The organism is Corynebacterium renale (genome assembly GCF_002563965.1).
Lineage (GTDB): Bacteria > Actinomycetota > Actinomycetes > Mycobacteriales > Mycobacteriaceae > Corynebacterium > Corynebacterium renale.
In genome coordinates this window covers 173,015-286,695 of the sequence record NZ_PDJF01000001.1, presented here as the reverse complement: position 1 = coordinate 286,695, position 113,681 = coordinate 173,015, and the positions used below count along the sequence as shown (strand labels likewise).

Annotated in this window: 110 protein-coding genes and 3 pseudogenes (2 of these 113 running past the window's edge); 78 read left to right on the top strand and 35 right to left on the bottom strand. The window is 59.8% G+C overall.

All coding sequences use genetic code 11. From position 1 onward, the window contains the following. From ATK06_RS11525 to ATK06_RS01360, 3 genes and pseudogenes are all read left to right on the top strand, one after another. A pseudogene (locus tag ATK06_RS11525) lies at positions 1–306 on the top strand (formate/nitrite transporter family protein) (it extends 482 nt beyond the left edge of the window). Between the two features lie 161 nt (positions 307–467). Further along, positions 468–1,166, top strand: a complete 699-nt coding sequence (locus ATK06_RS01365) for a DUF2786 domain-containing protein (protein WP_048379907.1) — start codon at positions 468–470, stop codon at positions 1,164–1,166. A gap of 103 nt (positions 1,167–1,269) precedes the next feature. Further along, a complete protein-coding gene (locus ATK06_RS01360; RefSeq protein ID WP_098388709.1) occupies positions 1,270–1,773 on the top strand; it encodes a CAP domain-containing protein in 504 nt (167 codons plus the stop codon). An 89-nt stretch (positions 1,774–1,862) separates the two neighbouring features. Here the strand turns inward: ATK06_RS01360 and fdhD are convergent, their stop codons facing one another. Together fdhD and ATK06_RS11305 are read right to left on the bottom strand one after the other, a co-directional pair. Further along, positions 1,863–2,699: a formate dehydrogenase accessory sulfurtransferase FdhD gene (fdhD, locus tag ATK06_RS01355; protein ID WP_048379905.1), complete on the bottom strand. Its 837-nt coding sequence runs from the start codon at positions 2,697–2,699 to the stop codon at positions 1,863–1,865. 9 nt (positions 2,700–2,708) lie between these two features. After that, on the bottom strand, positions 2,709–3,023 hold the full coding sequence (locus ATK06_RS11305; RefSeq protein ID WP_048380195.1) for a DUF6457 domain-containing protein: 315 nt from the start codon (positions 3,021–3,023) through the stop codon (positions 2,709–2,711). A gap of 268 nt (positions 3,024–3,291) precedes the next feature. Here ATK06_RS11305 and rpsH point away from each other — a divergent pair, with 268 nt between their 5' ends. The 19 genes from rpsH (at position 3,292) to eccB (ending at position 18,252) form a co-directional block, all read left to right on the top strand. After that, positions 3,292–3,690, top strand: a complete 399-nt coding sequence (gene rpsH, locus ATK06_RS01345; RefSeq protein ID WP_048379904.1) for a 30S ribosomal protein S8 — start codon at positions 3,292–3,294, stop codon at positions 3,688–3,690. Positions 3,691–3,708: 18 nt separating this feature from the next. After that, complete coding sequence (gene rplF, locus ATK06_RS01340; RefSeq protein ID WP_048379903.1) at positions 3,709–4,245, top strand: 50S ribosomal protein L6; 537 nt, start codon at positions 3,709–3,711, stop codon at positions 4,243–4,245. Between the two features lie 3 nt (positions 4,246–4,248). Continuing rightward, complete coding sequence (gene rplR / locus ATK06_RS01335) at positions 4,249–4,653, top strand: 50S ribosomal protein L18 (protein WP_098388708.1); 405 nt, start codon at positions 4,249–4,251, stop codon at positions 4,651–4,653. Positions 4,654–4,693: 40 nt separating this feature from the next. Then, positions 4,694–5,320 (top strand): 30S ribosomal protein S5, encoded by a 627-nt coding sequence (rpsE, locus tag ATK06_RS01330; protein ID WP_048379899.1) that lies wholly within the window; start codon positions 4,694–4,696, stop codon positions 5,318–5,320. 2 nt (positions 5,321–5,322) lie between these two features. Continuing rightward, entirely contained in the window at positions 5,323–5,508 is a 186-nt protein-coding gene (rpmD, locus tag ATK06_RS01325) for a 50S ribosomal protein L30 (RefSeq protein WP_098388707.1), read from the top strand. 7 nt (positions 5,509–5,515) lie between these two features. After that, positions 5,516–5,968, top strand: a complete 453-nt coding sequence (rplO, locus tag ATK06_RS01320; RefSeq protein ID WP_048379891.1) for a 50S ribosomal protein L15 — start codon at positions 5,516–5,518, stop codon at positions 5,966–5,968. A 323-nt stretch (positions 5,969–6,291) separates the two neighbouring features. Then, positions 6,292–7,614 carry a preprotein translocase subunit SecY gene (secY, locus tag ATK06_RS01315; RefSeq protein WP_048379888.1) on the top strand — a complete coding sequence of 441 codons (1,323 nt, stop codon included), beginning with the start codon at positions 6,292–6,294 and terminating at the stop codon, positions 7,612–7,614. Beyond that, positions 7,614–8,159 (top strand): adenylate kinase, encoded by a 546-nt coding sequence (locus ATK06_RS01310; protein WP_048379886.1) that lies wholly within the window; start codon positions 7,614–7,616, stop codon positions 8,157–8,159. The genes secY and ATK06_RS01310 overlap by 1 nt, the downstream gene beginning before the upstream one ends. Positions 8,160–8,264: 105 nt before the next feature. Beyond that, positions 8,265–9,056, top strand: coding sequence for a type I methionyl aminopeptidase (gene map, locus ATK06_RS01305; protein WP_048379885.1), 792 nt, complete (start codon positions 8,265–8,267; stop codon positions 9,054–9,056). 42 nt (positions 9,057–9,098) lie between these two features. Beyond that, complete coding sequence (locus ATK06_RS01300; protein ID WP_048379882.1) at positions 9,099–9,839, top strand: L,D-transpeptidase; 741 nt, start codon at positions 9,099–9,101, stop codon at positions 9,837–9,839. A gap of 216 nt (positions 9,840–10,055) precedes the next feature. Beyond that, a complete protein-coding gene (gene infA / locus ATK06_RS01295; RefSeq protein ID WP_048379880.1) occupies positions 10,056–10,274 on the top strand; it encodes a translation initiation factor IF-1 in 219 nt (72 codons plus the stop codon). Positions 10,275–10,490: 216 nt separating this feature from the next. Further along, entirely contained in the window at positions 10,491–10,859 is a 369-nt protein-coding gene (rpsM, locus tag ATK06_RS01290) for a 30S ribosomal protein S13 (RefSeq protein WP_048379878.1), read from the top strand. A 3-nt stretch (positions 10,860–10,862) separates the two neighbouring features. Next, positions 10,863–11,267 carry a 30S ribosomal protein S11 gene (gene rpsK, locus ATK06_RS01285; RefSeq protein WP_048379876.1) on the top strand — a complete coding sequence of 135 codons (405 nt, stop codon included), beginning with the start codon at positions 10,863–10,865 and terminating at the stop codon, positions 11,265–11,267. A 23-nt stretch (positions 11,268–11,290) separates the two neighbouring features. Next, positions 11,291–11,896, top strand: a complete 606-nt coding sequence (gene rpsD, locus ATK06_RS01280; protein ID WP_098388706.1) for a 30S ribosomal protein S4 — start codon at positions 11,291–11,293, stop codon at positions 11,894–11,896. Between the two features lie 96 nt (positions 11,897–11,992). Next, the gene (locus ATK06_RS01275; protein WP_098388705.1) at positions 11,993–13,015 is read left to right on the top strand and encodes a DNA-directed RNA polymerase subunit alpha; all 1,023 of its coding nucleotides are present in this window, start codon (positions 11,993–11,995) and stop codon (positions 13,013–13,015) included. Positions 13,016–13,074: 59 nt separating this feature from the next. Further along, positions 13,075–13,569: a 50S ribosomal protein L17 gene (gene rplQ, locus ATK06_RS01270; RefSeq protein WP_048379871.1), complete on the top strand. Its 495-nt coding sequence runs from the start codon at positions 13,075–13,077 to the stop codon at positions 13,567–13,569. An 81-nt stretch (positions 13,570–13,650) separates the two neighbouring features. Further along, positions 13,651–14,526, top strand: coding sequence for a tRNA pseudouridine(38-40) synthase TruA (truA, locus tag ATK06_RS01265; RefSeq protein WP_048379869.1), 876 nt, complete (start codon positions 13,651–13,653; stop codon positions 14,524–14,526). Between the two features lie 51 nt (positions 14,527–14,577). After that, on the top strand, positions 14,578–16,845 hold the full coding sequence (locus ATK06_RS01260; protein ID WP_143341369.1) for a DUF6541 family protein: 2,268 nt from the start codon (positions 14,578–14,580) through the stop codon (positions 16,843–16,845). Positions 16,846–16,971: 126 nt separating this feature from the next. After that, positions 16,972–18,252, top strand: coding sequence for a type VII secretion protein EccB (gene eccB, locus ATK06_RS01255; RefSeq protein ID WP_143341368.1), 1,281 nt, complete (start codon positions 16,972–16,974; stop codon positions 18,250–18,252). Here the strand turns inward: eccB and ATK06_RS01250 are convergent. After that, the gene (locus tag ATK06_RS01250) at positions 18,242–19,393 is read right to left on the bottom strand and encodes a S8 family serine peptidase (protein ID WP_098388703.1); all 1,152 of its coding nucleotides are present in this window, start codon (positions 19,391–19,393) and stop codon (positions 18,242–18,244) included. The genes eccB and ATK06_RS01250 overlap by 11 nt on opposite strands. Next, positions 19,393–20,715 carry a type VII secretion integral membrane protein EccD gene (gene eccD / locus ATK06_RS01245; protein ID WP_098388702.1) on the bottom strand — a complete coding sequence of 441 codons (1,323 nt, stop codon included), beginning with the start codon at positions 20,713–20,715 and terminating at the stop codon, positions 19,393–19,395. Before eccD ends, ATK06_RS01250 begins: the two co-directional genes overlap by 1 nt. A 226-nt stretch (positions 20,716–20,941) precedes the next feature. Here eccD and eccCa point away from each other — a divergent pair, with 226 nt between their 5' ends. The 6 genes from eccCa to rpsI all read left to right on the top strand — a co-directional run bounded on the left by eccCa (position 20,942) and on the right by rpsI (position 27,809). After that, positions 20,942–24,649, top strand: a complete 3,708-nt coding sequence (eccCa, locus tag ATK06_RS01240; protein WP_098388701.1) for a type VII secretion protein EccCa — start codon at positions 20,942–20,944, stop codon at positions 24,647–24,649. Continuing rightward, positions 24,636–25,688 (top strand): type VII secretion-associated protein, encoded by a 1,053-nt coding sequence (locus ATK06_RS01235; protein ID WP_053072713.1) that lies wholly within the window; start codon positions 24,636–24,638, stop codon positions 25,686–25,688. The genes eccCa and ATK06_RS01235 overlap by 14 nt, the downstream gene beginning before the upstream one ends. A 110-nt stretch (positions 25,689–25,798) precedes the next feature. Next, complete coding sequence (locus tag ATK06_RS01230) at positions 25,799–26,113, top strand: WXG100 family type VII secretion target (RefSeq protein ID WP_048379860.1); 315 nt, start codon at positions 25,799–25,801, stop codon at positions 26,111–26,113. A gap of 50 nt (positions 26,114–26,163) precedes the next feature. Next, complete coding sequence (locus ATK06_RS01225) at positions 26,164–26,451, top strand: WXG100 family type VII secretion target (RefSeq protein ID WP_048379858.1); 288 nt, start codon at positions 26,164–26,166, stop codon at positions 26,449–26,451. Between the two features lie 378 nt (positions 26,452–26,829). After that, positions 26,830–27,273: a 50S ribosomal protein L13 gene (gene rplM, locus ATK06_RS01220; RefSeq protein ID WP_048379856.1), complete on the top strand. Its 444-nt coding sequence runs from the start codon at positions 26,830–26,832 to the stop codon at positions 27,271–27,273. Further along, positions 27,270–27,809 (top strand): 30S ribosomal protein S9, encoded by a 540-nt coding sequence (gene rpsI, locus ATK06_RS01215; RefSeq protein ID WP_053072710.1) that lies wholly within the window; start codon positions 27,270–27,272, stop codon positions 27,807–27,809. The genes rplM and rpsI overlap by 4 nt, the downstream gene beginning before the upstream one ends. A gap of 123 nt (positions 27,810–27,932) precedes the next feature. On the opposite strand, the gene ATK06_RS01210 is transcribed toward rpsI, so the two are convergent. Beyond that, the gene (locus tag ATK06_RS01210) at positions 27,933–29,573 is read right to left on the bottom strand and encodes an IS30 family transposase (protein ID WP_048379854.1); all 1,641 of its coding nucleotides are present in this window, start codon (positions 29,571–29,573) and stop codon (positions 27,933–27,935) included. A 120-nt stretch (positions 29,574–29,693) separates the two neighbouring features. Here ATK06_RS01210 and glmM point away from each other — a divergent pair, with 120 nt between their 5' ends. Beyond that, positions 29,694–31,037 (top strand): phosphoglucosamine mutase, encoded by a 1,344-nt coding sequence (gene glmM, locus ATK06_RS01205; protein WP_098388700.1) that lies wholly within the window; start codon positions 29,694–29,696, stop codon positions 31,035–31,037. 134 nt (positions 31,038–31,171) lie between these two features. Here the strand turns inward: glmM and ATK06_RS11470 are convergent, their stop codons facing one another. Next, on the bottom strand, positions 31,172–31,300 hold the full coding sequence (locus ATK06_RS11470; protein ID WP_272913509.1) for a hypothetical protein: 129 nt from the start codon (positions 31,298–31,300) through the stop codon (positions 31,172–31,174). Positions 31,301–31,662: 362 nt separating this feature from the next. Between ATK06_RS11470 and ATK06_RS11010 the strand changes: the two genes are divergently transcribed. Then, a complete protein-coding gene (locus tag ATK06_RS11010) occupies positions 31,663–32,982 on the top strand; it encodes a hypothetical protein (protein ID WP_143341367.1) in 1,320 nt (439 codons plus the stop codon). Next, positions 32,983–33,246 carry a hypothetical protein gene (locus tag ATK06_RS01190; protein WP_048381538.1) on the top strand — a complete coding sequence of 88 codons (264 nt, stop codon included), beginning with the start codon at positions 32,983–32,985 and terminating at the stop codon, positions 33,244–33,246. It begins immediately after the preceding gene. Positions 33,247–33,395: 149 nt separating this feature from the next. Here ATK06_RS01190 and ATK06_RS01185 read toward each other — a convergent pair whose 3' ends face one another. After that, on the bottom strand, positions 33,396–34,247 hold the full coding sequence (locus tag ATK06_RS01185; protein ID WP_098388699.1) for a dienelactone hydrolase family protein: 852 nt from the start codon (positions 34,245–34,247) through the stop codon (positions 33,396–33,398). A 149-nt stretch (positions 34,248–34,396) separates the two neighbouring features. Between ATK06_RS01185 and alr the strand changes: the two are divergent. The 12 genes and pseudogenes from alr to groL all read left to right on the top strand — a co-directional run. Further along, positions 34,397–35,494, top strand: a pseudogene (gene alr / locus ATK06_RS01180) (alanine racemase); the annotation flags it as partial. A gap of 24 nt (positions 35,495–35,518) precedes the next feature. Then, a complete protein-coding gene (gene tsaE / locus ATK06_RS11380) occupies positions 35,519–35,977 on the top strand; it encodes a tRNA (adenosine(37)-N6)-threonylcarbamoyltransferase complex ATPase subunit type 1 TsaE (RefSeq protein ID WP_231913601.1) in 459 nt (152 codons plus the stop codon). Next, positions 35,956–36,690: a class I SAM-dependent methyltransferase gene (locus ATK06_RS01175; protein ID WP_161796015.1), complete on the top strand. Its 735-nt coding sequence runs from the start codon at positions 35,956–35,958 to the stop codon at positions 36,688–36,690. Before tsaE ends, ATK06_RS01175 begins: the two co-directional genes overlap by 22 nt. 4 nt (positions 36,691–36,694) lie before the next feature. Continuing rightward, entirely contained in the window at positions 36,695–37,333 is a 639-nt protein-coding gene (locus tag ATK06_RS01170) for a vitamin K epoxide reductase family protein (RefSeq protein ID WP_083986193.1), read from the top strand. A 132-nt stretch (positions 37,334–37,465) separates the two neighbouring features. Beyond that, positions 37,466–39,124, top strand: coding sequence for an aspartate:alanine exchanger family transporter (locus ATK06_RS01165; protein ID WP_048381537.1), 1,659 nt, complete (start codon positions 37,466–37,468; stop codon positions 39,122–39,124). 78 nt (positions 39,125–39,202) lie between these two features. Next, complete coding sequence (locus ATK06_RS01160) at positions 39,203–40,468, top strand: alpha/beta fold hydrolase (RefSeq protein WP_098388698.1); 1,266 nt, start codon at positions 39,203–39,205, stop codon at positions 40,466–40,468. A gap of 30 nt (positions 40,469–40,498) precedes the next feature. Beyond that, positions 40,499–41,164: a tRNA (adenosine(37)-N6)-threonylcarbamoyltransferase complex dimerization subunit type 1 TsaB gene (tsaB, locus tag ATK06_RS01155; RefSeq protein ID WP_048381536.1), complete on the top strand. Its 666-nt coding sequence runs from the start codon at positions 40,499–40,501 to the stop codon at positions 41,162–41,164. Next, positions 41,151–41,645 (top strand): ribosomal protein S18-alanine N-acetyltransferase, encoded by a 495-nt coding sequence (gene rimI / locus ATK06_RS01150; protein ID WP_048381535.1) that lies wholly within the window; start codon positions 41,151–41,153, stop codon positions 41,643–41,645. The genes tsaB and rimI overlap by 14 nt, the downstream gene beginning before the upstream one ends. After that, complete coding sequence (gene tsaD, locus ATK06_RS01145) at positions 41,646–42,692, top strand: tRNA (adenosine(37)-N6)-threonylcarbamoyltransferase complex transferase subunit TsaD (protein WP_048381529.1); 1,047 nt, start codon at positions 41,646–41,648, stop codon at positions 42,690–42,692. Positions 42,693–42,847: 155 nt separating this feature from the next. Beyond that, on the top strand, positions 42,848–43,252 hold the full coding sequence (locus tag ATK06_RS01140) for a hypothetical protein (protein WP_048381528.1): 405 nt from the start codon (positions 42,848–42,850) through the stop codon (positions 43,250–43,252). Between the two features lie 138 nt (positions 43,253–43,390). Beyond that, positions 43,391–43,690, top strand: a complete 300-nt coding sequence (gene groES / locus ATK06_RS01135) for a co-chaperone GroES (RefSeq protein WP_048381526.1) — start codon at positions 43,391–43,393, stop codon at positions 43,688–43,690. 11 nt (positions 43,691–43,701) lie between these two features. Next, entirely contained in the window at positions 43,702–45,318 is a 1,617-nt protein-coding gene (gene groL / locus ATK06_RS01130) for a chaperonin GroEL (protein ID WP_048381524.1), read from the top strand. A gap of 78 nt (positions 45,319–45,396) precedes the next feature. Here groL and ATK06_RS01125 read toward each other — a convergent pair whose 3' ends face one another. Then, a complete protein-coding gene (locus ATK06_RS01125) occupies positions 45,397–45,687 on the bottom strand; it encodes a WhiB family transcriptional regulator (protein WP_048381523.1) in 291 nt (96 codons plus the stop codon). A gap of 356 nt (positions 45,688–46,043) precedes the next feature. Between ATK06_RS01125 and ATK06_RS01120 the strand changes: the two genes are divergently transcribed. After that, on the top strand, positions 46,044–46,661 hold the full coding sequence (locus ATK06_RS01120; protein WP_098388697.1) for a sigma-70 family RNA polymerase sigma factor: 618 nt from the start codon (positions 46,044–46,046) through the stop codon (positions 46,659–46,661). A 3-nt stretch (positions 46,662–46,664) separates the two neighbouring features. Beyond that, positions 46,665–47,468, top strand: coding sequence for a DUF7547 family protein (locus tag ATK06_RS01115; protein WP_098388696.1), 804 nt, complete (start codon positions 46,665–46,667; stop codon positions 47,466–47,468). A gap of 44 nt (positions 47,469–47,512) precedes the next feature. On the opposite strand, the gene ATK06_RS01110 is transcribed toward ATK06_RS01115, so the two are convergent. Then, on the bottom strand, positions 47,513–47,887 hold the full coding sequence (locus ATK06_RS01110; protein ID WP_197712607.1) for a DUF5319 domain-containing protein: 375 nt from the start codon (positions 47,885–47,887) through the stop codon (positions 47,513–47,515). Between the two features lie 138 nt (positions 47,888–48,025). Between ATK06_RS01110 and guaB the strand changes: the two genes are divergently transcribed. The 5 genes from guaB to ATK06_RS01085 all read left to right on the top strand — a co-directional run bounded on the left by guaB (position 48,026) and on the right by ATK06_RS01085 (position 54,463). Further along, positions 48,026–49,552 carry an IMP dehydrogenase gene (gene guaB, locus ATK06_RS01105; RefSeq protein ID WP_048381963.1) on the top strand — a complete coding sequence of 509 codons (1,527 nt, stop codon included), beginning with the start codon at positions 48,026–48,028 and terminating at the stop codon, positions 49,550–49,552. Positions 49,553–49,567: 15 nt separating this feature from the next. Then, complete coding sequence (locus ATK06_RS01100; RefSeq protein WP_048381521.1) at positions 49,568–50,695, top strand: GuaB3 family IMP dehydrogenase-related protein; 1,128 nt, start codon at positions 49,568–49,570, stop codon at positions 50,693–50,695. A 147-nt stretch (positions 50,696–50,842) separates the two neighbouring features. Continuing rightward, positions 50,843–52,153 (top strand): PAS domain-containing protein, encoded by a 1,311-nt coding sequence (locus ATK06_RS01095; protein ID WP_098388695.1) that lies wholly within the window; start codon positions 50,843–50,845, stop codon positions 52,151–52,153. A 269-nt stretch (positions 52,154–52,422) separates the two neighbouring features. Continuing rightward, positions 52,423–53,982 (top strand): glutamine-hydrolyzing GMP synthase, encoded by a 1,560-nt coding sequence (gene guaA / locus ATK06_RS01090; RefSeq protein WP_048381520.1) that lies wholly within the window; start codon positions 52,423–52,425, stop codon positions 53,980–53,982. Between the two features lie 76 nt (positions 53,983–54,058). Beyond that, positions 54,059–54,463: an imm68 putative immunity domain-containing protein gene (locus tag ATK06_RS01085; RefSeq protein WP_053072898.1), complete on the top strand. Its 405-nt coding sequence runs from the start codon at positions 54,059–54,061 to the stop codon at positions 54,461–54,463. On the opposite strand, the gene ATK06_RS01080 is transcribed toward ATK06_RS01085, so the two are convergent. Beyond that, on the bottom strand, positions 54,460–55,461 hold the full coding sequence (locus ATK06_RS01080; protein ID WP_053072897.1) for a PspC domain-containing protein: 1,002 nt from the start codon (positions 55,459–55,461) through the stop codon (positions 54,460–54,462). The genes ATK06_RS01085 and ATK06_RS01080 overlap by 4 nt on opposite strands. A gap of 133 nt (positions 55,462–55,594) precedes the next feature. On the opposite strand from ATK06_RS01080, the gene ATK06_RS01075 reads away from it, so the two are divergent. Further along, positions 55,595–56,833 (top strand): ATP-binding protein, encoded by a 1,239-nt coding sequence (locus tag ATK06_RS01075; RefSeq protein WP_098389364.1) that lies wholly within the window; start codon positions 55,595–55,597, stop codon positions 56,831–56,833. 8 nt (positions 56,834–56,841) lie between these two features. Then, the gene (locus ATK06_RS01070) at positions 56,842–57,477 is read left to right on the top strand and encodes a LuxR C-terminal-related transcriptional regulator (protein WP_172607444.1); all 636 of its coding nucleotides are present in this window, start codon (positions 56,842–56,844) and stop codon (positions 57,475–57,477) included. A gap of 416 nt (positions 57,478–57,893) precedes the next feature. Here the strand turns inward: ATK06_RS01070 and ATK06_RS01060 are convergent, their stop codons facing one another. After that, positions 57,894–58,181 (bottom strand): hypothetical protein, encoded by a 288-nt coding sequence (locus tag ATK06_RS01060; RefSeq protein WP_098388694.1) that lies wholly within the window; start codon positions 58,179–58,181, stop codon positions 57,894–57,896. A gap of 493 nt (positions 58,182–58,674) precedes the next feature. Here ATK06_RS01060 and ATK06_RS01055 point away from each other — a divergent pair. After that, positions 58,675–60,327, top strand: a pseudogene (locus ATK06_RS01055) (S8 family peptidase). A gap of 83 nt (positions 60,328–60,410) precedes the next feature. On the opposite strand, the gene ATK06_RS01045 reads toward ATK06_RS01055, so the two are convergent. After that, complete coding sequence (locus tag ATK06_RS01045) at positions 60,411–60,956, bottom strand: DUF937 domain-containing protein (RefSeq protein WP_098388691.1); 546 nt, start codon at positions 60,954–60,956, stop codon at positions 60,411–60,413. A gap of 20 nt (positions 60,957–60,976) precedes the next feature. Further along, on the bottom strand, positions 60,977–61,390 hold the full coding sequence (locus ATK06_RS01040; RefSeq protein WP_048381512.1) for a hypothetical protein: 414 nt from the start codon (positions 61,388–61,390) through the stop codon (positions 60,977–60,979). A 59-nt stretch (positions 61,391–61,449) separates the two neighbouring features. On the opposite strand from ATK06_RS01040, the gene ATK06_RS01035 reads away from it, so the two are divergent. Beyond that, positions 61,450–62,187: a hypothetical protein gene (locus tag ATK06_RS01035; RefSeq protein WP_048381953.1), complete on the top strand. Its 738-nt coding sequence runs from the start codon at positions 61,450–61,452 to the stop codon at positions 62,185–62,187. Then, positions 62,180–63,760, top strand: a complete 1,581-nt coding sequence (locus ATK06_RS01030; RefSeq protein ID WP_098388690.1) for a DNA polymerase Y family protein — start codon at positions 62,180–62,182, stop codon at positions 63,758–63,760. Before ATK06_RS01035 ends, ATK06_RS01030 begins: the two co-directional genes overlap by 8 nt. Here the strand turns inward: ATK06_RS01030 and ATK06_RS01025 are convergent. Next, on the bottom strand, positions 63,757–64,401 hold the full coding sequence (locus ATK06_RS01025; protein ID WP_098388689.1) for an AMIN-like domain-containing (lipo)protein: 645 nt from the start codon (positions 64,399–64,401) through the stop codon (positions 63,757–63,759). The two genes, ATK06_RS01030 and ATK06_RS01025, sit on opposite strands and share 4 nt — an antisense overlap. Before the next feature lie 110 nt (positions 64,402–64,511). On the opposite strand from ATK06_RS01025, the gene ATK06_RS01020 reads away from it, so the two are divergent. Continuing rightward, the gene (locus ATK06_RS01020) at positions 64,512–65,387 is read left to right on the top strand and encodes a sucrase ferredoxin (protein ID WP_048381510.1); all 876 of its coding nucleotides are present in this window, start codon (positions 64,512–64,514) and stop codon (positions 65,385–65,387) included. Here ATK06_RS01020 and ATK06_RS01015 read toward each other — a convergent pair. The 3 genes from ATK06_RS01015 to ATK06_RS01005 form a co-directional block, all read right to left on the bottom strand. Beyond that, positions 65,374–66,051 carry a methionine ABC transporter permease gene (locus tag ATK06_RS01015; protein ID WP_098388688.1) on the bottom strand — a complete coding sequence of 226 codons (678 nt, stop codon included), beginning with the start codon at positions 66,049–66,051 and terminating at the stop codon, positions 65,374–65,376. The genes ATK06_RS01020 and ATK06_RS01015 overlap by 14 nt on opposite strands. After that, on the bottom strand, positions 66,048–67,094 hold the full coding sequence (locus tag ATK06_RS01010; protein WP_048381506.1) for a methionine ABC transporter ATP-binding protein: 1,047 nt from the start codon (positions 67,092–67,094) through the stop codon (positions 66,048–66,050). The genes ATK06_RS01015 and ATK06_RS01010 overlap by 4 nt, the downstream gene beginning before the upstream one ends. Before the next feature lie 79 nt (positions 67,095–67,173). Next, positions 67,174–68,049, bottom strand: a complete 876-nt coding sequence (locus ATK06_RS01005; RefSeq protein ID WP_048381504.1) for a MetQ/NlpA family ABC transporter substrate-binding protein — start codon at positions 68,047–68,049, stop codon at positions 67,174–67,176. A gap of 207 nt (positions 68,050–68,256) precedes the next feature. Here ATK06_RS01005 and ATK06_RS01000 point away from each other — a divergent pair, with 207 nt between their 5' ends. Genes ATK06_RS01000 through ATK06_RS00990 form a run of 3 tightly spaced genes read left to right on the top strand, consistent with a single transcriptional unit; the run spans position 68,257 to position 73,302 of the window. Continuing rightward, complete coding sequence (locus ATK06_RS01000; RefSeq protein WP_083986185.1) at positions 68,257–71,403, top strand: error-prone DNA polymerase; 3,147 nt, start codon at positions 68,257–68,259, stop codon at positions 71,401–71,403. A 10-nt stretch (positions 71,404–71,413) separates the two neighbouring features. Then, the gene (locus ATK06_RS00995; protein WP_048381948.1) at positions 71,414–71,869 is read left to right on the top strand and encodes a PH domain-containing protein; all 456 of its coding nucleotides are present in this window, start codon (positions 71,414–71,416) and stop codon (positions 71,867–71,869) included. Then, entirely contained in the window at positions 71,866–73,302 is a 1,437-nt protein-coding gene (locus ATK06_RS00990; protein WP_231913471.1) for a PH domain-containing protein, read from the top strand. The genes ATK06_RS00995 and ATK06_RS00990 overlap by 4 nt, the downstream gene beginning before the upstream one ends. On the opposite strand, the gene ATK06_RS00985 is transcribed toward ATK06_RS00990, so the two are convergent. Both ATK06_RS00985 and ATK06_RS00980 read right to left on the bottom strand, forming a co-directional pair. Then, positions 73,272–74,612: a cryptochrome/photolyase family protein gene (locus tag ATK06_RS00985; RefSeq protein ID WP_048381500.1), complete on the bottom strand. Its 1,341-nt coding sequence runs from the start codon at positions 74,610–74,612 to the stop codon at positions 73,272–73,274. The two genes, ATK06_RS00990 and ATK06_RS00985, sit on opposite strands and share 31 nt — an antisense overlap. Then, positions 74,609–75,085, bottom strand: coding sequence for a tRNA (cytidine(34)-2'-O)-methyltransferase (locus ATK06_RS00980; RefSeq protein WP_048381498.1), 477 nt, complete (start codon positions 75,083–75,085; stop codon positions 74,609–74,611). The genes ATK06_RS00985 and ATK06_RS00980 overlap by 4 nt, the downstream gene beginning before the upstream one ends. 38 nt (positions 75,086–75,123) lie before the next feature. Here ATK06_RS00980 and ATK06_RS00975 point away from each other — a divergent pair, with 38 nt between their 5' ends. Both ATK06_RS00975 and ATK06_RS11370 read left to right on the top strand, forming a co-directional pair. Continuing rightward, positions 75,124–75,972: a bifunctional methylenetetrahydrofolate dehydrogenase/methenyltetrahydrofolate cyclohydrolase gene (locus ATK06_RS00975; RefSeq protein ID WP_048381495.1), complete on the top strand. Its 849-nt coding sequence runs from the start codon at positions 75,124–75,126 to the stop codon at positions 75,970–75,972. Then, positions 75,953–76,300: a DUF3017 domain-containing protein gene (locus ATK06_RS11370; RefSeq protein ID WP_048381493.1), complete on the top strand. Its 348-nt coding sequence runs from the start codon at positions 75,953–75,955 to the stop codon at positions 76,298–76,300. The genes ATK06_RS00975 and ATK06_RS11370 overlap by 20 nt, the downstream gene beginning before the upstream one ends. A gap of 453 nt (positions 76,301–76,753) precedes the next feature. On the opposite strand, the gene metX is transcribed toward ATK06_RS11370, so the two are convergent. From metX to ATK06_RS00945, 4 genes are all read right to left on the bottom strand, one after another. Continuing rightward, on the bottom strand, positions 76,754–77,887 hold the full coding sequence (gene metX, locus ATK06_RS00965; protein WP_098388687.1) for a homoserine O-acetyltransferase MetX: 1,134 nt from the start codon (positions 77,885–77,887) through the stop codon (positions 76,754–76,756). 44 nt (positions 77,888–77,931) lie between these two features. Beyond that, positions 77,932–79,245, bottom strand: a complete 1,314-nt coding sequence (locus ATK06_RS00960) for an O-acetylhomoserine/O-acetylserine sulfhydrylase (RefSeq protein WP_098388686.1) — start codon at positions 79,243–79,245, stop codon at positions 77,932–77,934. A gap of 124 nt (positions 79,246–79,369) precedes the next feature. Continuing rightward, positions 79,370–80,047, bottom strand: coding sequence for a hypothetical protein (locus tag ATK06_RS00955; RefSeq protein WP_048381490.1), 678 nt, complete (start codon positions 80,045–80,047; stop codon positions 79,370–79,372). 391 nt (positions 80,048–80,438) lie between these two features. After that, positions 80,439–82,622: an NADP-dependent isocitrate dehydrogenase gene (locus ATK06_RS00945; RefSeq protein WP_098388685.1), complete on the bottom strand. Its 2,184-nt coding sequence runs from the start codon at positions 82,620–82,622 to the stop codon at positions 80,439–80,441. Between the two features lie 324 nt (positions 82,623–82,946). Between ATK06_RS00945 and ATK06_RS00940 the strand changes: the two genes are divergently transcribed. The 6 genes from ATK06_RS00940 to ATK06_RS00915 all read left to right on the top strand — a co-directional run bounded on the left by ATK06_RS00940 (position 82,947) and on the right by ATK06_RS00915 (position 88,741). Then, positions 82,947–83,879 carry an exodeoxyribonuclease III gene (locus ATK06_RS00940; RefSeq protein WP_048381488.1) on the top strand — a complete coding sequence of 311 codons (933 nt, stop codon included), beginning with the start codon at positions 82,947–82,949 and terminating at the stop codon, positions 83,877–83,879. Continuing rightward, the gene (locus ATK06_RS00935; RefSeq protein ID WP_231913472.1) at positions 83,879–84,886 is read left to right on the top strand and encodes a trimeric intracellular cation channel family protein; all 1,008 of its coding nucleotides are present in this window, start codon (positions 83,879–83,881) and stop codon (positions 84,884–84,886) included. Before ATK06_RS00940 ends, ATK06_RS00935 begins: the two co-directional genes overlap by 1 nt. Positions 84,887–84,991: 105 nt before the next feature. Next, positions 84,992–85,174, top strand: coding sequence for a hypothetical protein (locus tag ATK06_RS00930; RefSeq protein ID WP_309543685.1), 183 nt, complete (start codon positions 84,992–84,994; stop codon positions 85,172–85,174). Positions 85,175–85,277: 103 nt separating this feature from the next. Next, positions 85,278–86,303, top strand: coding sequence for a tryptophan--tRNA ligase (trpS, locus tag ATK06_RS00925; RefSeq protein WP_048381486.1), 1,026 nt, complete (start codon positions 85,278–85,280; stop codon positions 86,301–86,303). Positions 86,304–86,402: 99 nt separating this feature from the next. Next, positions 86,403–87,482 carry a YhjD/YihY/BrkB family envelope integrity protein gene (locus ATK06_RS00920; RefSeq protein WP_048381484.1) on the top strand — a complete coding sequence of 360 codons (1,080 nt, stop codon included), beginning with the start codon at positions 86,403–86,405 and terminating at the stop codon, positions 87,480–87,482. A gap of 134 nt (positions 87,483–87,616) precedes the next feature. Then, entirely contained in the window at positions 87,617–88,741 is a 1,125-nt protein-coding gene (locus ATK06_RS00915) for an amidohydrolase family protein (RefSeq protein WP_048381482.1), read from the top strand. A gap of 66 nt (positions 88,742–88,807) precedes the next feature. Here ATK06_RS00915 and ATK06_RS00910 read toward each other — a convergent pair whose 3' ends face one another. The 3 genes from ATK06_RS00910 to ATK06_RS00895 all read right to left on the bottom strand — a co-directional run bounded on the left by ATK06_RS00910 (position 88,808) and on the right by ATK06_RS00895 (position 91,677). Next, entirely contained in the window at positions 88,808–90,040 is a 1,233-nt protein-coding gene (locus ATK06_RS00910; RefSeq protein ID WP_048381480.1) for a hypothetical protein, read from the bottom strand. Positions 90,041–90,481: 441 nt separating this feature from the next. Continuing rightward, positions 90,482–91,393, bottom strand: coding sequence for a C40 family peptidase (locus tag ATK06_RS11465; RefSeq protein ID WP_048381475.1), 912 nt, complete (start codon positions 91,391–91,393; stop codon positions 90,482–90,484). After that, a complete protein-coding gene (locus ATK06_RS00895; RefSeq protein ID WP_048381472.1) occupies positions 91,390–91,677 on the bottom strand; it encodes a hypothetical protein in 288 nt (95 codons plus the stop codon). Before ATK06_RS00895 ends, ATK06_RS11465 begins: the two co-directional genes overlap by 4 nt. Before the next feature lie 77 nt (positions 91,678–91,754). Between ATK06_RS00895 and upp the strand changes: the two genes are divergently transcribed. The 5 genes from upp (at position 91,755) to ATK06_RS00870 (ending at position 96,936) form a co-directional block, all read left to right on the top strand. Then, positions 91,755–92,390 carry a uracil phosphoribosyltransferase gene (gene upp, locus ATK06_RS00890; protein ID WP_048381469.1) on the top strand — a complete coding sequence of 212 codons (636 nt, stop codon included), beginning with the start codon at positions 91,755–91,757 and terminating at the stop codon, positions 92,388–92,390. 64 nt (positions 92,391–92,454) lie between these two features. After that, positions 92,455–93,021 (top strand): helix-turn-helix domain-containing protein, encoded by a 567-nt coding sequence (locus ATK06_RS00885; RefSeq protein ID WP_053072889.1) that lies wholly within the window; start codon positions 92,455–92,457, stop codon positions 93,019–93,021. Positions 93,022–93,178: 157 nt separating this feature from the next. Beyond that, positions 93,179–94,357, top strand: a complete 1,179-nt coding sequence (locus tag ATK06_RS00880; RefSeq protein ID WP_098389361.1) for an amidohydrolase — start codon at positions 93,179–93,181, stop codon at positions 94,355–94,357. 136 nt (positions 94,358–94,493) lie between these two features. Further along, positions 94,494–95,900: an NAD(P)H-quinone dehydrogenase gene (locus ATK06_RS00875; protein ID WP_098388683.1), complete on the top strand. Its 1,407-nt coding sequence runs from the start codon at positions 94,494–94,496 to the stop codon at positions 95,898–95,900. Between the two features lie 61 nt (positions 95,901–95,961). After that, positions 95,962–96,936, top strand: a complete 975-nt coding sequence (locus ATK06_RS00870) for a diaminopimelate dehydrogenase (protein WP_048381467.1) — start codon at positions 95,962–95,964, stop codon at positions 96,934–96,936. Positions 96,937–96,985: 49 nt separating this feature from the next. Here ATK06_RS00870 and ATK06_RS11145 read toward each other — a convergent pair whose 3' ends face one another. Then, positions 96,986–97,126 (bottom strand): hypothetical protein, encoded by a 141-nt coding sequence (locus ATK06_RS11145; protein WP_161796013.1) that lies wholly within the window; start codon positions 97,124–97,126, stop codon positions 96,986–96,988. A gap of 280 nt (positions 97,127–97,406) precedes the next feature. On the opposite strand from ATK06_RS11145, the gene ATK06_RS00865 reads away from it, so the two are divergent. Next, positions 97,407–100,820 (top strand): pyruvate carboxylase, encoded by a 3,414-nt coding sequence (locus ATK06_RS00865; protein WP_408608283.1) that lies wholly within the window; start codon positions 97,407–97,409, stop codon positions 100,818–100,820. A gap of 205 nt (positions 100,821–101,025) precedes the next feature. Next, a complete protein-coding gene (locus ATK06_RS00860) occupies positions 101,026–102,270 on the top strand; it encodes an HNH endonuclease signature motif containing protein (RefSeq protein ID WP_143341366.1) in 1,245 nt (414 codons plus the stop codon). 51 nt (positions 102,271–102,321) lie between these two features. Here ATK06_RS00860 and ATK06_RS00855 read toward each other — a convergent pair whose 3' ends face one another. Both ATK06_RS00855 and ATK06_RS00850 read right to left on the bottom strand, forming a co-directional pair. Beyond that, entirely contained in the window at positions 102,322–104,103 is a 1,782-nt protein-coding gene (locus tag ATK06_RS00855; RefSeq protein ID WP_048381461.1) for an acetyl/propionyl/methylcrotonyl-CoA carboxylase subunit alpha, read from the bottom strand. 145 nt (positions 104,104–104,248) lie between these two features. Continuing rightward, positions 104,249–105,154: a sulfurtransferase gene (locus ATK06_RS00850; protein WP_048381459.1), complete on the bottom strand. Its 906-nt coding sequence runs from the start codon at positions 105,152–105,154 to the stop codon at positions 104,249–104,251. Positions 105,155–105,410: 256 nt separating this feature from the next. Between ATK06_RS00850 and ATK06_RS00845 the strand changes: the two genes are divergently transcribed. Both ATK06_RS00845 and ATK06_RS00840 read left to right on the top strand, forming a co-directional pair. Beyond that, positions 105,411–106,469, top strand: coding sequence for a Cj0069 family protein (locus tag ATK06_RS00845; RefSeq protein WP_048381456.1), 1,059 nt, complete (start codon positions 105,411–105,413; stop codon positions 106,467–106,469). A gap of 88 nt (positions 106,470–106,557) precedes the next feature. Next, a complete protein-coding gene (locus ATK06_RS00840) occupies positions 106,558–107,007 on the top strand; it encodes a DUF4282 domain-containing protein (RefSeq protein ID WP_053072888.1) in 450 nt (149 codons plus the stop codon). Here the strand turns inward: ATK06_RS00840 and ATK06_RS00835 are convergent. Further along, positions 107,004–107,417, bottom strand: a complete 414-nt coding sequence (locus ATK06_RS00835) for a DUF3151 domain-containing protein (protein WP_048381454.1) — start codon at positions 107,415–107,417, stop codon at positions 107,004–107,006. The genes ATK06_RS00840 and ATK06_RS00835 overlap by 4 nt on opposite strands. A 113-nt stretch (positions 107,418–107,530) precedes the next feature. Between ATK06_RS00835 and ATK06_RS11360 the strand changes: the two genes are divergently transcribed. After that, on the top strand, positions 107,531–108,937 hold the full coding sequence (locus ATK06_RS11360) for an acyltransferase family protein (RefSeq protein WP_231913473.1): 1,407 nt from the start codon (positions 107,531–107,533) through the stop codon (positions 108,935–108,937). Then, a complete protein-coding gene (locus ATK06_RS11355; RefSeq protein WP_231913474.1) occupies positions 108,891–109,694 on the top strand; it encodes an SGNH hydrolase domain-containing protein in 804 nt (267 codons plus the stop codon). The genes ATK06_RS11360 and ATK06_RS11355 overlap by 47 nt, the downstream gene beginning before the upstream one ends. Here ATK06_RS11355 and ATK06_RS00825 read toward each other — a convergent pair. The 5 genes from ATK06_RS00825 to ATK06_RS00805 form a co-directional block, all read right to left on the bottom strand. Next, on the bottom strand, positions 109,628–110,251 hold the full coding sequence (locus ATK06_RS00825; RefSeq protein ID WP_048381452.1) for a Maf family protein: 624 nt from the start codon (positions 110,249–110,251) through the stop codon (positions 109,628–109,630). The genes ATK06_RS11355 and ATK06_RS00825 overlap by 67 nt on opposite strands. A gap of 27 nt (positions 110,252–110,278) precedes the next feature. Further along, on the bottom strand, positions 110,279–110,488 hold the full coding sequence (locus ATK06_RS00820) for an acyl-CoA carboxylase subunit epsilon (protein ID WP_083986177.1): 210 nt from the start codon (positions 110,486–110,488) through the stop codon (positions 110,279–110,281). An 18-nt stretch (positions 110,489–110,506) separates the two neighbouring features. Then, positions 110,507–112,078, bottom strand: coding sequence for an acyl-CoA carboxylase subunit beta (locus tag ATK06_RS00815; protein ID WP_048381448.1), 1,572 nt, complete (start codon positions 112,076–112,078; stop codon positions 110,507–110,509). 234 nt (positions 112,079–112,312) lie between these two features. Beyond that, complete coding sequence (locus ATK06_RS00810) at positions 112,313–112,516, bottom strand: acyl-CoA carboxylase epsilon subunit (protein WP_048381446.1); 204 nt, start codon at positions 112,514–112,516, stop codon at positions 112,313–112,315. Positions 112,517–112,533: 17 nt separating this feature from the next. Continuing rightward, positions 112,534–113,681: the 3' portion of an acyl-CoA carboxylase subunit beta gene (locus ATK06_RS00805; RefSeq protein ID WP_098388681.1), read on the bottom strand. Its footprint extends 481 nt past the window's final position; the window shows 1,148 of its 1,629 coding nt (coding positions 482–1,629); the start codon falls outside the window, past its right edge; the stop codon is at positions 112,534–112,536.

Genomic DNA, 113,681 nt, shown 5'->3' with positions numbered 1-113,681 from the left:
AACTTTGTCGTGAACATGGCAGTCGTCGGTGCAGTGCTGTGCAAGGAAATCGTGTCCAAGTTCTTTGTCATCGTCCCGATCATCGGCATCTTCGTGGGACTTGGCCTTGAGCACGTTATCGCCAACTTCGGCGTCTTCGGTATCGCTGCATTCGGCCTGGGCAACCTGTCCACCGACCCGCTGACACTCGGCCCAATCCTGGCCAACTGGGCAATTGTTTGGGTTGGCAACTGGGTCGGCGGTGGCCTGCTCATCGGCGGCGTGTACGCATGGCTCAACCGCGGCCGCGAAAAGTACCGCGACTAATTACGCACCCCTTTTCCCGCTGCGCCAAGTTATCCACAGGCGTTGCGGGAATTTTGTGTTTTCGGGGTAGTTATACACAGCGCAAAAGATTGTGCTTTCCGACGCCACCCTCTCCTTGGAATACTGGTATTCACATGGCACGAAACTCACTCGGAGGGGATATGCACGCTAACGATAAAATTAAAAGCCGCGTTCAAAAACTGCTCAACCAGGCCGCGGACCGGGAAGGCACCCCGGAGGGGGACATCTTCTATGAGAAAGCCTTCGCACTCATGGCACAGTACGGGCTCGAAGCTAGCCAACTGGGGGATGAGCGCGAAGACGAAGGGATTCTTCGGCTGGAATTCAGCGGAACGTACACGGACATGCAAGCACGCCTAGCCACGGCTCTAGCTAAGGTGCTGCACTGTGTGTGCTTTGTGAATTCCTTACCGCGCAGCACACGGGTCTATGAAATTACAATTTTCGGCGCCGCCCACCACCGGGGCCGTGTGGAAATGTTGTTCCATATGCTCAACCTCACTATGGCCGGTGGCGCCGCACGTATTTCGGGGCCGCGGGCAGTATCGCGCAAACGCAGTTACATGCTGGGGTTCATCCACGCCGTGACCGATAAAATCCGGGACGCGGAAAACGCCGTCATGGAGCACAACCATGGGTACGGGACACTGGTCATCGACCACCGGTCCGAGGCCGTACGTTCGTTGGATAAGTACTTGGAGAGCAGAGGGTTACGGCTTGCGTCCCGGAAATCGAATAACACCGTAGACCCCGACGCTTACGATTCGGGGGCAGACGCCGGGCGCAACAGTGATCTCGGGCAGACGCGCCTCCAGGGGCGCAGAGCGCTCGCGGGCTAAAACTGTACGTGTGTCAGGGGAGGGCATCGTATTCCTATTTTGGCCAGCAAACGCTATTGTTGCTCAAGGAACTCAAGTAGACCTTAGGCAGAGAGGGAATCGTATGCCTCCCCAGTTGATTAATCAGCTTCTTTCCATCCTTGTCCTCATACTGACGCTCATCGGCGGAGGCTTCGCGATCGGCAATGGCGGCGAAGGTTCCTCGATCGCCCCAGGCGGAACAGCATCAAGCAGCCATAAGGTGACGCAGAAGGAGCTATTCGACGCCACCAACCGGTACCGCGTCCAACACGGTGTGCAGCCTCTAGCCGCAAGTCCTGCTCTCGACGATGTGGCACAGGATTGGGCCGAGACAATGGCACGTACCGGAGATTTTAAGCACCGCTCGAATCTGTCTGCTGTGTACCCTGCGGGTATGAGGGGCGCAGGTGAAAACATCTTGTCCGTGCCACATTCTGACACCGCAGAGCAGATGGTGCAGGCATGGTCGCGCTCCCCAGGGCACCGAGCAAATATGGTGAACACACACTACACACACTTGGGCATTGGCGTCGCACAGAATTCTCAAGGCCAGTACTACCTTGTCCAGAACTTTGGCACTAAATAACTAAGGTTGAGCGGTGAAAGCGCCGCGCCACAGAATAAGGCTCCGGGCCTCAGTATGGAGGTTCGGAGCCTTGTGTTCATTGTCGGTACTTAACGGCCGTTACCGGTTAGGGAACCGGAATACAGGTTGAACCGATTGTCACGGGTAAACCCAGTCAGCGTCATCCCAGATTCACGGGCAAGCTCCACGGCGAGCGACGACGCCGCACTCACCGCTACAAGCGCAGGGAACCCAGCCATTACGGCTTTCTGCACGAGTTCGAATGAAGCCCGGGAACTCATTACCAGGATGAGGTCTTCCGCAGGGAGCAGGTTTTCCTGCAAGAGATGGCCAATAACTTTATCGGCAGCATTATGCCGTCCGATGTCCTCCCGGACGACGACAGCTTCGCCGTGTCGGGTAAAAGCGCCGGCTGCGTGGATGCCACCTGTGCGTCGAAAAGCTTTTTGATGGGTGGCGAGCTTCTCGGGGAGCGACATGATGAGCTCTGGGGACAAGTCCATCGGGGAAATAGGGCGCGCGGCCTTATCAAGGACCTGGCTGATGCTTGTGGAACCGCATACGCCACACGCAGACGTGGTGACCACGTTGCGGATGAACTCGGGTTTGACCGGGGTGTGATCAACCATGTCGACATCGATGACGTTGTAGGTATTCATGCCGTCCGGGCCTGTGCCGGCGCAGTACCGGGCTTCCATGACATCGTCGGCGAACCGGATGAGGCCTTCACTGTGGAGGAAGCCGTGAACGAGTTCGATGTCGTCGCCAGGTGTGCGCATTGTTGTGCTCAGCGTGGATCCGTTCACGCGAATCTCTAAAGGCTCCTCGCCGGCTACGGTGTCGCCGCGAGTGTCGGTGGTCAGGCTGCCGTCGGCCTCACGCGTGAATTTGGTGACGGCATACCGCGGGTTAATGCGTGAAGACACAAAGGCCCTTTACTTGTCTTCAGTGCCGGTAGGGTTATCAGCCATAAACCGCTCAACCAATGCGACAATTTGGCCGACCTTAGCCTCCGCATCGCCGGCTACAGTCTCAGCCTGTTCCGCGGATACCTCGGTATCGCGACCGGCTGCCAAACCGACAAGGAACGCCGTCAATGGTGCGGAGGGGCGGGACGGCCCGTGCGCAATATCGCGCGTCATATTAAGCAGGGGTTTAATAACTGGACGCAGCATTTCAAAGTCCAGATCAAGTTCGGTACACGCTGCCTTGAGCCACTGGTGTGCGGATTGCATATCTTTATCAGCCATGCCGCACACTATACGCGGGCCGAAATATTTGTGTTCTAGCAGCATTTCTACTAGTGTTGACGCGCACCCTTTATGCGGGTGCACAGAACTTTATACATCCTACTTTGTTGTAGGCCCCCCGCCGCATGGCGAACCATATATATGGAAGGCAGCGAGCACCCCGGCTATTGAGCTTCGGGGGAGCGCAAGTCGCCCGTAAAAGTATGGATAACACGCTTAATCGGTGGGCATAGGGAACCGCAACGAGAAAGGCACAAGGTCACTACTTATGACCATGACTGATCCAATCGCCGACATGCTGTCGCGCGTGCGCAACGCAAACCACGCGCACCACGACACCGTGTCGATGCCATCCTCCAAGATCAAGGCAAACATTGCTGAAATCTTGAAGCAGGAAGGTTACATCGCGAATTACACCGTTGAGGACGCACAGGTCGGCAAGAAGCTGTCCATCGAACTCAAGTACAGCCCATCCCGCGAGCGCGCCATCGCTGGTCTGCGTCGCGTGTCCAAGCCGGGCCTGCGTGTGTACGCAAAGTCCAACGAACTGCCGTCGGTTCTCGGTGGCCTGGGTGTGGCAATCATCTCCACTTCCCAGGGTCTGCTGACCGACCGTCAGGCGAGCGAGAAGGGCGTAGGCGGGGAAGTCCTCGCTTACGTCTGGTAAAGGAAGGAGTGCTTAACTATGTCTCGTATTGGTAAGGCTCCTATCGCTATCCCGTCGAACGTCACCCCAACCATCGACGGCCAGCACGTCGAGGTCAAGGGCCCAAAGGGCACCCTGTCCTTCGACCTTCCTGAGCCAATCACCGCTGCAATCGAAGGCGACGAAATCGTCGTCTCCCGTCCAGATGAGAACCGCAAGAGCCGTTCCCTGCACGGTCTGTCCCGCTCGATGATCAACAACCTGGTTGTTGGCGTCACCGAGGGCTACAAGATCAACATGGAAATCTTCGGTGTTGGTTACCGTGTAGCACAGAAGGGCAAGAACCTGGAGTTCTCCCTCGGCTACTCGCACCCAGTTCTGGTGGAAGCACCAGAGGGCATCACCTTCGCGGTCGACGGCACCACGAAGCTTTCGGTTGAAGGTATTGACAAGCAGTTGGTCGGACAGATTGCTGCAAACATCCGTCGTCTGCGGAAGGACGATCCTTACAAGGGTAAGGGCATCCGCTACGAGGGTGAGCAGGTCCGTCGCAAGGTCGGAAAGACGGGTAAGTAAACCATGAGCAATACAGCAGAACAACAGAAGCGCACCCCGGTCGGGCAGGACATTTCTGCACGCCGTCGCGCAGCACGCGTTCGCCGTCATGCTCGCGTTCGCAAGACGCTGCGTGGCACCCCAGAGGCACCACGCTTGGTCGTGCACCGTTCCTCGCGCCACATGTACGCGCAGGTTATCGACGACTCCCGTGGCCACACCCTGGTCGCTGCTTCCACCATGGAACCAGAGGTTCGCAAGGTAGAGGGCGACAAGAAGGCCAAGAGCGCAGCAGTGGGCAAGCTCATTGCAGAGCGCGCTAAGGAAGCTGGCGTGGAGAAGGTTGTCTTCGACCGCGGTGGCTACAAGTACCATGGCCGCATCGCCGCTCTGGCTGATGCTGCCCGTGAAGGTGGGTTGAACTTCTAATGTCCACCATCATGACCAACATCAACGGAAGGATCGCGTAATGCCGGGACGTGAACGGCGTGACGGCGGACGCTCCGCCGACAACAACCAGAATCAGCGCAACGAGCGCCGCGGTGGTCGCAACAACGATCGTCGCAACCAGAACGACGACCGCGATAAGTACATCGAGCGCGTCATCTCCATTAACCGTGTCGCTAAGACCGTTAAGGGTGGCCGCAACATGTCCTTCACCGCACTCGTCGTCGTCGGTGACGGCCAGGGCCTGGTAGGCGTTGGCTACGGCAAGGCTAAGGAAGTTCCTGCCGCAATCCAGAAGGGCTCCGAGGAAGCACGCAAGAGCTTCTTCCGCGTCCCGATGATCAACGGCACCATCACCCACCCAGTTATCGGTGAAGCTGCTGCAGGCCGCGTCCTGCTGAAGCCAGCTGCGCCAGGTACTGGTGTTATCGCTGGTGGCGCAGTTCGTCCAGTGCTTGAGTGCGCTGGTGTCCAGGACGTTCTTTCCAAGTCCCTGGGCTCCGACAACGCTCTGAACGTTGTCCACGCAACTGTCGCTGGTCTGAAGGAACTGGTTCGTCCTGAGGAAGTTGCCGCTAAGCGCGGTAAGTCGATCGAGGACGTTGCTCCAGCCCGCATGCTCCGTGCACGCGCAGGACAGGAGGCATAATCATGGCTTTGAAGATTACACAGGTACGTGGCCTCGTAGGCACCAAGCCTTCGCAGCGTAAGAACATTGAGGCGCTGGGCCTGAAGCGTATCCATCACTCCGTGATCAAGCCAGACAACGCTGCTGTTCGCGGCCAGATCCAGATGGTTGCCCACCTGGTTACTGTCGAAGAAGTAGCAGGGGAGTAGGTACAACATGAGCGATTTGATTAAGCTCCACGATCTGCGTCCATCCAAGGGCGCTAACAAGCCAAAGCACCGCGTTGGCCGCGGTGAAGCTGGCAAGGGTGGCAAGACTGCAGGCCGCGGTACCAAGGGTACGAAGGCTCGCAAGAATGTCTCCGCAGCATTCGAAGGTGGCCAGATGCCACTGCACATGCGTCTGCCAAAGCTCAAGGGCTTCAAGAACCCGAACAAGGTTGTCTTCCAGGTCGTCAACGTTGGCGATCTTGCAAAGGCATTCCCACAGGGTGGCGACGTCACCGTTGCAGACATCGTTGCTAAGGGCCTGGTCCGCGCTAACCAGCCGGTCAAGGTTCTCGGCGAGGGCGAAATTTCTGTTGCCCTTAACGTCACCGCAACGAAGTTCTCCAAGTCCGCAGCTGAAAAGATTGCTGCCGCTGGTGGTTCCACCACTGAGGCAAAGTAATCTGCGGTTAGCGTAGAGAACAGCTGATCCCCAACCTCCGGGTTGGGGATTTTTTATGCTTTTCAGCGTCCTTCCGGCCTGCCAAGTGGACGTCGAAAAGCAATGCACATAATATGCAGGCTCTTTACCTTAAAAAACGCTGTGAAACTAAGGTTCAGGTGTGCAATTCAGAGCCTAACTGGTAGGCTTTAAAGGTCAAACGTGCCTGGATTGTATTGTTCGGGCGCAGACCGTTCATTTGATTAGAGCCTTCTCTGCCTCAACGCCAGGTCACATTACTGACTGGGCGTTGCATTGTGCTGTGGGGAGGTCCAGGAGGATTCGTGTCGGCTATAGCCCAGGCTTTCAAAGATGCCGATCTTCGGAAGAAGATTCTCTTCACCATCGCGATGATTATCCTGTACCGAATTGGTGCACAGATTCCCACGCCTGGTGTTGACTACGCATCGATTAGCAGCCGCCTTGATCAGCTAACGCAGGGTGACAGCAGCGTCTATTCGTTGATTAACCTTTTCTCCGGCGGAGCGTTGCTGCAGCTGTCGGTGTTCGCAATCGGTATCATGCCGTACATTACGGCCTCGATTATCGTCCAGCTTCTGACAGTTGTTATCCCTCGTTTTGAGGAGCTGAAGAAGGAAGGGCAGTCCGGCCAGTCCAAGATGATGCAGTACACCCGCTACCTCACCGTGGCGTTGGCGCTCCTGCAATCCTCGGGCATCGTGGCGTTGGCTGCCCGCGAGCAGCTTCTCGGCCAAGGCGTCCCAGTCCTTGTGGAAGACCGTAACCTGTGGACACTGATCATGATGGTTGTCGTCATGACTTCCGGTGCTGTGCTGATTATGTGGTTGGGCGAGCTCATCACGGAGAAGGGCATCGGTAACGGCATGTCTCTTCTCATCTTCGCCGGTATCGCAACTCGCATTCCCTCAGAGGGTGCGCAGATTTTGCAGTCGCAGGGCGGCCTGGTCTTTGCCGTCGTCGTGGCAGCGGTCGTGATTCTGGTTGTTGGTGTGGTCTTTGTTGAGCAGGGCCAGCGCCGCATTCCTGTCCAGTACGCGAAGCGCATGGTTGGTCGCCGTCAGTACGGTGGCTCCTCGACGTACCTCCCACTGAAGGTCAACCAGGCCGGTGTTATCCCCGTGATCTTCGCTTCTTCGCTGATCTACATGCCGGTCCTGATCACTCAGATCGTGAACTCCAGTAATCCGGTACCGCCGGACAACTGGTGGACCCGCAACGTGGTTGCTCACCTACAGAACCCTGCGTCGTGGCAGTACATTGTCCTGTACTTCGCACTGATCATTTTCTTCTCCTTCTTCTACGTCTCGATTCAGTACGATCCGAAGGATCAGGCGGAGAACATGAAGAAGTTTGGCGGCTTCATCCCTGGTATCCGCCCAGGTCGCCCAACTGCAGAATACTTGGGTTACGTCATGAACCGCCTGCTGTTCGTCGGTGCGCTGTACTTGGGTATCATCGCGATTCTGCCGAACCTCGCCATGGACATGGGCCTTGGCGGCCAGGGGTCGAATATGTCCGGCTTCGGCGGTACGGCTATCCTGATTTTGGTATCTGTAGCATTGACTACCGTCAAGCAAATCGAATCTCAGCTCCTGCAGAGCAACTACGAAGGGTTGTTGAAATAATGCGTTTAGTACTTCTAGGTCCTCCCGGTGCCGGCAAAGGCACCCAGGCAGCCCTGCTCTCCGAGAAGCTCGGCGTACCGCACATCTCCACCGGTGACCTGTTTCGCGCGAACATCGGCGAAGGCACCCCGCTCGGTGTAGAGGCAAAAAGCTACATTGACGCCGGCAAGCTGGTACCAACCGACGTCACCGCACGCATGGTGGAAGACCGCCTGGCTCAGGAAGATGCCGCTGACGGCTTCCTCCTCGACGGTTTCCCACGCACCGTGGAGCAGGCTGAAATCCTCAAGGAGATGCTCGCCAAGCATGATCAGAAACTCGACGGCGTCTTGAATTTCTCCGTTGACGAGGACACCGTCGTCGAGCGTATGCTCGCTCGCGGTCGCGCAGACGACAACGAGGACACCATCCGCACCCGTCTGCAGGTGTACCGCGATGAGACTGCCCCCGTGATCGATCACTACGGCGACGCAATCATCACCATCGACGCTGTTGGTGAGATCGAGGAAATCAACCAGCGCGCACTCAAGGCACTGCAGGCTTAGTACTCCGTCTTGTGTAACCGTCGGGCCAATCAGGCTCGACGGTTTTTTCATGCCTTGACGAGGGTGGCCGGAGGGACGTCGATAAGCGGGGTAGCATGAGACATTATGATTTTTAAATCACGCAAAAAAATTGCTGCAAAAACCCCAGCCGAACTCGACGCGATGCAAGAAGCCGGCGAAATCGTAGGCAAGGCGCTGCAAGCAGTGAAGGCTGCAGCGAAACCTGGAATGACAACACTTGACCTCGACGCTATCGCCGAGCAGGTCATCCGCGACGCGGGCGCAACCCCAACATTTCTGGGCTACCAAGGATTCCCCGGCAGCATTTGCGCCAGCGTCAACGAGGTGATCGTCCACGGTATCCCTTCCAAAGACATCGTTCTCAAAGACGGCGACCTCGTCAGCATTGACTGTGGCGCAACCTACAACGGGTGGGTAGGGGACTCCGCGTGGAGCTTCGGTATCGGCGAACTCGCGCCCGAGGTGCAGGCGCTGAACCAAGCCACCGAATACGTGCTCATGGAAGGCATGAAGGCTATGATTCCTGGCAACCGCCTCACCGATGTATCGCACGCCCTAGAACAAGCGACATACAAGGCTGAAGACAAATTTGGGGTCGACCTCGGCATCGTTGACGGATACGGGGGACACGGCATCGGACACACGATGCACGAAGACCCGTACCTAGCTAACGAAGGCCAGCCCGGCAAGGGCCCGCTCATCCAGGAAGGCAGTGTCCTCGCCATCGAACCGATGCTCACCCTCGGCACCTGGGACAATGAGGTGCTTGACGACGACTGGACCGTCATCACCACGGACGGATCCTGGGCCGCGCACTGGGAACACACAGTGGCCGCAACCGCCAAGGGCCCACGAATTTTAACCCCTCGCTACTAGGCAAAAACCCATTAAACGACGGTTCGTTATATACTGCCACCTATGATTAATCACCTGAAGCGCGCTGGCGTCGCCACGCTGGCAGCATGTGCGCTCGCACTCCCAGCAGCGCCGCACGCCACTGCGGCACCGGCAATGTCCTCCGCAGTATCCGTAGGCAGCCTGTCGTCCCAGAACGATATTGAGGCAGCCTTCCGTGGAATCGAAGCTGGTGCACGAGACGCAGCATGGAATGTGCGCAACCAACTCCACGCGGTAGCAAATACTTTGCCGGACAATGGCACACGCCAGGCCGTCAAGGATGCTGTCGACGCAACCGCTAACGCGCTCTTCCCGGGTATCGTCGCTGAGCGCACTCCCGCTCCGGCGCCCGCGCCTGCACCGACAATTGAGGTTCCGGAAAACGCCGCTCCTGCCAACCCAGTTGCGGGTTCCCCGTGCCCACCATCCGCGCGCGTGTGCGTAGACTTGGCCGGCGACCGAACCTGGTTGCAGCGTGACGGAAAAGTTGAGTACGGTCCCGTAACCATGTCCCACGGGGCACCATCGCCGAATACGGAAACGCCGAAAGGTACGTTCCCGGTAAACCGTAAGGTACGCCACGAGGTATCGCGCGAATTCAACAACGCACCGATGCCGTACGCAATTTACTTCACCTACAACGGCCACGCTTTCCACCAAGGCACGTACGTTCCGTCCCACGGTTGCATCCGGATGGCACAACAGGATGCTGCGCACTACTTTGACAACGTCAATCTTGGTGACCAGGTCTTCATCTATTAAGGACAGTGCGTAGCCCTCCGGTAGAGGGGCGCACGTTCGTAGAGGCAAGCGGCTGCTGCACGTTCACTACGTCCAGCAGTCGCTTCCTTGCGTATTTACCTGGGGATACGCTAATATGGCTAGGCGGTGTACACGTATGCCTTCAAGGTTGCGTTCACACCGCTATCTACCAGTGGTTTTACAAGGCGCACACAGTGTGCCGGGAATGTGGAGGATATGGCTAAGGAAGGCGCTATTGAGGTTGAGGGTCGCGTTGTCGAACCCCTCCCCAACGCAATGTTCAAGGTCGAACTCGATAATGGGCACCAAGTTCTTGCTCACATCAGTGGCAAGATGCGCCAGCACTACATCCGTATCCTGCCGGAAGACCGGGTTGTCGTGGAGCTTTCTCCATACGACCTGACCCGCGGCCGCATTACCTACCGCCACAAGTAAATTATTCGCCTCCCCGCTCTTCGGCTAGGCGTATGCACACGCTTGATTCATTCACGTGTGCATTTCTTACGCTGAAGTCCGCACAAACCTCCGGCCACGGTGGCTGGAGCCTCACGAAGCACGACCCACAGTCCGGGAGACCGACCGGATAAAGCGTCGGGTGGTGAGGACGAACGGGGAGAAAACCACCGTAACAACCGGAAAGGTACTTGCCCTATGGCACGTCTAGCTGGTGTTGACCTTCCGCGCAACAAGCGCATGGAGGTCGCACTTACATACATTTACGGCATCGGCCCAGCCCGTGCTGCCAAGCTGCTCGAGGAGACCGGCATCTCTCCCGACCTGCGCACCGATGATCTGACAGACGAGAACATCTCTGCTCTGCGTGACGTCATCGAAGCTTCCTGGAAGGTTGAGGGTGACCTCCGCCGCCAGGTTCAGGCTGACATCCGTCGCAAGATTGAAATCGGAAGCTACCAGGGCCTGCGCCACCGTCGTGGCCTGCCAGTCCGTGGTCAGCGCACCAAGACCAACGCTCGTACCCGCAAGGGTCCTAAGAAGACGATCGCCGGAAAGAAGAAGTAATACATGCCTCCGAAGACTCGCTCTGGCGCACGCCGCACTGGTCGCCGCGTCGCCAAGAAGAATGTGGCTCAGGGCCACGCATACATCAAGTCCACCTTCAACAACACCATCGTGTCCATCACCGCGCCTAACGGCGATGTGATTTCCTGGGCTTCCTCAGGTCACGTTGGCTTCAAGGGCTCCCGTAAGTCCACCCCGTTCGCTGCTCAGCTGGCTGCTGAAAACGCTGCTCGCAAGGCAATGGATCACGGTATGAAGAAGGTCGACGTTTTCGTTAAGGGCCCAGGTTCGGGCCGCGAAACTGCAATCCGCTCCCTCCAGGCCGCAGGCCTTGAGGTGAACTCCATCTCGGATGTCACGCCGCACCCATTCAACGGCTGCCGTCCGGCGAAGCGTCGTCGCGTCTAATAGGGAAAGGAAAGGTAATTTAAATGGCTCGTTATACCGGCCCAATCACCCGTAAGTCCCGCCGACTGCGCGTCGACCTCGTTGGTGGAGATCAGTCCTTCGAGCGCCGCCCGTACCCTCCGGGACAGGCTGGCCGCAACCGTATCCGTGAGTCGGAATACCTGCTCCAGCTGCAGGAGAAGCAGAAGGCTCGCTTCACCTATGGCGTCATGGAAAAGCAGTTCCGTCGCTACTACCAGGAGGCGAACCGCCTGCCAGGTAAGACCGGTGACAACCTGGTTATCCTGCTGGAGTCCCGCCTGGACAACGTCGTTTACCGCGCAGGTCTGGCACGCACCCGTCGCCAGGCTCGTCAGCTGGTCTCCCACGGCCACTTCACGGTCAACGGCAAGAACATTGACGTCCCGTCGTTCCAGGTTTCCCAGTACGACATCATCGACGTCAAGGATCGCTCCCGGAAGATAATCTGGTTCGAAGAGGCTCAGGAGAACCTGGGCGACGCAGTCATCCCAGCATGGCTGCAGGTCGTTCCTAACACCCTGCGCATCCTTGTTCACCAGCTGCCAGAGCGCGCTCAGATCGACATTCCGATCCAAGAGCAGCTCATCGTCGAGTTCTACTCGAAGTAATTTCTTCCGCTGTTCGGCTCCGGCCGGACGCAAGATTTACGAATTATTCCCATTCCCTCAACAGGCATCATATAGCGGTTGCCAAAGGAGAATCCCATGCTTATTTCCCAGCGCCCCGAGATCAGCGAAGAGTACATCGACGAGGCTCGCTCCCGGTTCGTTATCGAACCTCTGGAGCCAGGCTTCGGCTACACTCTTGGCAACTCGCTGCGTCGCACCCTGCTGTCTTCCATTCCTGGAGCGGCTGTGACCAGCGTAAAGATCGATGGTGTACTGCACGAGTTCACCACCATTGCTGGTGTGAAGGAAGATGTTTCCGACATCATCTTGAACATCAAGTCCTTGGTCTTGTCCTCTGACTCCGACGAGCCAGTGGTCATGTACCTGTCCAAGGAGGGCCCGGGCGAGGTTACCGCAGGTGACATTCAGCCACCAGCAGGCGTGGAGATCCATAACCCGGATCTGCACATCGCAAGCCTCAATGAGCAGGGTCGCCTCGAGATCGAGATGGTTGTGGAACGTGGCCGTGGCTACGTCCCAGCCGCAACGAACTCCGGCGGAGAAATTGGCCGCATTCCAGTCGACCAGATTTACTCCCCAGTTCTCAAGGTGAGCTACAAGGTTGAAACTACTCGTGTCGAGCAGCGTACCGACTTTGACAAGCTCATCCTCGATGTCGAGACCAAGAACTCCATTACCGCACGCGACGCCATGGCGTCCGCAGGTAAGACTCTGGTAGAGCTCTTCGGCCTGGCCCGTGAGCTCAACACCGCAGCAGAGGGAATTGAGATCGGACCGTCCCCAGAGGATTCCGAGGCAATCGCGGCATACTCCATGCCGATTGAGGACCTCAACTTCTCTGTGCGCTCGTACAACTGCCTGAAGCGTCAGGAAATCCACACCGTGGGTGAACTGGCCGAATGCAGCGAAACCGATCTGCTAGACATCCGCAACTTTGGTGAGAAGTCCATCAACGAAGTCAAGATCAAGCTGGCTAGCTTGGGCCTGACCCTGAAGGACGCTCCTGAAGACTTTGACCCCACCCAGCTGGAAGGCTACGACGAAGCCACCGGCGATTACGTGGACAATGACGCGGATGATGCGGAAGATTCCGAGTAATCACAATTACTGACGCGTAGCACAACCGATCATCACCAAAATTTCACGAGGAGTTCCTAATGCCAACCCCTAAGAAGGGCGCTCGCCTCGGCGGTTCCGCGCAGCACCAGCGGAAGATTCTTTCCAACCTGGCTGCACAGCTGTTCGAGCACGGCGCAATCAAGACCACCCACGCCAAGGCAAAGGTCCTGCGTCCATACGCAGAAAAGCTGATTACCAAGGCTAAGAAGGGTGGACTCCACAACATCCGCCTCGTTCAGGCTGAACTGAACAACAAGGACGTTGTATCCTACCTGTTCAACGAACTGGCACCGAAGTTCGAAGGCCGCGATGGCGGTTACACCCGCATCATCAAGCTGGAGAACCGTGCTGGCGACAACGCCCCAGTATCCCAGATCTCTCTGGTCCTGGAGCCAACCGCTTCCACCGAGGCAGAGCGCGCAACCCGCGCAGCTGCTTCCAAGAAGGCTGAAGAAGCTAAGGCAGAAGAAGCTGAAGAAGCACAGGCTGAAGAAGCTGAAGCTCCTGCAGAGGACGCTGCTGAAGAGAAGTAAACTTCTCAGCTAGCAGACCCGGAGACCCGCCCAGGGGCTCCGGGTTTTCTTTATGCCTGCCTTCCCCATACTCTATGCACCATGACTGAAGAACCCACCGGAGATCGCGTTCGCCTCCGGTTCGATATTGCTTACGACGGCACCGACTTCCACGGTTGGGCTCGTCAGAAAGATCCCGCCTTACGCACTGTCCAAGCCGTTATTGAAGATGCCCTCACCCTCGTGGCACGTGAACCTATCCACTTGACTGTCGCGGGGCGCACGGACGCCGGCGTGCACGCCCTGGGCCAGGTTGCCCATTGTGATTTCCCACGACCGGCGTTGGAGCAGCGTAGTCTTTCCGGTGACCCCGGTCGTCTGGTGCGGCGTCTAGCGAAACTGTTGGATCCCGATGTGTCGATCCGTTCGGTGGCTATTGCACCCGATGGTTTTGATGCCCGATTTTCGGCATTATCCCGCGAATACGTGTACCGCGTGACCACTCATCCCGCGGGTCCTCTGCCACAGCGAGTCCGTGATACAGCGCAGTGGGGACGCCCGGTGGACCTGGAACTGATGCAAGCTACCGCAGATGTCCTCGTCGGGCTGCATGATTTCGCCGCGTTCTGCCGTGCGAAACCGCACGCCACGACGATCCGTGATCTCCACCAATTTAGGTGGCGCGACGTGTCCACGTCTGCTGAGCCACAGGTATACGAAGCAACAGTGGTGGCAGACGCGTTCTGTTGGAACATGGTGCGCTCCCTCGTTGGCTGTTGTCTGACAGTCGGCCAGGGCAAGAAGACCCTCGAGTTCCCGGAGGCCATGCTTTCAGAGAAGGCCCGGCACCCGGAGGTTCCCTTAGCGCCTGCATGCGGGCTGACTTTGGTGCGGGCGGTGTACCCGGATGAGCAGAGGCTGCAGGAACGCGCAGAAATGACTCGGGCGCGCCGTGAGCTGCCGGATGGGCGTCGATAAGCGAGCGTGGATACCGCACCACCTTGAGCGGAACGGTTATATTCTTATCCCATGGATATAGTGAGCGCGACTTTCTACACTCTGGCTGTGATCAGCGTCCCGGGTTTTGTTGTGTCGTTGCTCACGGGGGTGGGTTTTGGCTGGTCACTGGTGGCTAGCATCCCCGTCACTTTCGGGATCTATGGTCTGTGCGCGTGGGCGGCAGGCGAAATGGGGGTGGAGTACCAGTCCGCGTTGGTCCCGGCGCTGATTGTGAGCGTGGTTGTCGCTACCGCCTGGGGGATTGGCGTGCACTGGCAGCGGATCAAGGGAAATTGGGAATCGCTGCGCACCAAAGACTACGACTCGGTGCAGGCTGCTTTGCGACGCCACTGGCAACCCCGGGTTATCGTTCCTGCGATAGGTGTCGTGGCCGGTGCATGGACCTTAGTTGCCCGGGGTTTCCGGCAACTTGAAGAAACCCCCGGCGGATTGGACAACATCTTTCAGGGCTGGGACGTGCAGTGGCACGCAAACGTTGTCCGGTGGATTGTGGAAGAAGGGGTCGCGTCCCCAACGAAGATGGGCGCGCTGCAGTTTATCGAGTCGCAGGAGCACCTGTATTACCCGAGCGCGTGGCATGCCGCGGCGGCCCTGCTGCCAGAGGTGACAAGCATGAGCACGATCGCTGCGACAAACGCCATGGGTTTGGTAGTGCCAGCAATCGGCTTTCCGCTTACCGCCGCGGTTGTGGCGTGGAAGATCGTGGGCAACCGGGGGCTCACGGCGCAGATCGCAGCTGCGCTCGCGGGCGTGATGGTTTTTGCTTCACCGGTGTTGTTCTGGATCGGGCACTACGTAGGGGCATGGCCGTATGTGGCGGCGATGTCCCTGGTTGGTCCCGTTATTGGCCTCTTCATGCGGGTGCCGTTCGCGCCAGCATCAGCGTTCGTTGCCGCGCTGTCGATGGCTGGCGTGGTGCAACTGCACCCCGCGCCCATCACGGTCGTTGTCCTTGTTGTGGCGCTGTGGTGGCTGTTGTATCAAGTGTGGCGTCCCGCGGTCCCCGGCTGGAAGGGACGGCTGCGTGATCTGTGCTGGCTGGCCGGAACCGGCATCGTGGGTGTGGTCATCCTTATCCCACAGTTGTTCTCGGGCTCCTCGGCGACGGAGGAAGTGGCCTCCTTTACCGCCTTCGAGGATGTGTCCCGCTCGGAGTCGTGGTGGCAGGCAATCCGAATGGAAACGCGACACGTGGACGAGTTCGGCCAGATCGCCGTGGAATGGATCCTCATCGCGGCAGTGGTTGGCGCGGTTGCCGTACTGGTGTGGCGGGGCAATGCGTGGGCGCTCGCGTTTACGGGCCTGTCCATCGCGTTAACGGCGCACTCCTTCCGGCCTTTTGAGACCGCTGTTGGTGACCTACTTACGGCCATCACGTCCTTGCATTACAACACGGGGCACCGGCTGATCATGCCGGTGGCGCTATTCGTTTTTGCGTTCGCCGCGATTGGGGTCTCGGTGGTGATTCGCCTTATTACTTTGGGCCCGTGGCAGAAGGTGGCGGCGTTTTCCACGCCCGCGTCACTTATCGTGGCGACGGCTGCCGGGTGGGGTGCGTGGGCCGCGTACTCACAGCAGACCAAGGACGGCGAAGAGTGGGCGATCCAGTCCGCGCGCACGGATGGGCGGATGGTTTCCCAGGCAGATTTGAAGGCGTGGGATTGGTTAGCCCGGCAGCCTCATGCGTACGAGGGCTACATTGCCGGCGAACCAGCCGATGGTATGGGGTGGATGTACGCCTACAACGGGTTGCCGTCGCTCTTCCGCCACTATTACTGGCCGCTGCCGAAGGAATCGTCGAACACCGACCTGTTGTTCTGGCGCCCGAACGTCCTCGGCCACGGTGATCATGGTGATCCGATGGCAGAAAATGCTGTCGACGCTGCTGCACGTAACCAGAATGTCCACTTCTTCTACACGTCGCCACCAAATTTCTGGGATTTCCAACGCCCATCCTGGCCCCTGCTTGAAGGCCTGTGGACTAGCCCTGGCGTCACCCTTGTATACGCCGACGGCGACATCCACATCTGGGCTATCAACTCCGCCTTCACCGATAAAGAAATTGCGGCGATGCGCGCATCTGCGCCACACTCCTTACCACCAGCGCTGAGCGAACAATACGCTTCCCAACTGGGCGAAGATCAGCGCTACCACCGGCCGACCACCAAGTTCGAGGAGCGGCCAGACAATTTGGTGCTTCTCGACGACACGACCTCCGGCGGCGTCCTCAGCGACGAAGCCCAACGCCGCGGCCTGGGAATCCCGACTCCCCACTGACGCGGCACTGACACGGTGCTGCACAGCGGGCCTAGCCGGGGGAGTTCGTGTGCTGTAAAGTATGAGCCTAGATGTCGCGGCGGGGGTCGCGGCCACACGTAAAACAACTATTTTGGGGGTTTCGGGGTGGAACGTCAGCTCTATTCGACCACGCAAGCGCAAGTATCCGGGCACAAATTCCTGCAGAGGCGGATGTACCACGGCCTTGTCTTCGGGGATGTGCGTATGATCCACGACCCGCTTTCACGGCGCGGACGTGCCGCAATCATGGGCGGGGTCAGCGCACTGCTCGTCGGCCTGGGGGCAGGCCTTTTCGGGTGGCTTGCCCCAGACCCAGATCCGGGGGATTCCGCACTCTGGCGCGGGCCGGGGGACCAGATCTACGTGCACCTTGACGGCGTGGCCTACCCGGTGCCTAACCTGACATCGGCGCATTTGATTACCGGCGACGCCTCACAGCCAGCCCGCGTGGGGACGAGCGTGCTGGCGCACACGCCAGTGGGACCGCCCCTGGGACTATCGCGGGTTCCTTATTCTTTCGAAGGATTCACTTCGGGCACACCTCCCGTGTGGAGTGTGTGCCACGACGGGCAACGCGTGGTGATCAGCGCGGATAACCGCCCGGACCCGTGGCCGGAAGGTGCGGGCCTCCTAGCGGTGTCAGGGGCGGAAGAATACCTCATCGATGCCACCGGCCGGACGCTGCTTCCACCTGCTGAATCGATTGAGGGGAGGGCAGTGCGCCGGGCGCTGAACATCACCGCGGCAACTCCACGGTGGCAGGCACCCGCGGGGATGCTCAGTGCTGTGCGCCAGCGCCCCGACACCCGTATTCCCGAAGGCCAGGTAGTAGATACCGGTGCGGATTTGTGGCTTGTCGACGACCGTTCCGCCACCCACCTGACCGAGACACAAGCACGTGCCATCGAATGGACCGGCCGCCCCCGCAGAGTGGGCAACGTCAACGAGATCGCTCACTTAGAACAGCGCGCTGACCTGGTGTACCTGCCGGCGCACGACGTCGAATTCGTGGACCCGAGCCCGCGCCGGCGTGTTGGCGCGGGTGAGGCCGGAGACGCGCCGGCGGTGTGCGTGGTGGACCGCGGGCTGGCGTTGTCTCAGGACGTGCCGCCAGGGGTGCGGTTGGTCGGCGAAAGTGAGGCCACCCATTTCGTAGCCCCAGGCCTGGTGGGCGCCGCCATCGTGGATACTGGGTTTGGATTCGTGGGGGTGTCGTCGTCTGGAGTGCGCCACGAGTTCGTGTCCGCTGGCGACGTAGCCCTTGTCGGCGGCGAGCCAGTGCCCGGGGCGCGTGAGATCATCACGCTCCTGCCCGAGGGGACGAAACTCGATGCGGAACAGGCACGCCGTGGCGTCCTGGGCGACGCTGCAGAAGCTAGCGGTTAGGTTTCCTGCGAATGCGGTGAATGAGCGCGGTGATCATGCACCCCAGCGTCGCGCCAACCAAGACGGTGACGCCGAATGCGAGGCTGCGCCGAATATAGGCCGGCGGTTCTGGAGTCACCGGTGGGGGGACGCGTAGGGCCGTGGCGCTGAGAGGAGTGTGGAGGGCTTCGTTGACGGCGTCGTCGATAAGCATCCGCCCCGTGGTGGGGTGGGCCACGCTCCTCAACGCTGAGCGAATTTCCTCAGGTGACATCGTGGGCCGGCGCTCCAGCATTAAAGCCACGGTCCCACTGACCACGGGTGCTGCGAAACTTGTCCCCACGAACGGTGCAGCCGGCGAACCCGGGGACGTTACCATGCCCGAAGCAAAACCCTCCCCGGAAGGAGACAGCCCGACGCTTACCGTGCCCGGGGCAGAAAGTCGGACGGGGTGATTTGAGGGAATGGGGATCGAATAGTCCTCGTGCACGTACGGCTCCTCCGAAGACCCGACCGCAACGACAAGCGGGTGGTGCGCCGGGATAACAGCCGAATCAGCGGTGCACTGCGAAGATGCATTGCCGGCCGCCGCCACAATAAGCGCTCCTGATACTTCCGCGCGATTGATGGCTTCATCCAGAGCAGTCGCGTCGAACCCTTCGCCCCGTGGCATGCACGCGACGACCGACACATTAATCACACGTGCGCCCAGATCCACCGCGTTATGTATAGCGGCGGTGAGGCCGTCGATAGTTCCAGACTGGCCGGACTGCCTGATACTGATAATTTCCGAACCCGGAGCAACGCCGTAGGTAGACGAACCGATCACTCCCGCCACTATGGTCCCGTGGAACGTGCAATCTTCTAACGGGCGCGGGTTCTTCGGGTCGAGGATATCCGCCCCCGGGATAACACCCCGCAGCTCAGGGTGGTTGGCAACGCCGGTATCGATAACCGCTACGCGGACACCTCCGCCTTGAGCTAGGCGGTGTACATCAGTGAACGCATCGTTCAGCGGCGGTGGTGGCACCAGCAGTGGGGTAGCACACCGCTCTTGCGCGTGCGCCCCCGGAAGCGTAACCGGAACGGCTGCGGTGAGCAGGCCGCTGGCAATCAGGACGGCGCACATCTGGTGGGCACGGCGCAATGGGGAAGACTTCATCACATACCCCAATGCCGAATGAGTGCAAAGACTCCTGCAACGTGCAAAGACAGCGGGAAGATTGCTGCCAGGCAAATCCCTTCTAAACGTTCCCACCACACCAACTGGGTCGGCTGGATGGGGCCGCACCGCGGTAACCATAACGGAAGGCTCACACCAGCTACGGCAATGAGCCCGCAAAACGCGGACACGTACGGGTTTTCCAAAGAGATGGAAAGCCATCCGGCCGCGAGAAGAGCACTCGCGGATATGATTCCGTACGCGACAGTAACGACGACCGCACTGTGCCGCACCGCATGGATGCAGGTGGCGCACATAATCACTGCGCACAAAGCCACCAACCACCCAGTGGCTACCTTCGGTGGGTGCAGCACCAGAGCTAAGAGTGCACCGCAATGAACCACCGCAGCTCCAACGATAAGGCCGTTATAGATTTCACGCGCCTTGGTGGCTCGCGTTGCTGTATCTGCGGCCTCGTTTATTGCCGGATCCGATAATTCAAGGGGTTGTCCGGCACTCGGAAGCCGTGGAACGTGAAGACCCGCGCATGCGGTAGCCACAAGCGGGCCGCAGAGCAGCATTATGTGGGTAGCCAATACTGCAGGTCCGCCATGCTGAAATGCAAAACCTACGCTTCCTAATACGCCGGCTGACAGAAACACAGCTACAACTGGGACCGATACCGTCGCTATTCGGCAGAGGTGCGCCGCGCAGACGAGTACGCAGGCAGTCGCAAGGCCGGAAGCCCACCCGGCTACGTGGTCTACGCTCACCCAGGCTGCCACCCCTGACGCCAGGCACGCTATGGTGCACCACGCCACAGACCACATCTGCGGCTTCCATAAGCACACGATTGTCCCTGCTAATCCGGCGATTCCTAAAGCCGCCCACGTCGGTAGCCACGTCAACAGCACGCACAGCCCAAGCAGTAGCGCACTTGCAGAAACGCCGTGCGTAAGTAGCGCCGTGGTGATGTTCTTATCTGAAACCTGCGCGGCATATGCCAGCGATTCCGCTGCGTCCCGAGCTATAGGTTGCGGGCGTGCATGCTGGGGTTGGAAAACAAGGATGTCCCCGTGATCCACTGCTGTTTCAGCAAGGGGGACAGTAGCGCTGAGCGGAGACCCCGCCAGAGTTGCGGGTTGCCACGGACGTGAAATCCGTGGTGCGTCGGTAAGCGCAATTAAGTCGCTGAGTAGCTCTGCCAATGTTGCTTTTCGCGGGACAGTGACATCTGCCTCCGCGAAGAAATCTCCGGCGTGAAACCGGACAGTCACCGCCACCATCGCTTCAATAGTGTGGCTGACATGCACAGATTGCATCAATTCCCCCTCTAAAACGCTGCGTGTGAGGCCACCCCGGCTTCACATCCCCGTCGTTGTGCCTCATTTCTAGCCCACCGCCGAGGCCCCGCGCTACACCGGGGGTAACGCGGGGGTAAAGTGCGAACCATTCCGGCGATATCGGTCCGTGGAGATGCTAGTGTGGGGCGCCAAGGCACCAAGGGGTGGTGCCATGGGGATACGTATTAAGGGGGATTCGGGGGACATGAGCGTAGTCGTCGAACCGACGCATATATCTAACCGCGAACCCGCGCCACCATTGCCGCAGGGTGAGCTCGTTGCGGAAAAAGTTCCTGCCGCGCACGTGCACCGGCCACAGCCATTAATCAGGCTGCTCATGCCGGTGGTCATGGTTGCGGCGATGGCGGCGATGGTCATCGTAATTTTCTTAAGCAGCCGTAACGGTTCAGGTGGCACGATTAGCCCGATGATGCTGGTCATGCCACTGATGATGCTCATGGGATTCTTCACCATGTTTGCACCACCGAACGGTAACGATACTGACGAAGTGCGGCGCACTTACCTGCGCCACCTCGGCGAATTACGTGAGGCCGCCATCAATAATGCGCAAGCCCAACTCGAGCACGAGATACACCAGCACCCACACCCGCACGATGTGTGGTCGCTTATTGGCGGGCCGCGGATGTGGGAACGCAACGCGGATGATCCCGATGTTTTAGACACGCGAATCGGGTTAGGAGTGACAAGTCTGTGCACGCCCATCGTGGTGGAAGATTCGGGATCAAGCGAAGACCTCGACCCCGTGTGCGCAGTTGCGCTACGGCATGTGGTTCGTGCAACAGCAAATGTTGAGCATAGCCCTGTTTCAGTTGCCTTGGCATCATTCCGGTTCGTTTCGGTAGCCGGGGAGGAAGCAGCCGCACTAGTCCGCGCTATCGTGTGCCAGTTGGTGGTGCACCATGGCCCGGACGTGGTCTCTGTGTCGTTTGCCGGGTCGTGGGAAGATAACCCGGATTGGCAGTGGATGAAGTGGCTGCCGCACACCCGTGAGAATGGGGTTGGCACTGCTCCTCCTGACCACCGGATTCTGGTGGTAGATAGCGCTTCTGCCGGGAACTCTGGGGCGAACGTGGAGGTGCAGGCTGGGGTGCAGGCTGGGATACAAGCGCTGCATGATTCGGCGCATACCCTCATCGTGGATTGCGCCGGATTGCAGCCGGGCATTCTTAACCAGGTGGCCCAGGCAGAGGGTCTAGCCCTGCACGTGTCGGAGGGAAATGTTGCAGTAGTTACCGAGGACGGCCCCGAGACAATCGGTCGCGCTGACGCAATCACAACCGCGCAGGCCTTGGATTGCTCTCGACGGCTGGCCCGGTTCACGCGCGCGACAGGTGTCCAGGACGTGCGCCAAGACTATCCGGCATTGCTCGGTATTACTGATACTGAGGACATTGACCTGGGCCAGATATGGGATCAGCCTCGAACGCACGCAGAAAAACTTCAGGTCCCGCTGGGATTGAGTACCACGAAAGCGCCTGTCGTACTAGATATTAAGGAATCTGCGCACGGCGGAATGGGCCCACACGGTCTGTGCATCGGTGCGACGGGTTCCGGTAAATCGGAACTCCTCAGGACGTTCGTCATTGGGTTGGCCGCAACACATAGTCCCGACGACCTCAACTTAGTCCTCGTTGACTTTAAGGGTGGGGCTACGTTTTTGGGCGTCGAAAAGCTTCCGCACACTTCCGCGGTGATTACTAACCTCGAGGAGGAAGCAGACCTGGTTGCCCGCATGCACGATGCGATCTCCGGGGAGATGAACCGGCGCCAAGAATTGCTGCGTAAGGCTGGTAATTTCTCGAACGTCGTGGACTACACCGCGGCGCGCAACCGCGGAGATCTCGCCCCCGATGGAAGTCCATTGCCACCGCTTCCGGCTTTGGTGATTGTCGTAGACGAGTTCTCTGAACTATTAGGGCAGCATCCGGACTTCGCGGATCTCTTTGTTGCTGTAGGCAGGCTAGGCCGATCCTTACAGATTCACTTACTGCTGGCCTCCCAGCGTCTGGAGGAAGGGCGTTTGCGAGGTCTTGATTCGCATCTGTCCTACCGCATCGGGTTGCGCACGTTCTCAGCTGCGGAATCACGGCAGGTTCTCGGTGTTCCTGACGCCTACACGCTTCCGACGACCCCAGGTGCCGGATACATCAAAGCGGCAGCAGACGATGTCGTTGGTTTCCGCGCGGCCTACGTTTCGGGACCGCTGGAGAAAACCGTCGCGCTGGAGACGGATAGTCTGTTGGAAGTGCGGCCTTTCACCCAATGGCCGTCAGCGCAGGTCACCGAGCAAACCGTCCTAAGTACTGGTGAGACACTGCTCAGCGCAGTTGTTGCTGCCGCGCGCCGGGAAGCAGGAGTGCGCGGTCAGCGAGCGCATCGCATGTGGTTACCACCCCTGCCTGCTCGCATGGAGCTTTCGGCAGCGATGCAGTTGGGTGCAGGCAACAGTGCGCCTGGTGCTTTGTCGGCCGTGGTGGGAGTCATCGACCGCCCTTACTACCAGCGCCAAGACCCGCTGATCATGGATTTATCTGCCGGCGCCGGGCACATAGCTATTGCCGGCTCGCCCCGGACTGGCAAGACGCAGGTGTTGCGCACGCTAGCAACGGCGCTGGCGGTGACGCATTCCCCAGACCACGTGAAGTTTTACGGGGTGGATTTTTCCTCCGGCGAGCTGGAAACACTCAGCCGTTTGCCGCACACCGCAGGTATCGCAAGCCGCAAAGACCCCGAGCGGGTGGCGCGGGTCATTGATGAAGTCATGGCGCTCATCGATGATGGGGGAGAAGACCGCCACACGGTTCTGCTTATCGACGGCTGGCACAGTTTCGCTGACGAACACGAGGAATTGGCCTCCAACGTCGCTTCGATCGCTGCTAATGGCCCGCGTGCCAAAGTTCACCTGGTGATTTCAACTGCGCGGTGGACCTCGATTCGACCTGCGATTAGGGATCTCATTACAACGCGCTACGAACTGCGTCTAGGCGAACCCTTGGATTCGCTTATTGACCGGAACGCTCAGACACATATTCCCCCGAAGCCAGGTCGCGGAATTACCTCCGAGAAAGAGGATGTGTTGTTTGCCCTGACCAGTAATCAGGACATCGCCCACGCGACGCGCCTGTGGGAAAACTCTGAACCGGTTCCGCAATTGAATGTCTTGCCTGCCACGCTATCGTCCGAGGAACTCCCCGATAAAGAAGGCAACGCCATTTTTCTCGGCCTGGGAGGCCGTCGCCTCGAGCCCGTTCCCTGGGATTCACAGCATTTGGTTGTCATCGGTTCCCGAGGCGCAGGTAAAACAACAACGCTGCGCACGGCAGCCAAGGGCATCTGCGAACTGGGCAGATCTCATGCGCGTCTAGTCGTCCTTGATCCGCGACGAGCCCACTTGGGAGCATTCCCGGAGGAGATGGTGGCGGGATATGCCGCCACGCCGGATGCGATGCGGGAACTGGTCACAGCGACGGCCCACACTCTGCGGGAGCGTCTGCCGGGCACCGACATTACACCGGAGCAGTTGGTGCAACGTTCGTGGTGGGATGGGCCTGACATTTATGTGCTTGTCGACGACGCCGAGCTCATCGATGACGCCATTCTCCGGGAGCTACTCGCGCTCATTCCGCATTCCCAGGATGTGGGCCTGCACCTCGTGTTTGCTAGGTCTGCATCGGGGGTTGGGCGTGCCGCGTATCAACCTCTGATGAGCGCGCTCAAAGCCCAATTACCGGCCGTACTTTTGCTAGATAGTGACAAGGAAGAAGGCGCAGTGTTTGGGCTGAAGCCGCAGCGTTGGATCCCCGGTCGTGGGCAGTTCGATCGCGGGGGACAACTAGTGGGTGTTATTCAGGTAGCGCAGTCAGATCAGGTGGTGGGTTATGGGGACGCATAAACTATCCGCCACCGCTACTCAGGCTGAGCGTGGGGTAGTGTCACCGGCAGCTCAGCATTTGACCATTACGCTGACGGTCGTCGATACTGCCACGATCTTTACTGGACCAGACACGGTGTACCGGTATGACTTACCAGGCACAGGCATTCAAGAGGGGTGGGCTACGCGCGCGGTTATTGATCAGTTGCGCACTCTTTCACCTACGCAATGGCCAGAAATTGAAGTCATCGTTGATGCATCACCCGAGGTGACTGACATTGTGGTTGCCACTTTGGTCGCCCAAGGCGTAGTTGCGTATCCCATCGACGTTGCCGCCGAGCCTCCCGGAGCTGAAGAATCTGAACCAGGGAGACGTTTACGTTCCATGGCACGCGCCCGCGAGGGCGCAAACCATGAATCAACCTGGGAAATGAACGGCCGTACATGGTTTGCGCCCACGCTGATCGCGGTTGCCGTCGTCGTAGTTCTTGCTGGGGCCTGGTGGACCATCCGTGCTACCACGGGATCTGCCTCGACGCCACACGAAAAGGTAGTTGCTGCGGCGACTACTCCGGCTTCTCCAACCTCGTCAGCTAGTGTGAAGTCCCCGCATAGTTCGCTCACGAGCTCCGCGGCCAGCCCACAAACGCAGTCACAAGAACACCTCATCGGCCAGATGCGGGTAGAGACTCCGCCTGGATTTACTGTGGAAGAACGCCCGGGAACGTGGTTGCTTACCGGGCCCGATGACACACTTCGCATTCACGTCAGCGCGGACCCCATCTACACGGTCACTCCGGAAACGGTCTTGAAGGAAGCCGTAGCCACTATTGAGTCCGACCCCGAACTCCGTCCGGTCGACATTCCTGTTGGGCCTTTATTCGAAGGCACACGAGTGCGCTATTCCGAAATCCCCGGCGATGGCTCGGTTGTGGATTGGGTGACGTGGGTGGAGCACGGACATCTGATGGCTATGGGGTGCCACACACGCCACGAACCTACTATTCCCAACAAAGCGGCATGTCGTTTAGCTGCAGAAACACTGAGTTTTGTAGGTTAGGGAACCTTTTGGGTGTTGCGCGCCGTCAGATATAACCAAGCGGAACAGATGCGCTTGAACACGTAAAAATCTGGCCCACAGGGCCACAGTCTCGAGGAGGGGCGAGTTACATGTCACTGTTTAAAACTGAAGCCGACGTGATGGTCGCAGCTGCAGGTCACGTTGATTCCACAGCAGATGAGGTGCTTTCGGAATTGGGCCGCTTGCGCGGAATTGTCGACGGCGTACGCGGCTCCTGGGTGGGCGCAGCGCAAAACAGCTTCGATGCTCTCATGGCCCGGTGGGATGAGTCCGGCCGCAATCTGCAGGGGGCGCTCACCGACATTTCCACCAACATCCGCTCGAACGCGCGCCACTTCGAAGATGCTGAAGCACAGAACGCGCAGATGTTCTCCAACGTCGGGGGCACCGGCCTCAGCTTGTAAGAACCGACCCTACGAAAAAAATCTTTGACACTGAGTGAAAGCAGGAACTCATGAGCACCATCCGTTACCAATTCGGCGCAATTGACGCCGCCGCCACTGATATCCAGGCAACCTCGGCACGAATCAATCAGCTTCTCGATGAACTGAAATCCTTCCTGGCGCCCATGGTGTCCACCTGGGAAGGTCAGTCCGCCGAGGCGTACAACGAGGCCCAAGCACGGTGGGATAAGTCCGCAGCAGAACTGAATACGATTTTGGCAACCATTTCCAAGACCGTCCGCCAGGGCAATGACCAAATGGCGGATGTTAACCGAGCAGCTGCTGCGTCGTGGGGGTGATCTATGAAGAAACGGTAAAACTTACATCTCACACAATTCTGATGTTCGTGGAGATACCCCCTATTTTGCTCCCGTCAGCGCATCTAGCTTCCATGTTGCTAGCTAGGTAGGTGTAGGAACCACCTGGGATGCTGCTGAACGTTTGCGACATCAGAATTGATAGGCCAGGCGGTACAGGATCCCGCCTGGCCTACATGTGTATTTTCCCTAGTGTGCTATTTGGAAATCGGGGAGAAATCCGTTAGGATATTCAACCTGTGTGTTTTCTTCGCGGGTCTCCACCGGCCGCCGTGAAGGGCAATCCCCAAACTTTTTTAAGTACATGATTGAGCACAGTGATGGCCGGCAGCCCAAGACCGACTTTTAAGGAGTCATCGAGTGTCTACTTACCACCCGAAGAGCGGTGACATTACCCGCAAGTGGTACGTCATCGACGCCACGGACGTGGTGCTCGGTCGCCTTGCTACCCACACGGCAAACCTGCTGCGTGGCAAGGGCAAGCCACTGTTTGCACCGAACGTTGACTGTGGTGACCACGTCATCATCATTAACGCTGACAAAGTTGCAGTTAGCTCCAACAAGCGTGAGCGCGAAATGCGTTACCGTCACTCCGGCTACCCGGGTGGACTGAAGTCCATGACCCTGGGTCGTGCCCTGGACGAGTTCCCAGAGCGCACCGTCGAAGAGGCTGTACGTGGCATGATGCCACACAACAAGCTGTCGCGTGCTTCCATCAAGAAGCTGCACGTTTACGCTGGTGCTGAGCACCCACACGCGGGCCAGAACCCGGAGACCTACGAGATCAAGGTGGTGTCCCAGTGACTGAGGCAAACAACCAAAACGCGAACGTAGCAGACGCAGCGGACCTCGCAGCAGCTGCTGCAGCTACTGAAGAGTTCACCAACACCATTGGTGATGCAGTAGCCGTAGAATCCGAGACCGCAGTTGAGGCTGAAGCACCAGCTGGTGTTGAGGGCCCAATCCAGACCGTTGGTCGCCGTAAGCGCGCCATCGTCCGTGTCCGCCTGGTTCCAGGCACCGGCGAAATCAAGTGCAACGGCCGCGATCTGGACACCTACTTCCCGAACAAGATTCACCAGCAGACTGTTCTGTCCCCACTGGTTCTTCTTGAGCGTGAAGGTCAGTTCGACATCGTCGCTAACCTCAAGGGCGGTGGCCCAACCGGTCAGGCTGGCGCAATGCGTCTGGCAATTGCCCGCGCACTCAACCTCTACAGCCCTGCAGACCGCGGTGAGCTGAAGAAGGCTGGCTACCTGACCCGTGACGCACGTGCCGTCGAGCGTAAGAAGGCAGGTCTGCACAAGGCCCGTCGCGCTCCGCAGTACTCCAAGCGTTAATTTCCCCGCTGCAGGTACCCCCTGGTACCAGCGTGTGGACACATACCGTCATCCTTTCGGGATGGCGGTTTTGTGCATTTCAGGTGGGCGCTTGAATTCTAGGGGTCGTTGCAACAACGACGATTAATCCCGTCTAATGCTACCGGTTTGTGCCAGAGCCTCTGCCATAACTTCCGCCGGAGTCTTCCATTGCAATGCTTTACGTGGTGTGTGGTTGTGGATATTGGCAATCATTTCAAGATCATGTGCGCTGTAGACTGACAAATCACTACTTTTCGGAAGATTCCGCCGGAGTCGCCCGTTAGTATTCTCGTTACTTCCACGTTCCCATGGTGAACCAGGATGACAGAAATAAATGGGTATATCTGTAGCCATCGTAAAAGCCTTATGACCAGCCATCTCGCTTCCCTGATCCCAGGTAATCGATGACCACATCGCTTCGTCGATCGTGCCAACTGTTTTCTTTAACGCTGCAAGTACCTCATCACTGCTATGGCGCCCAGGCAGGTGACCTAACACGACGAACCTGCTGACACGTTCCACCAAAGTGATCACTGCTGATTTGTTATTTTTGCCTAAAATGAGGTCCCCTTCCCAGTGTCCAGGCAAAATACGCTCAGCGACTTCTTCAGGTCGTTCATCGATCATGATCATGTCATCAACGAATCGTTGCTGAGTAGGAGTGTCAACCCGGGGGAGTCGTTTCTTGCGTTTCTTCCTACCCCGAGGCAGTGTCAAACCTAGCTCACTGAGCTTACCTTTCGACTGCAGGTAGAAAGCATCGTAGATAGTTTCGTGGCTAATACGCATGTCCTTGTCATCGGGAAAATCAACAGGGAGTCGATGAGCAATCTGTTCAGGCGACCATTGTGCCCGCAACCCATTACACACGTACTCCCATAATCGTTTATCTGCTAATAACTTGGGTAGTTTAGGACGCAGCCGACGTGCGCACGCTTTCAACTGAGCAGTTTCTGCACGATACGGGCCTTCCGCACTGCGATTGCGTCTAATTTCTCGAGCAATTGATGAAGCACTTCGCCCAAGTCGGCGACTGATTTCACGAACCGAGGTATGCTCACGCAGCAAATCAGCAATAAGTACTCGTTCTTCGAAGCAGATATAGCGAGCGCTAATAGGTTTGTATGGATCAACCCCATGTGGCAATGCCGGTGGACGCAATCGTCCAGAGTCAACGAGATCATGGCGTTGGCGCAGCGTGATCATAAGTCTTTTATACGTGATGGCATCGATACCAACACCGACGAACTCTTTGCGTGAGCCGTTTGTTTTAAACAGACCGCGTTCGAAATCTTGCCTCATCGATCTCTCAATACCGAGTGCACGCCCAGCATCACCAGAAGGCACACTTGCTAAACGTAGCCGGAGGTATTCCACACGAAGTTGAGTCTGCCGAACCCTGCGCTGGTACCTGCTTAAGCGGATATGACAGCCGGCATCCATTGCAATCGCATACGCAGCAGTGTCATTGATTCCGCATTGAACTGCCGCGGCGTGGACTGATTGTCCATGTCGAACACGTGTCAGGAACTCTTTGATAACCGGGGTGTTGTGATTAAGTGGTCGTTGTCTCTTGCGTGGTTCGATGAGTTTGTGGGCGTGGCAAAAATTTAACGCATGTCCGTAGTTACAGCCGATTTCATAGGCGGAGGAACGCACGCTGCGACCGCGTGTCACTAACGCGATTAGTCGTACACGATCAGACTCGGATAACGAATGATAAGGCCCATAACTGGTAGTCATTGCCACACTCCTTAGGGAAAGTGTTGCAACGACCCTCTGAACTTAAGGCGTCGTAAAGCATGGGGAGGCATTCGAACGCCCGGGTGGAGTGATGTCTGGGCGGCACGGCATAATGGTGGCATGACTCGACTTTTTGGTACTGACGGTGTCCGCGGTAAGGCGAACAAAGTTCTTACAGTGTCTTTGGCGCTGAAACTGGGAGCTGCTGCAGCGGAAGTGCTCACCCGGGATAAGCGATCTTCCAATAGGCACCCCGTCGCGTTGGTGGGGCGTGACCCGCGCGTGTCCGGTGAGATGCTGGCGGCGGCCCTGGCCGCAGGCATGGCTTCACGTGGTGTTGATGTGCTCCGGGTTGGTGTCATCCCGACGCCCGGCCTGGCTTTCCTGACTGATGATTATGGTGCTGATATGGGCGTCATGATCTCCGCGTCCCACAATCCAATGCCCGATAATGGCATCAAGTTTTTCGCCGCCGGCGGCAAGAAGCTTGCTGACGAAATCGAAGACGAAATCGAGGCAGTTATGGCTGACCTCGAAGAAGGCGGACCAACCGGTCACGGTGTAGGGCGAGTCATCGAGGAGGCACCAGACGCCCAGGACCGCTACCTTGCGCACCTGCGCCAGGCAGTGCAGCAGGATTTGAAGGGGATCACCGTCGTCGTGGACTGCGCGAATGGCGCGGCTTCGGAGGTGGCTCCACTGGCGTACGGGGCAGCGGGCGCGAATGTAATTGCCATCCACAATGAGCCAAACGCTTTTAACATCAACGATAATTGCGGTTCCACCCACATCGAGCAGGTGCAGCAGGCAGTCCGTGAGCACGGGGCAGACATTGGTTTGGCTCACGACGGCGACGCCGACCGCTGCTTGGCCGTCGACGCTGAAGGTAACGTCGTTGATGGTGACCAGATTATGGCGATTCTTGCGGTTGCGAAAAAAGAAGCCAATGATCTGCGTCGCAACACCCTGGTTGCCACCGTGATGAGTAACTTGGGCCTGAAACTCGCTATGGAGCGCGAAGGCATTGACGTTGTTTCTACCGCAGTGGGCGACCGTTATGTTCTTGAGGAACTGAACCGTTCCGGTCTGGATTTGGGTGGCGAGCAATCCGGGCACATCATCATTCCGGAGTTTGCGACCACCGGTGATGGTGTCCTCACCGGGTTGTCGCTCATGGCACGCATGGCAGAAACCGGTAAGTCGATTGCGGAATTGGCCAGCGTGATGAAGGTCCTGTCACAGGTACTGGTGAACGTCCCCGTGTCCGACAAAGCTGCGGTTGCCGATAACCCACAGGTGAAGGAAGCTATCGCAGAAGCTGAGGAAGAACTTGGCTCCACCGGCCGCGTTCTGCTGCGCCCGTCCGGTACTGAGGAACTGTTCCGCGTCATGGTGGAAGCAGCAGAAGAAGACCAGGCGCGTAAACTTGCCGGCCAGTTAGCCGCAGTGGTCGCTAGCGTTTAAGCACTGATCTGAAACTCGGGGGAACCTCCGCCTGGGTGTAGAGCGTCTAAGTAGGAAAAGCCCGTGGTATGAAAGCACCACGGGGCCACTACTAGACACATGGGGGTTCGTCAGTGCCTTTATCCACCGTATTTTTACGCCCAGAACACATACGCGATACCGTCAACCAGCTCCTTGCGGAACTTGCGCGACAAATTGCTGATCACAGTTCCGTAGTGCCACACCTTGATTCCACTGCGCTTGGTGAAGGATTCGCACATCATGCCCGGGCTATTAACGCAGGGTATGCGCGCATGCATGCCGCTGAACTGCGAAGGCTACAAACATTAAGCCGCGGCCTCAGGGCTGTGCTCAAGGACGTGGATCTGTTTGAACACCAGGACCGTGCGGGGGCACGCTCCGTGGAGGCACTCCGATGAGCTTCTTATCAGGATATGGGCGCGCAGCGAGAAAGCTCAGTTCGGCTTCTCAGGGAAAGTACGCCGGCCCAAAGGTGCCGCAGAGCGCTTTGGAAAAAGACGTCGCAAAAACTCAAGGCTTAGATCCCGGGCAACTGGCTAAAGAATCGTCGAAAGCTAAAGGGCGGAGTACACCTGGGCGAGCCCGTGGCCCGGCGGGTTTTCTCGTGTCTATTCTGCTTGACCTGGCTAGTGGTGTCATCGCCAGGTGGATTTCTGGCGCGGTTAATGACTGGTCAGGTGGCAAGGAAGAAACCACAAAAATTGCCGCCGACGGAAATTCTGCAGCGGAGTCCGCGAAAGAAATAGATCAGGTTTCCCAATCCGGGATGACAGAAATCGTAGCTGCCCTAGAGAAACTCATCGACCAACTAGCGGCGCTACTATCACACTGCGATCCGGTCCGCGATGAGCAGTTGATTGCCCAATGCGTTGATGCCGGCGACAAACTCATCAACGAAGCTGCTGCATGCATCAAAGATGTGTGTACCGCCCGCGATGAAGCATTGGACGGATGCTTTGGTGAATTAACCGTCCGCATTGACGCGTGTTGCGCCGTGGTGTGCCAGGAGAAAACGCAACCAGCAGCGGTTTCAGAATGTGGGACGCCTACTGCTCCGGCTGCTGCGGCACCGCCTGCCACACAGGAGCAGGTTCCAAGTCCGCAGCCGTCTAGCCCACAACCAACCACTCCAGCGCCTGCGCAACCGACGCCAACAGTTCCGGCTGGCAAACCCGAGTGCCCGCAGCCTTCGCCACCTGTGACCCAGCCGTGCGACGCAGACCGACCCAAATCTGAGCCGTGCCCACAGCCTGAGCCTAAACCCCAGCCTGAGCCACGTCCGACGACGCCTGCGACAGTCTGCCCACCAGAGTCGGCACCTCCAGTGCCGGAGAAGCCTGTCTCAGAGTGTCCTGAACCTCAACGTCCAACGCCACAGACTCCGGCTGCGCCACAGCCGGAACCCTGCCCAGAAGAACCAGAATGTACCCAACCGCCAGCAGACGAATGCCCGCCACCCGAGTCCGAAGGATGTGTGCCCGATAGCTGTACAGGAGTATTGGGTGCGTTGGGCGTCGGCGTAGCGGTGGTTGTCGTCGCAGCTGTTGTCACGTGCTTGGTTGACCTCGTAGAAAACTGCGACTTCCCAGTTCCAGAACCGGTCCCAGAACCATTGCCCGAACCGGTCCCAGAACCAGCGCCAGCGCCAGCCCCAGCACCAGTTCCCAACTTGACTGACCTGGACAAAGTACCAGAACCGCCAGCACCGGCAGCCAAGCAAGCAATGATGGCAGCGCAGGCCTCCCCAGCACCGGCAGCAGCAGCTCCAGCACCGGCGGCGGCTCCCGAACCAGCGCCAGCACCGGAGTCAGCGCCCCAACCTGCGCCGACGCCACCTCCTGCGCCGACTCAGGTGGCTCCACAGCCTGTGGCCGCAGTGGCAAGTTCGGTGGGATCAAGCGTGAAGAAAGTAGGACAGTGGTAAATGGATTTTCAAGATTTTGCCGAAGCATTCCGCCGACGTACGGAAGAACGGATGCAGCAATTTGAACGTGAAGTGATAAAGGCCCAGCGTGATATCACCGCGGCGCATAAGCAACGCAAAGCCCCTGAACCGAGCGCATTGTATCCGAGGACACCGAACTGGCAGAACCCAGACGTGCAGCAGACCGGACGGCCTATGGATGTGGGGCAGCGTCGTCCGATGCGAGGCATTGTGCAATCCAAGACGCTGGGCCAAGCGCCCTAGCCGGCCAGCCGGCCAACCAGCCAGCCAGCCTCAGTCAGACGGCTAATGCACGCCCAAAACGCAAGACCCGCGGTCGGACGTACTTATCCAATCGCGGGCGGGACCTCCCCGGCGTCGGCTTCACACCAGCGCACGCAGGGGCGCACATTTTAGAACGGCAGGGATAGGTTTTTGCCCTGTTGTTCGTCGAGTTTCTCTTGGAGAACATCACCGTCGAGGGACTGGACGTTCTTTGCTTCCACCATCGGTTCGGAGAATGCGGAAAACTTCTTCTGGCCATCCAGCTGGTGCAAGAGGTAGCCAGTGACTAGGCCACGGGCGGTTTCCCGAGCGCTCGTTTGCGGTTTAGCTAAGCCAACGAGCAGCTTAAACATGGTGTTCTCAGAGAATCCCTGCTGGTTTCCGTTTTCGATCTCCCGGTAGGCAACGTCGCCCTTCCAGGCGTTGGCAATTTCTACGGGGTTGCCGGCCTCGATAAGGGCGTTGTCGCCGGAGGCGATAATCAGCCCGGGTGCGTCGACGTTCTTAGCAGCTGCAGTGTTGGAAGGAGCGGTGACGGAAGGGTAAATCGCAGCGACGGCGCGAACCTTCTCGTTGCCTGCGGCGGAAAGGATTGCGCATCCTGCGCCCATGCCATGCCCGATAACACCAATCTTCTTCGGGTTCACGGTGACGTTGCCGTGGCCTAGTTTGACGCCTGCCAAAATCTGCATCGCGGATTCGAGGTCGGCGGAAAAACCACGGTGGTCGGGGCTAAACCCCTTTTCCGTATTCGGCGCGGCAACTGCGATGCCCCACGAAGCAAGGTGACGCAGTGTTGCGTGGTAATGCTTGATGTCTGTCATCCAGTCATGGCCGAAGGCCACAGCAGGAACACCTTTGCCTTCGGCCGGGGTGTACACCTTCCCGTGTAGACCTGCGTAATCCAAGTCACCGACGAGCACGCGGTGCGGTCCGCGCTTGGACAATTTGGACAGCGGTTTCTTCAAGTTTTCAGCCACGCCTTCCAAGGATAGTCAAGAAGCAGACCCAAAGGTAGTAGAGCCGTGCGTGGGATGGAGGTGGCACAATGGGAATTATGTCTGAAAACCATGAGTCCACCGACGTTTCGCAGCACCTGGCTGGGGGAGGGGTCGCGGCGTCGAGAAGCATGATTGTCACTCGCGTTAATCTGGACGCAATCGTGCACAACACGCGCGTAGTCAAGGACCTGGTTGGTCCAGATGTGCAGCTCCGCGCGATTGTGAAGGCCGACGGCTACCACCACGGTGTGGGCCCGACTGCGCACGCAATGCTCGAAGGCGGTGCAGACGCATTCGGCGTTGCGACGTTACCTGAAGCCCTTGAGCTGTGCGAGCTCGGTATTGAGGCGCCGGTTTTGGCGTGGATGTGGACCCCGGATACTGATCTGCGTGAGGTGGCCGCACGGAAGATTCAGATTGCGGTGACGTCGCAGGCACACGCCCAGGCCGTGCGCACCTTCGTGGATAATTCCCAGGTCGCGGAGCCGGTGGAGGTCTACATCATGGTGGAAACCGGGATGCACCGCAACGGTGTGGAGGCCGGCGAGTTCGAAAATGTCGCTGAAATGTTGCGCGCCGAAGGCATTACTGTCCGGGGGCTCATGAGTCACCTGGCCTGCGCGGATGATCCCGATAACCCGGAGACGACGCGTCAGGGGCAGCGTTTCCAGGAATTCATAGACAGGGGCCGGGCCAAGGGGCTGGAGCTGAAGGAGAATCATCTGTGTAATTCGCCGGGTACGCTGACTCGTCCTGATTTGCACCATGAGATGGTTCGCCCAGGTGTGGCGCTCTACGGTTTAGAGCCCATCCCGGGCAAGGATCATGGGTTGCGTCCGGCCATGCAGTGGGAAGCGCCGGTGCTGCGTGTGAAGCCGATTACGCAGGGGGAGGGCACCTCCTACGGTTTGACGTGGCAGGCCCCGGAGGACGGCTACTTGGCCGTCGTGCCGATGGGATACGCCGACGGAGTGTCGCGTTCCTGGCAGGGGCACTTGGAGGTCACTGTCAATGGTCACCGTTACCCGCAAGTGGGCCGGGTGTGCATGGATCAATTCCTTATCTTCTTGGGCTCGAATCCACATGCGGTTCAGCCGGGAGACACGGCAGTAGTGTTCGGGCCTGGCGATCAAGGTGAAATGACAGCAACCGAACTCGCCACAGCCACCGGCACGATTAATTATGAGATCGTGTGTTCCCCGCAAGGGCGCACCGCCATCGAGTACGAGCATCGCCGGCGTACGGAGACGATGGAGGACACACAGGAACTTGCCGCCGAGTTGGCGGCCCGGGTCCGCGCCGGTGACGTGGTAATTCTCGACGGCCCTCTAGGAGCCGGCAAGACTACATTTACCCAGGGTTTCGCGCGAGGGCTCGGGCCCAAGGGGGTTACGGGCAAGGTCACATCCCCGACGTTTGTCATCGCCCGTGAACACCCCTCAGCCGGTGGCGGGCCGAACCTGGTCCATGTGGATGCCTACCGACTGCTCGGTGAGGACCCATCCCAGGCCGATCCGTTGGGCGAACTCGACGCCCTGGACTTGGATACTGCGCTTGACGATGCGGTCGTTGTCGCTGAGTGGGGTGGCGGTTTGGTGGAGCAGCTGGAGGACCGTTACCTGCTGGTCCGCTTCGACCGCGAATCAGCCGTCGCCCAGGACCCGGACTCGGAGGCACGCTTCATTTCGTGGGAGTGGGTGCAGCGGTGACTTTCTTCGAGGCAGGCGCCGATTATGCGGCCTTCCGTCCGACGTACCCTGCGGACGTCGTCAAGCACATCAGGGAGCTTGCGCCGCAGGCTAGAGTGCTTATCGACGTCGGCGCCGGCACCGGCCAGCTGACCGCTGAACTGCAGCGTGACTTTCTGCTTGCGGTGGGGGTCGATCCTTCGCTGAGCCAGGCACACGCCGCCGGCGGTGTCCCAATGGTCGTGGCTACCGCGGAGTCGCTGCCTTTCGCCACGGAATCCGTGGACGTTATCACAGTGGCGCAAGCTATTCATTGGGTTGATGTTCCTGCGTTCCTTGCAGAAGCGCGCCGGGTTGCACGCCCGGGGGCACTGTTGTGGATCGTGTCGTATGGGGTCGCGCAGCTGGATCCGGGCGGGGGCTTGGAGCAGGTGTTCTCCGATTTTTATTGGGGCCCGTTCCACCGTTTCTGGGAACCGCAGCGCAGCATTGTTGATGATGAACTCCGGTCTGTGGAACCGTTGATTCCTGGGGCGATCCGTGAGGAAGAATTCCTAGACCAACACATGACGTGCGAGCAGTTCGTGGGTTACCTGAATACGTGGTCGTCGGCGCGTTCGCCGGAAGCGCGTAGCGAACTGGACGCGTTTGTCGGGGAGCTTTCCGCGCAGTGGACAGATGGCCAGACACGTTTGGTACGTTGGCCGCTGACTGTGCTGCATACTACGCTGTGAACCTATGACATCGCAGTATCCGGTGGCCACGCATGAGCACACCGCAGCACCTACTCCGCCAACTTTGGAAACCCGCCCGAAGCCACCACTGTGGTTGGGCATCATCTTCACCGTCTGCGGCCTGTGGGGGCTGGTGCCGTCCGCGCGTGTCTTGCTGGACCAAATTGCGGGCTTGAAAGATCCGAACTTCGTCGCAGTGTGCGATTACAATGCGGTTTTCTCCTGCACAGATGTGATGCGTTCCGACGCCGCCACAACCTTTGGTATCTCTAATTCGTTCTATGGCCTTGCCGGTTTCGGTGCCGTTGCCGCGCTGGGTGTAGCGATGCTCGCCGGCGCACGCTTCGCGGGGTGGCTGTGGTTCCTCATTGGCGTCGGCATGACGGTTGTCGTGGGCTTCTGCATGTACTTAGCGGCGCACGCCATCTTCACCCTTGGCGCACTGTGCACAAACTGCATTCAGATTTGGGCAGCGGCCATCATTTTATTCTGTGCCACGGTCGGTTTTACGTTCCCGGCCTACGGCGGGGATAACGCCATGACTCGTGCTGCCGGCAAGTGGTGGTGGGCGCTAGCCGTGGTCTGGATGGTTGTTATTGGTGTGACGATGCTCGTAGTTTTCCGCGACTTTTTCTTTAATTAGTTCCGAATATGTCCGAAAATTGGTGAAATCGGGCATATTCAATTCCGAATAAAAGCAAACGGCTGCTAGGATTAGACCGACATTTAATCCTGCGGGTGCGGGTATGCACACGCATTCAAGAGGTGGTGTGCCGTGGTTCTGGATTTTCTCGCAGAACAACCATTAGTCGCGTTGATCGTCATCCTGGTGGCAGGTTTGGCAGTCGGCAAAGTTAAAATTTGGGGGATCTCACTCGGGGCGGCGGCCGCGTTGTTCGTGGCTATTGCTCTCAGTGCATTCAACCCAGAGATTCAAATTCCTCCACTGATTCACCAGCTGGGCTTGGCGCTCTTCGTGTACGCCATCGGCCTCAGCGCGGGTGAACAATTCTTCCGCGAATTCCGCACCCGTGGCTGGCGTCTGACCCTGTTCACCGCCATTGCCGTGGTGGCGCTCGGTGGCCTGGCCTACGGGCTCGTGCGTAGCTTTAGCTTGGATGAAGTCTCTGGTGCCGGTATGTTCGCCGGCGCGTTGACTTCCACGCCAGGTATGGCGGCGATCGTGGCCGCAATGGAAGACATTGATATGGGCCGCGCCGCCGATGCCGTCGTCGGCTATTCGCTGGTCTATCCCGGTGCAGTGCTGGCGTGCATCATTATCGCTGCCGTGGGTGCCGCGATTCTCAAGGTTGACCACGTCAAGGACGCAAAAGATGAAGGTCTTATTGCTGCGCCGCTGGAATGGCGCACCGTGCGCATCGCGGAGCACGCAGCCGCGCTGAAGGGTACGGCTGCGGATCCGGAGGCACCTGCTGGTGCGCCGTCGCCGACTGTTCGTCGTTTGGCGCAGTTGACGGGGCAGCGGATCGTCGGCACCCGCGTCATCGAGGGCAAGACGCATCGCCTGGCCAACCCGGCCGAGCCCCTGCACCCGGGTATGGAAATTATGGTCAACGGCACTGCGGAGGCTCTCGACGCCGCGTTCCCGCAGTTGGGCGAAGAAACTTCGGTGGATCTGCCCCGCGATGGCCTGGAATTTGCTTCGGTGACCATCTCTTCTCCGAAGATTGCTGGCATGCAGATTGGCCAGCTGGATCCGTACGCTAATGGTTTCAGTATTGCCCGCCTGCGCCGTGGCGATACGGAGGTCGTCCCGGACCCGCATGAGACGCTGCAGTACTCGGACCGCATCCGCGTGATTGCCGCCCCGGAGCATATGCCAAAGGTGCATAAGCTCTTCGGTGACAGTGAAAGCAAGTTGGCGAACGTGGACTTGCTGCCGTTTATGTTCGGTCTGCTTGTTGGTTTGCTGTTGGGCTTCGTTCCGATTCCACTTCCGGGTGGTCATGTGCTGTCGCTCGGCGGCGGTGGCGGTCCTATCGTCGCGGGCCTTATCTTCGGTGCGTTGAACCGTACGGGCAAGGTCAGCTGGCAGGTTCCGTACCACGCAAACCGCACGATTTCGGCGCTGGGGCTCTCGCTGTTCTTGGCTGGCGTGGGTACGAGCGCGGGTGCTGGTTTCCGTTCCGCTATGACGGACCCGAAGTCCCTGGTGTACATCGGTGTTGGTTTCATTCTGACCATCGCTGTATGCGCGCTGTCGATCGTCGTGGGCATGTACCTGCTCAAGCTGCGCTGGGATGAGGCCATGGGCGTGGCCGCGGGTATCTGTACGAACCCGGCGATTATTGCGTACCTCAATGGTCAGACTGGCACGGAGTTGGCCCAGCGTGGCTATGCGACGGTCTACCCAACGGCGATGATCGGCAAGATTATTGTGTCGCAGATGTTGCTGTTGCTCCTGCTTGCATAAGCGCTTTCCCGAGGTCGGCCGAGGCCGACCTCGGACATTCCCTAGACCAACGGTGGCAGCCACACTACACTGTGGAAAATGACATCTCTGCCAGCGGTCACGTTTACTAAAAAATATCAGCTCGGTTCCCTTTTCTACCGGGAAGTTCACATCACGCAGCCGGTCCGTCCGGGTGGTGCGGACGGACCTGTGGGGACCGAGCTTTCTGTTGCTAGCCGAATCGTGTCCCGGAAGGGTGGGGAGGACCTCCCGTACCTCCTTTTTCTGCAGGGCGGTCCTGGGATGGAGGCCCCGCGCCCGTTCCATGATCCGTCGCAGCCGTCGTGGTTGCCCGTGGCTTTGGAGCGTTACCAGGTGGTCTTCATGGACCAGCGGGGTACGGGTGAATCCTCGCCCATTGATTCGCGCATTTTAGATCAGGGCACGGCCGCCGAGGTTGCGGAGTACCTCACGCATTTCCGCGCGGACGCCATCGTGCGCGACGCTGAGGCGTTGCGCACTTTCTTGGGCGTGGAGCAGTGGGCATTGCTGGGCCAATCTTTTGGTGGGTTTACGTCGGCGCACTATTGCATGAGCCATCCGCAATCTCTTTCAGCTGTCTTCTTTACCGGTGGGCTGCCGGCTTTGGGCCACTCGGTTGAGGATGTGTATCGCCGCACGTTAGCTGCTGTGGATGTGGAGGCAGACCGCTATTTCACCCGGTTCCCGTTCCATCGCAGTGTGTGGGATGACCTTCTTTTGCAGGCCATGAAGGGAGACATCGTGCTGCCCACGGGGGAGGTGGTCAGTGTGTCGCGTCTGAAGTCGTTGGGCATGTTATTGGGTTCGACGCATGGGTGGCAGCGCCTGCACGGGCTTTTAGACCAAGACATGGGCAGTGACCGGTTCCTGTACGACCTGGCCGATGCCCTTCCGTATAGTCCCCGGAACCCGCTGTATGGGGTGTTGCATGAATCGTGCTGGGCCGATGGGCAGGCTACGAGTTGGGCCGCCAGCCGTGTCTCGGAGAAGCCGGTGATGACTGCCGAGCACGTGGATCCTGCGTGGTTTAACACGGTGCCCGGCTGGAAGCCGTGGAAGAAAGTAGCGGGCATATTGGCGAATCATCCGTGGCCGCAACTCTACGATGCTGATTTGTTGCGAGCCTCGCAGGTTCCCGGCGCGGCGGCGATTTATGTGGATGACATTTTTGTTCCGCTGGAGACCTCCCTTGCGACCTCGCGCCTGATGCCGCGGGTGAAGAACTGGGTGACCAGCGAATATGCCCACGACGGTCTGCGGGTTTCTGGCGGGAAGGTGTTGGCTCGCCTTTTTGAGCTTTTCGACGGCACCCGCGCCCGCTAAGTCCGCCCGCATGGGGGCTATGCTGGGTGCGTGTTAATTTTAGCTGTGGATACCGCCACCCCAGATCTCATCGTGGGAGTGGTGTCAACGGAGACCGGTGCTGCAGTCGCTGAGGCTTTTGAGCCGCATGTGAAGGGCCATAATGAGCTCCTGGTTCCCACCATTAATAAGGTCTTGGCGGAGGCTGGCTGTGAGTACGCCGATCTTGGGGGAATTGTGGTGGGCGTGGGTCCCGGTCCGTTCACGGGTTTGCGCGTGGGTATGGTCACGGCCGCTGCGATTGGCCATGCGCGCGGGATCCCGGTGTGGGGTGTGTGTACCCATGACGCGATTGCAGCGACCATGCAGCTGGAGGGGTCCGCGTTGGTGGCCACCGATGCGCGCCGTCGTGAAATCTACTGGGCAGCCTACGCCGATGGCGCCCGCACGAGTGGCCCGGATGTGGTCCGCCCGGGCAACCTGGACAGTCCGCTGACGGAATGTGTGGTCATCCCGGAAAAGTTGGCCACGCAGCTCCCGGAGCAGTGGCAGCAGGTACCTACCCGCGAGCCGAAGCTGAGTGCTGCCGGCTTGGTCGCTACCGCCGACCTGAACTCTGAGCCCGGCCCGCTGGAGCCGTTGTACCTGCGTCGCCCGGATGCGGTCCCGCCGAAGCAGCAGCCAAAGTCGGCGGCGATTCCTGATGTCGCACTCTAAGCCAGAGTTTCGCCCGCTCACGAAGGCGGATGCGGGGCGCTGTGCGGAGTTGGAGGAAATCCTATTCCCCGGTGACTCCCCGTGGCCCAAGGAAGCCTTCGAGCACGAACTAATCCAGCCGCGTAACACGTATCTTGGCGCAACCATCGAAGGAAAACTCGTGGGCTACGCTGGCCTCTCCCAGGCCGGGCCGCAGGCCTTCCCGGAGTTTGAAGTACACACGATTGGCGTGGATCCCGCCTACCAGGGGCATGGCCTGGGGACGGCGCTCTTAGACCAGCTCACAGATATTGCTGACGCCGCCGGCGGGCCCATATTCCTCGAGGTCCGCACTGATAACGCCCCAGCAGTCGGGCTCTACGAAAAAGCTGGTTTCGTACGCCTCGGGATTCGGAAGAACTATTACCCGCAATCTCATGCTGATGCCTACACTATGAAACGCGAACCTCGCCCCAACGAGGCCCTCAAGGAGAATGCGTAGATGATTATTGCCGGAATTGAAAGCTCCTGCGACGAAACCGCCGTGGGCATCCTTAACTTGCACGAAGACGGCGCGCTCGAGCCGTTGGCGAACGTTGTGGCTTCGTCGATGGAGCAGCACGCCCGCTTCGGGGGAGTGGTCCCGGAGATTGCATCGCGTGCGCACCTAGAGGCCATGATCCCGGTGATGGGTGAAGCTTTGCAGCAGGTGGGCGTCGATAAGCCTGATGCGGTGGCCGCGACCGTAGGGCCTGGTCTAGCTGGTGCTTTGCTGGTAGGAGCCTCGGCGGCGAAGGCTTATGCCGCGGCGTGGGGCGTTCCTTTCTACGGTGTGAACCACCTGGGTGGGCACGTCGCTGTGGCGAACTTGGAGGGGCAGACCCTGCCGCATGCGGTGGCGCTGTTGGTCTCCGGCGGGCACACGCAGCTGCTCGAGGTCGACGCGGTGGGCAAGCCCATGCGGGAGCTGGGAAGCACGCTTGACGACGCCGCCGGCGAGGCATACGACAAAGTGTCACGACTCCTCGGGCTGGGGTACCCGGGTGGTCCGGTTATCGACAAGTTGGCACAGCGCGGCAATCCGAAGGCGATCCGTTTCCCGCGCGCTTTGACGCGCAGGGTTGATGAGGAAAAAGGGCACCGCCATGATTTCTCTTTCTCTGGTTTGAAGACGGCCGTGGCGCGCTACGTGGAGAAGGCTGAACGCGAAGGCGAGGTCATCAGCGTTGAGGACGTGTGTGCGTCCTTCCAAGAGGCGGTAGCTGATGTTCTCACGATGAAAGCCGTGCGGGCCTGCGAAGATACGGCAGCCCGGGTGCTACTCCTCGGTGGTGGTGTGGCCGCGAATTCACGGCTGCGTGGACTGGCGGAAGAGCGCTGCGCAGCCGCTGGGATTGAGCTGCGGGTACCCAAGTTCTCCTTGTGCACGGATAACGGGCTGATGATCGCAACGCTGGCCGCGGAGCTTATTCATGCGGGCGCGCAGCCCTCTGACCTGACTGTGGGTTGTAACCCCTCGCTAGAGGTTGAGACCCCGATTGTGAACTAGGAGGCAGTAGGGTCAGATAAACGCCAGATGACGGCTGGGTGAAATCTTTGTGGCATGCGCTGCGGGTGGCCGTCGGAAGCCTTACGGTAGTCGATGACCTGCACCTATCGCTTCACGCGAAGGGCTTACAATGTTTCTACCCAGACTGGAGAAATATGACCGCCGGAATCCTAGTTCACCCCGATGGGCGTACCGAAGCCATCTCTTTCGATGCTGCCAATCCACTGACCGTCGTTGGTCCCGAGCCCGAGATGGCAGCGGCAGCGTTTAGTGAAGAAACCACCTCATGCCGCATGGTTTTTAGCGCCGCTCCCGAGCCTGGTTCGGAGCCGAATGCGATTGCATCGTTGGCGCGGCTGGAAGCAGCGACGGGTAACTCTCGCTTTTTCTTGGACCCCACCCAAGCGGTCGCGGGCGTGGCCGTATTCTTCGCTGCGTCGGAGGAAGAAATTGCAGAAGGCATTGCTCAAGCGGCGCGCGCGGTGGAGAATTATAAGGCGGATTTCCCGCAGGAATTCCAGCTGTGGCACAACGCGGTGGTGAACCTCGAGGCCTACTAGACGCCGTTTCCGCACTGTGGGCCGAGTGTTGTTGAAACCTAGCACTCGCAGGGGTAGAGTGCCAAACAGAAGCGGGGCCATTTTTTGAGGTTCCGCCTCAGCACAGATTCACTAATGAAACACACTGGAGGAATGACAGTGGCAAACGTCAACATCACCCCACTTGAAGACCGCATCTTGGTTCAGATTAACGAGGCCGAAACCACCACGGCCTCCGGTCTTGTTATCCCAGATTCCGCGCAGGAGAAGCCGCAGGAAGCAACCGTCATCGCAGTCGGCCCAGGCCGCTTCGACGACAAGGGCGAGCGCATCCCTGTCGACGTCAAGGAAGGCGACGTCGTGATCTTCTCCAAGTACGGCGGAACCGAAATTAAGTACAACGGCGAGGAATACCTCATTCTTTCCGCACGCGACATCCTCGCAACCGTCGGCAAGTAAGGCGGTGCCACATGGCAAAACTTATTGCATTTGATCAAGAAGCACGCGAAGGCATCCAGCGGGGCGTCGATAAGCTGGCTGATGCAGTCAAGGTCACCTTGGGCCCGCGCGGCCGCAATGTGGTCCTGGACAAGGCTTTCGGTGGCCCGACCGTCACGAACGACGGCGTGACCATCGCCCGTGATATTGACCTCGAGGATCCCTTCGAGAACCTGGGCGCACAGCTGGTGAAGTCGGTTGCGATTAAGACCAACGACATTGCCGGCGACGGCACTACCACCGCAACGCTGCTGGCACAGGCACTCGTTGCTGAGGGCCTGCGCAACGTCGCAGCCGGCGCAAACCCGGTAGAGCTGAACAAGGGCATCTCCAAGGGTGTTGAGCTGGTCGTGGAGAAGTTGCGCGAGCGTGCAACCCCTGTTTCCACCACCGCAGATATTGCAAACGTAGCGACCGTGTCCTCCCGCGACCAGGTTGTCGGCGACATTGTCGCTGGCGCCATGGACAAGGTGGGCAAGGACGGCGTGGTGACCGTCGAGGAATCCCAGACCATCGAGTCCACCCTGGACATTACCGAAGGCATTTCCTTCGACAAGGGTTACCTCTCGCCGTACTTCGTCACCGACCCGGAGTCTGGTCAGGCAGTCCTGGAAAACGCACAGGTCCTCCTGGTGCGCAACAAGATTTCCTCCCTGCCAGAGTTCCTGCCGCTGCTCGAGCAGATCGCGCAGACCGGCAAGCCCACCCTGATCATGGCCGAGGACGTCGACGGCGAACCGCTGTCCACCCTGGTTGTGAACTCCATCCGCAAGACCCTGCAGGTCGTCGCGGTGAAGGCACCGTACTTCGGGGAGCGCCGCAAGGCATTCATGGATGATCTGGCAGTTGTCACCGACGCAACGGTCATCGACCCTGAGGTTGGTGTCACCCTGCAGGAGGCTGGCCTGGACGTGCTGGGTTCTGCACGCCGCATCACGGTAACCAAGGACGAGACCGTTCTGGTTGAGGGTGCTGGCTCCGCGGAAGCTGTCGAGGCACGCCGCGAGCAGATCCGTCGCGAGATCGAAAACACCGACTCCACCTGGGACAAGGAAAAGGCGGAAGAGCGCCTGGCCAAGCTGTCCGGTGGCGTCGCAGTGATCCGCGTCGGTGCAGCAACCGAGACCGAGGTTGGCGAGCGCAAGCTGCGCGTCGAGGACGCCATCAACGCTGCACGTGCTGCAGCGCAGGAAGGCATCATCGCTGGTGGCGGTTCCGCACTCGTCCAGATTGCTGAGGAACTGCGCGAATACGCCGCGCAGTTCGATGGCGAAATTAAGGTCGGTGTCTTGGCATTGTCCCGCGCACTGTCCAAGCCAGCGTTCTGGATCGCAGAAAACGCTGGTGTCGATGGCGCAGTCGTGACCTCCAAGATTGCTGAACTACCCAACGGCGAAGGCTACAACGCCGCGACCCTCGAGTACGGAAACCTTATTGAACAGGGCATTATCGACCCCGTCAAGGTAACCCACTCCGCAGTGGTCAACGCTTCGTCCGTTGCCCGCATGGTCCTGACCACCGAAGCATCTGTTGTGGATAAGCCCGCAGATCCCGAGGAGCAGGCAGCTGGCCACGGCCACGCCCACTAAGGGCTACTACGCGTTTAAGCCCGCACGGTTCTGCAGGAACAGTGCGGGCTTTCTGCTGTGCGGGGCAATGATTCGGCGCTATGCGGTCACGCGCGTGCGCCCGCGCAAGATGTCGTTGCGCTCGCCCTCGCTTAATCCACCCCAGATGCCGTAGGGCTCGGCCACGGCGAGGGCGTGCTCACGGCACTGCGAGAGGACAGGACAGCCACGGCAGATGGCCTTGGCTTGTGCTTCTCGACGCCACCGCGCCCGCCCTCGTTCGCCGTCTGGGTGGTAGAACACGTCGGAGTCTTTGCCTCGGCAGGCGCCGTGTAGTTGCCAGTCCCAGAAGTCTGCGTTGGGTCCGGGGAGGACTGAAGGGGCAGTCACGTCGTTTTCTCCATTTCTGTGCCACTATTCGGCCACGTTTGGCCGGTGCTCGGCCGAGTTGTGGCCGGTGCGGGGGACAGTGAGTAGGGTGGCGCAGCGATGTGAACGGTTGCTAACTGAACGTTAATTTCCTATGAAATCCGCGGATATGCGAAGTAATTTCTCCAAAACTTAGCAGGTGTAACCCGCCTTCACCTGCATAAATACTACCAATGCGGCGAAGATGAATAGTGGGTGAATTCTTGGCTACTCGGCCTGCGGGGAGCGTGGACGTCGTGTAGCGGTCGAAGTTCCCAGCCCCTGTGCCCCGCTATGTTGGTTTGTGGTCTCGTATGCGATAATGGCGGGAGTTATTCATGCGGAGAGGAGGCGAGGCTGTGGGCGCAGCGGACGAGCATTCGAGCGCTCAGGCTTCGTCGGTGGTTGTCAACGACGTCGAAGAGTACGTCGTCGCCGCAGTCGGTGGGGATAAAAAGGCGCTACACCACCTTCTCCAGGAGATTTACCCGCCCGTATTGCGGTATGCGCGCGCTCGCATCGGAGGGGGAAGGACACCCACTGCGGAGGACGTGGCGCAGGAAGTCTGCCTGGCGGTGGCGCAGTCCATCGGCCGGTACGTGGACCGGGGCCGGCCATTCATGGCGTACGTGTACGGGATCGCCTCCCACAAGGTTGCCGACGCGCACCGATTCATGGGCCGCGACGCGATGCAGCCGGTGGAGGAGGTGCCTGAGCACACGAGTCACCGTGATCTTCCGGAGGATTATGCCCTGGAAGTCGACGGAAGTAACACTATGCGCCGACTTCTCGATGGTTTAAGTGAGAAGGCTCGCGACATCATTATTCTCCGCGTTGTGGAGGGGATGACCGCGGAGGAAACTGCGCAGATTGTGGGCTCGACGCCAGGCGCTGTGCGGGTTGCGCAACACCGCGCATTAGCAACGTTGCGCACCATGTTGGAAAAGGGAGAATAGTCGATGACACATCGCGGACAGGATGGTCCGGATCAGCTGCGTGCATTGTTCGACGATGATGCAGCACTCGACGCCATCGGGCGGGGACGCACCCCTGATGATGAGTTAGGCCAGCTGTTGGCTTCGCTTCGCGACGACGCCCGCGCCCCCCACGCCCCCTTTAACCCGGACGTGCTTGTGGATGCCCAGAAGGGGGAAGATGCTGCAGGCCTCCCAGCAGACGAGTTGTCGGAACGCCGAGGCCGGCGTGGTAGGCGCACCCGGAAGCCAATGAGTGCCCCAGTCGCGGGAGTAATCGGCGCTGCAGCTGCATCAATCGTTATGGCTATCGGCGGTTTCGCGTTCCTCGGCCCGGCGCAGTCCGCGCAGGAAGCCCGGGTTGTGGAGCTTGCCTCCACGCTGGAGGAAATCGATAGTAAGGCCGGGGAAGGCGACATGGATGCCACCCGCTCCCTGCTTGCAGAGGCCCGCAACCTGGTCGCTGAACTAGACCGCCGTGATGGGCGTGCTGAGCGCGATGAGAAGCCGACCACGCAGACGTCGACAAGCACCCCAACCTCCACGGAACCCGAATCCACGGACAAGAAGGAACCGGCAGCCCCACCAACGGTGACGGAAACCGTGACCGTGACGCATACGGTGACCCCATCGCCGGCGCCGCAGCCAGCGCCAGCCTCGAGTACGCCAGCACCGCGGCCGCAGACCAGCCCGTCCGCGAGCCCGACGGCCACGCCGACGCAGCCTGCTCCGGACGTCCCGTCCCCGGCGGCGCCTGCACCGGCAGAACAATCACCGGCAGGGGAATAAAAAGAGCTCGCGCACTGTAGTGAACTGTGTGCGAGCTTTATTGTTTAGTTCGTGTCCTGCAGGCCGTGCAGGTAACCCAGGGCATAGTCCCAGGGCACGTATCGGTTGGGGTCCGGTTCTACGCTCGGCTCGTGGACGGGGGCCAGGCTATTCGCGATGGTGGCCTTGAGATTTGATTCGATGATGTCCCAGTCGAAGTAGTGGACTTCTTCGCAGTCCTCGCAGTAGAAGAAGACGCCTTCGATCCCGCGGGGGCGCAGCAGCTTTTTAAATTCAGCCACGGATTGCAGATCGTTGTGCAGGGCCAGGAAATCTTCGGGGGTCAGTGGGGGAGCTGCTGGTTCGGAAAAGTCATCAAACAGATTCGCCGGATCATTGGGGTCATTGGCGAATGGGTCTGGTGGCAGCTCGTTATACATGCCCGCGATACTAGTCCATCATTCGGGCGATGGTTATTAACCCCGTCTGCCCAGTGTCTGGGTTCGGATGTAAAGTTATGGCAATAAGTCACCACGTGAGGACTTTTCCGTGCGGAAATCTTAGGAGAGAGTATGGCAATGGCAGGACAGGACGGGCGCGTACACACCGGTGGGGACGACCCGAACAAGATCATTCTCAATGGGCTGACGTTTGATGATGTGCTGCTGCTCCCGGCAGAATCGAATATCGTCCCGTCCGAGGTAGAGACGTCTTCGCAGTTCACCCGTAATATTCGGCTGGGTATTCCGATTGCGTCGGCTGCGATGGACACCGTGACGGAGTCCCGCATGGCTATCGCGATGGCCCGCCAGGGTGGTATTGGTGTGCTGCACCGCAACCTGTCCTCGCAGGAGCAGGCTGAGCAGGTGGAGATCGTGAAGCGTTCCGAATCCGGAATGGTCACCGACCCCGTTACGTGTACCCCCGACATGACCATTGGTGAGGTAGACGCACTGTGCGCCCGCTACCGCATTTCGGGTCTGCCTGTCGTCGATGGCGATGGTGTCCTGCTGGGCATTTGTACCAACCGTGATATGCGTTTCGAACCGGACGTCAACCGCGTGGTCTCTGAGGTGATGACGAGTATGCCGCTCGTAGTGGCTCATGAGGGCGTCACTAAGGACGAGGCGTTGGCGCTGCTTTCTGCGAATAAGGTGGAGAAACTTCCGATCGTCGATAAGCAGAATAAGCTGGTCGGCCTTATTACTGTGAAGGACTTCGTCAAGACGGAGCAGTACCCGAACGCGTCGAAGGATGCGTCTGGTCGCCTGTTGGTGGCTGCGGGTATCGGCACTGGTGAGGAGTCCTACGAGCGTGCTGGCATGCTTGTCGACGCCGGCGTGGACGTCCTTGTCGTGGACTCCGCACATGCACACAACAACCGTGTTCTCGAGATGGTGTCGCGCGTCCAGAAGGATTTCGGTGACCGCGTGGACATTATTGGCGGCAACCTGGCTACCCGCGAGGCCGCGAAAGCCATGATCGACGCTGGTGCCGACGCCATCAAGGTTGGTATTGGCCCAGGTTCGATTTGCACCACCCGCGTTGTTGCTGGCGTGGGCGCCCCGCAGATTACGTCCATCCTGGAAGCATCCGTGCCTGCCAAGGCAGCTGGCGTTCCAGTCATCGCTGACGGTGGCATGCAGTTCTCTGGCGACATCGCTAAGGCGCTGGCTGCTGGTGCGGACACCGTCATGCTGGGTTCCATGCTCGCCGGCACCGCCGAGGCACCTGGCGACATCGTGGTCGTCGGCGGTAAGCAGTACAAGCGCTACCGTGGCATGGGCTCCATGGGCGCTATGCAAGGCCGTGGCCTCACCGGTGAGAAGCGCTCCTACTCCAAGGACCGCTACTTCCAGGCAGACGTGAAGAGTGAGGACAAGCTGGTCCCAGAGGGCATTGAAGGCCGCGTCCCATTCCGTGGTTCCATCGACGCAATCACCCACCAGATGGTCGGTGGCCTGCGTGCTGCGATGGGCTACACCGGTTCCGCAAACATCGCTGAACTGCAGACCAAGCGCTTCGTCCAGATCACCGCCGCTGGACTGAAGGAATCCCACCCGCACGACATCACCCAGACTGTCGAAGCACCTAACTACCGCTAATCGCAGGAGAACACCATGCGTGATTACGTTGATATTGGACTCAACAAACGTGCCCGCCGCGTCTACGGCCTATCCGACATTTCCATCGTGCCGAACCGCCGTACCCGTTCCTCGAAGGACGTAGACACAACCTGGCATATCGACGCCTACCGGTTCGACATCCCACTCATCAGCCACCCAACCGACGCCTTGGCATCCCCAGAGTTCGTCATCGAGATGGGCAAGCAAGGTGGCCTAGGCGTGATTAACGCCGAGGGCTTGTGGGGACGCCACCGCGACTTGGACGCAGCGATTGCGCAGGTCCTCGAGGCCGCCCAGAACGAACGTGAAGGTTCCGAATCCAACAAGGTGCTGCAGGAACTCCACGCCGCACCACTGGACCTTGACCTTCTGACCGAACGTATCCAGCAGGTCCGTGAATCCGGTGTGACCGTTGCCGTGCGCGTCAGCCCGCAGCACGCTCGCGAGCTGGCCGAGCCAGTGATTAAGGCGGGTGCGGAACTCCTGATTATCCAGGGCACCGTGACCTCCGCGGAGCACGTGGACAGCACCGGCGAGGCGCTCAACCTGAAGGACTTCATCGGCAAGCTTGACGTACCGGTGATTGCTGGTGGCGTCACCGACTACACCACCGCATTGCACATGATGCGCACTGGTGCCGTGGGCGTGATCGTTGGCGGTGGCGCAAACACCAACGACATCGCGTTGGGCATCGAAACCCCGCTAGCCACCGCTATCGCCGATGTTGCTGCCGCGCGCCGCGAATACTTGGATGAAACCGAAGGCCGCTACGTGCACATCATCGCCGATGACGAGTTCTACACTTCCGGCGACGTCGTTAAGGCACTAGCCTGCGGTGCGGACGCCGTCATGCTGGGCGCGTTGCTCTCCACTGCTAACGAGGCTGCCGGCAAGGGTGCCTACTGGCCGACCGCTGCCGCACACCCGCGGTACCCGCGCGGTTGGGTGGAAACCAATGACTTTGGTTTCGACCTGGCACCACTCGAGGTCATTCTGCACGGGCCGTCCGCGGACCCGATGGGTCGCCACAACATTGTGGGCGGGCTGCGTCGCGCGATGGCAAAGTGTGGTTACACGGACGTGAAGAGTTTCCAGAAGGTAGAACTCAACGTACTCCGTTAGGGGGTAGTGCGCGCCGCTAGTTCGCGCGGAGCACCACCTTTGACCGGCGGGCATAGCATAAAGCTATGTCCGCCGGTTGTTCTATTAGGGCTGAATGTTTAAGCTCTAGTAAGCAAATTCTTAGGTATGAATGTGAGGAGCAGCCCCGTGGCAGCGAACAACCCAGTTGGCGTAGATGATGTGTTCTTCTCCACCACTGATGAAAAAGGACATATTGAGCTAGCCAACGACGTGTTCGTCCGGCTGTCCCAACACTCCCGGGAGGAGCTCGTCGGGGCGCCGCACAACATTATCCGTAATGATTTCATGCCAGCCGGCGCCTTCCACGCCATGTGGGCCACCCTTAAAGCGGGCAAGCCGTTCGCCGCGTACGTGCGCAACGCAGCAGCAGACGGCAGCCCCTACGACGTGCTGGCAACCGTCACCCCCTTGCGCGGCGGCGGATATCTTTCCGTACGTACCTGCCCGCTGACCGCATCCGCAGATACGGCGTGGAGCCTCTACGAGCAGATTCGTGGCATTGAGAAGGAGTGCACCGCCGCCGGCGTGAAGCGCGCACAGATGGCTGAGGCCTCGGCGGGCCACATCGTGGCTGCGCTCAAGGAACTGGGCCTGGATAGCTATGAGCAGTTCCAGAACCGCATCATGCCAGCTGAAGTGCTCGAGCGTGAGAAGCAGTCGCAGGGGTTGAACCCAGGCTCAGGCGAGGTTGCGACCGCGATTGCTGCGATTCACGAGAAGCTGGGCGTATGGATGGACCAGCAGGAAGCGCTCATCGCCACGGCGGAAAAGATTGCCGAAAGCTCCGCTGAACTGGCCCAGGAAGCAGGCGTTGGTGCACAGATCAGCGAGCAGATGGCGCAACTCGACGTCGAAGGCCCGCAAAGCACCCTGCTGCTGGCGCCGCTGCGCACGTGGGCTGGCATGCACGGCATCGTGGACTCCTACTTGGATGAATTGCAGGAGCTGGCAGATAAGCTGGTGGAATCTGCGCACAGCACGCGTTTCAGTATCGCGCTGGCGCGCCTGCACGCGACGGTTGCCACCAAGTACGCCACCGAAGTGGAGGGTAAAGGCCAGACTGACGGCAATGCGGCGAAAGCGCTCAAGGTGCTGGCCATGGCCCTCGAGGATGGTATCCAGACCATGCGTGACCAGCTGCGCAGCTACGACTTGCTGGCTGGGCGCCTTTCCAAGCGGTTGGCGTCGGTCAACCGCATTATGGAACCACCGCGCGAGATGATTTCCAGTTGGCTGCAGGTGACAGATATTTCAGGGTTTAGCGACGCCGCACGGGCCCTCGTGGATTCCGTGGCAGAAGCAGTGGAAGCGTCCAATACGGCTACCGCGGCGATGCAGTCCGCTGTGGAAGCACTGGAAAACTCCGTCGAGGATGACGCTGAGGCAGCCCAGGAACTGTCCGTGATGATCACGAAGGTTGTTTCGGCCGTCGCTTAAGTCTTGTCGGGGGTGGGGCACGGCTCGGCAGAGGTGCCGGGATGTGGCCGGGCCCCGGGCTGTGAGTTTCCTGTAAGTTGCCTTGGCACGTTCGGGGTGCCAAAATCCGCACTTTTTCGTGAATATAATCTTTTTGGCCCCTCAAACTAACCAGCATCCTCGTGCGATCCCCGTGCGATCCCCGCGCGGCGGCCGGAGTTGCTCGCGCGCCCACCTGTCGTTATAAACCGTCTTTATAAAGCGTGAGCTGTGCGGTAAGGTTACCTTCCGTGACGCAGCGAAATACACATCCCCGCCCAGTTTTAGTCGTTGACTTTGGCGCCCAGTACGCGCAGCTTATTGCCCGCCGTGTGCGTGAGGCCAAGGTGTACTCCGAGGTCGTGCCGCACACCATCACGGCCGCTGAGGTCAAGGAGAAGAATCCGGTAGCCCTCGTGCTGTCCGGTGGCCCTTCTTCCGTGTATGCGGAGGGTGCTCCGCAGCTGGACCAGGAGATTTTTGAGTTGGGCCTGCCGATCTTTGGCATCTGCTACGGCTTCCAGATGATGACGAAGGCGCTCGGTGGAACCGTCGAGGCCACGGGTAAACGCGAGTATGGCCGTACAGACATCACGGTGTCCGGCGGTGTTCTCCACGAGGGGCTGGCAGAAACCCACAAGGTGTGGATGTCCCACGGCGATTCCGTGTCTCAGGCACCGCAGGGATTCACCGTCACCGCTTCCTCGGAGGGCGCACCGGTTGCCGCTTTCGAGGATGTGGAGCGCAAGATGGCCGGCGTCCAGTACCACCCGGAGGTGCTGCACAGCCCGCATGGCCAGGAGGTTCTGACCCGCTTCCTCGACGGCATTGCTGGCCTGGAGCGTAATTGGACTGCGGAGAACATTGCTCAGCAGCTTATCGACGACGTCAAGGCCCAGGTTGGCGAGGGCAAGGCAATTTGCGGCTTGTCTGGTGGTGTGGACTCTGCTGTGGCTGCGGCTATCGTCCAGCGCGCTATCGGTGACCGCCTAACGTGCATCTTTGTGGATCACGGCCTGCTGCGTAAGGGTGAGCGCGAACAGGTGGAAAAGGATTTCGTGGCTTCCACCGGCGCCAAGTTGGTGACCATGGACGAGCGCGCTGCCTTCCTGGACAAGTTGGCTGGCGTGTCCGAGCCTGAGGCGAAGCGTAAGGCTATTGGTGCGGAGTTCATTCGAGCATTCGAACGCGCCGTCGCTGGCGTTTTGGAAGGCGAGCAGGTTGATTACCTGGTGCAGGGCACCCTGTACCCGGACGTCGTGGAGTCCGGCGGAGGTTCCGGTACTGCGAATATTAAGAGCCACCACAACGTCGGCGGCCTACCTGACGACGTCGAGTTCGAGCTGGTTGAGCCACTGCGACTGCTGTTTAAGGACGAGGTCCGCGCGGTTGGCCGCGAACTTGGCCTGCCTGAGGTTATCGTGAACCGCCAGCCGTTCCCGGGCCCAGGTTTGGGTATCCGCATCATTGGCGAGGTCACCCAGGACCGTCTGGACCTGCTACGTGAAGCTGACGCCATCGCCCGCGAAGAGTTGACCAAGGCCGGCCTGGATGACCAGATTTGGCAGTGCCCAGTGGTCTTGCTTGCCGACGTCCGCTCCGTCGGCGTCCAGGGCGACGGCCGCACCTACGGCCACCCAATCGTGCTGCGCCCGGTAGCTTCCGAGGACGCCATGACCGCCGACTGGGTCCGCCTGCCGTACGACGTCCTAGAGACAATTTCTACGCGCATCACCAACGAGGTGCCTGACGTCAACCGCGTGGTCCTGGACATCACGTCCAAGCCGCCAGCCACCATCGAGTGGGAATAAGGTTATAAACCACTAATACTCATGCCGAAATCAACCGGCATGAGTATTTTTCTAGCTAGGCAAAAAGGAGTTTTACATGGCTATCCGCTCGATGTGGAGCACCCTCTACGGCAATACGGCTGATGCCCAGTACATGTTGAAATGGTTGCGGGATAACTACACCGAACCGGTAGCACTGGAAACCGTCTTTCAGGATTCTGGTTTAGAGGAGCTCCACGGTAACTACACCACCGCAACGCTTCCAGCCCTGGGTGGGCTCCCAGCGTTTACGGTGGCGGCGAATTTGGCTTCGCTCCTTGTTGCTGCACGCGGGCATGGCCCAACGTTTGCGATTCAGCCGGATGGGCAACGCGTAGTTCAACTTGCGACAGCACTTAAATACTTTGCGCTGAGCCCCGAAGACCACCTCGTCGCCGATGAATTCGACGATCTCTACGAGGCAGCCGACGGGGCAGAGGCGTTGCGCGCGAAGTTGGATTAGTCGTCTACGTCTGCTTTATCTGCGGGGATGACTCGGACGTCGCCAATACCGGAGTTGATTGTGATGGTGAGGCGGGGGCCGGAGGCGTCGTCGTTAAGCGTGGTTGGGCCGGTGTAGTCGCCAACTCCGCCCTGGTAGACAACGGTGGTGGGGATGGTGCGCGGGCCGATAACGGTGACGTCGCCGATGCCACTTTCGATGGTGATGGAGCGGTCCTCGTCGAGAGTGTGTTGGCCGCGTAAGTCCAGGGTGAAATCGCCGATTGTGCGGCTGTAGCTGTCCTGGAGCTGGGAGGTGGCGGCGGTGGGCGCGTCGTCAGTGTTGTTCGTGGTGACGACGAAGCCGAAAAGACCGACAAATAGTGCGATAATCGCTAGGAAGACAGCGGCAATTCCGAGGATGAGGCGGCGCACCCAGTTCGTCTGCTTGGGTTCTTCGCCAGGTTCGGGGAGGTCCCACGCGAAGGGGGCCGCACCGAGTGGATCCCAGGACGGGGGAGTCTGCTGGGTCGGGCCATCCGCAAGGAGTGGTTCTTCGACCTGATCAGGGCCCTGTGGGAACGGCGCAATGGGGGTGCGTTGGTGCAGGCCATACAACGCTAACCCAGCGACGATAAGGCCGACGAGCATTCCGCCACCCGCGATCCCGCCGGATGCGGGAACGCCACCCAGTAGCGAAATTACGACGAGCACAAAAATCACCCACCCAGTGCGCTTCTGCTGGTTAAACTCCGGGTGCCCCTTACCATTTCCGTTCAAGGCGGCATCTAGCGGTCCGAACGTGTTCGTACCCTTGGGCATGAGGCCCCAGGCCAACAGGTAGAGCGCGATACCACCGCCACCGGCCAAAGTAAGGAGGGCGAACACGACGCGCACGAGTGTCACGTCGACCTGGTAGCGGATAGCGATGCCTTGGCACACGCCGGCGAGGGTGCCGCCTTCGACGCGGTGTGGTCGGGTCTTCCACATGTCGGAAAAAACTTCGTTTGTTGAACTCATGCTTTCATTCTGGCGGCTATGGCGCGGAAATACATCGGGGAAAGTCCCTGATTTTCCCGCGTGGGGCGGGGACGGATTTTTCAGGGTTTCTCCCGATGTGCCCGTGGACGCCGCGTGGGAGAATGGCTACATTATGAGTGATTCCCGTACGCCCCAGGCTTACCAGGCTGAACCCCCAACACCCGCGGGGAGGGCCACGTACCCATTCCCGAAGGCAGTGCGTGCTAGCAGCAACGACGACGGCCGCGTGGTCGCAGGCGTGTGCGCCGGTCTATCCGACCACCTGGGTGTCCCTGTTTTGTGGGTCCGTTTGGCGTTTCTCGTCGCTATCTTTAGCGGTGGTGTGGGCATGTTGGCCTACATTGCACTGTGGGCATTGCTTCCGACTGGTTCGGTCCGTGTGCAGGAGGGCGTAGGTTCGGCGAAGAATCCAGGGAAGGCCACGAATAGGGTCCTAGTTGTGCTTGCCGTTATCGCGGCTGCGGTCACGCTGAGCTTTATTACGGACTTTGCCGGCCCCTTGCTCCTTTTCCTGGTGCCACTCGCCCTGGGCGTGGTGCTGGTGTGGCGTGCTTACGACCGGGGTTTGCGCAGCTGGTCTGGGATCTTGAGCGTGCTCCTTGGCGTGGTGCTGAGCTTGGGAGGCGTAGTGATCGTCCTCTTCAGCGTGGTCCGCGGTGAGGACGAGGACGTCACCAGCAGCCTGTTCATTGCGTTGCTGGCCGTCACAATTACGTTACTGGGAGTGGGTGTTTTGGCCGGGCCTGGTGTGATGCGCCTGTGGAACCACATGGCTGATTCCCGGGTGGAAACCGCAGCGGCTACGCAACGCGCAGAAATCGCATCTCACCTGCACGATTCTGTGCTGCAAACCTTGGCGCTCATCCAGAAGCAGGCCGATAATCCTGCCCAGGTGGAGCGCCTTGCCCGCAGCCAGGAACGCGAACTTCGGCAGTGGCTCTTCGCCCCGGAAAGTACCCGGGAAGAGTCCGCGTTCGGTGAGTTGCAGCGGGTGTGCGCTGCTGTGGAGGATCGGTTCGGAGTGTCGGCGAATCCGGTGACGGTGGGGGAGGACCCGCAGCTCACCGGTGGTGTGCAGGCCACTATCGACGCCGCGAGCGAGGCCATAACAAATGCCGCTAAGCACGCCGGGGTAACCACAGTAGACGTGTACGCCGAACACCTCGGGGGAACCTTCGAGGTGTTTATCCGCGACCGGGGCATCGGCTTTGACCCCGCCGCAGTGGGGGAGGACCGCCACGGGATTTCCGATTCCATCACCGGACGCATGGAACGCGCGGGCGGTTCAGCCCGGGTGCGATCCACGCTTGGGCAGGGAACTGAGATCCACGTGTCGGTGCCGGTAGAGTAAGCCTCATGGTGAGCGTATTTCTTGTCGATGACCACTCCGTCTTCCGCGCCGGAGTGCGTGCCGAACTCAGTGGCAAGGTGGACATCGTCGGCGAGGCCGGGACTGTCGCCGACGCCATCGCCGGGATCAACGCGACCAGCCCCGATGTAGTGCTTATCGACGTCCACATGCCCGCCGGCGGCGGACTCGCAGTAGTCCGCGGCGTCTCCGTCGACACCACCTTCTTAGCGCTGTCGGTCTCGGATGCCGCCGAGGATGTTATTTCGCTCATCCGGGCGGGCGCCCGCGGGTACGTCACCAAGAATATTTCCGGCGAGGAACTCGTCGACGCAATCGTCCGCGTGAACTCGGGTGACGCTTACTTCTCCCCGCGCCTGGCCGGTTTTGTCCTGGACGCGTTCGCAGGCGCTGACGTTGCCCCCGAACCGGAACCCGACCACGACCCCATCGTGGATGCCCTCACCCGCCGTGAACTCGAGGTCCTGCGCTTGTTAGCACGTGGTTATACGTATAAAGAAATAGCCGCCGAATTGTTCATCTCGATCAAGACGGTGGAAACTCATGCTTCTAATATTCTGCGGAAAACCCAGCAATCCAACCGGTATGCACTATCACGCTGGGCAGGCAAGCGCGGGCTGGACTAGGGCGTGCGCTTAGTGGCGCATTTATTTTCATAGCCACGCTATAAATTGTATGGACACTCGCTGGACGTCTATGTTGGGTAAGCAAAACTACTTGAGTTGATGCTTATTCTAGGGGGTAAATAAAAATGTTAGTAGCATTTACGGCGTTGGTTGTCTTTATCGCCGTACGCTTGCTTGGGCGTCTCATAGTGCAAGGATCTTTCCGAATCGATCGGCTGACAATCGCTTCAAGCTGTTTGGCGGCTATCGGATTTTTGATTCCGTCATTAATAGCTTTACTGACGGGAAGGTGGATGAGCTTGATAGAACTTGTTATTGTCCTGCTTGTTCTTTCGGCTCTTATTTCGATTGTGTGGAAGATTTTTTCGATCATGCATGAACAGAATTCGGAGGAATAAGGTTGTGTGCGGTCTAGGCTAGTCGCGGATAAGTTCGTCGAAACCAGCTGCGGTGATGTCGTGTAGTGCCTCTATGAGGCTGGGATAGAAGGCCTCGGTACTATCGTGATTGCCGAGTGTTCGGTGCAGCTCGAAGGTTTTCATGTTCAGCCATACCTGTAGCGCTATCCCGTCATCGGTTTCCGTATATGCGAGGTCGAGGCGGGTTAAGTTATTTGTGGCGCGTTGGAATTCGTCTGGCGCCATGGGCGCGGTACCGTATTTTTGGTTCAAAAATGCGTTGACCAGGTCTAGGACGTTTTGCATAGCTTGTGTCGGTTGGGGAGAAGGAATCGTTTTATAGATTAGCGCTTGCGTGCGCGGCGCTATAGCGATGGTATGAAGTGCGGGCCCGGTTGCCCCCGAAAAGGTGGGGGTAGAGCTTCCGAATGTGTTGGACTCTGCCCAAATGGGTTGCCGTGGGACCTCTTGGCCGTGGAATCGCAGCCCTCTCACGTTGGTGTTTACGTTCGCGTAACTACCTTTAATTTTCTACTATATAAAGCTGAGAAAAATCTGAGATTTGATGCTGCGACGATGGGCTAATGTGTTTAATCGCTGATTTTCTTAGTTGCGTCCCGAGGGGGTAGCCAAGAACATCGCAAGCCAGAAGTAGATACTTTGAAAGGCAATGGATGGTTAATATACCGCGTAATCACTGGAAAACTCGCGCTTATCGGCGAAGCGTCCTGGCGGTCGCAACAAGCCTGGCAGTGTTGGGGGGGGGGCGGCATGAACGTAGCCTCTGCACAAGAAACAGATGCAGAAGGGGTCGAGGAACGAGTTCGTTCTGAAGAGCGGCTGGAGTCTCCCGTCGACTCTCCTGAGGAAAAAGAAACAGATCGATTCATTGTCCGATATAAGGACAATGCTCACAAGAAAAAGCAACGGCAGCGTACCGCAAACAAAAGCTGCTGTGAAGGAAGACCTTGAGATTGAAGAGGTTCGAACTCGTAGCGACGGTACCGTCGTCGTGGAAGTGGACGAGGTTCTCGATCCAGTCCGCGCAGAGAACTTTATGGACGAAATGCGCTCCAGTGGTGATGTTGAATACATCGAACCGGACGCCATTATGCAGCCTTTTGCATTGAATGACGAGTTCTATAATCTCCAATGGCACTTTCACGGTGAGTTTGGTGGACGTGTTGAGCAAGCATGGGAGGCGGCCTCGAACCAGGGTGAAGGGGTGACTGTCGCTGTCGTCGACTCAGGCTATGCCTATCACCCAGACCTTGATGGCAATATTGTCCCAGGTCTGGATTTCATTTCTGATCCCAACATGGCACGTGACGGCAACGGTCGGGATAACGATCCGACAGATGAGGGCGACTGGACTGGCCCCTACCAGTGTGGCAATAATGGCCGTGGCACGGTGTCTTCCTGGCATGGAACGCATGTGGCAGGCACTGTTGCAGCTCAAGCCGGCAATGGCATAGGTGTGGCTGGCGTAGCACCCCGCGCAAAAGTGCAGCCACTGCGTGCTCTGGCAGCCTGCGGTGGTTATACTTCAGACATTGCAGACGCAGTACTGTGGGCCTCAGGCGCCCAGGTGAAAAATCTTCCGATTAACCGGACTCCAGCGCAGGTAATCAACATGTCCCTTGGTGGTCAAGGGGTGTGCTCCCGGACTTACCAGGAGGCCATCAACGAAGCTCGTTCCCGCGGTTCCGTTGTGGTCGTCGCCGCTGGCAACGAACGTCAGAATGCAGGGAATGTGCAGCCAGCAAATTGTGACGGAGTAATCACGGTTGGTGCATCTGGTGAGTCTGGCGCCGTAGCGTCATATTCAAACTACGGTCATGTCGTGGATATCACTGCGCCGGGTGGTGACTTCCGCACCGATCGTGGAATTCTTTCAACACTTAACTCGGGTTAGTCTGCCCAAGGTCGGCCGAATTTTGCCTATTACCAGGGCACCTCGATGGCGACTCCTTTTGTCTCGGGCATTATCGCCAATATGTTGTCTGAAAACCGAAATCTCAGTCCTGACGAGATCGAGAATATCCTGAAAGACACTGCTCGCCCCATGTCGAATTGTCAGGGAGGCTGCGGAGCTGGTCTTATCAACGGTGGTGCGGCAGTCGAAGCTATTAGTGGCGGCCCAAAACCGACGCCTAAGCCAGGGCCAGAACCAACGCCAGAGCCAGAACCTGCGCCAGGGTTAGATCCAGAACCAGGACCTGTGCCATTGCCGGAACCGGAACTGCCACCTGTGAATGACGATGAACCACAGGAAACAGGGCGTCCAGTTCCCCCGGTAGAAACCAAGCCTAATCCGTGGCGTCCGCGCGAATGGTCCCCATGGGACCTTCTGGATTACAACTCGGATGGAACCCTGCCGGACAGGAGTGAACGGCGTCCTAGCCCTGGATTGATTTATCGCTGGTGGAAAATCTGGACCTGGACCTTATAGGTAACTAGCGGGTTAAGCAGAAATGACAAAACACTTTGTGCCGACTTGGTACAAAGTGTTTTCGCTTTAAGGGGACCTTAAAGCTACTTCTTAGATCCCAAGACACTGCCCAGGATGCCGCCGAGTGCGCCACCAATGCCGCTGTCGGTGGCCTTGCCGGCTGCCAAGCTGCCCAAGAGTCCTCCCAAGACGCTGCGTACTACGCCACCGCCCTTGCCGGAAGCACCGCCGCCTTGAACCTTGCCGGCTAGCCAGGACATAAGCAGTGGGGCAATAATCGGCAGAAGTTTCTGCACCAGGCCGGCACCGCCGGCGGTAATGCCACCAAGCTGTTGGGCTACCTCGTTGCGTTCGGAACCGAAGACGTGGTTGGTAATCTTTTCGCCGTCTTCTTCGTCGACGTCATCGATGTTGACGGTGCCGTCGATAAGCGAAGGGTCGTGCTGGTCAAGCGCAGAGCTTAAGGCCTGCTCGCCGGAATCGTCCTGGGAATTGTCGCTCATTTTGGCCAGGAGCGCCGGCACAAGAGCCTGCAGGGTCGAGCTGACGGTGTCTTGGTCGGCGCCTACGCGAGCAGCAATCTTGTCGACAGGAAGGGAGGATAGGAACTGATTTACAGAAGAATTCATGACCCCACCGTACAGAAAACTTAAGCGTAGGCGAGGGAACGCGTGCCATCGATATGCGGAAACGTCCAGTACATCCACCCAAAAACGCCTAAGAATACAAGGCCCACGCCCCACCACGGCATCGGCGCGAACGCGGGTACAAGCATGAGCGCCAACCAGACGAAGAAGAGGGGAACCACCTGCCAGAAGCTGGGGCGATACATGATGCCGCGTTCCTCTAGGAAGGCGCGGATTGCGCGTCGATACGGGTGGCTGAAAATCAGGAGTAAGCCGGAGCCGATACACACGGCCATGCATACAACCTGCAGGCTTCGGGACATGGAGGTGCCCAGCACAGCAACGCCCAATGCGAAGAGAAGCGAAGTTCCTACCCGGACCACCGGCGGGGTGGGGATCGGGGTGGTGCGTGCGCGCATGCTGCTGTAGGCGTTCATGAAAATTAAGGCTACCAGCGGGGTTGACGGGCAAAGAATCAGAAGCGATAATGGACCCCATGACGGGAACAGGTGTGCGAAAAGTGGGGGATCTTCCTGATCTTTCACACATGTCGCGCGAGGAGCGCATCGCTACTTTGCGTACCCGCATGTCCGTCATCGAGGGTGGCGCGCACACCGCCCCGCAAGAGGAAGCCGTAGCGCCGAAAGGCGTCATTGACGTTGGTGAACGTCTCCGCGCAATCCTTCCTGATGGAGGGCTAGCGCGCCGGGCAGTCACTGTTGTAGGGGAGAGTTTTCAACTGGTGGCTTATATCCTAGCGCAGGCTACCGACGCCGGATTGCGTGCAGGGGTCGTTGGGTGGCCTGAACTAGCATTCGCAAGCGTGGACGATATGGGCGGGCGGCTGCAGCGTATCGTCGCCGTCCCTGAACCGGGTACGCACGGCCTGCACGTGGCCACGGTACTCAGTGAGGGCTTGGACCTCGTGGTCTACCGGCACGCGAGCCAAGGGAAGCGTTACACAATCCCGCCGAGTGTAGCCCGCCCCCTCGAAGCGAAACTGCGCTCAGGGCGCGCAGCCTTCCTGCTGAGTGGCGCGCACATTGCCGCACCTGCAGCCACGCTTGAAGGGACGGTCACCAGCTTTCACGGCTTGGCCCGCGGCTCCGGGAGGATTACCGGCGTCGATATTAACGTCACCGTCCAGGCGCGCGGCCACGTACCGCAGGCCACGACTTTGACCGTAGGCCACACCCCGACAGTCTCCACGGAAGGAACGATCCGCGTTGTCTAGCCACACCACGCGCATCATCGTGGTGTGGTTCCCCGACTGGCCCCTGCACGCGTGGGCACTCGCCCACGACACCACGCTGGAAGGACCCGTCGTCCTCTACGCCACGCACCGGGTCGCCGCCTGCACGCTCTCTGCCCGCCACCGGGGAATCCGCCGCGGCATGCGCCTGCGCGAAGCCCAGGCACTCATCCCCGGGCTTACCGTTGCTGAACTCGACGAAGACAGGGACGCCCGCTACTTTGAACCAATCGTCGCAGGGCTTGACGACGTCGCCGCCAACGTCGAAGTCATCCGCCCCGGACTCATCGCCTGCAACGCCGCAGCGCTGGCAAAGTTTCACGGCAGCGAAGAAAAAGCAGCCGAACTCCTGGTCACCGCCGCCTCCCGGCAGGGTATCGACTGCCAAGCCGGCATCGCTGACGAATTACCCACCGCCATTATCGCAGCCCGCCACGGTGCCGTAGGCGCAGTCATCCCTCCACAGCACTCTGCCCAGTTCCTGGCTGTCCAACCCCTCGACGCCCTCGTCGCCGACGCCGCCCTAGGATGCGAACGCGACACCATCGCCACGCTGCACGACGTCGGGGTACATACACTCGGGGACCTTGCGAACTTGCCCGGAAAATCAGTGAGTAGCAGATTCGGCTCCGCGGGAATGCATGCACACGCCATCGCCCGCGCCACGCCCAGCCGCGGCATAGCGCCCGCCGAAGCCGGCGCCGACCTCTCCGTGAGCCTCATTCCCGAGGAACCCATCGAACGCGTCGACGCCGCAGCCTTCGCCGCTCGCACCCTAGCCGCCCAACTTCATAACCGCCTGGCCACAGCAGGATACGTATGCCACCGTCTGACTATTGAAGCAATCATCGCAGGTACCAGCCACCAGCGAACCTGGCGTACCCGCGAACCCCTTACGGAAACCGCCACCGCCGACCGTGTGCGCTGGCAACTCGACGCCTGGCTGACGTCCGGGATACGTGGAGCGCTCACCGAACTCATCTTGAACCCCATCGAAGTAGCGGTTCCCGAATACGCATCCACACTGCTGGCAGCGAATACCGTCGCCGACGATGAAGCAGCCGCCACCGTCATCGCACGCGTCGCATCCCAGCTGGGGCCCGACGCCATCGTGCGGCCTGTCGCCGGCACCGGGCGCGGGGTCGCGGACCGCGTCTACCTCATCCCCGCAGGCGATGAACCCGAACCGGCTACTGCCGGGAAGCCCGTCCCCGGCAGGCTCATGGGGCCACTGCCTGCGCGGCTCGGCCCACCGGCGACGCACCCAGCGGCGCGCGTTGTGGTCGTCGATAAGCACGGGCAACGGGTGGGGGTCAACGCCGAAGCCCTCCTGACCGCAGTGCCGCACGCCCTACGCTGGGGGAAGAAAAACTACCTGATTACCGGGTGGGCTGGGCCCTGGCCTGTCGACGGCCGTTGGTGGGATGCCGCCACCCCGGAAGAAGGACGTGTGGCCAGAATCCAAGTGGTGGGAAAACGCGAAAACCACGCCCCAGAGACCGGATGGGTACTCGTATGGGGGCGTGGAATGTGGCGGGTGGAAGCCGTGTACTAGTAGACGATATCGATGACTAGGCGCGTCGGATCCTGCAGCACCTGCACCGAATACGGAGCCTCCGACTTCAGGCCGATGACGTACTGGGTGCGCGCCTCAAACGTGCCGGCCTCCACAACCTCAGTGACAACCTTGGTATCCGCAGAAGTGAAGCGACCCAGCGGCTTACTTTCCATACCCAGCGTAAACGGGTAGGTGGTGTTATCAATGTTTACGTTCAGGGACGTCTCGCCCGGAACGTCAATGAGGCGACCCGACGCTTGCTGGGCAGGGAACTTCTCATACGTAATAAACCAGCCAGGCTCACCCTCGCCAGCTAAATCGAACACCACGCGATCAAAATTGCCATGGGAGCCTAAGCGAACATCCTTGACCACAAGTTCGCCAGGAGCCTGCGGCCGGTGGGTCTTCATTTCCCGATTCGCCGCACCCAAAGGCTGGATACCAGCCTCCGACTCCGTATCCCCGGTAGGGGCAGGCGTGCTCGTGGTTGTGACCATGGACGTCGACGTTTCCGTAGCTACCGAGGGGCTAGCAGTCTGGTTCCCGGAGTCAGCGCAGCCAGCCACAATAGCTGCGGTAGCCGCGATGGACGCCACCGCAACCGCACGACGTGGTGCAGACGATACAAAAGTGAACATGATTCCCACTGTACTTTTCTGATCCCGTGAAACCCACCCCAAACCCCTCCACGCAAGAAAAAGAGTCTAGATTGTTATCACTCGGGCGCCCCTAAGGCTAGGGTAGGGGCATGTTCCAGTCACGGTGCTCAGATGCTGCAGTCGAACCACTCCCGGGTACAGCGAAGCGTATGGACGTGTGCCTTGCCCTCGAATACCCCTACTCGTGGAGCCACGACGTACTCGACGGCAATACCCTCGGCGAACTCACCGGGCCGATCAAAGAACACCTCGCCACCCGCGGGGCAGCCCTGCAACTGATTCGCCGCGCCGGGCGTGCCGGCCACGGGGGCCAGCCCAGCGATCAGCGCAGATTCCACCTCTACCTCTTCTTCGTCCGCGAAGGTATTACGGAGGTGCTCAAAGTTGATGGGCCCGAAGCAATCCTTGACGTAGACCTCTCCGGGCCCGGCAAGAATGGGGCGCTGCAGGTACACCACCCCGTACTTTTGGTGTGCACGCACTCCAAGCGCGATGCCTGCTGCGCGGTGAAGGGCCGGCCTTTGGCTGCGGCGCTCGATGCGATGCTGCCGGCGGAATGGGTGTGGGAATCCTCCCACACGAAGGGCCACCGTTTTGCCCCGTCGATGTTGCTCATGCCGTGGGGTTATTCTTTCGGGCGGCTCGGCCCGCAGCCAGCAGCCGCCGCGGTGGAGGCAGCGTCCCGCGGTGAACTGTTCTACACCGGCAACCGGGGCCGCGGGTGTTTTGACCCGCAGGGGCAGGTCAGCGAGTTGGCCGTCGCGAAGCAGCTTATTAGCACCTCTGGTCACGCACCTTTGGGCGAAATCTGTGCTGAGGGTGAAAAAGCCACGTACGCAGGACGTACGTGGCAGGTGCACCAGCACCAAGTGGAGGTGCCGGGCGTGGTGTCCTCCTGTGGCGATGAACCCAAGGTGGGCAAAGCCTGGCAGGTGGACGAAGTAGTGGAGACTACTGGCGCATAATCTTCTTGGCCACCCAGTTGCCCAGGAACTGGGCCAGCTGGACCAGGATGACAATCGCGATGACGGCAACGTACATTGCCTCGGTGTCGAAGGCGCGGTAGCCGTAGACGATGGCGAAGTCACCCAGACCGCCGCCGCCGACGTAGCCGACCATCGCGGACATGTCGACGATGGCAATGAAGATGAACGTGTAACCAAGCACCAGCGGGCCGAGGGCCTCGGGGATGATGACAGAGGTGATGATCTTCATCGGGGAGGCGCCCATGGAGCGGGCAGCCTCAATCACACCGGGGTCAATACTGACCAGGTTTTGCTCCACGATGCGGGCCACGGTGAACGTGGCGGCCACGACCATGACGAAGATACCGGCATCCCGGCCCACGGAGGTGCCCATCACCTGCAACGTAATCGGCTGCAGTGCGGCGATGAGGATGATGAACGGGATCGGGCGGACGAAGTTCACCAGCAGGTTCAACACCGTGTACACGGGTGTATTCTTCAGGATGCCGCCCGGGCGGGTGGTGTAGAGCAGCATGCCCACAACCAGACCCAGGATGCCGGCCAGCACCAGGGTGATGGCGACCATGAAGAGGGTGTCGCTAATAGCTTTGACGAAGGTATCGCCCAGGCGATTCCAGTCGGCAGCAAGGTATGTCACGTTCATCGGGTGATCTCCTCAATGGTGGTGGTGCGCTGCAGTGAAGCGTAGAAAGTCTCGATAGCGTCCTCCGGGCCAGTCAGACGCACGGTCATCTTGCCGAAGCTGTGCTGCTGCAAGGTGGTCACACCGCCGTGCACGATAGCAATCGACACGCCGGCTTCGCGGGCCTCGGCAGCGGCGCCGAAGAATCCGGAATCTTCCGTCAGGTCGATGGTGAAGAGGCGCCCGTCGTGAGCCAGGAGGTCTTCAGCTTCAACGTGGTCGGGGGTATTGCGTAGCGACGTCGCCACGAACCGCTGGGCCACCGGTGTCTTCGGGTCGGAGAACACGTCGTAGACGCTGCCGTATTCCACAACCTTGCCGGCTTCCATGACGGCTACCTTGTCGGCAATGGTGCGAACTACGTCCATCTCGTGGGTAATCACGACGATGGTAATACCCAGCTCCTTGTTCACCTTCCGAAGGAGTTCCAGCACGTCGTGCGTGGTCTCCGGGTCGAGGGCGGAGGTCGCCTCATCGGCGAGAAGTAGGGAAGGGTTCGTCGCGAGCGCACGCGCAATACCCACGCGCTGCTTCTGGCCGCCGGACAACTGCTCGGGGTAATGGTCGCCACGATCGGACAGGCCGACGAACGCCAGTAGTTCCTGCACGCGGGCGGCACGTTCTGCCTTATCCATACCCTGCAGCTGCAGTGGGTATGCAATGTTGCCCGCCGCCGTGCGCGACCGGAACAAGTTGAACTGCTGGAAAATCATGCCAATGTTTTTGCGGATGCCGCGGAGTTTTTTCTCCGGCATGCCCACAATGTCGGTGCCGTCGAGAAGCAACTGCCCACTGGTGACGGTATCCAGACCATTGATCAGGCGCACCAGCGTGGACTTGCCCGCGCCGGAGTAACCGATGACACCCAAGATTTCGCCGGGTTCGACGGTAAGGGTGACCTTGTCGACGGCGACGGTGCGCTCGCCCTTCTTGTTTTCAAAAACTTTGCTGGTCTCCACAAATTCAATGCGGGTACCCGGCGAAGTTGGTGCAGCTGCGTTCATCTGCCTATCCTCAAACTTTTTTCATGGAAAAAAGCGGTGTCCCGACACGATCGGACACCGCCTCTACGTGCAGCTTATATTACTGTGCTGCCTTAATCTGGTCCTGCAGGCGAGTGGTGATTTCCTTCAGCTGCTCAGGGGTGCGCTGAACGGATACCGAGGTACCTGCGGAATCCTCAGCGGTAGCGTCCTGAACTTCCTTGGTGTGCCACAGTTTGCCCAGCTCGATGAGCTTCTGATCGTTGGCGCGGTCAGCGCGGACAACGAAGGCGTTGATGTATGGCTCAGCGGCAGGGTTAGCTGGGTCGTCAGCGAAGACGGAGCTCAGCGGATCGATGCCCGCGCGGTCCAGGAAGGAGTTGTTGATCACAGCTGGCTTGCCTTCGCCGTACGCGACGGTGGTCTGTGCTGCATCAACTGGGGTGACGGTGACCTTGGACTTGGCTTCGTCGATGTCAGCTGGGGTGGGCTCCAGGAGGTCCTCCTGCTTCAGGGTGACCAGGCCAGCCTGGACGAGCACGTTAATTGCGCGGCCCTGGTTGGTGGAGTCGTTAGGAATAGCAACGGACTGGCCTTCGATGCCATCGAGGGAGTCGTGGCCCTTCCAGAAGATAGCCAGCGGAATGATCTCGGTAGCAACGATCGGGGTGAGGTCAGTGCCCTTGCCCACGTTGTAGTTCGCCAAGAACTTCAGGTGCTGGAACTGGTTAACGTCAATGTTGCCCTGATCCAGTGCGTCGTTCGGGGTGTTGTAGTCGGCGTAATCGACGAGCTCAATGTTGTAGCCCTCGCGCTCTGCGACCTCTTCGAAAGCGGTCCATGCCTTCTTCGCGGAGTCGGTGGTGCCGATGCGGATGACGTCGCCCTCAGCCTCGTTGGAAGAGGAGCAGGCGACCAGGCCAGTTGCTGCTACAACTGCTGCTGCGCCGGTGGCGATAATCTTGCGGAGTTTCATTGCGGGATCCATTTCTGTGTGGTCTTTAAATGTTGGTGGAAACAGTAGCACCGCTTAGACCGCTTGGTCTAATTCCTCCCATCTGCAACAAACAGCTTGGTCTATAAGGGCAGCTGAGCGGGTGTTTTAATTTTATTCACGCCGCTCTCTTGGGTGGCTAAGATGGCACCTTGGCGGCAAGGTTCGAACGTGTGTACTATGCATTGCATGAGGTTTAACGGCGGCTCGCGGATGACATGGTCACGCATCGAACGCATCCTCTCCGGGGCGGACACTCCGACGCCTATCCCGGTAGGCGACGGGGCAGAAGACACCCTGCGGGAGGTGCGTCCGGTGTGCGATTCCGGGCCCGCCTTCGCAGAGTTGCATACAACTAGTTCCTACAGCTTCTTAGGCGGGGCTAGTGACCCGGAAGAACTCGTCGATAGGGCCTGCGAACTGGGTTTATCTGCCATTGGTTTATTAGATTATGACGGATTCTACGGGGTGGCAAAATTCGCTGAACGCGCCGCCGAGCGCGGAATGCCCACCGTATTCGGCGCGCAGTTAAGCCTTCCCGACGGCCACCTCGGTGTCATCTGCAAAGGGCCGGAAGGATACAAGCGACTCTCCCACGTCATGACTGGCGCCCACATGCGCGGGTCGAAGAATAAACCGGAATACTTGCCCCTCGAACTGATTGCCGAGGACCTAGCCGGGCACTGCTACGTGCTGGTAGATCACACGTGGGCTACCCATTTTTCCCGGCTGCACAGCGCTTTCGGTAACCACTGCGTCCTGGAATACCAGGCGCTCATGGTGCCCGAAGACTACGACAACAACCACGCCCTCGACCGGATCGCGTCCGAATACCCTGATCTGCCAGCAATCTTAAGCGCCCGGCCCACCGCCGCCACGCGCAGTGACGCGCGCCTGGCTGCAGCGAAGCATGCGCTGGCGCTCCGGGAAACGGTGGGGGAGTCCGCCCCCTACGCCCACCCCATGGGTGCCTCGTGGTTGCGCTCTGGCGCCCAGATGTCCCAGCTCGTCCCGGACCGAACCGACCTGCTGCCGGCGACCGTCACCTTGGCACACGAGTGTGCCTTCACCCTCAACCTGGTGGCCCCCAATCTGCCCGCGCACCGCACACCAGACGGCCACACCGAGGCCACCTGGCTAGCCCACCTGACCTGGGAAGGCGCGAAGAAAAGGTACGCCACCCGACCTTTAAGCATCCGTGAGGCCGCGCGGAAACAGATCGCATACGAACTTCAGGTCATCGAAGACTTAGGCTTTCCGGGTTACTTCCTCATCGTGTGGGACATCGTGGACTTCTGCGGGCGGGAAAATATTCTGTGCCAGGGCAGGGGGTCGGCGGCGAACTCTGCCGTCTGCTTCTCTCTTGGAATCACGAACGCCGAGCCCATTAGTTCAGGTCTTCTCTTCGAGCGTTTCCTCTCCGCAGATCGCGATGGCCCACCAGACATCGACGTCGATATTGAAGCTACGCGCCGCGAAGAGGTGATTCAGTATGTGTACCGCACCTACGGACGGGATAACGCAGCTCAGGTAGCCAACGTGATCACGTACCGCACGCGCGGTGCTACCCGGGACGCCGCACGGGCCTTGGGGTACCCGCAGGGCAGCGCCGATGCGTGGGCGAAAGGTACCGCGGAGGTGCCCGACGACGTCGTCAAGCTGGCCGGGAAGCTCAAGGGACAACCCCGCCACCTGGGGATCCACTCCGGGGGTATGGTGATCTGTGATAGGCCGATTGCCGACGTCGTCCCCACCGAATGGGCGCGCAAGGAAAACCGGTCCGTGGTGCAGTGGGACAAGGATGATTGCGCAGCCGCCGGCTTAGTGAAGTTCGATCTCCTAGGTTTGGGCATGTTGGAAGCCCTGCACCACATGATTGACCTGGTTGCGGAGACCACCGGGCGCGTCGTGGAGCTGTGGGACCTGGACCTTTCAGAAGCCGGCGTCTACGAGATGCTCTCCCGCGGCGACGCGGTGGGCGTGTTTCAGGTGGAATCGCGCGCGCAGTTGGCCACCTTGCCCAGGTTGAAGCCCCGCGAGTTTTACGACCTCGTCGTTGAGGTCGCGCTCATCCGCCCGGGGCCCATCCAAGGCGGGTCCGTGCACCCCTACCTGCGCAGACGCAACGGGGAGGAGCCGGTGACCTTCGACCACCCGGTCTTGGAGAAGTCGCTGGGCCGCACGCTCGGCGTCCCATTGTTCCAGGAACAGCTCATGCACATTGCCGTCGACGCCGCCGGATTCAGCGGCGCGGAAGCCGACAACCTGCGCCGCGCCATGGGGTCCAAACGTTCGCCGGAGAAAATGGAGGCCATGCGCACCCGCTTCTTCGACGGCTGCGCGCAGACCAGTGGTATTACCGGCGACGTTGCCCAGACCCTGTGGAACAAAATTGTGGCATTCGCCGCCTACGGTTTCCCGGAATCCCACTCGCAATCTTTTGCGTCACTGGTGTTTTTCTCCGCCTGGTTCAAGCTGCATTACCCGGCGCACTTCTGCGTGGGCTTACTGCGCGCCCAGCCGATGGGCTTCTATTCCCCGCAGTCGCTCATCCAGGATGCCCGCCGCCACGGCGTGCAGGTACACCCCGTTGACGTGCAGGAATCCGGCGTGGAATCAGCTGTGCTTCACGACGCCACCATCCGGCTCGGGCTCGGGCTCGTAGCAGGGCTCGGCGCCGCTGCTGCCACGCGCATCGAGGAAGCACGCCGCGCCGGCCGGTTTACCAGTATCGCCGATGTGGCGCGCCGTGCAGACCTGACCGTCCCGCAGACGGAGGCGCTGGCTCGCGCGGGGGCGTTTGATGGGTTTGGGGTGAGCCGTCGTCAAGCATTGTGGGAGGCAGGTGTCGCAGCCACCGAGCATGAGGGAATGCTGCCTGGCCTTTCGCAACCGCAGGCACCGGCACTGCCCGGGATGAGCGCGTTTGAGATGCTCGCCGCTGACATCCTCTCGACCGGGGTAACACCCGCCACGCAGCCCATGGAAATGTTCCGCAACGCCCTGGACCAGCACGGGATTGTGCCCGCGAACCGGCTCATGGATTGTGCCGATTCCACGCGGATCAGGGTGGCGGGAATCGTGACGCACCGGCAGCGGCCCAACACGGCTTCCGGGGTGACGTTTTTGGGCATGGAGGATGAGACCGGCCTGATGAACATCATGGTCTCGCCCGGGTTATGGAAACGCCAGCGCATCGTGGCGCGCACTGCGAAGGTCCTGGTGGTGCGCGGAATTGTGCAGAACGCCAACGGTGTGGCCTCGGTGGTTGCGGACAAACTGGAGGAATTACCCGTCGGTCAGTGGCTCTCGCGAGGCTCCCGTGACTTCCGTTAACCTAGGGCGCATGGAATTAAATCCCGTCAGCAGAAAACTTATCTGGTCCCGCTACCTTGCCAGGATTCCATTCCTTCTTATTGTGACCGGATTCTTCGCGTGGGCAGGGTTCCAGTGGTCGCAGTGGTGGCACATCGGTACCGCGATTGTTGGCCTGTTCACCCTGTGGCAGCTGTACCTGGTCCCATCCCAGGTACCGCTGATTGGGTGGAAGGAAACCGACGACGAATTCCTCATCACAAAAGGCAAGGTATGGCACACGTTTACGGTGGTCCCGTACGGGCGTATCCAGTACGTGGATGTCACTGCCGGGCCCATCGACGGGATGTTTGGGCTCAAGACCGTGAAACTGAATACGGCGTCCGCGTCATCCGATTCTTCGGTTGAGGGTTTGCCTAACGACGTCGCCGACGCCCTGCGCGACCGCCTCTCCGTCAAGGCACGTGAGAGGATGAGTGGCCTGTGAGCGCACCGCTTGAAAGCCCGGAAGAAGAGCAGGAGACCTGGCGGCACGTCCACCGTGCTACGCCGCTGCTGCGCTTCTGGATGACCATCGTGACGATCCTGGCAATCGTCGCCTTGAACCTGACCGGCGGGGCAATTGCGTCGATGTGGGCATTCCTCACCGGCGGTAACTGGCTGCCCTTGGTGATCGGGGTAGTGGCTTTGGTTGCCGTGTGCGTCGCGATCTGGCTGGCCAGCGGAATCTGGTGGCGCTACACCCGCTTCCGCGTGGGCGAAGAACAAGTGGAGCTGCGTCGCGGCGTCATCAGCCGTAGCCACCGCACCGCCCGCTACGAACGCATCCAAGCCATCGATGTCACCGAACCTTTCCTACCGCGGCTTTTCGGCCTGGCAGGGGTGCGCGTCGAAACCGCCGGCGGCGGCGATTCCGTCCTAGAAATCGCATTCCTGCCCCAGAAGGAAGCCGAGGAATTGCGCGCGGTACTCCTGGCCCGCGTGCACGGCACTCCGGCCGAAGTTCCTGCCACCGAGGTCAGCGCGAGCACCGACGCTACTGCGGCGCTGCGCACCCCGGACGGTCGGCTTCTCGACGACGGCGTGGACCGCATGGCCACCGGCGACGTCGTCGTCCCCACTGTCCCCGTCAAGCGCTCATTTATGGCTTCGGTTCTTTCACCCGGCATGATCATCCTGATTCTTGGCTTCGGGATTGTCATGGCCGCGGACCTCAACGTGGCATCTGTGGTTGCGTTCTTCGTCGCGGTAGGCCCGTCGGTGTGGCGGATCATTGATAGGTCCTGGCACTACACCGCCACCTTCGACTCCGACTCCGAGGTCCTTAACCTGGCGTACGGATTAGCCAACAAGCGCCATCAAGCCGTGCCCCTGGACCGCGTCCACTCGGTGGAATTACACCAGCCCACCTTGTGGCGCCTTGCCGGGTGGTGGCAGGTTCGCGTCAATATCGCAGGCTACGGGGTAAGTTCCGCCAACCAAGGTTCCACCGACATCCTGCCCGTAGGTTCTATTGAGAACGGCAAGGCCATCATGGAACTCCTCGTCGGAGCCCCGCAGGATGAGGGGATAACGTTCGAATCCCCCAAGCGTGCCCGCTGGCTTTCGCCACTAGATCGCAGAAAGCAGTCCATCACGTTGCACGAGGGTTTGACGGTCACCCGCTTCGGGTGGGCGCACCGCCGCATAGCGGCCATCGACCCCTCGCACATCCAGGAGCTTTCCTACGTCCGGGGCCCAATCGCGCGCCTAGCGAACGTGGCCACAGTCCGCCTCGACCTGGTACCCGGCCCGGTGAGGATGAAGGGCCGCGACCTCGACCCCGCCGACGCCGAAAAAATTATGCGGATCCTACGCCAGCGCACCCTGCCGGATTACACGGGAGCGAATTACAGCGGTCCCGACTTGACCACTTCGTAGGCTGCCAGGGCTTCGCGGCGGGATTCCTTCAGGTCCACAATCGGGGCTGAGGGCAACCCGCCGCGCACCTTCAACCAATGCGACGTGTACGCGGAAGTTGGGTCGAACTTCTTTTGCTGCAACTCTGGGTTGAAGATGCGGAAATACGGGGCGGCGTCGGCCCCACACCCTGCGACCCATTGCCACGAGAACGGGTTGGTGGCTTCGTCGGCGTCGACAAGCGTGTTCCAAAACCACTGCTCACCGTCCTGCCACGGCTGCAACAGGTTCTTGGTCAGCAGGGAAGCGGCGGACATGCGCACCCGGCCATGCATCCAGCCGGTGTGCCAGAGTTGTGCCATGCCGGCGTCGACGAAATCGATACCCGTTTCCGCGCGCTGCCAGGCCCGCACCACATCAGGATCCGGCTGGTAGGGGAAGAGTTCGAACTGCGTGCGCAGCGGGCGCGTAGCCAGTGCGGGGTGGTGGTAGTAGATGTGCCAGCAGAATTCACGCCAGTAGAGTTGGCGGATCCAGGAATCGGCGTCTTCACCGGAATGCGCGCTCACGGCCACGGCCACGTACGCCGGCGACAGATTCCCCGAACGCAAGTAAGGCGATAGTTTGCTGGTCCCGTCGGGGGCGCCGGGCAGGTCCCGGTCAGTCGCGTACCCCGGCACCCAGGCTGTGTCGGTGACGTGCGCCAGCCCGGCAGTCTCACCAGGTTGCCAATGCTTCTCGACGGTCTCCTCCCACCACGCCGGGCCAGGCGCTAGCAAGCCCAGCTCCTCGAGGGTAAGCGGGGATTCGGCCGTGGCACGTGCATCCTCCGGAAGCGGCCCCGGTGCCGGCAGCGGGTCGGAGAAACCACGCTCGCTCGCGGCCCGGTAAAACGGCGTGAAGACCTGGTAAAACTCTTTGCCCGCGGGCGCTACCTCGAAAGGCTCCACAAGCAACGAACCGGCATGCGAATGTGCGGAAACGCCAGCTTCACGCAGGGTCTGTTTAACCTCCGCGTCAATCGCGCGGGCAGCGGGCGCGTAGCGCCGCGACCAGCGAACCGTTGTAGCACCTAGCCGGGCCGCCAGTTCCGGCACCACGGAACGCGCGTCGCCGGCGGCGAAAACCAGTGGCACCCCAAGGTCAGCCAGAGAATGGCGAAGCTCTTCCAAGCTGCGGTGATACCACCACCGCACCGCAGCCCCCAGCGGGCGGGGCCCTACGGATTCCCGGATCCAGACGGCTACGGTGGGGCCGTCGTGAAGCGCGGCGGTCAGTGCGGCGTGATCGGTGACACGCAGGTCGTCCCGGAACCAGAGCAGAGTGGTCATACGGCGTCCGGGTAGCCCAGTTGGCGCCACGCCTCGAAGGTGGCGATCGCCGCACAGTTGGACAGGTTCATGGAACGGCGGGCGGGCAGCATCGGGATGCGCACCTGGTCCGTAATCCGCGGATGCGCCACGTGCTCCGCAGGCAAGCCGGTGGGTTCGGTGCCGAAGAGCAGGACGTCGCCAGGTTGGTAGGCCACGGTGTGGAAACCGGTGCTGGCCTGCGTGGTGAACGCGAAGACGCGCGCGCCGGGCAGGGACTCGAATAGGGCGTCGATGTCTTTGTGGATGGTCACGTCGGCGAGGTCATGGTAGTCCAGGCCGGCGCGTTTGAGGTGCTTATCGTCGAAATTGAAGCCCAGCGGTTCCACGAGGTGCAGGTGTGCGCCAGTGTTCGCCGCCAGCCGGATCGCGTTACCAGTGTTACCGGCAATGACGGGATTATCGAAAACAATGTGAAAAGGGGCACCAGTCATTGCCCCCACATTAGTCCCCCGTGGTCCATAATGGGGGAGTGACTGCGACTAAACTAGACGGCAAACTTTTCCGCGCTGAGCTTATCGACGACCTCACGGCCCGCGTCGCAAAGCTAAAAGAACACGGCATCACCCCCGGCCTTGCCACCGTGCTGGTGGGCGACGACCCCGGTAGCCAAAACTACGTGCGCATGAAGCACAAGGACTGCGAGCAAGTAGGCATCAAATCCATCCGCAAGGACCTCCCTGAGAACACCACCCAGGAGGAACTCAACGCGGTTATCGACGAACTCAACGCCGACCCCGCCTGCACCGGCTACATCGTGCAGCTGCCACTGCCCAAGCATCTCGACGAAAACGCCGTCCTCGAACGCATCGACCCTGCCAAGGACGCCGACGGCCTGCACCCCGTCAACCTGGGCAAACTGGTCCTGAACGAGCCAGCCCCGCTGCCGTGCACCCCGAACGGTTCGATTGCGCTGCTGCGTCGCTTCGGCGTGGAAATCAACGGCGCAAAGGTTGTGGTGATCGGGCGCGGTATTACCGTGGGCCGCCCCATCGGCCTGATGCTGACCCGCCGCTCAGAAAACGCCACTGTCACCCTGTGCCACACCGGCACCAAGGACCTGGCCGCTGAAACCCGCCAGGCGGACATTATCGTGGCAGCATCTGGCGTGCCACACATGCTCACCCCAGACATGATCAAGGAAGGCGTGGCAATCCTCGACGTTGGCGTTTCCCGCGTTGACGGCAAAACCACCGGCGACGTCCACCCCGACTGCTGGGAAAAGGCCGGCTACATTTCCCCGAACCCGGGCGGTGTGGGCCCCATGACCCGCACCTTCCTGCTGGAGAACATCGTCGCCCGTGCCGAACAGTCCCTATAAAGCAACACACGAAGAGGCGCTGGCCAACCCGCATTCGGTAGACCAGCGCCCTTCACTCCTGCCCGAGTGGGCGCAAAAGCTGCTGGTAGTGCTGTTCGTTGTGATGGTTGCCGCGTCCGGCGTGTGGGCTGTAACCGAGCACTGGCGCCGCGCTACCACCATGCTGGGCGTGGCCATGCTCTGGCTGGCGGCCGCTCGGGGAGTGTGCGACGACCGCTACGTGGGGCTTTTCTCTGTCCGGTCGCGCAGATTCGATGTTGCTTTCTGCACGTTAGTGGGGGCGGCCCTTACATTCCTGGGCGTATCGGTGGATGCGCTGGGAAGCTAAGGCGTAAATTGAACATTTGGCAGCCGTTTTAATTTTATTCAGGTAACTTTGGGCCGAACCGGCTGTCAAATGTCCGGTTTCCCTTCTGGCGCTGGCTGCGGCGCAGGCACCTAGATGAGCCAGCTGCCGTCTTTTTCTTTCACCTGCATGGTGGTTTCGCGCACTGCGCCCTTAACACATTCCTAGCGGACGTCCACGTGCCAGGTATCCCCAATAAGGCGGCTGCCCTGAATGGCCTCACCGTCGTGCGTGCATTCGTCGTTGGGAGAGAATTCAAAATAACGGCGGGGATCATCCTCAGGGTGGTAACCGGTGGCATGGATGACGTCGTAAGCAATTTCTTCAGGTCCGCCGTTGGATCGTGCAGCGTCATTGATTCAGGCGCCCTGCCCAGGAAGAGGCCGAGCGCACCACAGGAGAGAAGTGTGAGTAGGGTAACTAGGCGGCGCATGCCTAGATATAGTATTCAATCACGCCTTTACTGTCGACGGCCTCCGGATCCAAGAACTGCACAAAGGCGCGCACGATGCGGTCCATCTGCCGAGTTTCTGCTAAGAAGGCGTCGTGTCCGATGGGGGAGACGATCTTAGCCATACCGATCAGGTTGCCTAGGTTGCGGGAAAGGTGTTCCTGCTGGTGGTAGGGGTACAGGATGTCGGTATCCACGCCAGCTACCTGCACTGGCACCGAAATGTCGGCCAGCGCCCGGTTGAGCCCGCCGCGGTCGCGGCCTATGTCGTGGCGGTTCAATGCTTCGGTGAGGACCACGTAGGATCCGGCGTCGAAGCGTTCTACAAGTTTGGCCGCCTGGTAGTCCAGGTAGCTCTCCACTGCGAAGCGTTGTGCCGGGTCGCGGTAGGGGCCTAGCGGGTTTTCGCCGCGCTGGGGTGCGGTGCCGAAGCGTTCATCAATTTCTTGTTCACCTCGGTAGGTGAGGTGGGCGATGCGTCGGGCCGTCGATAAGCCAGTGACGGGGGCGGGCCCACCGTAGTAGTCTCCGCCAGCCCAGTTGTGGTCGCCGGTGATCGCGCGGATTTGGGCGCCCTGGATGCCGATCTGCCAAGCGGACGCCCGAGCCGAGACCGCAATCACGCACGCCGCGCCGACGACACCCGGGTACATGTACGCCCATTCCAGGGTGCGAGCCCCGCCCATGGAGCCGCCGATAACAGCCGCCACGCGTGTGATGCCCAAGGCGTCGAGGAACTGCTTTTCGGTGGACACTTGGTCGCGGACGGAAATCGCGGGGAACCGGGATCCCCACGGCTGCCCATCCGGTGCCACCGACGACGGCCCGGTTGTGCCCTTGCACCCGCCGAGCACGTTGGTGCAGATGACGCACCAGTGGTCGGTATCCAGGGCCTTGCCTGCGCCGATGAGGTCGCCCCACCAGTCGGCGGCGTTGGAGTCGCCGGTCAGTGCGTGTTCGACGAGGAGCACGTTGTTCGTGCCGTCTTCGTTGACGCGGTAACGCCCCCAACGCTGGTATGCGACGGTCACGTTGGGGATGATGGCGCCGGCCTCTGTGCGGACGTCCCCGATGGGAACTTCGGCCAGCTGACCTGCGGGAGCAAGGGGAGGATACATGGGTGCTTTCTAGATGTGCCCGGGCGTGCCCAGGTGTGCCCTGATTAGAGCGCTGCGAAACCGGCCTTGAGGTCATCGAGAATGTCCTCGATGTTTTCGATGCCCACGGACAGGCGGACCGTCGATTCTGTGATGCCGGCGCGTGCTAGGCCGTGTTCGTCGGACTGGGAGTGCGTGGTCGTTGCGGGGTGGACCACCAGCGAACGGACGTCGCCGATGTTTGCAACGTTAGAGTGCAGCTTCAGGGCGTCGATGAAGGTCCATGCCGCATCCTTGCCGCCCTCCAGGTCGAAGGAGAGGACGGAGCCGGTGTACTTCAGGCCGAGCTTTTCCTTGATGGGGTACCACGGGGAATCTGGCAGGCCGGCGAAATTCACGCGGGTAACCTGCGGCTGCTCGGCCAGGAACTCAGCGACCTTTTGTGCGTTTTCATTATGCTTCTCGACGCGCAACGCCAACGTATCCAAACCTTGGAGTGTGACCCAAGCGTTGAAGGGGGACAGCGTAGCGCCCGTGTCACGGATAACGCCAGCGCGAGCCTTCAGCGCGTAGGCTGCCTCGCCGAGGTCAGCGTAGACCAAGCCGTGGTATGCGGGGTCTGGGTTGACGAAGTACGGGAAGACGGGCTTGCCGCCGCGTTCGACCTTCCAGTTGAACTTGCCACCGTCGACGAGGATGCCGCCCACGCCGGAACCGTTGCCGGTGTAGAACTTGGTCAGCGATGCCACAACGATGTCTGCGCCCAGCTCGAGCGGGCGTACTAGCGCTGCGGTTGCGATGGTGTTGTCCACGATCAGTGGCACGGAGTTACGATGTGCCACCTCCGCAATCACTGGAATGTCCAAGACGTCTGCCTGTGGGTTGGCGAAGGACTCGGCGTAGAAGGCCTTAGTGTTTGGCTTTACTGCAGCTTGCCAGGATTCGGGGTCGTCGGGATCTTCGACGAAAGTGAACTCGATGCCCAAGCGGTCCAGGGTGACCTGGAAGAGGGTTTCGGTGCCGCCGTAGAGGCGTGGCGAGGTAACGATGTGGTCACCTGCTGCGGCCAAGGTGAGAATCGCCGCGGTCTCTGCAGCCTGGCCGGAAGCAAACGCTACGGCTCCGACGCCACCTTCCAGGGAAGCGATGCGCTTCTCAAGGGCGTCGACGGTCGGGTTGGTCAGGCGGGAATAAATAGGGCCCGCATCGGCGAGCGCGAAGCGGTCCGCCGCATGCTGGGCATCGTTAAAGACGTATGAAGTTGTGTTGTAAATCGGCTGGTTGCGAGCCCCGGTGTCCTGGTCTACTTCCTGTCCCGCGTGGATCGCACGGGTGGAAAAACCCCACTGGTCAGCATTGGAATTGTCGTACTTTGGCATGGTGCCTCCTTCGTTGAATGAACTATGTAAGGCACTTTAAGTGGACCAAGCTGTCTACTGCAATGGTCTGTCTAGTCCCAAGGTTGCTGCCAGCGCGAACGCATGAATTTAAATGGCGGGCGGGCTAGGAGCTACGGCCATGGCGCGTGGGTTTCCGGGAATTGAGCACAGCCGTAATCCCCAGGATAAGTAGACCCAACACGGCAATCCCACCCACGATAATCAGCCCCCACGACGGCCCGTCAAGTTCATCGGCACACTCTTTGAGAGCCTCACGCGTGGCCAGCTGGAGTTCGTTGTACTCCGCAGCGCGGTCTTCGAAAATGTCCTGCTGAATCTCGTAGAGCCGCACACCAGATTCCGCTTGCCCGGCTAAAGCTTGGCGGGCTAGGGCGGCGGGATCGTCGTCGATACGCGCGGCTGCACTGCGGGCCTCGTCTGCGGTGTACCGGCTGGTGTTTGCCTTGGCGTCGGGGGTGAGTTCGGCGTCGGCAGCGGCGTTACGCTGCGGAGTGAGCATCCCTAAGCCTTCGGTTGCACCGGTCTCGGCGAGGCGAAGCTGCAGCTCACCGGGGTTGTCCTCGGCGCCGGCGTCGTAGGCCGCAATCGTGGCACCCAGGTCCCCGAGCTCGGCAAGACGCTTCTCGACAGCATCGCGCGTCAACTCATCCCAAAAGTCCACAGTCTCCTGCGTATCGACGACGCACACGCCCGCATCCTGATCCACGGATACAGACGCGTGCGCAGGTGTCATCGCCATAGCTGCAATGCCAAGTGTGAGAAGAATTCCAGAGGTCCGCATGGCGTCTCAGTGTACTTGAAGCTCCTGCTGAGGTCTTGTGCGCAGGTGGCGCGCTGTCTATGGTGTAAACATGATACTTCTAGGCATTCTGGCAGCGGCTATAGCGGTTCTCGTAGGATCCTTCTTGTCACCTGGATTAAATTTCTGCCTGTTATATTGTGCGCTTCTGATAACCGGAATTTGGGGGCTGGTTATCTGGAATATTGGAGTGGGGCTTGGGACGATTATCTACGGTCCCATGTTGGTTGGTGCGTGCCTAGGATTTTTGATGTCGAGCCTGTGGAAGCTCGTGTTTAGGAAACGCGGGTAGCCCCAAGTTAGGAAAGGCCCGCCCGAAGCGTAGAGCTTCGGGCGGGCCGTGGTTTTCCGCGGAAGTTACACGGGGCAAAGATTACTTAGCTAGGGTGCCGATAATCTCGTTGAACTTAGCCACCGGGCGCATGACCTGAGTGGTCTTCTCATCGTTAGGCCAGTAGTAGCCACCAAGATCGGCTGGGGAACCCTGGACGTCGAGCAGCGCCTGGTTGATTTCCTCAGCGTTATCTGCAAGCGCCTTCGCCACATCGGCGAACTTGGATGCCAGCTCTGGGTCGTCGGTCTGGTTCGCCAGTGCTTCTGCCCAGTAGGTTGCCAGGAAGAAGTGGGAACCGCGGTTGTCGATCTCGCCAGCCTTGCGTGAAGGGGACTTGCCTTCGTCGAGAAGCTTCTCGGTTGCGGCGTCGAGCGCGTCGGCGAGGACGCCAGCGACCTCGTTGCCGTTGGTGTTCTTCTCGTGGCGGAAGGATTCAGCCAAGGCCAGGAACTCACCTAGGGAATCCCAGCGCAGGTGGTTTTCTTCCTGAACCTGCTGGACGTGCTTCGGTGCGGAACCGCCAGCACCGGTCTCGAAGAGGCCGCCACCAGCCATCAGTGGGACGATGGACAGCATCTTTGCAGAGGTGCCCAGTTCCAGGATGGGGAAGAGGTCGGTGTTGTAGTCGCGCAGGACGTTACCGGTGACGGAGATGGTGTCCTGGCCTTCGCGGATGCGGTCCACGGAAAGCTGGGTTGCTTCGACTGGGGAAAGGATGCGGATATCCAGGCCCTCGGTGTCGTGGTCCTGCAGGTACTTCTTAACCAGGTCGGTCAGGTTGCGGTCGTGTGCGCGCTCTGGGTCCAACCAGAAGACGGCAGGCATGCCGGACAGGCGGGAACGGGTAACAGCAAGCTTGACCCAGTCCTGGATTGGGGCATCCTTGGTCTGGCAAGCGCGCCAGATGTCGCCTGCGGAGACGTCGTGGGAGGTTAGGACCTCGCCTGCGGAGTTGCGGACCTCGACCTTGCCGTCGGCCTCAATCTTGAAGGTCTTGTCGTGGGAGCCGTACTCCTCAGCCTTCTGGGCCATCAGGCCGACGTTCGGGACAGTGCCCATCGTGGTCGGATCGAAGGCGCCGTTCTTCTTGCAGTCCTCGATGACGGTCTGGTACACGCCTGCGTAGGAGGAATCCGGGATGACGGCCAGGGTGTCCTGGGTTTCGTCATTCTTGTTCCACATCTGGCCGGAGGTACGGATCATGGCTGGCATGGAAGCGTCGATAATGACGTCCGATGGGACGTGCAGGTTGGTGATGCCCTTTGCAGAGTTCACCATGGCCAGGTCTGGGCCGTCGATAAGCGCCTGCTCGAACGCGGCCTTAATCTCTGCGCCGTTGTCCAGGTCCTCGAGGCCGGTGTAGATAGCGGCCAGACCGTTTTCGCCGTTGAGGCCAGCGGCTTCGAGCTGCTCGCCGTACTTGTCAAAGACGTCCTTGAAGTATGCGCGCACCACGTGGCCGAAGATGATCGGGTCGGAGACCTTCATCATGGTCGCCTTCAGGTGTGCGGAGAAGAGGATGCCTTCTTCCTTAGCGCGCTTGACCTGCGCTGCCAGGAACTCGTCGAGGGCTGCGGCGCGTAGCGCGGTGGCGTCGAATACTTCGTCTTCGAGGAGGTCCAGTTCCTTCAGGGTCTTCTCGCCGGAGTCGGTGACGTGCACGATTGCTACGCGGTCTGCCTTCGGCATGATGACGGACTGCTCGTTGTGGCGGAAGTCGTCCGCATCCATGGTTGCCACGTTGGTCTTGGAGTCTGCAGACCAGGCGCCCATGGAGTGTGGGTGCTTACGCACGAAATTCTTCACGGCAATCGGGGCGCGACGGTCTGAGTTGCCCTCGCGCAGGACCGGGTTGACAGCGGAGCCCTTGACGGCGTCGTACTTCTCCTGGGCGTCCTCGTATTCGGGGAGGTCGTAGCCGGCGTCCTGCAGTTCTTTAATCGCTGCCTTGAGCTGGGGCAGGGATGCGGAAATGTTGGGAAGCTTAATGATGTTTGCTTCTGGAGTCTTAGCCAGCTCGCCGAGTTCAGCGAGGGCGTCGTCCATGCGTTGCTCTTCGGTCAGGCGCTCTGGGAACTGGGCCAGGATACGTCCGGCGAGTGAGATGTCGCGGGTTTCTACGTCGATGCCTGCGGTTGAGGCGAAGGCTTCCACGATTGGCTTGAAGGAGTAAGTAGCCAGAAGCGGAGCTTCGTCGGTGCGGGTCCAAATAATCTTTGCCAATGTAACTCCTTATATATGTAAGGTTCACGCGGGTTAGTGATGCTTTAGCCTCTCGCGGGCACATGCGCGCCACGGCTCAAAGTCACCCACAAGCGTACCGTTATACGCAGATTCAGGGGCGCCCATCACCCCCATTCATGCCTATGACCTGCGTCATCTTTCTCGAACTCGCTGCCGGTCGGTGCCCAATTAACGGTACGGGTGTCCTGCAACATGCTTATCGACGTCCCTTCGCCCGTTCTTTCCCGCGCGCGGTCGTGAGTAACCTGAAGCACGCCCAACCCCTACGGGCTGAGGCGTGCTTCAACCTATAAAGTAGTACCCATGAATTCGCCTCTGACTATTACTTCCGTGAACGTCAACGGTGTTCGTGCCGCTACGAAAAAGCGCAGCGACGAAAACCTTGGCATGCTCGATTGGTTGGAGCGCAATCGCCCTGACGTCGTCTTGATGCAGGAAGTGCGCGCTACCGACGACCAAACCCGCAAGGCGCTCCAGCCTGCGTTAGACAACGGCTGGCACTACGTGGGTGCCCCAGCGGCGGCCAAGGGTCGTGCGGGCGTGGGCATTCTTTCCCAGAAACCTTTGGAGAACGTGCAGATCGGATTCGGTTCTGGTGATTTTGAGGATGCCGGCCGTTGGATCGAGGGTACGTATGCCGCTGACTTCGGCCCGGTGCGCGTAGCGTCGTTGTACCTGCCTTCGGGTTCGGAAAACACAGATAAGCAGGACGATAAGTTCCGCTTCCTGGACGAATTCAGCGAGGTTCTGAACCAACGCGCCGCCGAGTTCCCGGACATGGTTATCGGTGGTGACTGGAATATCTGCCATCGCCGTGAAGACTTGAAGAACTGGAAGGGGAACCTGAATAAGGTCTCGGGCTTCCTGCCAGATGAGCGCCGCTTCCTGGATAGCGTGTTTGGCACATACCCGGACGAGGAATCCCAGGTGGGCACCGTTGATGGTGTGGGTACGTGGAAGGGTGCCGTGGATTATGCGGGCGGCCCAGTGCGCGAACCGGCGATTGATCCGGTGTGGTTTGACGTCGCACGCCATTTCCACCCGGATGAGGATGGCCCCTACACCTGGTGGACGTACCGCGGCCAGGCTTTCAACAACAATGCGGGGTGGCGCATCGACTATCAGGCGGCCACCAAGTCCATGCTGGAACGTGCTACGAAGACGTGGGTTGACCGCGCTGAGTCCGTCGAGATGCGGTGGTCTGACCACGCACCGTTGAACGTTACGTACGCATAATGCTGCTAGTTCTCTTTTGCATCGGTATCACCGTTGAGGCGATGACGGCTGCCCTGTCGGCGGGTAAGCAGAAGATGGACTTCTTTGGTGTCATCGTTCTTGCTTTGCTCACCGCCCTCGGTGGTGGGACTGTCCGTGACGTGGTGTTGGATCACCATCCGCTGACGTGGGTGAATAGGCCTTGGTTCATCCTGGTGGTCATCGTCGCGGCACTTATTACAGTGCAGTTGTCCTTCCTGATGAAGTACTTCCGCGTGGTGTTCCTGGTCTTGGACGCTGTGGGTTTGGCGGTGTTCTCAGTTTTGGGGACCCGCGTTGCGTTGTCCGAGGGGCACGGGTTCATCATCTGCTGTATCGCGGCCGTGATCACGGGTGTGGCCGGTGGTGTGTTGCGTGACTTGATGAGTGACCGCGTGCCATTCGTGTTCTCGCGCGAGTTGTACGGCACGATTTCGGTCCTTATTGCAACGGTGTACGTGGGTTTGCTTGCGTTGGATGTGCGCGAAGATGTTGTGGTCATCGTGGCACTGGTGATCGGTCTGGCTACGCGCCTGCTGGCGATCTACTACAACAAGAATCTGCCGGTGTTCGAATATCTCGGCGACGACCAGCCCGTGGATCCGCGCGTGCGCCGTTCGTACTATTATGTGCGTCGTGGCTTGCGTCCGGTTGCCCGCGCTATGGGTTTGCACAAGGCGAAGTATGCGCTGTTGAACCGTCGGGAGCAGCGTCGCCATCACCAGGAGCAGACGTGGCAGGTCAGCGAATCTGCCCAGGAGGCATCACAGGAACTGGCGGCCACGACCGAGGATTTCATCCCGACCTCAGTCGAGGGGCCGGCAGACGATTCCACCCCGCCACAGGTGGTCACACCGCGCCCGGACCGGGCGAAGCAAGCTAGGCGGGCAGTTTCGGAGGCTGCTTATCGACGCCGCGCTGAACACCTAGCACGCAATATTCGTGCCCCACGTGTGCGTCCGCCACGAGGTTTCACCCATGAAAAATAGGCTTGATTCTTTCGGCTACCCCCTTGGGTGGGGCAGAGGCTAGAATGTCTCGAAGAATTTTAAAACGTATTAATCGCGTGTGCTGCGAAAGGTTTTACTATGCGCATGATTGTGTCTTTTATTCTTGGGATCGTCCTGATTGCCCTGGGCATCTGGTGGTACGCAGCCGTAGGATTTAGCATTCAGGCAATTCTGGCTGCCCTCGTTATTGCCGGTGGTGGCGCACTGGTTACCGTTGGAATCGGTATTGCACTGGATAAGAAATCTCCGACGTCACGCAAGCTGTAAAGAGCGCCCTTCGCGCGTTTCCCGGTACCGCACTGCAGTGCGGTACCGGGATTTTTTCAGCCCACACACAGTCTTGAGGGTCTGGCCAGTACACTAGGTAAACATGACTGAACAGAAAGCTTTGCAGCGCGTACTCTCTGGCATCCAACCCACAGCGGATTCCTACCACCTTGGAAATTACTTGGGAGCCTTGAAGCAGTGGATTGAGCTGCAAGATAACTACGATGCTTTCTACTTCATCCCGGACCTCCACGCGATCACTGTAGACCAGGAGCCGGAAGCGCTGCGCAAGCGCACTATCGCGGGCTGTGCGCAGCTGCTGGCCCTCGGGATCGACCCGGAGAAGTCCACTCTCTTTATCCAGTCCCACGTGCCGGCGCATGCGGAACTCGCTTGGGTGCTTACCTGCTTGACCGGCTTCGGTGAGGCCTCCCGGATGACGCAGTTTAAAGACAAGTCCCAGCGTCAGGGCGCGGAGCGCACGGGCGCAGGACTTTTTGCTTACCCGATGCTCATGGCAGCGGACATTCTGCTGTACAACCCGGAACTCGTCCCAGTGGGCGAAGACCAGCGCCAGCACCTGGAACTGACCCGTACGCTTGCGGAACGCTTCAATAACCGTTTCGGCGAGACCTTTAACGTTCCGGAAGGTTTCATCCCGAAGGGTTCGGCAAAGATTCAGGATCTGCAGAATCCGACGGCCAAGATGAGTAAGTCGGGGGAGAACCCCAAGGGCATCATCAACTTGCTGGACGATCCGAAGACATCTGCCAAGCGTATCCGCTCGGCAGTCACGGATACCGATAATGTCATCGCGTACGACCGCGAGAACAAGCCGGGCGTGTCGAACTTGCTGGCTATCCAGTCCGCGTTGACGGGCACGGCTATCGACGACCTCGTAGCCGGCTACGAAGGAGCAGGCTACGGCCAGCTTAAGGTGGATACCGCTGAAGCCCTCGAGGCATTCACCACTCCGCTGATTGCACGCTACAACGAATACATGGACGACCAGGCAGAACTGGAACGCGTCCTGGCGCGCGGCGCCGAGCGTGCCAACGAAATCGCTGAACCCATGATTGCCGACGTCTACGAAAAGATGGGCTTCGTCGTACCGCTGCGTCGCAAGTAAGAACCCCGTTTTCCGCCCAACCATGCGTGTGCGTGGTTGGGCGTCGATAAGCATGAAGAAACTAGCGACGCCCACTTTCATCAGGAAGGCATCCCGATAATGGCAACTGAAACCCGGCCAGCCACGTACAAGACTGACTCCGACGGGATTGAGCGCTCCCGCAAAGACGAACCCGGCATGGTAGACAAACTGCGCGCCAAGTGGGACTGGTTCGACCACATCATGCGGATGCAGGAACGCTACGCATCCCACGGTGGTAACCAGTACTCCGCAGGCATTACGTATTTTTCCGTGCTGTCGATCTTCCCGATCCTCATGCTGGTCTTCGCTGTGCTTGGTTACATTCTGGCTTCGCGCCCCGAGCTGCTGGAAGATATCCAGAATTCGATTCAGGATGCGCTCAGTGGCGATATTGGAAACGTGGTCAACGAGGTCATTGATATGGCCATCGAACAGCGTGGCGCAGTCGCCGGTTTGGGTGCTTTGACCACCCTATGGTCCGGGCTGGGATGGATGAATAACCTGCGCTACGGCGTATCGAAGATGTGGCGCCTAGATCCCACCGACGGTAATTTTGTGGCGAAGAAGCTGTGGGACCTGCTGGGCCTGGTTGGCCTCATCGTGTCCTTCGGCGTGGCTTTCGGTATCACGGCCGTGGGTACCTCGTCGCTGACGCGTCGCCTGCTGGAAATGGTTGGCCTGGACCAGGTGCCGGGTATTGGTGTGATTGTCACGCTGGTCACGCTGGCTGTTGGTATTTTGGCGAACTTCCTGGTCATGCTGTGGATGATTCTGTACCTGCCGCGCACCAAGGTGCCCAAGAAGTCAGGCGCGCAGGCTGCGCTGCTGGGCGCTATCGCGTTCGAGATTATTAAGCAGTTGGGTTCGTTGTTCGCGTCGAGCGCGCTGAACAACCCGGCCGGTGCGGTCTTTGGCCCAATCATTGGTCTCATGGTCATCTTGTACCTGGTCTGGCGCGTGGTGCTGTATGTTTCCGCGTGGGCTGCCACGACGGAGGAGTCGATGGAAGCCGCTGAGGTCCCAGCGCCTGCACCGGCTGTGATCCGCGTCCGTTCCGAAGTGGATCAGCCGACGGTCAAGACTGGTACCGCGATTGGGGTTGGTGCCACGCTTGGTGTCGTGGGTGCTACACTTGCGGGCCTGTTCCGGCGTAAGTAGGACTACGTTTACGAACAGAAAATATTCTTCACGCTGCGTCTGAGTGCGCGGCGTGATTTTCTCTTTTCGCGCTTAGTAAAAAGAATGTGTATTCTAAGTGTTAGTTTTATACAACGTCTACCTCAGTAGGGAATATGTACGAACAGCCCATTATCAGCCCTGAATATAAAGACGTGTCCGTAGAGGTTCTGAGCGCTCTGCCTAAAGTCGTGCTCACCGACCACGTAGAAGGCGGAATCCGCCCCAGCACATTCCTCGAATTCGCAGAGGACGCCTCCGTCACACTGCCTGAGGAATGCACTGACGCAGACTCGCTGCGCACCTGGGCAATGAAGCAGCCCTCCGAACAACTACGCGGCATCGTCAACGCCACCCTGGATAAACCGGAAAAATACACGCAGCTCATCCGTGAAGCACTCGAAGACCTGTCTCGTGACAACGTCGTCTACGCCGAGCTGACCATCTGGCCGCAGCTCGTGGCAGAAAAGCATGACCTAGATGTCAGGGAGCTTATCGACGCCGCCGCGAGGGGCATGTCCGCCCGCGAAGTCTACGGAATCCAGGCGCGCTTGCTCGTACGCATCGACCCTGACGCCCCCGGCGGAATCGATGCGCTCCACGCGCTCATCGCATCCGACCGGGGAGTTGTCGCCGGTGCGATGTTGCACCCGACCGACAATCAGGTGGGCCTACAGGCACGCGACATGCTGCACCGAAACCTTATCCCGTTCACCGTGGCGGCGTGGCCATTGTGGGGCATCGGGGCCGTGCACCAGGGTGCAGGTGCTGGTGGGCAGCGTCTGTCCCACGCAATCGCCTTGACCGAAGATTTTTCAGTCTCATCCGAGAATTTTGATCTCCAGCTGGGTAAGAGTTCGGCCTGGGTGCGCGATCGCCGGATGACCCTCGAATTAGCGCCGACGCTTGCCATCCATGAGAAGGCAGCAAAATCCTACTCAGACCACCCGGTTGGCCTGTTCTTCGAGTTAGGTTTCCGCCTGACAGTCAGCCCGGCTGTGCGTCTGATCACGGATTCCACGATGACGTCTGAACTTATGAACCTCGTGGAACACTGTGACTTTGGCTTAGAAGAACTTTTCCAAATCACAGTCGACGCCGTGGAGTCAGCCTTCCTGCCGTACCCGCAGCGTCAGCAGATAATCCAGTCCATCATCCTGCCTGCCTATGAACGGCTGGAGGATTCTGAACTTGCCGAGCACGTGCACGACGAGGAGCTTGATCTAGGAGACGAAGAATAGGCACGAGCAAAAAGGGGTGCCATCCACATCAAGGTGGAGGGCACCCCTTTTTGGGCGTTCGGCGTTTTAGTTCTTGGAGAACCGGCGCAGCAGGGTGGCGGCGAGTTCATCCCACGCCTTTGCGTGATCGGTGAACGGTGCCGCTGGGACATAACCTGCGGTCTCCGGGCTGCCTAGCATGTAGGAAATGTAATCCTGCATGCGTGGGTTGGACAGGAAAAAGGAGTTGACGGAATCGTCGCCGGCCCAGTCGGCTGCGTCCGCGATGATTTCGTAGGCGCGGGCCATCTGCTTGGTATCGACGGCGTCGACGCCCTTGAGAATCTGGTCGGAGATGCCCTTGAGGGAGTAGATGTTGTCGTCGTGGACCTGGACTTCCAGCTCGCCAGCGTTCGCGGCGGTGGACAGTTCCTCCCAGGTTGAGACCTTGGCAAGGTCGTGGTCGTCGTGGGAAACGAGCCAGCGGGTCAGTTGCTTGCCGGATGGGAAGGTGAAGATTTCACCGAACTTGCCCAGGAATACTGGTCGGCCGTCGACGTAGGTACGCAGGCTGTAGAGGGTGCGGCCGTCGGCAATAATCTTGATGGGGTCGATCCCGGCTGCCGCCCAACGGGACGAATCGTAGGGGTCGGCAGCGGCAGCTGCCTTCTCCGCAGCCTCTTTTTCTGCTGCTCGGGCGGCTTCTTCGCGGGCCACGGCGTCGTCGATACGCGCCTGAGTATCCGGTTTAGCTGGGGCGTCTTTGGTTACGACGACCTCGTCGAGGGCTTCGCGGACCTTTTTCCAGTTGGTTAGGATAACGCTGCCCAAGCCGGTCCATTCTTCGGCGCCGGCGTCACCGGAATAATGCTCGCTGCCGCGATTCAGGTTGTTCACGATGGAATGGGAAGCGAAGAAGACGACGGCCGCTTCAGCGGAAGCAACGTTCGCCAGGGACTTTGCGATACGGACGATGCCGGCAGCCTTGTTTACGGCCTCGTAGCTGGGCCGATCCGCGAGCAGGGCGGGCAGGCCTACGATGTCATACTCGTCCGCCTTGCGGGGCAGCACGCGTGATTCGCTCTTTGCCGCGAACTCAGACCACTTCGGGTGGCTTTCTAAATCGTGCGGTACACCCGATTCCAGGAAGTCCAAGAGCTGGGCAGGGGACTCAAATCCGAAGACGCCGGAGTTATCGCCTAAGAAGGCCTGCCACAGCGAGCCTTGTTCCTTCCACTCTGGAGCCCACAAAGTGTAAAGATCACCTTGGTCCAGGCTGAGCTTGACAGGAACGATGGCACGTGACGTCGAAGAGTTCATGGTGGGAAAGCTTACCGTACCGCCCACGGTGGCGGGAATAAGAGAGCGGTGAGGTATTAGCTGCGTGATTGGCGCAAAAGCACTTGAGTCACAAAAGCTGCGCCAAGAAGCCACGGCATGGCGGATACGACTGCTTCGTGAAAGTATTCCAGCGCCCACGACCACAGTGCGCACGCTGTCACTAAGCCAGTGCCTGCCGAAATAACGCGTTGAGGACGTGTCGCGGATGTCCACGGGCCCATCGCAATGACGATTGCCACCAGCCACGCTATCCAGAGCAACGACACAACGGCGGTGGGCGTAAGTGCGCCTACCAACAGGCAAACGGCAAAGAATGTCCCGAGGGTAAGCCAGGTTCTCGGGTGCGCACGTTAAGGATAGGAGATGGGTAGGAAACGGGGGAGGTCTCTGCTAGGTATGGGCGTTGCTCGGACATGGCTACTACCCTGTGGGTCGGTAAAAGCCCTTAAACGACATCCCCATGTTTGAGGTTCGCAAAGGATTGATCTGCACCGGGTCGCCTGCCTCGATAATCGTGCCGCCGCCGGCGTACATGGCCACATGCCCGTCCCAAACCACAAGGTCGCCTTCTTGTAATTCCTCGGCGGAGACAGGGCGGCCCACGGCTTGCATTTCCGCGGTGCGTGGTAAATCGACGCCAGCCTGACGCCACGCCCATTGTGTCAACCCGGAACAATCGAAGCCTCCCGGTGACGTGCCACCCCACACGTAGGGGGTACCCAGGGTAGACTTGGCCGCCGCGACCGCTGCGGAGCCCGCACTCGAGCCCGCCGCGCCACCCGAAGATCCGCCCGCCGGCAACTCGGCACTGAGTGCCACATGCTTTATCTCATGCTCGGGCACAGGCCCGGACCTAGGGCTGAGCATCCCGGGACCATTCGGTAACTGCACCACGCGCGCTGCAATCTCGGACAAGCGCCCAGTAAAGGGGGCTAAATCCTGAGTGAGTTGCTGCACTCGCAATGCGGCCTGAGCTAGATGCGAGGATACTTCGACCGCTAGGCGTGCCACAGCGTGCGCTGTGCCAGCCCCTGGGATAAGTGCAGTGGCGGCAAGCGGGACGGCACGTCGGAGGAAACTGGCTCCGATTTCTGTAATATCCAGGGCCGCGCTGATGAAAAGGGGAGCAGCATCGCGCGTGATAGCGGCAATATCGCCTGCGTGTGCGCTGACTATTCGGTGCGCCTCCATCGCTGGGTCCGGGCGCGTGGATAAGTACCGCGCTAGGGGAACTAGCGGGGAAATATCGGGCACGCCGATGGTGGCTGGTGCTGGGAGAGGGGAAGGCAGGTGCCGGGCAATGGCCTGGGCTGTGGAAGCGAGGTCGATCACAGGAGTTCACCGTGCCCGTCTAAGGTTGCGGCGGTGTGGGCGGAGGTGGCGTCGATAAGCGATACTGCCTGCGCTGCTTCCTCCCCGCACCAGCGCAGGTAATGCACTAGTTCGGCAACGCTGCGTGTTGTGGCCTGGTGGGCGGCGGCGAGTGCCGCGAGGAAGTCGCCCGCCCCGGGGATTGGCGGAGGACTAAACGGTGGCACCTGGGGAGCAGGAGTGCCGGCGAGGTCGCGGGCCAGGGCCTGGGCGTGTTCTACATCAATGTCTAGTGTTGGGTTCATGCCTTAATAGACGCACCCACGGCGCCAACTGGTTCCCGCCGATTCTTCGCAAGGCTGGAACGCATACTATTGGGGGCATGGATATCACCGTCATCGATCACCCCCTGGCCCAATCCCGCCTGACCATCATGCGCGACGCCCGCACAGACAATGCCGGCTTCCGCTCCGCCCTGAGTGACCTGGGTGCCATGCTCATCTACGAGGCTGCCCGCGACTTGAAGGTGGAGCACTTTGACGTGGTCACCCCGGTCGATACTGCGCAGGGCGCACGCCTGGAGACCCCACCCATCATCGTTCCCATCATCCGCGCAGGCCTGGGCATGATTGATCCAGCGTTGTCGATGATCTCGGATGCCCAGGTTGGCTTCATCGGCATGGCTCGCGACGAGGAAACCCACGAACCCGTCCCGTACTTGGAGGCCCTGCCCGAGGACCTGAGCGATCAGCCGGTGTTCCTCGTGGACCCGATGCTGGCGACCGGCGGCTCACTCCTGCACGCGATCCGTCTGCTGGTGGCTCGCGGCGCGAAGGACATCACCTGCGTATGCATGGTCTCCGCGGAGCCGGGCGTGCAGGCGCTGAAAGATTCGGGCCTGCCGGTTCGTCTGGTCACCGCGGTTATTGATCCTGGTCTGGACGAAAATGCATACATCGTCCCTGGCCTGGGCGATGCTGGCGATCGTCTCTACGGCCCGCGAAATATAGACCTCTAAATGGGTAACGTGTGCCCACTGCAGTGTGCGGACTTTGCATACTGTGGTGGGCACAGTTGCCCATATGGCTTCGACGAACTTACATGCGGGCAAGGAGTTCCAGCGTCTCCGCGGGGACGCTGACCTGGCAACGCACTGGTCGTCGTATGGTTACGTCTTCAGCCGCACTATTTATGCTTATCGACGTCTCCGTGGCCTCACCCAAGACGAGCTCGCTGAGCTATCCGGCATCGACCGCAACACTATCTCGATGTACGAACGCAACGAAACCAACACCGGCGCGGTGGTTAACCCCCAGCTACGCAATATTTATGCTCTTGCGCTAGCGCTCGACGTGCCGCCGGCGGTGCTGCTCCCGCGCGGCGAGCGTATCCCGGTAGGAAAGTGTGAAGTCCCTGACCATGCGTTTGCGCTGGTCTGGCCGGCCTCTGACGATGATTTCGGAAGCCTGCGTGACCGCGTCAACGTATACAAAAAGCGCGTGCGCGCTGCCACGGCGCCTGCCTCCGTGCCAGTGGTGGGGACTGTTCACGCGCCAGCATGGGACATGTTGGAAAAGCAGGCCCGCGGCCTACCATTCGCAGGATTGCGGGAGCACCCAGTATTCCTCGTTGCCCAGCGGGGGCTCTAGCCGCCGGGGCTAGAGTCAGTGCGGGATACTGTTATTTAGGAGTTGTTTTGGCCAGTGACTACACTGGCCAGAGTTATTGGTTAAGACCCTCAGGTCTGCGGTGCACGTTCCGTGCAGCCGGTGGCGGTTGCGCGGTGTCAAAGGAGTTCAACAGGTGGTGGAAGCGTCTTATACGCATGCGGTCAACACGTGGTTGGCGCAGCATAAAGACCAGGTGATCCAGTGGCGCCGGCACATCCACCGTCACCCTGAACTCTCTAATCACGAGTACGCCACCACGGACTTCCTCGTGGAAACTCTCACCGCCCACGGTTTACACCCAGTCCGGCTGCAGAATACGGGCTTGTACGTGGACATCGGCCCCGATACACCAGAGAAGTTAGCCTTCCGTGCAGACATTGATGCACTCCCGTTGGTGGAGGTCACGGGCCTTGACTTCGCGTCGGTGAACCCTGGTGTGTGCCACGCGTGCGGCCATGATGTCCACACCACCGTCGCCCTTGCTTTAGCGTGCGCGCTCTCCACCGTGGAACTCAAGGTGGGTGTGCGGGTGATTTTCCAGCCCGCCGAAGAGGTTATTGACGGTGGTGCCACCGACGTTATTGCGCAAGGCGTGCTGGATGGTGTGGGCGCTATATATTCCGTCCACGTGGAACCGAAACTACAGGTCGGCCGCATTGGGGTGCGCACTGGTGCGATCACCTCTGCGACGGACGTGCTCACCGTAGAGATTGCGGGCGCAGGCGGGCATTCTTCGCGTCCGCACATGACCCAGGACGTGGTGTACGCAGTTGGTTCCGTGATTACCCAGCTGCCGGCGTTGCTGTCGCGCCGGGTTGATCCGCGCACGGGGACCGTCTTGGTGTTTGGGCACGTGGAGTCTGGGTCGGCCCCGAATGCGATTCCGCAGCGTGGCCTGATTCGCGGCACTGTGCGCACCGCCGATATTGGGGTGTGGCGCGATATCGAACCGCTGGTCCGGGAGCTCGTTGCCCAGATTGTGGAGCCTACGGGCTGCCGCGCGGAGGTCACCTATACCCGTGGCGTGCCGCCAGTGCTTAACGATGAAGTAGCCACCGCGATTCTCGCTGATGCCGCGAGCCTCATCGACCCCGGTGCCGTCGTCGAAGCGCCGCAGTCGTCGGGTGGTGAGGATTTCTCCTGGTATCTGGAGAAAGTGCCGGGCTCTATGGCACGCCTCGGCGCATGGTCGGGCGAGGGCGCCCAGCAGGATCTGCACCAGGGGGATTTGCTTGTCGACGAACGCGCCATCGGTGTGGGCGTCCGGCTTTTTGCGGGGGTCGTGGAGAAATTCCACCAGCGCTTGGGGTCGTAGGTGTGGAGCCGGGAGGCGTCGAGAAGCGGGCATAGTCCCACGAAAGGTTCACCCCACTGGTTGCAGTACGGGTGTACTGGGATAGACTTGGGCGCACACCACTTTTACCCCAACCTTTACGGAGGACAGCCCACACATGGCTCGCAGAATTGTGATTATCGGCGGCGGACCTGCAGGTTATGAAGCAGCACTTGCAGGCGCAAAATACGGCGCAGATGTAACTCTTATTGAAGACCAGGGCTTGGGAGGGTCCGCGGTCATTCACGACTGCGTCCCGTCGAAGACCTTCATCGCCGGCACGAACATTAAGACGGACCTGCGCCGCGCCGATGATATGGAGCTGGACAAGGGGATCGGGGACATCGAACTCCACTTGGATGCGCTGAACGGTCGCGTCCAGGCGCTGGCTACGAAGCAGTCTGACGACATTCAGCGCCAGATGGTGCGCATCGGGGTCAAGATTATTAACGGGCGCGCACGGTTCGATGACAAGAACACGAACCAGATGACGCACTACATCCACGTCGACCGCGCCGACGGCACCGAGGAGACCGTAGAGTGCGACCTGGTACTCATCGCAACGGGTGCCCGCCCACGTATCCTGCCCGACGCACAGCCAGATGGCGACCGCATTCTCACCTGGCAGCAGGTGTATAACCTCACGGACATGCCGGAGCACCTCATCGTCGTTGGTTCCGGTGTCACGGGCGCGGAATTCGTGTCCGCATTCGCTGAACTGGGTGTGAAGGTCACCCTGGTGGCATCGCGTGACCGTATTTTGCCTCACGACGACGCCGACGCCGCTGACGTCCTCGAAACAGTTCTCCAAGGGCGCGGGGTCTCGCTGGAGAAGCATGCGCGCGTATCCAAGGTGGAAAACACCGGCTCGGGGGTTATCGTGCACACCACTGACGGCCGCGCGATCGAAGGTTCCCACGCTTTGATGACGGTAGGTTCCATCCCGAACACCGAAGATTTGGCGCTCGATTCCGCAGGCGTTGAGGTGACCCAGTCCGGGCACATTAAGGTGGACCGCGTTTCGCGCACGAATGTCAACGGTATTTACGCCGCCGGCGACTGCACTGACCTCTTCCCGCTGGCCTCAGTCGCAGCGATGCAGGGCCGTATCGCCATGTACCACGCGCTGGGTGAGGGCGTGTCCCCGCTGCGCATGAAGACTGTTGCTACCGCGGTGTTCACCCGCCCTGAGATCGCGGCCGTCGGCGTGACCGAAGCTGAGATTGAATCCGGTGAGGTGAGCGCGCGTTCCATCATGCTGCCACTATCGACGAACCCACGTGCCAAGATGCGTTCCCTCCAGCACGGCTTTGTCAAACTTTTCTGCCGCCGTAACTCCGGTTTGGTGATCGGCGGTGTGATTGTGGCGCCTTCAGCATCCGAACTGATCCTCCCGGTCGCGGTCGCTGTTAGCAACAACCTTACGGTCGCTGACCTGGCCGATTCCTTCGCCGTGTACCCGTCACTGTCCGGCTCGATCACGGAGGCTGCACGCCGGCTCGTGGCGCATGACGACTTGGGCTAAAAAAGAGTATTTTAGTTCGGGTACATCACATACGAGATTCACTGAAAGGTTGTGAATAGGAATGAGCACGATCCGCGCCGGCATCGTCGGCTATGGCAACTTGGGCAAGTCCGTTGAACGAGTCATCGCCCAGCAGCCAGATATGGAACTTGCCGCGGTATTCTCCCGCCGCGACACACTGGACACCGCAGCGGCGGTGGTCCCTGTCGCCGACGTGGAAAAGTACGCTGACAAAATTGATGTGCTGTTCCTGTGCCTAGGTTCTGCAACAGACATCCCGGAGCAAGCAACTCGCTTCGCTGGCGTGACCACAACTGTTGATACGTACGATAACCACCGCGACATTGCGGGCCACTACGAGCGCATGGATGCTGCAGCGCGCGAAGCAGGGAACCTGGCAATTATCTCCACGGGCTGGGACCCAGGAATGTTCTCCCTCAACCGCGTCATGGCAAAGGCTATTCTGCCGGTGCACCAGAACAATACGTTCTGGGGCCCGGGCCTGTCCCAGGGGCACTCGGATGCACTTCGCCGCATCGACGGCGTTGAGGCAGCTGTCCAGTACACTTTGCCGAACCCAGAGGCTCTTGACCAAGCCCGCGCCGGCAAAGGTGCAGACATCGACTCCAAGCAGGCGCACGTGCGCCAGTGCTGGGTTGTGGCACCAGAGTCCGAGCACGCCCGCATTGAAGAGGAAATCCGCACCATGCCGGACTACTTCGTGGGGTATGAGGTTGAGGTCAACTTCATCGACCGTGAAACCTTCGATCGCGACCACTCTGGTATGCCGCACGGCGGCCACGTGATCACCACGGGCACCGTCGGCGAGGGCGATAAGGCTTCCCAGCACGTCGTCGAATACAGCCTGGAATTGGGTGCGAACCCAGACTTCACCGCTGCGGTCCAGGTTGCGTACGGCCGTGCAGCGGCACGCCTAGCGGCACAGGGTGAAACCGGCGCCCGCACCGTGCTCGAGGTTGCCCCGTACCTGCTTTCCCCAGTACCGCTGGAAGAACTGCTCAAGTCTGACGTCTAAGCCTTAAGCCGTGGCAATCTGCCTCCGATTCCTGAAAAGGGATCGGGGGCTATTTTTTGATCGCTACCACGATTGCCAGTACCGCTGCCACAGCCACGATCGTCAGCGCGACGGCTAGTGAACCGTTGGTGTTGTACGTCAGCAGCGCCAAGACGGCGCCCATGCCCAGAGTCATTAAGGAATTCTTCACGGGTACCACGGTAATAGGGCAGAGGTGACGTCGAGAAGCGTACGACCGTGCACGTCAAAACTGGGAAACATTTGGTCTTAATAAAGTGTTTGAAATTCACCCGCTGCCGCGTGCATATAAAAATCGGACAAAAATACTGCCTGCACAGCACGGGTGTGGCACACGTGACCATTACCCCCGTAGTGTGCGGTCTCACGTTGGCACTAGAATGCTTAGTTACTGTGGGCAGACGGCCAACAGGACGTGACTGACGTGAGTAGTTGAAAGGGGCATGGCAGCGATGGCAGCCAATAGCACACCTTCGTTCAAGAAAATTCTTGTTGCCAACCGTGGCGAGATCGCAGTACGCGCATTCCGTGCAGCGTATGAGGTAGGCGCGGAGACAGTAGCTGTCTACCCGCGCGAGGACCGGAACTCCTACCACCGGTCCTTCGCTAACGAGGCAGTCTCCATTGGTGGCGACGACACTCCGGTGCGTTCGTACCTGAACATCGACGAGATTATCCGCGCCGCAAAGGAAACCGGCGCGGACGCAATCTACCCGGGCTATGGGTTCCTCTCAGAGAACGCAACCTTCGCCCGCGCATGCCGCGACAATGGCATCGCGTTTATTGGTCCACCTCCGGAGGTCCTGGATCTGACCGGCGATAAGGCTAAGGCCGTACAGGTCGCTGAAGAAGCAGGCCTGCCCATCCTGGACGATTCCCCAGCATCTGCAGACATTGATGAACTATGGGGCTACGCGCAAGATCGTGAGTACCCAATCTTCGTGAAGGCCCTGGCAGGTGGCGGTGGCCGCGGTATGCGTGTGGTCCACGACGCAAAGGACTTCAAGCGCCTGGCTGCCGAAGCTTCCCGCGAGGCGGAGGCTGCGTTCGGTGACCCGCGCGTCTACTTGGAGCGTGCGGTCATCAACCCGCAGCACATCGAGGTCCAGATCCTGGCCGACGCAGAGGGCAACGTTATTCACCTCTTCGAGCGTGACTGCTCCGTGCAGCGTCGCCACCAGAAGGTCGTCGAGATTGCTCCGGCGCAGCACTTGGATCCTGAACTGCGCGAGCGCATTTGCGCGGACGCGGTGAAGTTCTGCAAGCACATTGGCTACCAGTGCGCAGGTACCGTCGAATTCCTCGTGGATGAAAAGGGCAACCATGTCTTCATGGAGATGAACCCCCGCATCCAGGTCGAGCACACCGTGACCGAGGAAATCACCCAGGTTGACCTGGTGAAGTCGCAGATGCAGGTCGCTGCCGGCATGACCCTGCCCGAACTGGGCCTGACCCAGGACAAGATTGAGGTCCACGGCGCGGCCCTCCAGTGCCGTATCACCACTGAGGATCCGAACAACGAGTTCCGCCCTGACTCCGGCACAATCAGCGCATACCGCAGCCCTGGTGGCGCTGGCGTGCGTCTCGACGGCGCCGCCTCCCTGGGTGGCGAAATCACCCCGAACTTCGACTCCATGCTGGTCAAGATGACCACGCGTGGCCCGAACTTCGCAGCCGCCGTAGCGCGTGCACAACGTGCACTGGCTGAGTTCACCATTTCTGGCGTGTCCACCAACATTGGCTTCCTGCGTGCTCTGCTCCGCGAGCCGGACTTCACGTCTTCGCGCCTGGACACCTCCTTCATCGACGAGCATCCATGGTTGATGCAGGCGCCACCAGCGGACAACGAAGCCTCCCGAATTCTGGATTACTTGGCTGAGGTGACCGTCAACAAGCCACATGGCGACCGCCCGACTAACCTGCTCCCCGCCGAAAAGCTCCCGACCTTTGATAAGAAGGCAGGACTGCAGCGCGGTTCCCGCGACTTGCTTCTCGACGTCGGGCCGGCCGAGTTTGCTCGCCGCCTGCGCCAGCAGGATGCCCTAGCTGTCACCGACACTTCGTTCCGTGACGCGCACCAGTCGCTGCTGGCGACGCGCGTGCGTACCGCGGCACTTATCCCAGCCGCCGAGGCTGTTGCGCACCTGACCCCGCAGCTGCTGTCCGTTGAGGCATGGGGTGGCGCAACCTACGACGTCGCAATGCGCTTCCTCCACGAGGATCCGTGGGAGCGTCTGGACAAGCTGCGCGAGGCGATGCCGAACATTAATATCCAGATGCTGCTGCGTGGCCGCAATACCGTGGGTTACACCCCGTACCCGGATTCCGTGTGCAAGGCGTTCGTGAACGAGGCCGCAGCATCCGGTATCGATATCTTCCGTATCTTCGACGCGCTCAATGACGTTTCCCAGATGCGCCCAGCTATCGACGCCGTCCTGGAGACCGGCACCACGATTGCTGAGGTCGCGATGGCGTACTCCGGTGACCTGGCGAGCCCGAAGGAAGATCTGTACACCCTTGACTACTACCTGCGTATGGCGGAGGAGATCGTCAAGTCTGGTGCACACATCATCGGTATCAAGGATATGGCTGGCCTCATGCGCCCGGCTGCTGCCCGGAAGCTGGTCACAGCTCTGCGCAAGGAATTCGACCTGCCAGTCCACGTACACACGCACGACACCGCTGGTGGGCAGCTGGCAACCTACCTGGCCGCTGCAGAAGCGGGCGCCGACGCCGTCGACGGTGCTTCCGCTCCGGTTTCCGGCACCACGTCGCAGCCGTCGCTGTCGGCCATTGTTGCTGCGTTCGCGAATACGTACCGCGACACTGGCCTGTCGCTGGATGCCGTCGGCGATTTGGAGCCGTACTGGGAGGCAGTGCGTGCTGTCTACGCCCCATTCGAGTCCGGTATCCCTGGCCCAACCGGCCGCGTGTACAACCACGAAATCCCAGGTGGTCAGCTGTCCAACCTGCGTACGCAGGCAGCATCGCTGGGGCTGGCCGATCGCTTCGAACTCATCGAGGACACCTACGCAGACGTCAACGAAATGCTCGGCCGACCCACGAAGGTGACCCCATCCTCCAAAGTCGTCGGCGACCTTGCCCTGTCGCTGGTAGGTACTGGTGTGACGGCTGCAGAATTTGCTGCCGACCCACAGAAGTACGACATCCCAGATTCCGTCATCGCATTCCTGCGCGGCGAACTGGGTACCCCTCCTGGTGGCTGGCCTGAGGAACTGCGCAACAAGGCTCTTGCCGGGCGTAAGGAAGGCGCCGACCCGACCGCGCCGATCTCCAAGGAAGCCGAGGAAGGCCTGGCCTCTGAGGATCGCGCAGTACGACGCAATACTCTGGACAAGCTGCTCTTCCCGAAGCCTGCCGAGGAGTTTGCGGAGCACCGCCGCCTCTACGGCCGCGTGGACCAGCTCGATGACCTCGAGTTCTTCTACGGTCTCGTCGAGGGCCGCGAGCTGGTTATCCCAGTTCCTGGTTCGCAGCGCAAGATGACGGTCCGCCTCGACGCCGTCGGCGAGCCTGACGAGAAGGGCATGCGCCACGTCACCGCAACGGTCAACGGCCAGATCCGCCCGATGCGCGTGCGTGACGAGTCCGCCGAGTCCATCGTCGCGACCGTCGAGAAGGCTAACCCGTCCAACGAAGGCCACGTCCCGGCACCGTTCGCTGGCGTTGTTACCGTTACCGCTTCAGAGGGCGATGAGGTCAAGGCCGGCGACCAAGTTGCTGTCATCGAGGCAATGAAGATGGAAGCCTCCATCTCTGCGCCTATCGACGGCACCGTCTCCCGTGTTGTCCTCCTGCAGCCAACGAAGGTGGAAGGTGGCGACCTGATCGTCGAGATCAGCTAGCCGTGCTTTAGCTAGTTAACCGGCTCGAGTATTTCGCTCGGGCCGGTTTTCTTAACGGGCTTTGGGGTTCGAACTGTAGTGTTGAAACTGGTGGTAAATGCCTGGTTAAACGTCTCGTATTGACAAGTGTGTGCGAATAAACTACAGTGGGGTGCATAGTAAACAAAATCTCGGCCCGGGGTGGGCCAGAATAGGGGACAGGGCAGTGGAAGACACTGAAATACCACGGCACATTCGGAGGAGACCAGGGGTTAATCCTCCGGCGTATTTCTATCTCAGTGATCAGAGCAATCCGCTAACGGTGATGGCGGAAAATGTGAGGCGCCAAGCCTTCATTTTGCTTGAACATCTCATGCATACGGACGAAAGACCGACCCGGGATTCTATATCTCAAGCGCGCAAGGTGCTGGGTTTTCCGGACTACAAAGCCAGGCGCATTGTTATTGCCGGCATGAAAATCCTGTTCAAATTACCCAAAACCTTGCAGTTGCAGCGCGAGCTAGCGTTGCTTGGCTGGGATTACATCGGGATCCTGGCGTCCGTTTTGGATGGGGCGGATCCAAAGACGTTTGGTGATATCGATGAGATGCTCGCCAAAGTCCTCACGCCGACGATGCCCTGCCAATCCTTCCCCGATGAGACTTCGTTTAGAAAACGCCTCAAACATATTTTGGTGCTCACGAACCCCGAATTGAACCCGGAACCCACCAAGAAAGAGCTGCCACCCTTCGAGCTGTTTAACCCGGGGCAGGAGGGAGGTCCGGCCGAGCTGCGGGCGGAGATGACTACAACGGATGCACTCAAACTAGATGAAGCGATCCGGCACATCACAAGGGAATACACATGTAACCGCGAGGAAGCCTTCTACAAGCTGCTCTTCGACAACATCACTGTGAACCTCACGCTTAACATTTATAGGGCGGAAGATATCCCAGATGCACCAGCGTGGATGTCCGGCGTCGGTTGGATTAGTGGGGAACTGCGCGACGAACTCTTAGCAGAAGTCACTAAGACCAGAAATATCGCAAAGTATAAAGACTTCACGTCAGACTCGTATCGTCCGAGCCCTGGTCTTCGTGCGTATCTTGAAGGTCGCGATGGTACCTGCGCTGTTCCCGGTTGCAATGTGCCCGGGCACAGGTGCCAGAAGGACCACCGTGTGGAATACGCCGAAGGTGGCGAAACCTCTGCAAAGAACCTCGTCGACGTGTGCTCCTTCGACCACAATTACAAAACCAACGGCGGTCTGCACTACATCCTGGACCCAGAGACCGGCACGACAATCTGGTTGCACACCGACGGAACCTTCGAAATCGGTTTAGCCTCCGGGCCACTGTCTCCACAAGGGAAGTGGGAAGCGCAGACCATTGGTCAATATATGGAAAAGCGCCGAAAGCGGGCAAGGAAAAGCCGGCTTCGTCACCGGCTGCGGCCGAACCCTGTGCCTTAAAAGCAAGGAGCCGACTGCCCGCAAGGGGTAGCCGGCTCTAAGCCAGGGAATTTACTTAATCTCAGCCAACTGCTGACCCTTAGTCACGCCAGCGCCAGCCTCGACAGCCAAACCTTCGATCACACCAGACTTGTGTGCCTTCACCGGGTTTTCCATCTTCATAGCCTCAAGGATCATGATGACATCGCCCTCAGAGACCTCGTCACCTTCGGAAACGTTCACCTTGATAACGGTGCCTTGCATCGGCGCGACGACAGCGTCGCCCGATACTGCTGCTGCACCGCCACCGGAACGGCGCTTGCGGCTCTTCTTGCGGGCACCTGCGACGGCACCGCCAATCGCGCCGAAGGAAAGATTCTGGGGCAGCGCAATCTCTACGCGGCGACCATTGACTTCCACGACCACGCGGTGGGACTGTGCTTCCTGCTCAGCAACCTCGGCATCGCCGTCGTATGCGGGGATTGGGTTATCCCACACTTCCTCAATCCACTTCGTGTATACCTCGAAGCCCTCGTCATCGCCAATGAATGCGGGGTTCTCCACGATGTGGCGGTGGAAGGGGAGTACGGTAGGCATGCCCTCGACAGTGAATTCAGACAAGGCGCGGCGTGCACGTTGTAGCGCCTCAGTGCGGTCTTCGCCGTGAACAATGAGCTTGGCCAGCATGGAGTCGAATTGGCCACCCACAACGGAGCCCTCGGTCACGCCGGAATCCACGCGCACACCAGGACCTGCCGGTTCCTTGTACACATTGATGGTGCCTGGCGACGGCATAAAGTTTGAACCCGCATCCTCGCCATTAATACGGAACTCAAAAGCGTGGCCGTGTGGCTGTGGATCCTCCGTATGGCGCAGCACCTGGCCCTCTGCGATACGGAACTGCTCACGCACCAAGTCGATGCCGGTGGTGATTTCCGTAACCGGGTGCTCCACCTGGAGGCGCGTATTGACCTCAAGGAAGGAGATCAAACCGTCCGCGCCCACCAAGTACTCGACCGTGCCGGCGCCGTAATAACCAGCCTCTTTGCAGATGCGCTTCGCGGAATCGTGGATGGTGGCACGCTGCTCGTCAGACAGGTAGGGGGCTGGTGCTTCTTCCACCAGTTTCTGGAATCGGCGCTGCAAGGAGCAGTCACGCGTGCCGGCAACAATCACGTTGCCATGCTGATCGGCGAGGACCTGGGCCTCGACGTGGCGGGCTTTATCCAGATAACGCTCGACGAAGCACTCGCCACGGCCAAAGGCTGCGACGGCCTCGCGCGTAGCGGATTCGAAGAGTTCCTCAACTTCGTCGAGGTCGTAGGCCACCTTCATGCCACGGCCGCCGCCACCAAATGCGGCCTTAATCGCGATAGGGAGCCCGTGTTCCTCGGCGAAAGCCTTGGCTTCGGCGGCGTTTGCTACGGGGTCTTTGGTGCCGGGGACCATGGGGGCGTTGGCACGCTCGGCGATGTGGCGAGCCGTGACCTTATCGCCCAGGGCCGCGATGGATTCGGGGGAAGGGCCAATCCAGGTCAGGCCGGCGTCGATAACAGCCTGCGCAAAGTCCGCATTCTCGGAGAGGAAGCCGTAACCGGGGTGGACGGCGTCAGCTCCTGAGGACTGGCAGGCATTAATAATCTTCTCGATGTTGAGGTAGCTGTCCGCGGCGGTTGCGCCGCCGAGAGCGAAAGCCTCGTCGGCAAGGCGGACGAAGGGGGCGTCTGCGTCAGGTTCTGCATAGACGGCAACGGATGTAATGCCCGCGTCCTGTGCGGCGCGGATTACTCGCACTGCAATCTCACCACGGTTGGCAATGAGTACCTTGGTGATCTTTTTAGCTTCTACTGCCACGTCGGCGACCTTTCTCCTGCTCTATAAGCCTTAAGCTACGCAAGCGTAGCTTAGTTTCTGTGTACATACTACACACACATACTTCCGGTATCGGCAACCAGATGCTTTTGTGTTACAAATTGCGTCGCCCGGAAGTCTGTGAGGGTTAGAGTTCCGGCTGGTTATCACCCTCAGGCGTGGGGCCAACAGCAATTGGCATGCGCACGCGCGAACCCCACTCGGCCCAGGAGCCGTCGTAGACACGCACGTTGTCGTAGCCCAAAAGGTACGTCAGGACGAACCACATGTGCGAGGCGCGGTCGCCTAAGTGGCAGTACACGATAATAGGCTTGTCGGTAGGTACATCTGCCGCAATCTCGTCAAGTTCCTTGCGGCCACGGAACGTATTGTTCGGGTAAATGGCCTTGTTGTGTGAAATGTTAATCGCGCCCGGGATGTGTCCCTCGCGGTTGCCGGTCTTGCGTGCAAATGTGCCCGAGGTGCGCTCTTCCGCCGTGTAGGAGATGGAGGGGCGGGCGTCGATAAGCGTCGAAGACTTCGCGGCTGCTTCTTCTACGACTTCCTCGACGAAAGCACGCAGCAGCTCATCATTGCGCTTGACGACGGGGTAATCCGTTTCCGGATACGCAGGCACGGCAAAGGACGTGTCGCGTTCTTCGCCCATCCAGCCATCGCGGCCGCCATCGAGGAGGCGGACGTCCTCGTGGCCGAACATGGTCAGGACCCACATCGTGTAGGTGGCCCACCAATTGTTGTGGTCGCCATACACCACGATCGTGTCGTCGCGGGCGATGCCCTTTTCGCTCATGAGCTTGGCAAAACGCTCACCGTCGATGAAGTCGCGTGTGATCGGATCATTGAGATCACGCTGCCAATCAATGCGAACCGCACCGGGGATATGGCCAATGTCGTAGAGCAAGGAATCCTCATCGGACTCCACCACCTTCAGGCCCGGCATGCCCAAGTGGGCAGACAGCCACGCCGCAGACACCACTCGCTCGGGGTGTGCGTACTCGGAGAACCGGGGAGAGGGATCGAATTCGATGGGCATGGGTGGCCTTTCTATATCCGCGACTAAGGGGTTAATAGGTATATAAACGCTAATGACCACAATAGTGACCATTCTGTAATAGGTTAAGCCAACCTCCTCCAGTGTGGCGTTCATCATGTTCGCCCCCTCGGAGAGGAGAAAACCACACTCTTTTATTAAAGTTATGTGTAGGCGCTTAACGTCTGCTTACCCGCAGAATCCGGCGTTATTTACAGTCACATCCGACATGTTTCACCTACCTATGTAAGGGGATCCTATGAAAAAAGCCATCGTCGTATTCGAGGTTGAGGGCGGCTCCGACAAGTTCATCGACGGCCACCGCAAGGACACCATGCCGATCGTGAACGCCATCAAAGCAGAGGGCTGGGACGCAGAAGTCGTCTACTACCGCCCCGAGTGGTCCGAGAAGCTGTTCGAGTACGTCTCTGAAAACTTCGACGCCTACATCTCTCGCGTCAACCCAGGCAACATCCCCGGCGGCGAAAAGGGCTACTTCGAACTCCTGACCAAGCTTGCCGACGCCGGCCTGGTAGGCATGTCCACCCCCGCAGAGATGATGGCATACGGCGCCAAAGATGCGCTGGTCAAACTCAACGACACCTCCCTGGTACCCGCTGACACCGCCGCATACTACGAGGTCAAGGACTTCCACGAGACCTTCCCGAAGTCGCTGTCCTACGGTGAGCGCGTACTCAAGCAGAATCGCGGCTCTACAGGTGAAGGCATCTGGCGCGTCCGCCTCGCCGACCCAGAGCTGGCTGCATCTGTCGAACCAGGCACCGCACTGCCACTGGACACCAAGCTCAAGTGCACCGAGGCAGTAGACAACCACACCGAAGACCGCGAGCTCGGCGAGTTCATGGACTTCTGTGACCAGTACATCATCGGCGATAACGGCATGCTCGTCGACATGCGCTTCATGCCACGCATCGTCGAAGGCGAAATCCGCATCCTGCTCGTCGGCCCGCACCCAGTCTTCGTGGTGCACAAGAAGCCCGCGGAAGGTGGCGACAACTTCTCCGCAACCCTGTTCTCCGGCGCGAAGTACACCTACGACAAGCCAGAGCAGTGGCAGGAACTCATCGATATGTTCCACGAAGCTCGCCCCATCATCGCCGAGAAGCTCGGTGGCGACAACATCCCACTGATCTGGACCGCAGACTTCATGCTCGCCGACGGTGAGAATGGTGAAGACACCTACGTCCTCGGCGAAATTAACTGCTCCTGCGTTGGTTTCACCTCCGAGCTCGACATGGGTATCCAGGAGCTCGTCGCTTCCGAGGCGATCAAGCGCGTCGAAGCAAAGCACGCATAAAATAACCGTCTTTTTACCGCGCATAGACCACGGTTCCGTTAAGGTGAACCGTGGTCTATTACTTTTTTACACAGGAAGGATTTCTCCTATGACCAATTCGTTTAATCCTGGCGACAACCTCAACAACAACCCGTGGGGTACTGGGCCGGAGCAGAATCCGTCTAACCCTACACCTGGGCCGGAGTACACCCCAGCGCCAGCTGCCACAAACATCGCGGGTGAGGGCAAGGGCCTGTTTAGCGCGCTGTTCGATTTCTCGTTCCGCCGATTCGTGACCATCGACTTCGTCAAGGTCATCTACATCATCTTCGTCGGCATCTACGGCATCACGTGGGGTCTGAGCATCCTCTTCTCGCTAGCTGCATTTACCAACGGCTTCGCAGAGGGACTCGCTGCCCTGTTCATGGCAGTTGTCGTGGGCGGTATTTTGTTCTTCCTCGCGGTCATCGGCGCACGCGTGACCCTAGAGTTCTTTGTCTCCATGGTCCGTACCGCGCAAAACACTTCCGAACTCGTGGAGCAGAACAAGCTGCGCTAATTATCTAGCAGAGCAGTTACGGAGTGCGGGTCGGCGTCGGAAAGCATCCCGCGGCACCGGTCATATTCATCATCTTCGCCGATCAGGCGCGCCGCGCGGGCAAGGGCGGCGATTGCGCGCAAGACGCCCATGTTCGGCTCATGCGAAGCAGGCACCGGGCCCCAACCCTTCCACCCGTTCGCGCGCAGACGATCCAAACTGCGGTGGTAGCCGGTGCGTGCGTAGGCGTAGGCCTCTAGCTTTTCCGCATCCGTCTCGGCTGATGCGAGGGCGGCCTCCGCTTTCGTCGCCCAGACCAGGGGGCTATCGGGGTGGCGTAGCGCAGTGCTATCCAAAGTGGGGTCATCGCCTGCGGCAGGGTCGACGGGCAACATGATCGGATCGGGGGCTAAGAGATCGTTAATTTCCATGCCCCCAACCTAGACCAGAAGCAGCCGCCCGTGCAGAACCGCTGTTTCTTTTCTGTCTGCCATCCTTGATAGAGTGTGACACCTCATAGGAAGGGCACAGCTAGGGGATTCACGTGGCAACACAATATAGGTATGACCTCGACGGTTTGCGGGGCATCGCCATTGCTTTCGTCGTCCTATTCCACGTGTTCGTCGGCAAGGTGTCCGGCGGGGTAGACGTCTTCTTGGTGCTGTCCGGCTACTTCTTTGCCGGCTCGCAGCTGCGGTACGCAGCACGTCCCGACGCTTCCGCAAACCCGTGGTGGCCAGTGTGGCGCACACTGCGGCGCCTTGTTCCCACGCTCGTGCTCGTACTCGGCGCAACGACCCTTGCAGTACGCACCTGGGCTCCGAGCCTGGGGGACTCCAACTACTACCGCCAGCTGACGGCTAGCCTGCTGTATTACCAGAACTGGGAGCTTGCAGGCCAAGGCCAGGAATATGGGGCCGCCTCCGCGACTGCAAGCCCCCTGCAACACATCTGGTCCATGTCCGTCCAGGGGCAGTTCTACGTGGTGATAATTCTCGTGGCATCGGTCCTGGTGCTGCTGCGGCGGCGCGGGGTGGGGGCCCGCGTCGCCGGGCCGGTCCTCGTTGTAGTCACGGCGGCATCGTTCGCATACGCGTGGTACCTTCACCATGCTGCCCAGGCATTGAACTACTACTCCACATTCTCCCGCATGTGGGAACTCACCGGCGGCGCCTGCCTTGCGCTTTATGCCCCGGCATGGCGCGAGCGCCTCACCCAGAGCATCCAGGCGTGGGCGGCAGGCGTAGGTCTGTTCATGGTCTTAAGCACTGGGGTGCTTCTCGACGGCGCTAGCGTCTTTCCCGGCCCCGCGACCCTCTACCCGGTCATCGGCACAGCGCTGCTCATCGTGGGCGGGGGACCGGTGGCCAGGGCCCTCGCGTCCCGCTTCCCACGCTGGTTGGGCCAGATCGCGTACCCGCTGTATATGTGGCACTGGCCGCTGCTCATCGTGGGGACGTCGATAAGCGGGAACGAATCCCCGAGCATCCTCCTCGGGTGCGTGGTTGTGGGGGCGTCGCTGGTGTTGGCGGACCTGACGCACCGCTTAGTGGAACGGCCGCTGCAGCAGAAAGCCCGCCGCCCGAACGGTGAAGAAAACCGTTTCGCCACAGCCTGGGCACAGCTCAAAATATCTGCCCCTGCGCAAGCACGCGCTGGTGCGGGGGTTGTCGTGGTAGGTCTGTGTGCCCTCGTACTCGTCGCACCGCACGCGCACATGCAACGAGTTCAAGCACTCAGCGACAATGACTTCGACCCCACGTTCTACCCGGGCGCCCGCGCGCTCACCGAGAACGCCTACGTTCCCGAAAATGCCCAACCGCCCCGACCCCTACCTGCTCGCCGACAGTTACTCGCTCGCCTGGGACGATGGCTGCTTCTCCACTTTCGCAGACCCGGCCAACGTGCTACCCCAGGACCTGCACCCCGACCGGGACTGCCGCTACGGTGACCCCGACGGTGACCTGACCGTGGTCCTGCTCGGAGGCTCGCACGCTGAGCAATGGATGGATCCACTCGACCAACTTGGTCGTGAAGAAGGATTCCAGCTCATCCCCATTGCGCGCCAAAGTTGCCCGGCCTTCGCGCAAGACATCGACGGCATCTGGGCCGACGACTGCCACATGTTCAACCAGGTGGCCTTGGACGCCGTCATGGACATGCAACCGGACATCGTGATCTCCACATCCACCCGGCCGCTTTTGGAAAAAGGGCAGTACATGGACTCGGTCCCCGAATCCTATCCCACACTCTGGTCGCTTCTCGACGCCTCCGGCATCACCTTCATCGGCCTCCGAGACAACCCCTGGTTCACCAACGCCGACGGCTCCGGCAAACTAGTATCCCAATGCCACGCCGAAAACGAAGGCACCGACGGCGTCCTTGACTGTGGTGTTGACCGAGCCCTCTTCTACGGCCCTGACAGCCGACCAGACCCGGCGAAAAAATACGAAAGCCAGTACCGCGCCATGCACACCATCGACACATCAGACTGGTTCTGCGGCGCAACATTCTGCCCAGCCGCGATTGGAAACATCTACGTGTACCGTGACGGCAACCACATTTCCCGGCCCTACGCCATGAGCCTTATCCCGGAACTACGGAAACACATCGCCCCCATCCTTGCCGCAGTCCGCGACAATCAGGCCCTAGAACCAGTGCCAGAGGTAGGGGCCCAAAACTCGTGGGCGGAATACCCAAACGAATAAAGCGCCCTGCGCACCAACGGCAAAGAAAGGCCAATGACGCTGGAAGGATCGCCCTCAATCCGGTCGATAAACCACCCGCCGAGGGCCTCCAGCGTGAAAGCACCCGCGCATTCGAGGGGCTCGCCAGACTCCGCGTACGCGCGAATATCTTCCTCGGTGGCTTCCGCGAAATGCACGGTCGTGGAGACTGTCTTACTAAATTCCGAACCGTCGGAATCGATTACGCAGTGGCCAGTGAGCAGCTGCGCGGATTTTCCAGCCTGCGTCCGCCACCGATCCACGGTTGCTTCGACGGTATGCGGTTTGCCTTGCAGGGTGCCGTCGAGAAGCAACATGGAATCGCAGCCAATAGTCACAGCCCCCGGCTGCGCACCCACGGCACGAGCCTTCGCCTGCGCCAACGTGAGGACCTGGGCGGAATAATCGGCACCGGCCTCGACGGCGCGTGCTAAAATCGCGGGCTCATCGATACTGGTGGGGCGGACGTCCGGCTCCACGCCAGCGGAACGCAAAATTCCCAGCCGCGAAGGGGACTGGGAAGCCAAAATAATACGCATGCGCCCCAGTATAGGGGCTAGATAGGGCTAGTACAGGGGCGTATTGTGCGCCGTGGGATTGAACGGTTCCGGCAGGTGATTGAAGCGATTCTCAGGTGCAGCCCACCGGTCGCGGCGCGCATTCACCTCCGCCTGAGCCTGCGCAATCTTATCGTGCAAAACCTTGTGGAGCGCAGCCGCCTCTGTTTCATCCAGGCTGCCGCGAACCACAGTAAAAAGTGGTGATGGATTATCCAATGCGTTGTCCTAGATTCTTTAGAGTTGAATGTTGCCGTGCTTCTTTGCAGGACCATAAATTACCTTACGGTCCAGCAAACGCAAACCTTCCACAACCTGAGCACGGGTCTGCGCCGGTGGGATGACGGCGTCGACGATGCCACGCTCAGCGGCCATGTACGGGGTGAGGAACTCTTCTTCATATGCTTCCGCGAAGTCCGCGACGAGCGGCTCCACATCCTTCCCGCGGCGCTGTGCCTTCGCAATTTCCTGCTGGTAGAGCACAGGGACGGCGGTGGCGGCGTCAGTGGCTGCGATCTCAGCGGTAGGCCATGCGAAAACCAGGTCCGCTCCCAAGCCTTTCGCGCCGAAGACGGTGTACGCTGCGCCCATCGCCTTGCGTGTAATCACGGTAATCAGGCCCACAGACGCTTCCGCGTACGCGTACGCCAACTGGGCAGCGGTCCGCGATACGCCGCCATACTCCTCAGACGGGTTCGGGAGGAAGCCAGGCGCGTCCACGAAGGTGACAATTGGGATATTCAAGGTGTCACACATACGGATAAAACGGGCCGCCTTTCGCGTTCCCGGCACGTCGAGGCAGCCAGCAAGCACGGATGGCTGGTTCGCCACGACGCCCACCGAACGGCCCTCAATGCGGGCGAAACCGGTAATCACGTTGGCCGCATAGTGTTCCTGCAGCTGGAGGAGCTGACCACCGTCGACGACGCGTGAGATAACATCCGTCATCTCATAAGTCTGGCGTGCCGAATCCGGGATAATCGCATCCAAGCTCGCCGCATCTGGCTCGGTGACCAGGGCAGTAGCAGTGCGCGGGGCCTCGGCGCGGTTGTTGGAAGGAAGGAAACTCACGACGTTTCGCACAAGCTCAGCGGCCTCCTTATCGGATTCCACGGCAGCATGGGCAACGCCACTGGCGCGCGTATGCGTCAAAGCATCGAAGTCGTGGCCTGCTACGTCTTCGCCACTGACGGTTGCAATCGTCTCTGCAGGGGTGACGTTGAGGTGCGCTTCGCCTTTAACCATGATGAGGATATCCGCCAGTGACGGAAGAATGGCGTGCGCGCCCACGGCAGCGCCAGTAACCACGGCGACCTGGGGAACAACGCCAGAAGCCTGGGCGGATTCCTTCATAATCGTGGAGTAGAAGTGCAGCGCAGCCACCCCTTCCGCGGGGCGGGCGCCGGTGCCTTCGTAAAAACCGATCAGTGGCACACCAGTTTTGGCAGCGAGCTGGAAAACCTTCACGATCTTCTCGCCGTAGACCTCGCCCATCTGGCCATCAAAGATTGTGGAATCCTGGGCGAAAATGCATACCTTGCGCCCCTCAACGGTGGCGTAACCAGCAACAACGCCGTCTGTGAGAGGAGTGTTCGCATCCATTCCGAAGCGTTCCACGCGGTGCTTCGCCAGTGCATCAACCTCGACGAAAGATCCCTCATCCACGGTGGCTAACACCCGCTCGCGGGCTGTCAGGCGCCCGGCCTCATGGGTTGCGTCGATAACTTCTTGGCCCACAGGTTTCTGGGCCTGCTCCAGGCGGAGCGCGAGGTCATCTAATTTGCCAGCAGTCGTGGAAAGGTCAGACATAGTCACCGATTCTAAAGTAAGTACACGTTTTCTATAGGGCGATGTTTCACCCCATAGTATCCCCTCAACTTACGCGACCGTTACATACGTCGGGCCATACACCACTCAGTGAAAGTTCAGGGACCAGGATTGCGGCTTTTTTAAAAAAGTAGCAATCCTGGTCCCTGAACGTAGTATTGGTGGCAAAATATATTAGGTTCAGTCCTGCTTAACGCCCTGCTGGTACCTGGTTTCTTATGCCCAGTTCAATCCAGGCAGGGTGCGTGCAGAGAAACCGGAGAACTTTTCTTCAGGTCGGCCCCATCCGCCGCACAACGGCGTGGCGGGTGCTGCCGACTCTTGGGCGGGGATCTGGCTGGTAGCCGCCACAAGGGCGGTTAACGCTGCCAACTCAGTAGCGTCCAGGGAACCTTTAGTGATACTAAAAATTGGAGACATCTGTTTATCCTTCGTGGCTATAGCGGCATGTTGCCGTGCTTGCGGGCGGGACGGGTTTCGTTTTTATCGTGGAGAAGGCGTAGGGCTCGGGCTAATTCGCCACGGGTTTCAGAGGGGGCGATGACGGCGTCGATGAGGCCGCGCTCGGCTGCGAGGTAGGGGTTAAGGATGTAGTCCTCGTATTCCTTTTCCAATGCGGCAGCCAAGGCTGCGGTGTCGTCGCCGGCCTCAGCGGCAGCAGCCAATTCCTTGCGGTAGATGAAGCCGACCGCGCCGGCAGCGCCCATGACCGCAATCTGGGCGGTAGGCCACGCCAAGTTGAGGTCCGCGCCCAAGCCCTTAGAACCCATGACGCAGTATGCGCCACCGTATGCCTTGCGCATGGTCACCGTAATCTTCGGGACGGTGGCCTCGCCGTAGGCGTAGAGCAGTTTCGCGCCGCGACGCAAAATGCCGCCGTGTTCCTGGTTCGCGCCTGGCAGGAAGCCTGGAACGTCTACGAGGAGGACGATGGGAATATTGAAGGCATCGCACGTGCGAATAAAGCGCGCGGCTTTTTCGGACGAGTCGATGTCGAGGCAGCCGGCGAATTGGAGAGGCTGGTTGGCGACGAAGCCCACGACCTGGCCTTCGATGCGCCCGAACGCGATGACTACGTTTTCTGCACGATTTTCCTGGATTTCCAGGTATTCGCCGTCGTCGGAAAGCACCTCGATGACTTCGCGCACATCGTAGGGGACGGTGGCCGAGTCGGGGATGATGGTGTCCAGGCGGAGGTCGTCGTCAGTGATGTTCTCGGCGATGGAACCTTCGTCGATTGTGGCCTGCTCCAGCGGTGGCAGCGAGCGGTTGTTCGACGGCAGATAGCTAATCAGGTCGGCGACCCAGTCCAGTGCTTCTTCATCGCTAGCCGCTGTGAAATGAGAATTACCTGCGGTAGCCATGTGCGTGGTCGCACCACCGAGTTCTTCCTGCGTGATTTCCTCGCCGGTGACGGTCTTAATCACGTCCGGGCCGGTGACGAACATCTTTGACGTCTTGTCCACCATGACCACGAAATCAGTCAGGGCAGGGGAGTATGCGTTACCGCCGGCGCACGCGCCCATGATCACGGAGATCTGCGGAATCACGCCGGAGGCGCGGACATTCTGGTAGAAGGTCTGGG

Bases quoted from the DNA above. Each gene is read 5' to 3' on its own strand.
- ATK06_RS01365 (WP_048379907.1), top strand. From the start codon at position 468: ATGCACGCTAACGATAAAATTAAAAGCCGCGTTCAAAAACTGCTCAAC.
- ATK06_RS01360 (WP_098388709.1), top strand. From the start codon at position 1,270: ATGCCTCCCCAGTTGATTAATCAGCTTCTTTCCATCCTTGTCCTCATA.
- ATK06_RS11305 (WP_048380195.1), bottom strand. From the start codon at position 3,023: ATGGCTGATAAAGATATGCAATCCGCACACCAGTGGCTCAAGGCAGCG.
- rpsH (WP_048379904.1), top strand. From the start codon at position 3,292: ATGACCATGACTGATCCAATCGCCGACATGCTGTCGCGCGTGCGCAAC.
- rplF (WP_048379903.1), top strand. From the start codon at position 3,709: ATGTCTCGTATTGGTAAGGCTCCTATCGCTATCCCGTCGAACGTCACC.
- rplR (WP_098388708.1), top strand. From the start codon at position 4,249: ATGAGCAATACAGCAGAACAACAGAAGCGCACCCCGGTCGGGCAGGAC.
- rpsE (WP_048379899.1), top strand. From the start codon at position 4,694: ATGCCGGGACGTGAACGGCGTGACGGCGGACGCTCCGCCGACAACAAC.
- rpmD (WP_098388707.1), top strand. From the start codon at position 5,323: ATGGCTTTGAAGATTACACAGGTACGTGGCCTCGTAGGCACCAAGCCT.
- rplO (WP_048379891.1), top strand. From the start codon at position 5,516: ATGAGCGATTTGATTAAGCTCCACGATCTGCGTCCATCCAAGGGCGCT.
- ATK06_RS01310 (WP_048379886.1), top strand. From the start codon at position 7,614: ATGCGTTTAGTACTTCTAGGTCCTCCCGGTGCCGGCAAAGGCACCCAG.
- map (WP_048379885.1), top strand. From the start codon at position 8,265: ATGATTTTTAAATCACGCAAAAAAATTGCTGCAAAAACCCCAGCCGAA.
- ATK06_RS01300 (WP_048379882.1), top strand. From the start codon at position 9,099: ATGATTAATCACCTGAAGCGCGCTGGCGTCGCCACGCTGGCAGCATGT.
- infA (WP_048379880.1), top strand. From the start codon at position 10,056: ATGGCTAAGGAAGGCGCTATTGAGGTTGAGGGTCGCGTTGTCGAACCC.
- rpsM (WP_048379878.1), top strand. From the start codon at position 10,491: ATGGCACGTCTAGCTGGTGTTGACCTTCCGCGCAACAAGCGCATGGAG.
- rpsK (WP_048379876.1), top strand. From the start codon at position 10,863: ATGCCTCCGAAGACTCGCTCTGGCGCACGCCGCACTGGTCGCCGCGTC.
- rpsD (WP_098388706.1), top strand. From the start codon at position 11,291: ATGGCTCGTTATACCGGCCCAATCACCCGTAAGTCCCGCCGACTGCGC.
- ATK06_RS01275 (WP_098388705.1), top strand. From the start codon at position 11,993: ATGCTTATTTCCCAGCGCCCCGAGATCAGCGAAGAGTACATCGACGAG.
- rplQ (WP_048379871.1), top strand. From the start codon at position 13,075: ATGCCAACCCCTAAGAAGGGCGCTCGCCTCGGCGGTTCCGCGCAGCAC.
- truA (WP_048379869.1), top strand. From the start codon at position 13,651: ATGACTGAAGAACCCACCGGAGATCGCGTTCGCCTCCGGTTCGATATT.
- ATK06_RS01260 (WP_143341369.1), top strand. From the start codon at position 14,578: ATGGATATAGTGAGCGCGACTTTCTACACTCTGGCTGTGATCAGCGTC.
- ATK06_RS01250 (WP_098388703.1), bottom strand. From the start codon at position 19,393: ATGAAGTCTTCCCCATTGCGCCGTGCCCACCAGATGTGCGCCGTCCTG.
- eccD (WP_098388702.1), bottom strand. From the start codon at position 20,715: ATGCAATCTGTGCATGTCAGCCACACTATTGAAGCGATGGTGGCGGTG.
- eccCa (WP_098388701.1), top strand. From the start codon at position 20,942: ATGAGCGTAGTCGTCGAACCGACGCATATATCTAACCGCGAACCCGCG.
- ATK06_RS01235 (WP_053072713.1), top strand. From the start codon at position 24,636: ATGGGGACGCATAAACTATCCGCCACCGCTACTCAGGCTGAGCGTGGG.
- ATK06_RS01230 (WP_048379860.1), top strand. From the start codon at position 25,799: ATGTCACTGTTTAAAACTGAAGCCGACGTGATGGTCGCAGCTGCAGGT.
- ATK06_RS01225 (WP_048379858.1), top strand. From the start codon at position 26,164: ATGAGCACCATCCGTTACCAATTCGGCGCAATTGACGCCGCCGCCACT.
- ATK06_RS01210 (WP_048379854.1), bottom strand. From the start codon at position 29,573: ATGACTACCAGTTATGGGCCTTATCATTCGTTATCCGAGTCTGATCGT.
- glmM (WP_098388700.1), top strand. From the start codon at position 29,694: ATGACTCGACTTTTTGGTACTGACGGTGTCCGCGGTAAGGCGAACAAA.
- ATK06_RS11470 (WP_272913509.1), bottom strand. From the start codon at position 31,300: ATGATGTGCGAATCCTTCACCAAGCGCAGTGGAATCAAGGTGTGGCAC.
- ATK06_RS01190 (WP_048381538.1), top strand. From the start codon at position 32,983: ATGGATTTTCAAGATTTTGCCGAAGCATTCCGCCGACGTACGGAAGAA.
- tsaE (WP_231913601.1), top strand. From the start codon at position 35,519: ATGGAGGACACACAGGAACTTGCCGCCGAGTTGGCGGCCCGGGTCCGC.
- ATK06_RS01170 (WP_083986193.1), top strand. From the start codon at position 36,695: ATGACATCGCAGTATCCGGTGGCCACGCATGAGCACACCGCAGCACCT.
- ATK06_RS01160 (WP_098388698.1), top strand. From the start codon at position 39,203: ATGACATCTCTGCCAGCGGTCACGTTTACTAAAAAATATCAGCTCGGT.
- rimI (WP_048381535.1), top strand. From the start codon at position 41,151: ATGTCGCACTCTAAGCCAGAGTTTCGCCCGCTCACGAAGGCGGATGCG.
- tsaD (WP_048381529.1), top strand. From the start codon at position 41,646: ATGATTATTGCCGGAATTGAAAGCTCCTGCGACGAAACCGCCGTGGGC.
- ATK06_RS01140 (WP_048381528.1), top strand. From the start codon at position 42,848: ATGACCGCCGGAATCCTAGTTCACCCCGATGGGCGTACCGAAGCCATC.
- groL (WP_048381524.1), top strand. From the start codon at position 43,702: ATGGCAAAACTTATTGCATTTGATCAAGAAGCACGCGAAGGCATCCAG.
- ATK06_RS01120 (WP_098388697.1), top strand. From the start codon at position 46,044: ATGCGGAGAGGAGGCGAGGCTGTGGGCGCAGCGGACGAGCATTCGAGC.
- ATK06_RS01115 (WP_098388696.1), top strand. From the start codon at position 46,665: ATGACACATCGCGGACAGGATGGTCCGGATCAGCTGCGTGCATTGTTC.
- ATK06_RS01110 (WP_197712607.1), bottom strand. From the start codon at position 47,887: ATGTATAACGAGCTGCCACCAGACCCATTCGCCAATGACCCCAATGAT.
- guaB (WP_048381963.1), top strand. From the start codon at position 48,026: ATGGCAGGACAGGACGGGCGCGTACACACCGGTGGGGACGACCCGAAC.
- ATK06_RS01100 (WP_048381521.1), top strand. From the start codon at position 49,568: ATGCGTGATTACGTTGATATTGGACTCAACAAACGTGCCCGCCGCGTC.
- ATK06_RS01085 (WP_053072898.1), top strand. From the start codon at position 54,059: ATGGCTATCCGCTCGATGTGGAGCACCCTCTACGGCAATACGGCTGAT.
- ATK06_RS01080 (WP_053072897.1), bottom strand. From the start codon at position 55,461: ATGAGTTCAACAAACGAAGTTTTTTCCGACATGTGGAAGACCCGACCA.
- ATK06_RS01075 (WP_098389364.1), top strand. From the start codon at position 55,595: ATGAGTGATTCCCGTACGCCCCAGGCTTACCAGGCTGAACCCCCAACA.
- ATK06_RS01060 (WP_098388694.1), bottom strand. From the start codon at position 58,181: ATGCAAAACGTCCTAGACCTGGTCAACGCATTTTTGAACCAAAAATAC.
- ATK06_RS01045 (WP_098388691.1), bottom strand. From the start codon at position 60,956: ATGAATTCTTCTGTAAATCAGTTCCTATCCTCCCTTCCTGTCGACAAG.
- ATK06_RS01040 (WP_048381512.1), bottom strand. From the start codon at position 61,390: ATGAACGCCTACAGCAGCATGCGCGCACGCACCACCCCGATCCCCACC.
- ATK06_RS01035 (WP_048381953.1), top strand. From the start codon at position 61,450: ATGACGGGAACAGGTGTGCGAAAAGTGGGGGATCTTCCTGATCTTTCA.
- ATK06_RS01025 (WP_098388689.1), bottom strand. From the start codon at position 64,401: ATGTTCACTTTTGTATCGTCTGCACCACGTCGTGCGGTTGCGGTGGCG.
- ATK06_RS01020 (WP_048381510.1), top strand. From the start codon at position 64,512: ATGTTCCAGTCACGGTGCTCAGATGCTGCAGTCGAACCACTCCCGGGT.
- ATK06_RS01015 (WP_098388688.1), bottom strand. From the start codon at position 66,051: ATGAACGTGACATACCTTGCTGCCGACTGGAATCGCCTGGGCGATACC.
- ATK06_RS01010 (WP_048381506.1), bottom strand. From the start codon at position 67,094: ATGAACGCAGCTGCACCAACTTCGCCGGGTACCCGCATTGAATTTGTG.
- ATK06_RS01005 (WP_048381504.1), bottom strand. From the start codon at position 68,049: ATGAAACTCCGCAAGATTATCGCCACCGGCGCAGCAGCAGTTGTAGCA.
- ATK06_RS01000 (WP_083986185.1), top strand. From the start codon at position 68,257: ATGAGGTTTAACGGCGGCTCGCGGATGACATGGTCACGCATCGAACGC.
- ATK06_RS00995 (WP_048381948.1), top strand. From the start codon at position 71,414: ATGGAATTAAATCCCGTCAGCAGAAAACTTATCTGGTCCCGCTACCTT.
- ATK06_RS00985 (WP_048381500.1), bottom strand. From the start codon at position 74,612: ATGACCACTCTGCTCTGGTTCCGGGACGACCTGCGTGTCACCGATCAC.
- ATK06_RS00980 (WP_048381498.1), bottom strand. From the start codon at position 75,085: ATGACTGGTGCCCCTTTTCACATTGTTTTCGATAATCCCGTCATTGCC.
- metX (WP_098388687.1), bottom strand. From the start codon at position 77,887: ATGTATCCTCCCCTTGCTCCCGCAGGTCAGCTGGCCGAAGTTCCCATC.
- ATK06_RS00960 (WP_098388686.1), bottom strand. From the start codon at position 79,245: ATGCCAAAGTACGACAATTCCAATGCTGACCAGTGGGGTTTTTCCACC.
- ATK06_RS00955 (WP_048381490.1), bottom strand. From the start codon at position 80,047: ATGCGGACCTCTGGAATTCTTCTCACACTTGGCATTGCAGCTATGGCG.
- ATK06_RS00940 (WP_048381488.1), top strand. From the start codon at position 82,947: ATGAATTCGCCTCTGACTATTACTTCCGTGAACGTCAACGGTGTTCGT.
- ATK06_RS00935 (WP_231913472.1), top strand. From the start codon at position 83,879: ATGCTGCTAGTTCTCTTTTGCATCGGTATCACCGTTGAGGCGATGACG.
- ATK06_RS00930 (WP_309543685.1), top strand. From the start codon at position 84,992: ATGATTGTGTCTTTTATTCTTGGGATCGTCCTGATTGCCCTGGGCATC.
- trpS (WP_048381486.1), top strand. From the start codon at position 85,278: ATGACTGAACAGAAAGCTTTGCAGCGCGTACTCTCTGGCATCCAACCC.
- ATK06_RS00920 (WP_048381484.1), top strand. From the start codon at position 86,403: ATGGCAACTGAAACCCGGCCAGCCACGTACAAGACTGACTCCGACGGG.
- ATK06_RS00915 (WP_048381482.1), top strand. From the start codon at position 87,617: ATGTACGAACAGCCCATTATCAGCCCTGAATATAAAGACGTGTCCGTA.
- ATK06_RS00910 (WP_048381480.1), bottom strand. From the start codon at position 90,040: ATGAACTCTTCGACGTCACGTGCCATCGTTCCTGTCAAGCTCAGCCTG.
- ATK06_RS00895 (WP_048381472.1), bottom strand. From the start codon at position 91,677: ATGAACCCAACACTAGACATTGATGTAGAACACGCCCAGGCCCTGGCC.
- upp (WP_048381469.1), top strand. From the start codon at position 91,755: ATGGATATCACCGTCATCGATCACCCCCTGGCCCAATCCCGCCTGACC.
- ATK06_RS00885 (WP_053072889.1), top strand. From the start codon at position 92,455: ATGGCTTCGACGAACTTACATGCGGGCAAGGAGTTCCAGCGTCTCCGC.
- ATK06_RS00875 (WP_098388683.1), top strand. From the start codon at position 94,494: ATGGCTCGCAGAATTGTGATTATCGGCGGCGGACCTGCAGGTTATGAA.
- ATK06_RS00870 (WP_048381467.1), top strand. From the start codon at position 95,962: ATGAGCACGATCCGCGCCGGCATCGTCGGCTATGGCAACTTGGGCAAG.
- ATK06_RS00865 (WP_408608283.1), top strand. From the start codon at position 97,407: ATGGCAGCCAATAGCACACCTTCGTTCAAGAAAATTCTTGTTGCCAAC.
- ATK06_RS00850 (WP_048381459.1), bottom strand. From the start codon at position 105,154: ATGCCCATCGAATTCGATCCCTCTCCCCGGTTCTCCGAGTACGCACAC.
- ATK06_RS00845 (WP_048381456.1), top strand. From the start codon at position 105,411: ATGAAAAAAGCCATCGTCGTATTCGAGGTTGAGGGCGGCTCCGACAAG.
- ATK06_RS00840 (WP_053072888.1), top strand. From the start codon at position 106,558: ATGACCAATTCGTTTAATCCTGGCGACAACCTCAACAACAACCCGTGG.
- ATK06_RS00835 (WP_048381454.1), bottom strand. From the start codon at position 107,417: ATGGAAATTAACGATCTCTTAGCCCCCGATCCGATCATGTTGCCCGTC.
- ATK06_RS00825 (WP_048381452.1), bottom strand. From the start codon at position 110,251: ATGCGTATTATTTTGGCTTCCCAGTCCCCTTCGCGGCTGGGAATTTTG.
- ATK06_RS00815 (WP_048381448.1), bottom strand. From the start codon at position 112,078: ATGTCTGACCTTTCCACGACTGCTGGCAAATTAGATGACCTCGCGCTC.
- ATK06_RS00810 (WP_048381446.1), bottom strand. From the start codon at position 112,516: ATGTCTCCAATTTTTAGTATCACTAAAGGTTCCCTGGACGCTACTGAG.